The sequence below is a fragment of the Arthrobacter sp. PsM3 genome (assembly GCF_030433895.1).
In the GTDB taxonomy this organism is placed as follows: Bacteria; Actinomycetota; Actinomycetes; order Actinomycetales; family Micrococcaceae; genus Arthrobacter.
On record NZ_JARUXE010000005.1, the window covers coordinates 56,565 to 155,998 of the forward strand.

General features: G+C 66.6%; 95 protein-coding genes, 1 pseudogene and 1 riboswitch (1 of these 97 only partly in view). Of the genes and pseudogenes, 50 read left to right on the forward strand and 46 right to left on the reverse strand.

Annotated features, from left to right (window positions below; all coding sequences use genetic code 11):
- A protein-coding gene (locus tag QCD75_RS03550; protein WP_301225798.1) for a PEP/pyruvate-binding domain-containing protein crosses the window boundary here: on the forward strand, positions 1 to 1,883 show its 3' portion. 784 nt of this gene lie to the left of the window's left edge; only the last 1,883 of its 2,667 coding nucleotides appear in the window; its start codon lies off the left edge, out of view; it ends in the stop codon at positions 1,881 to 1,883.
- A 12-nt stretch (positions 1,884 to 1,895) separates the two neighbouring features.
- On the forward strand, positions 1,896 to 3,725 hold the full coding sequence (locus QCD75_RS03555) for an alpha/beta fold hydrolase (protein WP_301225799.1): 1,830 nt from the start codon (positions 1,896 to 1,898) through the stop codon (positions 3,723 to 3,725).
- Between the two features lie 72 nt (positions 3,726 to 3,797).
- On the opposite strand, the gene QCD75_RS03560 is transcribed toward QCD75_RS03555, so the two are convergent.
- The 4 genes from QCD75_RS03560 to QCD75_RS03575 all read right to left on the reverse strand — a co-directional run bounded on the left by QCD75_RS03560 (position 3,798) and on the right by QCD75_RS03575 (position 6,703).
- Positions 3,798 to 4,148 (reverse strand): hypothetical protein, encoded by a 351-nt coding sequence (locus QCD75_RS03560; RefSeq protein ID WP_301225800.1) that lies wholly within the window; start codon positions 4,146 to 4,148, stop codon positions 3,798 to 3,800.
- A 73-nt stretch (positions 4,149 to 4,221) separates the two neighbouring features.
- Complete coding sequence (locus QCD75_RS03565; RefSeq protein WP_301225801.1) at positions 4,222 to 4,878, reverse strand: DedA family protein; 657 nt, start codon at positions 4,876 to 4,878, stop codon at positions 4,222 to 4,224.
- A gap of 169 nt (positions 4,879 to 5,047) precedes the next feature.
- A complete protein-coding gene (locus QCD75_RS03570) occupies positions 5,048 to 5,674 on the reverse strand; it encodes a class F sortase (RefSeq protein WP_301225802.1) in 627 nt (208 codons plus the stop codon).
- Between the two features lie 93 nt (positions 5,675 to 5,767).
- Positions 5,768 to 6,703 (reverse strand): ice-binding family protein, encoded by a 936-nt coding sequence (locus QCD75_RS03575; RefSeq protein WP_301225803.1) that lies wholly within the window; start codon positions 6,701 to 6,703, stop codon positions 5,768 to 5,770.
- A gap of 121 nt (positions 6,704 to 6,824) precedes the next feature.
- Positions 6,825 to 6,899: riboswitch (cyclic di-GMP riboswitch) on the reverse strand.
- A 131-nt stretch (positions 6,900 to 7,030) separates the two neighbouring features.
- Between QCD75_RS03575 and QCD75_RS03580 the strand changes: the two genes are divergently transcribed.
- Complete coding sequence (locus QCD75_RS03580; protein WP_301225804.1) at positions 7,031 to 7,495, forward strand: hypothetical protein; 465 nt, start codon at positions 7,031 to 7,033, stop codon at positions 7,493 to 7,495.
- A gap of 6 nt (positions 7,496 to 7,501) precedes the next feature.
- Here the strand turns inward: QCD75_RS03580 and QCD75_RS03585 are convergent, their stop codons facing one another.
- Complete coding sequence (locus tag QCD75_RS03585) at positions 7,502 to 7,852, reverse strand: DUF3846 domain-containing protein (protein ID WP_301225805.1); 351 nt, start codon at positions 7,850 to 7,852, stop codon at positions 7,502 to 7,504.
- A gap of 373 nt (positions 7,853 to 8,225) precedes the next feature.
- On the opposite strand from QCD75_RS03585, the gene QCD75_RS03590 reads away from it, so the two are divergent.
- From QCD75_RS03590 to QCD75_RS03605, 4 genes are all read left to right on the forward strand, one after another.
- Positions 8,226 to 8,429, forward strand: a complete 204-nt coding sequence (locus QCD75_RS03590) for a hypothetical protein (protein ID WP_226758765.1) — start codon at positions 8,226 to 8,228, stop codon at positions 8,427 to 8,429.
- Between the two features lie 177 nt (positions 8,430 to 8,606).
- Entirely contained in the window at positions 8,607 to 8,783 is a 177-nt protein-coding gene (locus QCD75_RS03595; protein WP_301225806.1) for a hypothetical protein, read from the forward strand.
- The gene (locus tag QCD75_RS03600; RefSeq protein ID WP_301225807.1) at positions 8,774 to 10,069 is read left to right on the forward strand and encodes a cation:proton antiporter; all 1,296 of its coding nucleotides are present in this window, start codon (positions 8,774 to 8,776) and stop codon (positions 10,067 to 10,069) included. Before QCD75_RS03595 ends, QCD75_RS03600 begins: the two co-directional genes overlap by 10 nt.
- 193 nt (positions 10,070 to 10,262) lie before the next feature.
- Positions 10,263 to 11,510, forward strand: coding sequence for an MFS transporter (locus tag QCD75_RS03605; RefSeq protein WP_301225808.1), 1,248 nt, complete (start codon positions 10,263 to 10,265; stop codon positions 11,508 to 11,510).
- A gap of 88 nt (positions 11,511 to 11,598) precedes the next feature.
- Here QCD75_RS03605 and QCD75_RS03610 read toward each other — a convergent pair whose 3' ends face one another.
- The gene (locus tag QCD75_RS03610) at positions 11,599 to 12,495 is read right to left on the reverse strand and encodes a LysR family transcriptional regulator (RefSeq protein ID WP_301225809.1); all 897 of its coding nucleotides are present in this window, start codon (positions 12,493 to 12,495) and stop codon (positions 11,599 to 11,601) included.
- 114 nt (positions 12,496 to 12,609) lie between these two features.
- Here QCD75_RS03610 and mdlC point away from each other — a divergent pair, with 114 nt between their 5' ends.
- Complete coding sequence (mdlC, locus tag QCD75_RS03615; RefSeq protein ID WP_301225810.1) at positions 12,610 to 14,214, forward strand: benzoylformate decarboxylase; 1,605 nt, start codon at positions 12,610 to 12,612, stop codon at positions 14,212 to 14,214.
- Here the strand turns inward: mdlC and QCD75_RS03620 are convergent.
- The 5 genes from QCD75_RS03620 to QCD75_RS03640 are packed head-to-tail and all read right to left on the reverse strand — an operon-like array spanning position 14,192 to position 19,635.
- On the reverse strand, positions 14,192 to 15,205 hold the full coding sequence (locus QCD75_RS03620) for a carbohydrate kinase family protein (protein ID WP_301225811.1): 1,014 nt from the start codon (positions 15,203 to 15,205) through the stop codon (positions 14,192 to 14,194). The two genes, mdlC and QCD75_RS03620, sit on opposite strands and share 23 nt — an antisense overlap.
- 54 nt (positions 15,206 to 15,259) lie before the next feature.
- Positions 15,260 to 16,321: an NAD(P)-dependent alcohol dehydrogenase gene (locus QCD75_RS03625; protein ID WP_301225812.1), complete on the reverse strand. Its 1,062-nt coding sequence runs from the start codon at positions 16,319 to 16,321 to the stop codon at positions 15,260 to 15,262.
- Positions 16,322 to 16,379: 58 nt separating this feature from the next.
- Complete coding sequence (locus QCD75_RS03630) at positions 16,380 to 17,297, reverse strand: carbohydrate ABC transporter permease (protein WP_301225813.1); 918 nt, start codon at positions 17,295 to 17,297, stop codon at positions 16,380 to 16,382.
- Complete coding sequence (locus QCD75_RS03635) at positions 17,294 to 18,262, reverse strand: carbohydrate ABC transporter permease (protein ID WP_301225814.1); 969 nt, start codon at positions 18,260 to 18,262, stop codon at positions 17,294 to 17,296. The genes QCD75_RS03630 and QCD75_RS03635 overlap by 4 nt, the downstream gene beginning before the upstream one ends.
- A 23-nt stretch (positions 18,263 to 18,285) precedes the next feature.
- Positions 18,286 to 19,635: an ABC transporter substrate-binding protein gene (locus QCD75_RS03640; protein ID WP_301225816.1), complete on the reverse strand. Its 1,350-nt coding sequence runs from the start codon at positions 19,633 to 19,635 to the stop codon at positions 18,286 to 18,288.
- Between the two features lie 286 nt (positions 19,636 to 19,921).
- On the opposite strand from QCD75_RS03640, the gene QCD75_RS03645 reads away from it, so the two are divergent.
- Positions 19,922 to 20,845, forward strand: a complete 924-nt coding sequence (locus QCD75_RS03645) for an AraC family transcriptional regulator (protein ID WP_301225818.1) — start codon at positions 19,922 to 19,924, stop codon at positions 20,843 to 20,845.
- Positions 20,846 to 21,143: 298 nt separating this feature from the next.
- Here QCD75_RS03645 and QCD75_RS03650 read toward each other — a convergent pair whose 3' ends face one another.
- From QCD75_RS03650 to QCD75_RS03680, 7 genes are all read right to left on the reverse strand, one after another.
- Complete coding sequence (locus QCD75_RS03650; RefSeq protein WP_301225820.1) at positions 21,144 to 22,256, reverse strand: Gfo/Idh/MocA family protein; 1,113 nt, start codon at positions 22,254 to 22,256, stop codon at positions 21,144 to 21,146.
- Positions 22,241 to 22,942, reverse strand: a complete 702-nt coding sequence (locus tag QCD75_RS03655) for a ThuA domain-containing protein (protein ID WP_301225822.1) — start codon at positions 22,940 to 22,942, stop codon at positions 22,241 to 22,243. Before QCD75_RS03655 ends, QCD75_RS03650 begins: the two co-directional genes overlap by 16 nt.
- 40 nt (positions 22,943 to 22,982) lie before the next feature.
- Positions 22,983 to 23,987 (reverse strand): sugar phosphate isomerase/epimerase family protein, encoded by a 1,005-nt coding sequence (locus QCD75_RS03660; protein ID WP_301225824.1) that lies wholly within the window; start codon positions 23,985 to 23,987, stop codon positions 22,983 to 22,985.
- A gap of 11 nt (positions 23,988 to 23,998) precedes the next feature.
- The gene (locus QCD75_RS03665) at positions 23,999 to 25,234 is read right to left on the reverse strand and encodes a Gfo/Idh/MocA family protein (RefSeq protein WP_301225826.1); all 1,236 of its coding nucleotides are present in this window, start codon (positions 25,232 to 25,234) and stop codon (positions 23,999 to 24,001) included.
- A gap of 64 nt (positions 25,235 to 25,298) precedes the next feature.
- Positions 25,299 to 26,201, reverse strand: a complete 903-nt coding sequence (locus tag QCD75_RS03670; RefSeq protein WP_301225828.1) for a carbohydrate ABC transporter permease — start codon at positions 26,199 to 26,201, stop codon at positions 25,299 to 25,301.
- Positions 26,201 to 27,103, reverse strand: a complete 903-nt coding sequence (locus tag QCD75_RS03675) for a carbohydrate ABC transporter permease (RefSeq protein ID WP_301225830.1) — start codon at positions 27,101 to 27,103, stop codon at positions 26,201 to 26,203. Before QCD75_RS03675 ends, QCD75_RS03670 begins: the two co-directional genes overlap by 1 nt.
- Before the next feature lie 4 nt (positions 27,104 to 27,107).
- Positions 27,108 to 28,427: an extracellular solute-binding protein gene (locus QCD75_RS03680; protein WP_301225832.1), complete on the reverse strand. Its 1,320-nt coding sequence runs from the start codon at positions 28,425 to 28,427 to the stop codon at positions 27,108 to 27,110.
- 287 nt (positions 28,428 to 28,714) lie between these two features.
- Between QCD75_RS03680 and QCD75_RS03685 the strand changes: the two genes are divergently transcribed.
- Complete coding sequence (locus tag QCD75_RS03685; protein WP_301225834.1) at positions 28,715 to 29,782, forward strand: LacI family DNA-binding transcriptional regulator; 1,068 nt, start codon at positions 28,715 to 28,717, stop codon at positions 29,780 to 29,782.
- Here QCD75_RS03685 and QCD75_RS03690 read toward each other — a convergent pair.
- From QCD75_RS03690 to xylA, 3 genes are read right to left on the reverse strand one after another with little or no spacing between them, the layout of a single operon-like run.
- Positions 29,779 to 30,912, reverse strand: coding sequence for a Gfo/Idh/MocA family protein (locus tag QCD75_RS03690; protein ID WP_367400625.1), 1,134 nt, complete (start codon positions 30,910 to 30,912; stop codon positions 29,779 to 29,781). The two genes, QCD75_RS03685 and QCD75_RS03690, sit on opposite strands and share 4 nt — an antisense overlap.
- On the reverse strand, positions 30,896 to 32,437 hold the full coding sequence (locus QCD75_RS03695; RefSeq protein WP_301225836.1) for a xylulokinase: 1,542 nt from the start codon (positions 32,435 to 32,437) through the stop codon (positions 30,896 to 30,898). Before QCD75_RS03695 ends, QCD75_RS03690 begins: the two co-directional genes overlap by 17 nt.
- A 19-nt stretch (positions 32,438 to 32,456) precedes the next feature.
- Positions 32,457 to 33,647, reverse strand: coding sequence for a xylose isomerase (gene xylA, locus QCD75_RS03700; RefSeq protein WP_301225838.1), 1,191 nt, complete (start codon positions 33,645 to 33,647; stop codon positions 32,457 to 32,459).
- 262 nt (positions 33,648 to 33,909) lie between these two features.
- Here xylA and QCD75_RS03705 point away from each other — a divergent pair, with 262 nt between their 5' ends.
- From QCD75_RS03705 to QCD75_RS03715, 3 genes are read left to right on the forward strand one after another with little or no spacing between them, the layout of a single operon-like run.
- The gene (locus QCD75_RS03705; protein WP_301225963.1) at positions 33,910 to 35,169 is read left to right on the forward strand and encodes an FAD-binding protein; all 1,260 of its coding nucleotides are present in this window, start codon (positions 33,910 to 33,912) and stop codon (positions 35,167 to 35,169) included.
- A 10-nt stretch (positions 35,170 to 35,179) separates the two neighbouring features.
- A complete protein-coding gene (locus tag QCD75_RS03710; RefSeq protein WP_301225840.1) occupies positions 35,180 to 36,418 on the forward strand; it encodes an ROK family protein in 1,239 nt (412 codons plus the stop codon).
- 2 nt (positions 36,419 to 36,420) lie between these two features.
- Positions 36,421 to 37,380 (forward strand): aldose 1-epimerase family protein, encoded by a 960-nt coding sequence (locus QCD75_RS03715; RefSeq protein WP_301225842.1) that lies wholly within the window; start codon positions 36,421 to 36,423, stop codon positions 37,378 to 37,380.
- 60 nt (positions 37,381 to 37,440) lie between these two features.
- Here the strand turns inward: QCD75_RS03715 and QCD75_RS03720 are convergent, their stop codons facing one another.
- From QCD75_RS03720 to QCD75_RS03740, 5 genes are all read right to left on the reverse strand, one after another.
- A complete protein-coding gene (locus QCD75_RS03720; RefSeq protein WP_301225844.1) occupies positions 37,441 to 38,217 on the reverse strand; it encodes a DUF4386 family protein in 777 nt (258 codons plus the stop codon).
- Between the two features lie 110 nt (positions 38,218 to 38,327).
- Positions 38,328 to 39,311: a sensor histidine kinase gene (locus QCD75_RS03725; protein ID WP_301225846.1), complete on the reverse strand. Its 984-nt coding sequence runs from the start codon at positions 39,309 to 39,311 to the stop codon at positions 38,328 to 38,330.
- Between the two features lie 14 nt (positions 39,312 to 39,325).
- A complete protein-coding gene (locus tag QCD75_RS03730; protein WP_301225848.1) occupies positions 39,326 to 40,000 on the reverse strand; it encodes a response regulator transcription factor in 675 nt (224 codons plus the stop codon).
- 1 nt (position 40,001) lies between these two features.
- Positions 40,002 to 40,733 carry a DedA family protein gene (locus QCD75_RS03735; protein ID WP_301225965.1) on the reverse strand — a complete coding sequence of 244 codons (732 nt, stop codon included), beginning with the start codon at positions 40,731 to 40,733 and terminating at the stop codon, positions 40,002 to 40,004.
- Between the two features lie 19 nt (positions 40,734 to 40,752).
- Entirely contained in the window at positions 40,753 to 41,517 is a 765-nt protein-coding gene (locus QCD75_RS03740) for a phosphatase PAP2 family protein (RefSeq protein ID WP_301225850.1), read from the reverse strand.
- A gap of 135 nt (positions 41,518 to 41,652) precedes the next feature.
- On the opposite strand from QCD75_RS03740, the gene QCD75_RS03745 reads away from it, so the two are divergent.
- From QCD75_RS03745 to QCD75_RS03770, 6 genes are all read left to right on the forward strand, one after another.
- Complete coding sequence (locus tag QCD75_RS03745; RefSeq protein WP_301225852.1) at positions 41,653 to 42,054, forward strand: VOC family protein; 402 nt, start codon at positions 41,653 to 41,655, stop codon at positions 42,052 to 42,054.
- Between the two features lie 195 nt (positions 42,055 to 42,249).
- A complete protein-coding gene (locus QCD75_RS03750; protein ID WP_301225854.1) occupies positions 42,250 to 42,960 on the forward strand; it encodes a TetR/AcrR family transcriptional regulator in 711 nt (236 codons plus the stop codon).
- A gap of 130 nt (positions 42,961 to 43,090) precedes the next feature.
- Positions 43,091 to 44,335 carry an acyl-CoA dehydrogenase family protein gene (locus QCD75_RS03755; RefSeq protein WP_441005436.1) on the forward strand — a complete coding sequence of 415 codons (1,245 nt, stop codon included), beginning with the start codon at positions 43,091 to 43,093 and terminating at the stop codon, positions 44,333 to 44,335.
- A gap of 35 nt (positions 44,336 to 44,370) precedes the next feature.
- Positions 44,371 to 45,567 carry an acetyl-CoA C-acetyltransferase gene (locus tag QCD75_RS03760; RefSeq protein ID WP_301225858.1) on the forward strand — a complete coding sequence of 399 codons (1,197 nt, stop codon included), beginning with the start codon at positions 44,371 to 44,373 and terminating at the stop codon, positions 45,565 to 45,567.
- Complete coding sequence (locus QCD75_RS03765) at positions 45,564 to 47,153, forward strand: long-chain-fatty-acid--CoA ligase (RefSeq protein ID WP_301225860.1); 1,590 nt, start codon at positions 45,564 to 45,566, stop codon at positions 47,151 to 47,153. Before QCD75_RS03760 ends, QCD75_RS03765 begins: the two co-directional genes overlap by 4 nt.
- Before the next feature lie 82 nt (positions 47,154 to 47,235).
- A complete protein-coding gene (locus tag QCD75_RS03770) occupies positions 47,236 to 47,745 on the forward strand; it encodes a hypothetical protein (RefSeq protein WP_301225862.1) in 510 nt (169 codons plus the stop codon).
- Between the two features lie 46 nt (positions 47,746 to 47,791).
- Here QCD75_RS03770 and QCD75_RS03775 read toward each other — a convergent pair whose 3' ends face one another.
- Positions 47,792 to 48,568 (reverse strand): GOLPH3/VPS74 family protein, encoded by a 777-nt coding sequence (locus QCD75_RS03775; protein ID WP_301225967.1) that lies wholly within the window; start codon positions 48,566 to 48,568, stop codon positions 47,792 to 47,794.
- Positions 48,569 to 48,574: 6 nt separating this feature from the next.
- Between QCD75_RS03775 and QCD75_RS22165 the strand changes: the two genes are divergently transcribed.
- The 3 genes from QCD75_RS22165 to QCD75_RS03785 all read left to right on the forward strand — a co-directional run bounded on the left by QCD75_RS22165 (position 48,575) and on the right by QCD75_RS03785 (position 50,237).
- Positions 48,575 to 48,964 (forward strand): SDR family oxidoreductase, encoded by a 390-nt coding sequence (locus tag QCD75_RS22165; RefSeq protein WP_367400627.1) that lies wholly within the window; start codon positions 48,575 to 48,577, stop codon positions 48,962 to 48,964.
- Between the two features lie 160 nt (positions 48,965 to 49,124).
- Positions 49,125 to 49,250 carry a hypothetical protein gene (locus tag QCD75_RS22170; RefSeq protein WP_367400628.1) on the forward strand — a complete coding sequence of 42 codons (126 nt, stop codon included), beginning with the start codon at positions 49,125 to 49,127 and terminating at the stop codon, positions 49,248 to 49,250.
- A gap of 69 nt (positions 49,251 to 49,319) precedes the next feature.
- Positions 49,320 to 50,237 carry a multidrug DMT transporter permease gene (locus QCD75_RS03785; protein ID WP_301225864.1) on the forward strand — a complete coding sequence of 306 codons (918 nt, stop codon included), beginning with the start codon at positions 49,320 to 49,322 and terminating at the stop codon, positions 50,235 to 50,237.
- Between the two features lie 29 nt (positions 50,238 to 50,266).
- Here the strand turns inward: QCD75_RS03785 and QCD75_RS03790 are convergent, their stop codons facing one another.
- Positions 50,267 to 50,611 (reverse strand): cupin domain-containing protein, encoded by a 345-nt coding sequence (locus tag QCD75_RS03790; protein ID WP_301225866.1) that lies wholly within the window; start codon positions 50,609 to 50,611, stop codon positions 50,267 to 50,269.
- Positions 50,612 to 50,941: 330 nt separating this feature from the next.
- Between QCD75_RS03790 and QCD75_RS03795 the strand changes: the two genes are divergently transcribed.
- Both QCD75_RS03795 and QCD75_RS03800 read left to right on the forward strand, forming a co-directional pair.
- Positions 50,942 to 51,187: a YciI family protein gene (locus QCD75_RS03795; protein ID WP_367400629.1), complete on the forward strand. Its 246-nt coding sequence runs from the start codon at positions 50,942 to 50,944 to the stop codon at positions 51,185 to 51,187.
- A gap of 130 nt (positions 51,188 to 51,317) precedes the next feature.
- Positions 51,318 to 52,211, forward strand: coding sequence for an alpha/beta fold hydrolase (locus tag QCD75_RS03800; RefSeq protein WP_301225868.1), 894 nt, complete (start codon positions 51,318 to 51,320; stop codon positions 52,209 to 52,211).
- 36 nt (positions 52,212 to 52,247) lie between these two features.
- Here the strand turns inward: QCD75_RS03800 and QCD75_RS03805 are convergent, their stop codons facing one another.
- The gene (locus QCD75_RS03805) at positions 52,248 to 52,790 is read right to left on the reverse strand and encodes an ArsR/SmtB family transcription factor (RefSeq protein WP_301225870.1); all 543 of its coding nucleotides are present in this window, start codon (positions 52,788 to 52,790) and stop codon (positions 52,248 to 52,250) included.
- A 74-nt stretch (positions 52,791 to 52,864) separates the two neighbouring features.
- On the opposite strand from QCD75_RS03805, the gene QCD75_RS03810 reads away from it, so the two are divergent.
- The 4 genes from QCD75_RS03810 (at position 52,865) to QCD75_RS03825 (ending at position 56,136) form a co-directional block, all read left to right on the forward strand.
- Entirely contained in the window at positions 52,865 to 54,115 is a 1,251-nt protein-coding gene (locus QCD75_RS03810) for an MFS transporter (protein ID WP_301225872.1), read from the forward strand.
- 184 nt (positions 54,116 to 54,299) lie between these two features.
- Positions 54,300 to 54,548 carry a hypothetical protein gene (locus QCD75_RS03815; protein WP_301225875.1) on the forward strand — a complete coding sequence of 83 codons (249 nt, stop codon included), beginning with the start codon at positions 54,300 to 54,302 and terminating at the stop codon, positions 54,546 to 54,548.
- 125 nt (positions 54,549 to 54,673) lie between these two features.
- A complete protein-coding gene (locus QCD75_RS03820) occupies positions 54,674 to 55,258 on the forward strand; it encodes a histidine phosphatase family protein (RefSeq protein ID WP_301225876.1) in 585 nt (194 codons plus the stop codon).
- A 278-nt stretch (positions 55,259 to 55,536) separates the two neighbouring features.
- Positions 55,537 to 56,136, forward strand: coding sequence for a PadR family transcriptional regulator (locus QCD75_RS03825; RefSeq protein WP_301225969.1), 600 nt, complete (start codon positions 55,537 to 55,539; stop codon positions 56,134 to 56,136).
- 53 nt (positions 56,137 to 56,189) lie between these two features.
- Here QCD75_RS03825 and QCD75_RS03830 read toward each other — a convergent pair whose 3' ends face one another.
- Genes QCD75_RS03830 through QCD75_RS03840 form a run of 3 tightly spaced genes read right to left on the reverse strand, consistent with a single transcriptional unit; the run spans position 56,190 to position 59,683 of the window.
- Positions 56,190 to 57,569 carry a glutamate decarboxylase gene (locus QCD75_RS03830; RefSeq protein ID WP_301225878.1) on the reverse strand — a complete coding sequence of 460 codons (1,380 nt, stop codon included), beginning with the start codon at positions 57,567 to 57,569 and terminating at the stop codon, positions 56,190 to 56,192.
- Positions 57,570 to 57,603: 34 nt separating this feature from the next.
- Entirely contained in the window at positions 57,604 to 58,314 is a 711-nt protein-coding gene (locus QCD75_RS03835) for a hypothetical protein (protein ID WP_301225880.1), read from the reverse strand.
- Positions 58,304 to 59,683 carry a chloride channel protein gene (locus tag QCD75_RS03840; protein WP_301225882.1) on the reverse strand — a complete coding sequence of 460 codons (1,380 nt, stop codon included), beginning with the start codon at positions 59,681 to 59,683 and terminating at the stop codon, positions 58,304 to 58,306. The genes QCD75_RS03835 and QCD75_RS03840 overlap by 11 nt, the downstream gene beginning before the upstream one ends.
- Before the next feature lie 324 nt (positions 59,684 to 60,007).
- Here QCD75_RS03840 and QCD75_RS03845 point away from each other — a divergent pair, with 324 nt between their 5' ends.
- Entirely contained in the window at positions 60,008 to 60,151 is a 144-nt protein-coding gene (locus tag QCD75_RS03845) for a hypothetical protein (RefSeq protein ID WP_301225884.1), read from the forward strand.
- A gap of 156 nt (positions 60,152 to 60,307) precedes the next feature.
- Here the strand turns inward: QCD75_RS03845 and QCD75_RS03850 are convergent, their stop codons facing one another.
- The 3 genes from QCD75_RS03850 to QCD75_RS03860 form a co-directional block, all read right to left on the reverse strand.
- Positions 60,308 to 61,630, reverse strand: a complete 1,323-nt coding sequence (locus QCD75_RS03850) for an MFS transporter (RefSeq protein ID WP_301225886.1) — start codon at positions 61,628 to 61,630, stop codon at positions 60,308 to 60,310.
- Positions 61,627 to 62,871, reverse strand: a complete 1,245-nt coding sequence (gene argE / locus QCD75_RS03855; protein ID WP_301225889.1) for an acetylornithine deacetylase — start codon at positions 62,869 to 62,871, stop codon at positions 61,627 to 61,629. Before argE ends, QCD75_RS03850 begins: the two co-directional genes overlap by 4 nt.
- 227 nt (positions 62,872 to 63,098) lie before the next feature.
- On the reverse strand, positions 63,099 to 63,713 hold the full coding sequence (locus QCD75_RS03860) for a helix-turn-helix domain-containing protein (protein ID WP_301225891.1): 615 nt from the start codon (positions 63,711 to 63,713) through the stop codon (positions 63,099 to 63,101).
- A gap of 203 nt (positions 63,714 to 63,916) precedes the next feature.
- Between QCD75_RS03860 and QCD75_RS03865 the strand changes: the two genes are divergently transcribed.
- Entirely contained in the window at positions 63,917 to 64,486 is a 570-nt protein-coding gene (locus QCD75_RS03865) for a hypothetical protein (RefSeq protein WP_301225893.1), read from the forward strand.
- 112 nt (positions 64,487 to 64,598) lie between these two features.
- On the opposite strand, the gene QCD75_RS03870 is transcribed toward QCD75_RS03865, so the two are convergent.
- The 3 genes and pseudogenes from QCD75_RS03870 to QCD75_RS03880 form a co-directional block, all read right to left on the reverse strand.
- Complete coding sequence (locus tag QCD75_RS03870; protein ID WP_301225895.1) at positions 64,599 to 64,775, reverse strand: CsbD family protein; 177 nt, start codon at positions 64,773 to 64,775, stop codon at positions 64,599 to 64,601.
- A gap of 124 nt (positions 64,776 to 64,899) precedes the next feature.
- Positions 64,900 to 65,004, reverse strand: a pseudogene (locus QCD75_RS22360) (GNAT family N-acetyltransferase); the annotation flags it as partial.
- A gap of 263 nt (positions 65,005 to 65,267) precedes the next feature.
- Positions 65,268 to 66,473 carry an MFS transporter gene (locus QCD75_RS03880; protein ID WP_301225897.1) on the reverse strand — a complete coding sequence of 402 codons (1,206 nt, stop codon included), beginning with the start codon at positions 66,471 to 66,473 and terminating at the stop codon, positions 65,268 to 65,270.
- A gap of 258 nt (positions 66,474 to 66,731) precedes the next feature.
- Here QCD75_RS03880 and QCD75_RS03885 point away from each other — a divergent pair, with 258 nt between their 5' ends.
- Positions 66,732 to 67,061 (forward strand): hypothetical protein, encoded by a 330-nt coding sequence (locus QCD75_RS03885; protein ID WP_301225899.1) that lies wholly within the window; start codon positions 66,732 to 66,734, stop codon positions 67,059 to 67,061.
- Between the two features lie 198 nt (positions 67,062 to 67,259).
- Here QCD75_RS03885 and QCD75_RS03890 read toward each other — a convergent pair whose 3' ends face one another.
- A complete protein-coding gene (locus tag QCD75_RS03890) occupies positions 67,260 to 68,144 on the reverse strand; it encodes an aminoglycoside phosphotransferase family protein (protein ID WP_301225901.1) in 885 nt (294 codons plus the stop codon).
- Between the two features lie 190 nt (positions 68,145 to 68,334).
- Here QCD75_RS03890 and QCD75_RS03895 point away from each other — a divergent pair, with 190 nt between their 5' ends.
- The 3 genes from QCD75_RS03895 (at position 68,335) to QCD75_RS03910 (ending at position 72,303) form a co-directional block, all read left to right on the forward strand.
- The gene (locus QCD75_RS03895; protein ID WP_301225903.1) at positions 68,335 to 68,535 is read left to right on the forward strand and encodes a VOC family protein; all 201 of its coding nucleotides are present in this window, start codon (positions 68,335 to 68,337) and stop codon (positions 68,533 to 68,535) included.
- 355 nt (positions 68,536 to 68,890) lie between these two features.
- Positions 68,891 to 69,448, forward strand: coding sequence for a hypothetical protein (locus tag QCD75_RS03905; RefSeq protein ID WP_301225905.1), 558 nt, complete (start codon positions 68,891 to 68,893; stop codon positions 69,446 to 69,448).
- On the forward strand, positions 69,445 to 72,303 hold the full coding sequence (locus QCD75_RS03910; RefSeq protein WP_301225907.1) for an ATP-binding cassette domain-containing protein: 2,859 nt from the start codon (positions 69,445 to 69,447) through the stop codon (positions 72,301 to 72,303). Before QCD75_RS03905 ends, QCD75_RS03910 begins: the two co-directional genes overlap by 4 nt.
- Here the strand turns inward: QCD75_RS03910 and metH are convergent.
- Positions 72,293 to 75,943, reverse strand: a complete 3,651-nt coding sequence (metH, locus tag QCD75_RS03915) for a methionine synthase (protein WP_301225909.1) — start codon at positions 75,941 to 75,943, stop codon at positions 72,293 to 72,295. The two genes, QCD75_RS03910 and metH, sit on opposite strands and share 11 nt — an antisense overlap.
- Positions 75,944 to 76,005: 62 nt before the next feature.
- Between metH and QCD75_RS03920 the strand changes: the two genes are divergently transcribed.
- The 5 genes from QCD75_RS03920 (at position 76,006) to QCD75_RS03940 (ending at position 81,011) form a co-directional block, all read left to right on the forward strand.
- The gene (locus QCD75_RS03920; RefSeq protein WP_301225911.1) at positions 76,006 to 76,284 is read left to right on the forward strand and encodes a hypothetical protein; all 279 of its coding nucleotides are present in this window, start codon (positions 76,006 to 76,008) and stop codon (positions 76,282 to 76,284) included.
- 441 nt (positions 76,285 to 76,725) lie between these two features.
- Positions 76,726 to 76,920, forward strand: a complete 195-nt coding sequence (locus tag QCD75_RS03925; protein WP_301225913.1) for a hypothetical protein — start codon at positions 76,726 to 76,728, stop codon at positions 76,918 to 76,920.
- Between the two features lie 77 nt (positions 76,921 to 76,997).
- A complete protein-coding gene (locus tag QCD75_RS03930) occupies positions 76,998 to 77,210 on the forward strand; it encodes a hypothetical protein (RefSeq protein WP_301225915.1) in 213 nt (70 codons plus the stop codon).
- A gap of 28 nt (positions 77,211 to 77,238) precedes the next feature.
- Entirely contained in the window at positions 77,239 to 79,014 is a 1,776-nt protein-coding gene (locus tag QCD75_RS03935) for a DUF6895 family protein (RefSeq protein ID WP_301225917.1), read from the forward strand.
- A gap of 11 nt (positions 79,015 to 79,025) precedes the next feature.
- Complete coding sequence (locus QCD75_RS03940) at positions 79,026 to 81,011, forward strand: S8 family serine peptidase (protein WP_301225919.1); 1,986 nt, start codon at positions 79,026 to 79,028, stop codon at positions 81,009 to 81,011.
- Positions 81,012 to 81,413: 402 nt separating this feature from the next.
- Here the strand turns inward: QCD75_RS03940 and QCD75_RS03945 are convergent, their stop codons facing one another.
- The 3 genes from QCD75_RS03945 to QCD75_RS03955 all read right to left on the reverse strand — a co-directional run bounded on the left by QCD75_RS03945 (position 81,414) and on the right by QCD75_RS03955 (position 86,236).
- Positions 81,414 to 83,441: an ABC transporter ATP-binding protein gene (locus QCD75_RS03945; protein WP_301225921.1), complete on the reverse strand. Its 2,028-nt coding sequence runs from the start codon at positions 83,439 to 83,441 to the stop codon at positions 81,414 to 81,416.
- Entirely contained in the window at positions 83,438 to 85,177 is a 1,740-nt protein-coding gene (locus tag QCD75_RS03950) for an ABC transporter ATP-binding protein (RefSeq protein ID WP_301225923.1), read from the reverse strand. The genes QCD75_RS03945 and QCD75_RS03950 overlap by 4 nt, the downstream gene beginning before the upstream one ends.
- A 141-nt stretch (positions 85,178 to 85,318) precedes the next feature.
- Positions 85,319 to 86,236, reverse strand: coding sequence for a 2-hydroxyacid dehydrogenase (locus QCD75_RS03955; protein ID WP_301225925.1), 918 nt, complete (start codon positions 86,234 to 86,236; stop codon positions 85,319 to 85,321).
- A gap of 197 nt (positions 86,237 to 86,433) precedes the next feature.
- Between QCD75_RS03955 and QCD75_RS03960 the strand changes: the two genes are divergently transcribed.
- Complete coding sequence (locus tag QCD75_RS03960) at positions 86,434 to 87,348, forward strand: serine hydrolase (RefSeq protein WP_301225927.1); 915 nt, start codon at positions 86,434 to 86,436, stop codon at positions 87,346 to 87,348.
- Positions 87,349 to 87,445: 97 nt separating this feature from the next.
- Here the strand turns inward: QCD75_RS03960 and QCD75_RS03965 are convergent, their stop codons facing one another.
- A complete protein-coding gene (locus QCD75_RS03965) occupies positions 87,446 to 87,613 on the reverse strand; it encodes a hypothetical protein (RefSeq protein WP_192815714.1) in 168 nt (55 codons plus the stop codon).
- Between the two features lie 189 nt (positions 87,614 to 87,802).
- Between QCD75_RS03965 and QCD75_RS03970 the strand changes: the two genes are divergently transcribed.
- Complete coding sequence (locus tag QCD75_RS03970) at positions 87,803 to 88,639, forward strand: alpha/beta fold hydrolase (protein WP_301225931.1); 837 nt, start codon at positions 87,803 to 87,805, stop codon at positions 88,637 to 88,639.
- A gap of 746 nt (positions 88,640 to 89,385) precedes the next feature.
- Here QCD75_RS03970 and QCD75_RS03975 read toward each other — a convergent pair.
- Together QCD75_RS03975 and QCD75_RS03980 are read right to left on the reverse strand one after the other, a co-directional pair.
- The gene (locus tag QCD75_RS03975; RefSeq protein WP_301225933.1) at positions 89,386 to 90,414 is read right to left on the reverse strand and encodes a serine hydrolase; all 1,029 of its coding nucleotides are present in this window, start codon (positions 90,412 to 90,414) and stop codon (positions 89,386 to 89,388) included.
- 70 nt (positions 90,415 to 90,484) lie between these two features.
- On the reverse strand, positions 90,485 to 90,724 hold the full coding sequence (locus QCD75_RS03980) for a hypothetical protein (protein ID WP_301225935.1): 240 nt from the start codon (positions 90,722 to 90,724) through the stop codon (positions 90,485 to 90,487).
- A 259-nt stretch (positions 90,725 to 90,983) separates the two neighbouring features.
- Here QCD75_RS03980 and uraD point away from each other — a divergent pair, with 259 nt between their 5' ends.
- The 9 genes from uraD (at position 90,984) to QCD75_RS04025 (ending at position 99,136) form a co-directional block, all read left to right on the forward strand.
- Entirely contained in the window at positions 90,984 to 91,481 is a 498-nt protein-coding gene (gene uraD / locus QCD75_RS03985; RefSeq protein WP_301225937.1) for a 2-oxo-4-hydroxy-4-carboxy-5-ureidoimidazoline decarboxylase, read from the forward strand.
- Entirely contained in the window at positions 91,478 to 91,819 is a 342-nt protein-coding gene (gene uraH / locus QCD75_RS03990; RefSeq protein ID WP_301225939.1) for a hydroxyisourate hydrolase, read from the forward strand. The genes uraD and uraH overlap by 4 nt, the downstream gene beginning before the upstream one ends.
- 491 nt (positions 91,820 to 92,310) lie before the next feature.
- Positions 92,311 to 93,651, forward strand: a complete 1,341-nt coding sequence (locus QCD75_RS03995; protein WP_301225941.1) for an MFS transporter — start codon at positions 92,311 to 92,313, stop codon at positions 93,649 to 93,651.
- Positions 93,652 to 93,719: 68 nt separating this feature from the next.
- The gene (locus QCD75_RS04000; protein WP_301225943.1) at positions 93,720 to 94,403 is read left to right on the forward strand and encodes a GntR family transcriptional regulator; all 684 of its coding nucleotides are present in this window, start codon (positions 93,720 to 93,722) and stop codon (positions 94,401 to 94,403) included.
- Complete coding sequence (locus tag QCD75_RS04005; RefSeq protein ID WP_301225945.1) at positions 94,400 to 95,230, forward strand: aspartate/glutamate racemase family protein; 831 nt, start codon at positions 94,400 to 94,402, stop codon at positions 95,228 to 95,230. The genes QCD75_RS04000 and QCD75_RS04005 overlap by 4 nt, the downstream gene beginning before the upstream one ends.
- Positions 95,231 to 95,256: 26 nt before the next feature.
- A complete protein-coding gene (locus tag QCD75_RS04010; protein ID WP_301225947.1) occupies positions 95,257 to 96,732 on the forward strand; it encodes an amidohydrolase family protein in 1,476 nt (491 codons plus the stop codon).
- Positions 96,733 to 96,740: 8 nt separating this feature from the next.
- Positions 96,741 to 97,469: a maleate cis-trans isomerase family protein gene (locus QCD75_RS04015; protein ID WP_301225949.1), complete on the forward strand. Its 729-nt coding sequence runs from the start codon at positions 96,741 to 96,743 to the stop codon at positions 97,467 to 97,469.
- A gap of 44 nt (positions 97,470 to 97,513) precedes the next feature.
- The gene (locus tag QCD75_RS04020) at positions 97,514 to 98,359 is read left to right on the forward strand and encodes a fumarylacetoacetate hydrolase family protein (RefSeq protein ID WP_301225951.1); all 846 of its coding nucleotides are present in this window, start codon (positions 97,514 to 97,516) and stop codon (positions 98,357 to 98,359) included.
- Positions 98,360 to 98,446: 87 nt separating this feature from the next.
- Positions 98,447 to 99,136 carry an AmiS/UreI family transporter gene (locus tag QCD75_RS04025; protein WP_301225953.1) on the forward strand — a complete coding sequence of 230 codons (690 nt, stop codon included), beginning with the start codon at positions 98,447 to 98,449 and terminating at the stop codon, positions 99,134 to 99,136.
- Positions 99,137 to 99,434: the final 298 nt, after the last annotated feature.

Sequence of the window (99,434 nt, forward strand, 5' to 3'; positions counted from 1 at the left end):
CGGAGCGCCGTCACCGGCCTGTGCTGGACGACCGGGCGGCGGCCGAGCTGGCCGGCTTCGGGACCCGGATCATGGAACTTTTCGGCGTACCGCAGGACATCGAATGGGCACGGGCCGGTGACGAGTTCTTCATCCTGCAGTCCCGGGCCATCACCGCGCTGCCCGAACCGGCGGCCGACACCCCGGCAACCTGGACGGTGCCCTATCCGAAGGGGCTCTACTTCCGGGCGAGCATCGTGGAACAGCTGCCCGACCCGCTCTCGCCGCTGTTCGCCGACCTCATCGATGGATCGGTGTCCCGGTCGCTGCGTGCCCTGCTGACCGACGCCGTCGGCAAGAACGTCATCCGCGAGAACGACGTGGGGCTGCCCACCATCAACGGCTACGCCTATTACTACTACCGCACCGCGGCAATGTGGCGCGTGACGGCCAAGTCCCTGACCGCGGTCCGCTCGCTGGCCCGCGGCAAGGCGCACATGGGAGTAACCGGCTGGCGGGAATTTTCGCACCCCCGCTACGAGCAGGTGATCCAGGACTGGTCGGCGAAACCCGTTGGGGAGCTTTCCGGCGAGGAACTGCTGGCGGGTGTGCAGGCCCTGCTGGACGCCGGCACGGTGTACTACACGGCCGTGCAGTCCATCATTCCCGTCGCGGCCACCAGCGAAATCTCCTTCCGGACGTATTACGACAGGCTCGTGCGCCGGGACGGGGATCCCCCCGCCCAGACGTTCCTCCTGGGCTACGACAGCGAACCCATCCGGGCGGAGAAGTCGCTGTACGGCCTGGCAGCCTGGGCCCGGGAAGTTCCGGGCTTGGCCCCGGCGATCCTCCACGAACCGACGGCGGCACTGGTTGAGTCGGAGCGCACCGGGCTCCCGCCGGCCGGGATGGACCCGGCCCTCTGGCAGCAATGGCATCCCCGCTTCCAGGACCACCTGGGCCGGTTCGGCCATTCGGTCTACAACCTGGACTTCCTCACCCCGGTGCCGGCCGACGATCCCTCCCCGCTGCTCGAGACGGTGAAGTTCTACCTGCGCGGCCAGGGCAACGACCCACATGAGCGCCAGCGGCTGGCCGCCGCCCGCAGGGAGGACCAGACCAGCCGGACGGTCGCCCGGCTGGGGCCGGGCCGCCGGGCCGCGTTCCTCCGGCTGCTCCGGTGGGCCCAACGTGCCGCACCGATCCGCGAAGACGCCCTGGCCGACGTCGGCCTGGCCTGGCCGCTGCTGCGGCGGATGTTGTTCGAGCTCGGACGTCGGCTGGTGGACTCCGGAGTCGTCGCCGAGCCCGGCGACGTGTTCTGGCTGCGCCACCGGGAGCTGCGCAGCGCCGTCGAGTTCGGCCTCGCGGGGCCGGGCACACCGGCGGCCGTGGCAATCACCGGCGCGGACGGGCCCGTCCGCGCCGGCGCCGTGGCGGAGCGCAAGATGCTTTGGCGGGGGCAGGCCAAGGTTGCCGCCCCGCAATTGCTGCCCGAGAGCCGGTGGATGGAGCGGGCCTTCGGGTCCATGATGCCGGCAGCCCCGCAGGACCAGCCCGCCGACGTCATCAAAGGCTCCGGCGCCAGCTCGGGCCGGGTCAGTGCCCCCGCCCGCGTCCTGAGAGGGCCCGAGGACTTCGCCCAAATGATGCCCGGAGACGTCCTGGTCGCCCGCATCACCACACCGGCGTGGACGTCGCTGTTCGCGATGGCCTCCGCCGTGGTCACCGACGTCGGCGGCCCGTTGAGCCACAGCTCCATCGTGGCCCGCGAGTACGGCATTCCGGCCGTGCTCGGCACCGGTGTGGCCACCCAGCGGCTCACCAGCGGCCAGCAGATCCTGGTCGACGGCGACGCCGGAACCGTCACGATCGAGCATCCGGGCGTAACGGCCGGGCCGTGAGCGGGAGGATCCATGGACGGCTATGCCGAGCTTCGCGCATTCCGCGCCACCCACCCGTACCGTTCGCTGACCGTCGGCGGCGTCGAATGGAAGTACATCGCCGGCCCCGCCACGCCGCGCGACCCGGCTGAAGCGGCAGGCGCCGCACGCCCCGCGGGTGAAATAGCCGCGGCGCCGGAGGTAGCGAGGCCGGCACTTCTTATCCTGGGCGGCGGCTTCGCATTCGGTGATTCCGCGTTCCGCACCATCACCGCGTTTGAGCCCCGCTTCCGGGTGCTCTCCCCCTCCTATCCCGCGGTGCGGACCATGGCCGAACTCGTGGCCGGGATCGCGGCCATTCTCGACGCCGAGGGGATCCGGTCAGCGAATGTCTTCGGCCACTCCCTCGGCGCCGGCGTGGCGCACGCCTTTTCGCGCCATTATCCGCAGCGGGTGGACAAGCTCATCCTGTCCGGGTTCGGCCTCTACACCCGCGGCCACACGCGGCTTGTGGGCGCCTTTGTCCGTCTTTTCTCGATGCTGCCCAAGGCCGCCCTGGCCGCTTTCTACCGTCCGCGGATCGCGCGCCTTGCCGCTGGGGCCGAAGACGACGAGCGTGCTTTCCTCACCGCCTACACGGAGGACCTCTTCGCGGCGCACACCAGGGAATCGGCGCTGGCGCGTCTGGCGGTGCTCCTGGATCTGGCGGCACATCCGGACCGGTACGCCGCGACGTCGATTTTCGAGCGTGGGGAGGACGTGCTGGTGATCGCCGCTTCCGATGACCGGGGCTTCACATCGGGCGAACGCGAAGCCCTGCTGGCCGCCTATCCCGGTGCCCGGGCCTACGTGTTCGGCCGCGGCGGCCACTGGGCGTCCGTCACCCACCCGACGGAATACGCCGACGTCGTCGGAAGCTTCCTCGAAGGCCGGCCCCTTCCCCCGCGAAAGGGCGAAAACCCTGCTGCCCCGCCACGCCTCCCGGCGTCGACCCGCAGCCAGGCAGAACCGGCAACCGCGCCGGTTCTGACGCTGGACGCCAGGCTTACCGCCTTCCGGACCAGCCACCGGTACCGCTCGCTTGACGTCGACGGGGTGCGCTGGCGCTACCTTGCCGGCAGCGCAGGACGGCAGGCCGTGCTTCTGCCCTCCGGCGGGACCAGGGTGCCGGACATGTACCTCCTGCTGATCGAGGCGCTGGAGCGGGATTTCCGAGTCATCGCCCCGGCTTACCCGGCCGGCGCCGGCATGGCCGGGCTCGCTGACGGCCTGGCCGCGGTCCTCGACGCCGAGGGAGTGACGCAGGCGGACGTGCTGGGCTCCTCGTTCGGCGGTTTTGTGGCCCAGGTGTTTGCCCGCCGGCATCCCGAACGTGTGCGGCGCCTCGTGCTCGCGAACACCGGAATCCCCTCAGCCGCCCCGCTCCCGCTGCTCCCGCTTCTCATCCGCATACTCGCCGTCCTTCCGGAAAGCGCTGTGCGTTCGGTGACCGGCTGGAACTGGCGCCGCTGGTTTGTCCACGGCGCACAGGACGACTCGGTGTTCTGGAACATGCTGCTCTCGGACATCCTCGGCCGGCTGCGCAAGGAGGACCTCCTGTCGGCCCTGCGGGAGATGAGTGACTTCGCGCGGCTGCCGGCCGCTGGGACACCCGGGGCTCGCACCTCCGCGGTTCCGCCGGCTCCGGTACTGCTGATCCAATCGGAGCGGGACGAAGCGTTTTCCCCGCAGGCGCGTGCGGCCCTCCGCGCCCTCTATCCTGCGGCGGAGGTCCGTCTTTTCGCGGGCGAAGGCCACGCAGTGATGGCCACGCGGACCGCGGAGTACGTCGACGCCGTGCGGGAGTTCCTGCGCAGACCCTGACCTCTCGGACCTGCAGATCTGGGTGCCCGGGTGCCCGGGGGCCTGGGTGCCTGCGGACCAGGGTTCACCGCGCTAACAGCGCTTCGGGTCCGCGGAACCGGTGCCGTGCGGCAGGCCGGCGTCGACCGGGAAGGTCATGAACGCCGGCGTCTCGTACGGATGCGCGGACAGTGCGGCGTCAACGACGGCCGTGCGCCGGGAGCGCGGGTAGATTGCCTCGATCCGGGTCTCCGGCACCTCCGCGGGGGAACCGACCGTGCCGATGGCCGGGTTCGCGCCCTGCAGCGGGGTGAAGCGCCCGGTGCCCTCGACGCTGAACGAGCAGTGCGAGTAGTTGCCCAGCCTGCCCGCGCCAGCGTCGCCAACGGCCCGCCGGACTCCTTCCGCCGCTTCGGCAGGGACGTAGATGACCAGACAATCCATTGGCTCCAGGGCAGAAAGTCTGTCATGGAGCCCGGTGCCGGTGCGTTCAGATTCTTCAGCGGCCGGTCGATATTCACCGTTCCGCTCTGCCGGCCGTGGGTCCGGAATCAGATGCTCCGCCAGCCACGCGTTCGTCGCGGGATTTGCGGATTTTCCAGATGATCAAGCCGATCACCACGGCGGCGGCGGCGACGGCGGTGATGTCCTGCCCCACAGCCTTGACTACCGCTTCATAGGAATTACCGGCAAGGAATCCCAGAAGAACGCAACCTGCACCCCAGACCAGGCCCCCGGCTACGTTGAAGGCCAGAAAAGTCGGGTAGTGCATACGGGAGGTCCCCGCGAGGGCGGGCATGACGGCCCGGAAAAATGCGACAAACCGCCCCAGGAATACGGCCAATCCGCCGCGGCGGCGCAGGAAGTCCTGAGCCTTCCGAAGTTTGGCCCTGCGCCTGTTCATAACCTTCAGATTCAAGAACCTGGGTCCGAGGTGCTTGCCGACTGCGTACCCGACCGTGTCCCCGGTGACCGCGGCGAGTACAACGAGGAGCATCATGGACCAGACGGGCACGTTGCCCCGGCTGGCCACGACACCGCCGAGGACCGCTGCGGTCTCGCCGGGAATGACGAACCCGACGAAGAGGGCATCCTCGGCGAAGACCAACAAGCCCACGATCACCAGGGCCAGCAGAGGGCTGACGTTCAGGATGTTGTCTACAAAACCGCTCACCGGGATCCCGCACCCTAACCGAACGCTACGGAGTCGCCCGTCCCAGTGCGGTGATGCCTTCGGTCCTGTTCCACTGTTCTCTCCTCAACCGGACAGCGGCGCTCCCATGTAACTGAAGATACATTCGCGCCCGCACCGAAAGAAAGGCCTTTGGGGAGAACCGACCCCGTTAAGGGACCGGCTCCAGATCAGCGGTGATGACGATGTTGGTTCCCCGCAGGTCGGCGGTGTAGCAGCTGACCAGGACGAGCCGGTTGGGGACCCTGTCCCAGATTGGGCTGTCTTTGAGCGTGTTCTTGTCTTCGGTGGCTATCGTCTTAACGGTGTAGGTTGCCGGTCCGGTTGCTGTCGTGACGGTGAACTGGTTTCCAGGCTTTGCCTGGCTGCTCAGGTGGTTGAACGCCGAGTCGCGGCCTTCCCAGCTGTGGCCAATGATGTACGTGGTGTCCGTGGAACCCGGGCTGCCGTAAGGGGTGAGCCAGTACGCCTCTGCCGTCATCGGGGGAACGATGGTCGCCCCCGGCCCTTGGTCCTGGGGCGTCAGGGGCAGCACGTCCTGGTCCATACCGATGGCCGGGTACGTGATGTGCAGCGGCAGCGACCCGTGGGGTGCCGGGGTGGACACCGTCGCACTCGCCGGGGCGTCAGTGGGTGCAGGCGTCACTTGGCCGGGTCCCGCGGCTGGCGGCGGCGACCCCGGCGCTGCCGATAGGCCGACCACAGCGGCCAGCGCAGCCGCCACCAGGGCCCCGCCGAAGATCATCCGGGTTCGGGGGCGGCGGCGGACGGAGGCCATGTGGCGCGCACCGTCGGACCCCGTCGGGTCATCCACCGGAAGACGCCCCCGTGGCCGCCTTGGGTGCCCGCACGAGCTTCCGCCCGTCCGGCGTCACTTGTTCCGTCGGAACAGGCGCCTACCCCTGGTCAGCATCCACACCCCGACCAGCCCCGCCGCAGCGGCCGCGCCGAGCACGGTCCCGGCGGTTGAGTCATGGGTTTCTGCGGCGGTATCAATGTTCACACCGCGGCCCGTCCTTGGGCCGGTCCCTGCACTTGCGGGCCCGGCGGCAGCCGAGGGGGACGCCGTCGCCGGGGCCGCGGCGGGCGGCGCCGGTGCTGTGGCGGTTGTTGTGGACGAGGGCGACGCTGCGGCGCAACCCGGCATGGTGAAGACGTTTGATTCGAGCGATACCTGGCCGTTCCGAGCCAGTGCCCGGCCCTGGACCTTTGCGCCGGTAGTAACCGAAATTGAAGTCAGGGCCAGAATGTTGCCGCTGAACGATGAGGCAGTACCGAGGGTTGCGGAGCTAGCGACCTGCCAGTAGACGTTGCAGGCCTGGGCGCTGTTGGTCAGCACGATGTTGCTTGCCGAGGCAGTCGTCAGGGTTGAGGCGACCTGGAAGATGAACACCGAGTTCGGGTCGCCCTGCCCGTCCAGGGTCAGCGCCCCGCTGACTGACAGCGGGCCGGAGGACTTGTAGACGCCCGGGGACAGGGTTTTACCCACCAGGTCACCGGCCACGAGGGAGGTCATGGCCTTGCCTGCTGCGTCGTCGTAAGCGGTGGTCAGGTCGGACTGGGCCTGAAGGGCCGGCGCGTCGGCCGCGTGGGTGGCGCCGGCCACGACGTCCGGTGAAAATCCTGTGATCGCGCTTCCCGGGTTCACGCCGAGGTTTCCGGCCAGGGTCGTGGACCCGGTGTTGGTGACCGTTGTTCCGCCCAGGACGGAGTACGCTGCGGCCGTTCCCAGACCCACCGGGGCGTCAGCGGCGTAGGCCGGGCACTGTCCTACCAGTACCATCGCCAGCAGGGCCGATGCGCCCATGACGGTCCCCGCCGCGGACCGGCGTCGCAGGCGGAGGCGCCGCTGGCGGGACCCCTCACCGGACTGGATTTGAGGAGAGTTATGGGCAGGCGAGGTCGAAACCAAAGTGGGGTCCTTGTTGATCGGCGGCCCGGCCGACCGCGAGGGTCCCGTAGCTTTGCGTCGCGGATTCGCACCCGGTTTGCCCTTGTCGATGAGCGGCTGCTCGGTCTTGGGCAACCCTAACAGCCCAACGCCGTCGTTCATTGCAGTGCCCGGCGGCCTGCCCCGGGGAGATCTCGGCTGGCGGAGCCACACGCTCATCACCGCCCATGGAAGTATTCTCTTATGACTACCGACAATGATGATGCCAACCTTCCGGCCTTTAGCGACTCGCACGGCCCAGACGTCCCGGCCGAAGACAGCCGGGGCTGGGACCACATCGGGGCCATCATTGTCGATGCCACGTTGCAGCGCCGGCAGAACTACCACGAGACCGTCAAGCCGCGCGTGGAAGCTCTCCTTGCGGCATGGCCGGATGCCGCCACGACCAGCGGGTTCCGCCAGCGCCTCGATACCGGGAAGCTCTCGGAAGTCATCGACTGGCCCTCCCCCGGCCGTCTTGCCCAGGTAGAGGACATCACGTACGTGTTCGAGCGTCAGGGCATCGAGACGATGACGGAACTCCGAGGCGCGCTCAGTGACCCCGCCACCAGAACCGCTCTCCGGGAGGCCCTGGCGGATGTACGGCACGTCAGCCCCAAAACGCTGGACTACATCGACACCCTGAGTGGAATCCCCACGCCTGGCTAAGGCCAGCTAGGCCACCAGCCTCGTGTCAAAGAATTCTTCCGCGAGTCGGATCAGGTGACCAGGAACGTCCGCCTCCTCGCCGTGGTCGCCGTGGTCGAGGAACACTGCGGTGCCCCGTGACACGCCTGAAAGATCCAGGCCGCAGTCGTACATCAACTGGGCGGCGCGCAGGTTCAGCGGAAGGTTGCGGATCACGCCTTCAGCGTTGAGGTAGACGTGCCAGTCACCGCGGGTGACAGTTTCAATGTCTCCGCCGACCAGGTCCTGCAGGGTGCACAGGCCGGGTTCAAGGGTTTCGATCCGGACGGGTTCGCTGATCCGGGCCGGAATTATCAGTGCTGTGTATCTGTTGCTCATTTTGGTTCTGTGATTAATAACAACGACGTAGTTCCCGGTGTTCCCGGCTGTCCTCCCCGCGCCTCCCCCCGGCTGTGATGAGTCTCACCTGCAATAATCGCCATCTGGCTTGAGCCTCCCGCCCGGCGCTGTGCATCATGAAAAGGCAACGTGGGGATCTTAACGTCCCTCCGCAGCAGCCCTGGCCATTCCGCACGCCAAGCGTGCCCAAAGGACCAGCGGCAAAGATTTACCCATCCTGGTGGACGCAATGAGGCCATACCGGTGAGCTCGCAGAGCCTGCCACGGTCTCAGGCGTTCCTGGTTGGCCCTACGGCGGCTCCGCATTGGTGCGGCAGCCGGACCTCCGGAATCATGAATGGAAGCCTGAACAATGACGTTTGAAACTGCCACCTCTGTCACCCACAAGCTCTGGGACCGCTCCAGCATGCACCACGAGCTGGATGCCCTGATCCACGACCTCTCGGTGCGGCACAACACCCCCAAGAGCAACATCGCGGTCCACGCCAGCGGCCCGAACACCTTCACTCTCAGCCTGAACCACGGCGCAGCGAACCTCGAGTCGGTCTCCGCCTAGCACCACAACGGCGACGCAACACGACGACGGCGGGACTTTCCCGCCGTCGTCGACCCATGTCAGGGCCCGGGACTTTGGACACAGGCCCGGGCAGGTCCGTTCGCCCTAAAATCAAGCATGGCCAGTTCCAGCACGCCCGGAGTGGCACGGAAACGCAACCCGCGGGAGTAACCACTCGTGTCCAATGCGGAGATCCAGGAATTGCGCGCAGGGACTGAAGACGTCATCAGGCTCCGGCGCAACGTCAAGCACGCCGAAACACGCACCGGCGGCGGGATCGCGGCCGTGGGGCCCCGCCGCCGCGAGTTTGGCGGCCCGGACCAGGGATCGGGCACGGATCCGTCATGGAAGTGACGGTCCTGGCCATCATCACCGCGGCCCTGTTCGTATGGGCACTCGTTTCGGCACGGCTGCAACAGGCGGACCTGACCGCACCTATTGTGTTCACCGCTCTCGGCGCAGCCCTGGCCTGGTCCGGCCTGGTCAACAGCTCCGCGCCCCCGGCAGGCCTGACGCCGATGGTCGAGCTCACCCTGGTCTGGGTGCTCTTCTCCGATGCCGCCCGCCTGCCGCTCCAGCAGCTGCGCCGGGACGTGGGCCGCTACGTGCGGCTGCTGGGGGTCGGCCTGCCGCTGACGATCGTTTTCGGGTGGGTGCTGGCCGCCTGGTTCTTCCCTCAGCTCGGGCTCTGGATGGCCCTCCTGGTCGGCGCGGCGCTGGCCCCCACCGACGCCGCCCTCGGAGTCCCCGTGGTGACGAATCCGGCGGTGCCGTCGCGGATCCGCCAGCTGATCACGGTCGAGAGCGGCCTCAACGACGGCATCGCCACCCCGGTCGTGATGGTCGCGATCGCCGGTGCGGCCGCCGCGGCGGGCCTGGAGAGCGCCGCGGCCCCCGGCAGCGCCGCCGTCGAGCTGCTGATCGGAGCCGGTGTCGGCGCAGCGGCCGGCGCCCTGGGCGGGTGGCTGCTGCAGCAGGCCCGCCGGCGCGGGACCGCACTCGAGGACTTCGCCGGCATCGGAGTCCTCGCCCTGAGCCTGTTCGCCTACACCGCTTCCCTCGCCATGGACGGCAACGGGTTCGTGGCCGCCTTCTGCGGCGGGCTGGCGTTCGGCACGTGCGCCGGCCAGCGGGGGCCGGCCGAACTGGTCTTCGTCGAGCAGATGGGCGGGCTGGTTTCACTGCTCGTGTGGCTGGCCTTCGGGGCCATTGCCATTCCGACGATGCTGGCGAATTTTGTCCCCCTGACTCTCGTGTACGCCGTGCTCAGCCTCACGGTGGTGCGCATGCTGCCGGTGGCGCTGGCCTCGATTGGTGCCGGCCTCGACCGGTCCACCGTCCTGTTTGTGGGCTGGTTCGGCCCGCGCGGGCTTGCCTCGCTCGTGTTCGCGCTGCTGGCGCTGGAAACCCTGGGGGCCGTGTCCGATGACGCGGTGGCTGTCATCACGGCCACCGTCCTGCTCAGCGTCCTGGCCCACGGGTTCAGCGCCGCGCCGCTGGCCGTCCGCTACGGACGGGCCGCCGCCGCGGCGGGACCCGAGCCCGGCGGTCCGGTCCCGGTCACTCCGGCTCCGGCCAGGGGCCTGAGCCGCAGACACACGCCCGCTCCGCGTTTTTGGCCGAGGCGGGCCCGCCACTAGCCCCGGCAGAATACGCCCATACGTATGGGCGGGGGGCAGATGCATCCGGCCATAGAGCTCATCTATGCAGAAGGCAATCTTTATCTATTGGACTTGTGGCGCAGGTCTCATCAGACTTGGGGTAACAGATCTTTTGACAGATCTGGGCCGGGCCTCCCCGCGTCCGGCCGTGTAGACCAAGGACGTTCACACCATGCATACTCAGCGAAAATGGGTCGTCATTCTCTGTTGGCTCACAGTCGTCTTCGAGGGTTTCGACCTCGTTGCCCTGGGCGCCTCCATCCCCACCCTGCTCGATACGAAGCACGCGGGCATTGACCCGGCCGGCGCCACCTTCGTCGCCACAATTTCCCTCGTCGGCGTCGGGATCGGCGCTGCCCTGATCGGCCCAATCTCGGACCGCTTCGGCCGGCGGCTGCCCCTGATTGTCTGCGTGGCCGTGTTCTCAGTCTTCACCTTGTTGTTCCCCCTGATGCCAAATGTGGCCCTGATGGGCATTCTCCGGCTCCTGGCCGGTCTCGGGCTGGGCGGCTGCATGCCCGTAGCCGTAACCGCAATGCAGGAAGCCGCATCCAGCAACGGCAAGGCGCACTCGAGCACCCTGACCATGACCGGGTACCACGTCGGCGCCGTCGCCGCGTCGCTGCTCGCACTGCTGGTCGGCCGCCAGTGGGAGTGGCTCTTCTACGCAGGCGGCCTGCTCGGCCTCCTTGCCATCCCCCTTATGTGGGCAAAGCTGCCGGAAACTGCGCCCGTCGCCGCAGCCTCGAAGACTGCCGGGGCGCCAGCGCACAAGGTCCGCATCGGCAGCCTGCTCCGCCGGCCGTACCTGCGCATCACGCTGGGACTCTGGGTTGCAGCCTTCATGGGCCTCATGCTGGTTTACGGCCTGAACACCTGGCTGCCGCAACTGATGCGGGGCGCCGGCTACAACGTCGCCGACTCCCTCGGCCTGCTCCTGGTCCTGAATGTCGGCGCAATAGCCGGGCTGCTGGTCGGGGGCCGGGTCGCGGACCTCCGCGGCGTCAAGGGCACGACGATGTTCTGGTTCGCCGCCGCCGCCGTGCTGCTGGCCGTGCTGAGCATCAAGATGGAAAACCAGCTGGTGCTCAATGGCGTAGTATTCGTCACCGGGTTCTTTGTCTTCTGCGCGCAGGTGCTCGTCTACGGTTTCGTCGGCTACCTGTACCCGCGCCATATTGTCGCCTCCGGCATGGGCTTTGTCTCCGCCGTCGGTCGCCTCGGTGCGATCTCGGGTCCATGGATCACCGGCCTGCTGGTGGTTGCCGGCATCGCGTATCCCTTCAGTTTCTATGTCTTCTCGGCAGCGGCGTTGCTGGGGGTCGTGGCCGTGGCGGTCATCCCGAAGGTCAAGCGTGGGGCGCCGTTCGTTCCGGATGAACCCTCCCTTGAGACCAGCAAGCCAGCGGGCACGGCCTGAGTCCATCAGCCAGATTCCGGACAACTCGTTGCGCTGCGGTTCGGTGCCCGGCCGCGCCAAGCGGGTCCGGGCACCGTCGCCGCTTGCCTTACCCTTCCGCCTCTCCCAGCGCCCCGGCCACGAGATCCAGGAACCAAGCCGCGGCGCCGGTGGAGGAGACGGTGGCATCCCAGTACAGGGTCACCTCGAACTGAGGCATGTCGAACGGCAGCTCACGGATGGCAACGGGCCAGCGCTCCGCCATGCGGGTCGCCATCTGCCGCGGCAGGATGGCAATCATGTCGCAGCCCACTACCACCTCGGCCAGCGCGGTGAAGTGCGGAACCCGCAAGGCAATGACCCGTTCCACCTGCTGCGCCCGGATGGCCTGTTCCACCTGGTCGTGGCCTGCGGCGGGGTCCATCGCCACGTGCTTCAGGGCCAGGAACTCCTCCCAGCCGATCCGCGGACCAGCAGCCGCCGCACCCTGTGGCAGCACACAAACGTAGCGCTCGTCGGCCACGATGGTCCGTCGGCCGGACACCTCCAGCGGAACGCTCGCGATGGCGCCGTCGATCTCGCCGTGGGCAAGCCAGGTCCGGACCTGGGAAATCTGCATCGGGACCACTTCAAGACTGGCTCCGGGGGCCTGAACCGCCAGCTGCTTCATGATCCGCGGCAGGAAGGCATTCTCGCCGATGTCCGTCAGGCACAGGCGGAATGTCCTGCTGGTGCGGGAGGGATCAAAGAAATTGTCCGCGTCCACGGCGTCGTCGACGGCGAGCACGGCCTTGCGGAACACGGCAGCCAACTCCGAGGCTCGCACTGTCGGCTCATACCCGGCCGGGCCGCGGACGAACAGCGGATCGTTCAGGGCCCGCCGGAGCCTGCCGAGGGCATGGCTGACAGTGGGCTGCGTCAGGGAGAGGTCCTGCGCAGCGCGGGTCACCGATCGGTGGTCATAAATGCTCAAGAAGGTTCGGATCAGGTTCAGGTCAAGACTCACCCGGCCCATCATAGAGATCTTCTATGGGAGAGGGCTGATTTATTTATTTGCCGACATAGGAGTTCGCATCCTAGCGTTACAGGACGAGCGGCCCCGGGATAGGAAAGCATCACCATGAACACTGTCAATGACGCCACGTATAAGCTCCTGCGCCAGCATGGACTGACCACAATTTTTGGCAATCCCGGCTCCAACGAGCTGCCGTTTCTCGCGGCCATGCCGAAAGATTTCCGTTATATCCTGGGCCTCCACGAAGGCGTTGTGGCCGGGATGGCGGACGGCTACGCCCAGGCCACCCGCCGTCCTGCCCTGGTCAACCTGCACGCCGCCTCGGGATCGGGCAACGCCATGGGTGCGCTCACCAATGCCTGGTACTCGCACACCCCGCTGGTGATCACCGCCGGCCAGCAGGTCCGCGCCACGATCGGCCAGGAGGTCATGCTTTCCAACGTGGACGCCGCCTCACTTCCCCGCCCGCTCGTGAAGTGGAGCGCTGAGCCGGCCTCGCCCCGCGACGTCGTCCGAACCATCGGCCAGGCTATCCACACCGCAGCCCTCGAGCCTTCCGGGCCCGTTTACGTGTCCATCCCGTACGACGACTGGGCACAGGAAACGGGGCCGGCGGAGGAACACCTGGCCGCGCGCACGGTCGAAAACGCCGGCGAGCTTTCCGACGGCCAGCTCGCGGACCTGGTGGCCGCCCTTGACGCGGCAGAGAACCCCGTCCTGGTCCTGGGACCCGACGTCGACTCCGCCAGGGGGAACGCCGACGCCGTCACGCTCGCCGAGCGCCTCGGCGCCCCGGTCTGGGTGGCACCGTCCGCCCCCCGCTGCCCTTTCCCGACCACACACGCCGCGTTCCGTGGCGTGCTGCCCGCCTCCGTTGAGGGCATCACCCGCCTGCTGGCCGGGCATGACCTGATCCTGGTGGTCGGCGCCCCGGTGTTCCGTTACCACCAGTACGAGCCCGGAAACTACCTTCCGGCGGGTGCGTCCCTGCTGCAGATCAGCTGCGATCCCGGCGAGGCGGCCCGCGCACCGATGGGCCGCGCGCTGGTGGCCTCGATCGGTCCGGCACTGCGCCGCCTGGCCGCGGCGGTGACGTCCCGTGGTGTGCAGGTGCCGCCGCGCGCGCGGCCGCAGCTCCCACCGCTGTCAGTGCAGGGGCCGGAGGAAGGAAGCGGTCTGGCCCCGGAGGCCGTCTTCGGGCTCATCAACGAGCTCGCCCCCGAGGACGCCATCTATGTCAACGAGACGACCTCGACGGTCGGCGCCTTCTGGGACCGGATGGACATGCGCCACCCCGGCAGCTACTACTTTCCGGCATCCGGCGGGCTCGGGTTCGGCATGCCGGCCGCGGTCGGTGTCCAGCTCGCCGAACCCGGCCGCCGCGTGGTGGCCTTCATCGGCGACGGCTCAGCGAACTACGGCATCACGGCCCTGTGGACGGCGGCGCAGTACAGGGTCCCCGTGGTGTTCGTGATCCTGAACAACGGCACGTACGGCGCCCTGCGCGGCTTCGCGGCCAAACTCAATGCCCTCGACGCACCCGGCCTCGACGTGCCCGGGATCGACTTTGTCTCACTCGCCGCAGGGTACGGCGTGGATGCGGACCGGGCCGCTTCGCTGGAGGCGCTGCGCGACTGCTTCGCCAAGGCGCTCGCCTCCGAGGGCCCGACCCTGATCGAAGTCCCCATCACCACGGTCTCCCCGTTCTGAACGCGCTGGACCCGGTTAAGGAACCCAGCTCGGCCGACGTCGGCGGGTTGGCGCCGGGCCGGGAGCAGGTGATGGCCGCGGCCCGGTTCGCGTAGGCGGCCAGCGCCTGCAGTTCCCCGGGAGTGATGTCCTGAAGCCGTTCTCGTGCGGGGGCGCCCAGCGCGTCGAGCTGCGCGAGTCCGGAAATCAGTGCAGCCATGAAGGAGTCCCCCGCACCGACGGTGTCCGCCACCGGGACGGCTTCGCCCGGCAGTTCCACGCGGCCTCGCCGGGTGATGATGACCGGCCCATCCGCGCCGCGGGTCAGTGCCACCAGCGCCGGTCCGAGTTTCAGCCACGCCGCCATCGACTCGTCCGGCGTCCGCCCGGGGTAGAGCCAACGAAGGTCCTCGTCGCTGGCCTTGACGATGTCGCTGGCGGCCACAAAGTCTTCGGTCTGGTCCCGGGCCCCGGCCGCGTCCCGGCTGATCGCGGGCCGACAGTTGGGGTCAAAGCTGACCGTGGCGTGCGGGCGTGCCGCCTCGATCAGCCGCCGAACGGACTTGTTGCCCGGGGGCAGGACTGAGGCGATGGATCCGGTGTGGACGTGCAGCGAGCCCTCCACGGCTGCCAGGGCCGGGACGGATGCTCCCTTGAGATCCCAGCTGATTGCGAACGTATAGTCAGCGGCCCCGGTGGTGTCCAGGGACGCCACCGCGGTCGAGGTCGGAAAGGAGCCGCCAGCTATGGCATCCACACCGTTGCTGTGCAGGTGGTCGGCGATCATCTGCCCGTAAGGGTCCTCCGCGAAGTGGGTGACGAGTTTGGTCCGGAGGTCCAGGCGGGAGCAGCCGACGGCAACGTTGAGGGGGCTGCCGCCCGGGTGCGCCTCGGGCGTGGCGGTTCCGCGCCGCGGGTCGTGGATGATGTCAACGAGGGACTCGCCGATCACGGTGACCCAGGGTCCGTCGTCAGCGCGGCCCGGCTGGGGACCCTTCTCTTGTGCTGGCATGGCAGCTTCCTTGCAGGTGGGTGCTGAACGGGGTGTGGTTGGTGGCGGCGTGGCTCAGCGGCCCGGATAGACGACGGCTTTGAGCTGCCCGGCCTGCTTGCCCGCTTTGAGCGCTTCCTCGGACTCGGCCAGGGCGAACCTGCCGGTGACCAGGATGTCCAGGTCCACCTTGCCGTTGGCGATCAGCTGGATGGCAAGCGGCCAGGTGTTGGTGTAGCGGAACACGCCGGAGAGCCAGATTTCGCGGTTCTGGATGTAGGAGACGGGGAGTTCGACGTCGTCGGCCCCGAGCCCGACCAGGATGACCCGGCCGGCAGGCCCGACGGCTTTGATCCCGGACCGGACGGCCTGCGGGGCGCCGGAGGCGTCGATGAACGCGTCGACGTCGAGCCCTTCGACGCTGTCGGTCCGGGCGTTCAGGGCATGGGTGGCGCCGTGCTCGAGGGCGAAAGCGAGCCGGTCGTCGGCGATGTCCGTGATGTAGATTTCGGTGGCGCCGAAAGCGCGGGCGGCCTGGGCGGCGATGATGCCGATGGGGCCGGCTCCGGCGATCAGGACCCGGCTGCCGGGCCTGATCTGGGCGCGTTCGCAGGCCCAGAGGCCGACGGAGAGCGGTTCGATGAGGGCGGCCGCCTCGTCGCTGACCCTGTCCGGGATGTCGTAGGCGAAGTCGCCCTGGATGGTGACGTATTCGGCGAAGGCTCCGTCGATCGGCGGGGTGGCGTAGAACTCGATGTCGGGGCACAGGTTGTACCGTCCGGCTTTGCACTGCTTGCAGGTGCGGCAGGGCCGCTGGGGTTCGACGGCGACCCGCCGGCCGATGCGGGCGGGGTCGATGGCGCTTCCGACGTCGGCGATCCGTCCGGAGAGCTCGTGGCCGAGGATCAGCGGGTGGTCCACGACGTAGTCGCCGATCCGGCCGTGCTCGTAGTAGTGGACGTCGCTGCCGCAGACGCCGACGGCGGCGACCTGGACCAGGACCTGGTCGGGGTCCAGTTGCGGGACGGGCAGGGTTTCCATGACCATCTCGCCCAGGCGCTTGAGGACGGCGGCGCGCATTGTGGCGGGTACTTCCGGGTGTCCGGAGGTGCCGGACTGTGCAGTTGATGTTGTCATCGAAGTATTCCTTTTTTCCTATTCAGGTCGGAGGGGCGGGGCGGGTTACTTGACGTCGCTACTTGACGGCGCCGAGCGAGAGGCCCTGGACGAGTTTGTCCTGGGCGGCGAAGCCGGCGAACAGCACCGGGAGGGAGACCACGACGGCGGCCGCGCAGACCTTGGCGAGGAACAGCCCCTGGCTGGAGACGAAGCCGGTGAGGAAGACGGGAGCGGTTCCGGCCACGACGCCGGTAAGGACCCGGGCCAGGAGGAGTTCGTTCCAGCTGAAGATGAAGCAGATCAGGGCGGTGGCGGCGATGCCGGGCATCGCCACGGGGGCGACGACCTTGCGGAGCGTCAGCAGCAGGCCCGCGCCGTCGATCTGGGCGGCTTCGAGCATTTCGACCGGCACTTCGTCGAGGAAGGAGCGCATCATCCACACGGCGATGGGCAGGTTCATCGAGGTGTACATCAGGCCCAGGAACCAGATGTTATCGAGGGCGCCGGCGTTTTTGGCGAAAAGGTAGAGCGGCAGGACCGCGGCGACCACCGGCATCATCTTGGTGGAGAGGAAGAAGAACATGACGTCGGTCCACTTCTTCACCGGCCGGATGGACAGCGCGTACGCGGCCGGGATGGCCAGCAGCAGCACCAGCACGGTGGAGAAGATGGAGGCGGTGGCGGAGTTGATCAGCGACGGCCACGGGCTGACCCCGGAGCTTGCACCGAAGAACTCCTGGTAGGCGTCCAGCGTCAGGCCGGCGGCGATCGAGGGCGGGTTGGTCGCGGCGTCCGTTTCCGAGTGGAACGAGGTCAGGATCATCCACAGGACCGGTACCGCGAACATCAAGGCCAGCAGCCAGGCCGCGATTCCCGCCGCGGTGTTGTTGCGGGTGGGATCCATGCGGGACTTGCCCCGGCGCCGTGGCGTGGTGTTGAGGGCGGCCGGGCCGGGGACTGATGTCCGGGGTTCGGTGGGGTTCAGCGTGCTCATCGTCCTGCTTCCTTCTTGAAGAGCGAGAATACGGTGCGGAGTGCGAAGGTCGCCACGATGATGGTGCCGATGACCACCAGGACGCCGGCGGCGGACGCCAGGCCGTATTCGTTGGCGAAGTAGAACGTCTCGTAGATGGCGTAGGGCAGGTTGGCCGTGCCCAGGCCGCCGGAGGTGAGGGTGAAGACGGCATCGAAGTTCTGCACGATGTAGATGGCTCCGAGCAGTCCGCCGAGTTCCAGATATTGCCGCAGGTGCGGCAGCGTGAGGTGGCGGAAAATCGCCCAGGGAGTTGCGCCGTCCATTTGGGCGGCTTCGACCGTGTCCATGGGACGGGACTGCAGACCGGCAAGCAGGATGAGCATCATGAACGGTGTCCACTGCCAGACCAGGGAGATGATGATGGCCAGCAAGGGCGCCGAGGACAGCAGGTCCGTCTGGGGCGGGGTGTCGCTGCCGAACAGCGACCAGACCCAGGTCAGGGTGCCGTTGATCAGGCCGTAGACGGGGTTGAGGATGGCATGCTTCCAGATCAGCGCCGCGGCCACCGGCACCACAAGGAACGGTGCGATCAGCAGGGTCCGGGCCAGTCCGCGGCCGATGAACTTCTTGTCCAGCAGCAGGGCCAGGCCCAGCCCGAGGAGCAGGCTGGCAAGGACCACCGAGACGGTCATGACGATGGTGGTGACGATCGCCTGCAGAAAGTAGGGATCCGTGAGGACCTGGACGTAGTTGTCGAACCCGGCAAACCCGGTTGTGCCAGGGCTCAGGCTGTTCCAGTTCATGAACGAAATGACCAGGGTCACGACGAACGGAAGCTGGGTGACGATGATGAGGAAGATCAGGGCCGGCAGCAGCGGTGCACGCCGTACCCAGGCCAGAGCCCGTTCCCGTGCCTTGGCGTCCCTGGAAGGTTTGGCTGTGGTGCTCCCGTGCCGGGAGACGCGCGCCGTTGCGGTAGTCATGATGTTCTCCTGCGGTTAGGTGGTTACTTCTTGTACTTGTCGCCGACTTTTTGTGCGGCTTCCTGGCCCTTGGCCAGCGCGTCGGCCACAGTGCCTTGGCCGGCGATGGCGGAGCTGACACCCTGGGACACCCGGGTGCCCAGGGCCGCGAACTCGGGAATGCCGACAAACTGGATGCCCGCCGCCGGCCGCGGCTGGACCCCGGGGTTCTTCGGATCCGCGTTCTCGATGGCGAAGCGTTCGGCTTTGAAGAACGGTGCGGCCTTCTGGAACTCGGCATTCTCGTAGGTGGAGATGCGTTTGCCGGAGGGAACCTTGGCCCAGCCCAGCTTGGACGCCACCAGTTCCTCGTACTTCCTGGAGCTGGCCCAGGCGATGAACTTCCCGGCGGCATCCTGCTTCTTGGAGGCCGACTGCACGGCCCAGGACCAGGTCCACAGCCAGCCCGAGGACTTGGTCTCCTTCACGGGCGCCTGGGCGTAGCCAATCTTGCCCTTCACCGGGGAGGCCTCGGCTTCCAGGGCGCCGGCCGCGGAGGTGGCGTCGTACCACATGGCGACTTTGCCCTGGCTCATGTTGTTCAGGCATTCGGCGAACCCGGCCTGGGCGGCGCCGGCTTCGCCGTGATCGCGGACCAGCTTGGTGTAGAAATCAACCGCCGCGGTGAATTCCGGAGCGTTGACCTTCGCGTTCCAGTCCTTATCGAACCAGGTCCCGCCAAAAGTGTTCACCACGGTCGTCAGGGGTGCGAAGACCTGGCCCCAGCCGGGCTGGCCGCGCAGGCAGATGCCCTTCATACCGGGAGTTGCACCATCAACCTTGGCGGCGACGTCGGCGACCTGGTCCCACGTGGGCTTCTCCGGCATTGTCAGGCCCTTGGCGTCGAGAATGTCTTTCCGGTACATGAGGAAGGAGGACTCCCCGTAGAACGGTTCGCCATAGAGCTTGCCGTCCTTGCCGGTCAGCGACGCCGTGTAGGCCGGCAGGATGTCCGCCTGGTTGAACCCGGCATCCTTGGCGACACTGTCCAGAGGGGCCAGCCAGCCGTTGGCGGAGTAGAACGGGATCTCGTAGTTGGACAGCGACGCAACGTCGTACTGGCCTGCCTGGCTGGAAAACTCCTGGCTGATTTTGGCGCGGACGTCGTTTTCCGGCAGGACGGTGTAATTGACCCTGATGCCGGTTTCCTTGGTGAAGTTCTCAGCGGTGAGCCGCTGCAGGTCCTCCATCTGGGGGTTGTTCACCATCAGGACATTGATGGCGTTCGGGTCTCCTGCGGAGTTGCCTCCGCCGGCACCTGCACAGGCTGTGGCGCTGAGCGCCACGCACAGGGCAGCTGCGGCCAACGAGGCGACGCGTGTTTTTGCGCGCATTCAAGGACTCCTTCGTTCTTCAGGGGGTGCAATGCGCCCTGCACTTCGACTGCTGTGTCGGGGTGCGGCGCCGGAAGCGGGGCCGGGGCTGGAAGCTGGGCTTGGAAGCCGGGGTGCCGCGCTGATGTTCCTCAAGATTAGGCCTGTGGCATGGGGCACAACTAGCGCCGTGGTTGCCGGATTCTGATACTTATTTTCCTTTCCTGCCCCCGGCCGGGCGATACCCTAGGAGAAGACGGTCAAAGGGCTGTCCACATTTCATAACCCAACCCCACGGAGAACCACGATGAGCTCGGCGGACCCCAGCGACGGTGCAACAGCCCGGCTTGCAGAGCGGCTGCTGGGCATGCGCGCAAACCGGGAGGTCATCCCGGAAGACCCGAGCCATTCAGTCCGGTGGCACGAGCACGACTACCCCAGCCCGGTGGCACGCTGGAACTACCATCCCGAATACGAGCTGCACCTCATTCGAAAAGGCACCGGGAAGTTCATCGTGGGGGACCACATCGGCACGTTCGAGGCCGGACACGTGGCCCTGGTGGGGCCGGGGCTGCCGCACGACTGGGTCAGTGACCTTGAGGCCGGGGAGGTCCTCCAGGGCAGGGACGCCCTCATCCAGTTCGACGGAAAATGGGTGGAGCAGGCGACGTCGATCATTCCGGAAATGGCCGAGGTCAAACCGCTGCTGGAGCAGTCCTCCCGCGGGATCGAGTTCCTGGGACGGTCCGCCAAGGCGGCCGCCGCATCCATCGACGCGATGGGCACCTCAACCGGCCTGGAGCGGCTGCACCACCTTTTCGAGCTCCTCACGGTCCTGGCCCGCGCTCCCCTGGAGGAGCGGCGCTACCTGGCCGACGAATGGTTCAGGCCCCAACTCGACGGGCAGGCCGCGGCCGTGGTGGACATCGTCCTCGAGTACGTTTTCAGCAACCACGCCGGCAGCGTCAAAATGTCCGAGGCTGCCGCGCTGGTCGGAATGTCAGAGCCGACGTTTTCCAAATACTTCAAACGCGCCACCGGCCAGAACTTCAGTGACCTGGTCCGCAAACTGCGTCTCGCCCACGCCCGCCGCCTGCTGGAACACAGCGACAACGCCATCTCCGCCATTTGCTACGAGGTGGGCTTCTCGAACCTCTCCAATTTCAACCGGCATTTCCTCAACGACGCCGGCGAAACCCCGCGCGGCTACCGCCAGCGGGTCCGGGGCTGAGCGCCGCTGCACTGTCCGCGGCCGACCGTGGGACGCCCCGCCGGGCGGCCTGCTCCGCGGTGAGAGGGCGGCCGGGCGCAATGGCGGCCTATATACCCATTGGGGTATTCGGTGGGTCCAGCTCGTACTGGCAGTCCGTTGCGGGCCAGCACTGAACGGACGACGGCGGGACCTCCCGCCGTCGTCCGTTTGCGTGTGCAAGGGTTCTGCAGCCGTCGCGGTTGCCTTAGCCTGACGCGGTCCCTGCACCGAGAGCCTTCCAACAGGAGAGGCGTGCGGCCGCTCCGCTGAGCGGGCGCTAGGAGGTGGCCGCCAGGGCAGGCGCCGCAATGGTGGCGAGCTCCACCGGAGCGGGGCGCGCGGCTGTGCTGTCGATCCTGACCGGTGCGCCCGTGTGGGCCGACTCCAGCAAGGACTCCATCACATCCAAAGCGTGGAAGGCCAGGGCGCCTCCTGCTCTGGCCTCCTGGCCGGCGGGGGTGCGGACGAGGTCTGCGATGCCGAAGCCCCGCCCCGAGTCCTCGTAACCGGCGGAGACGGGAAGGGTTTCCCAGTCATCCGCACCAAGGGTGAAGAGCTGCACGTCGCCTGCGAAGTGGTTGGGGTCCGGGACCGCCAGGGAGCCGTGCTCGCCGTGGACTTCGATGTTGGCGCTCTTGGTCTTCACCGCGTCGAAGCTCATCACCAGAGTGGACAATGCCCCCGAGGCGTGGACAAGGACGCCGGTAACGTGTGTATCGATCGCCACCGGCACTATCTGGCCTTCGCGCGGACCTGAGCCGATGGTCCGCTCGTCGCGGGTGTGGCTCGCAACCCCGATCACCGAGACCACCGGCCCCAGCAAGGTGACCAGCGCAGAGACGTAGTACGGTCCCATGTCCAGGAGCGGCCCGCCGCCGGGCTGGTAGTAGAAGTCCGGGTTCGGATGCCAGCGCTCGTGACCGGGCGTGACCATGGTGGCCGTCGCGGAGATGGGTCTGCCGATGAGCCCGTCGTCGATCGCTTTCCGGGCGGTCTGGATCCCGGTGCCGAGCACGGTGTCCGGGGCGCAACCGACCGCAACGCCGGCTGTCCGCGCGGCGTCCAGCACCTGCCGGGCCTCTGCCGCGGTTGCTGCTAGGGGCTTTTCTCCGTAGACGGATTTGCCGGCGGCAATGGCGCGCAGGGCGATCTCGGCGTGGGCTGCGGGAATGGTCAGGTTCAGGACGAGCTCTACGTCGTCGGCGGCCAGGAGCGCATCGACCGTGAGTGCCCGGACGCCGTCGTACGAGTCGGCCACAGCCTGCGCCCGGGCGGGATCCAGGTCCGCTACGGCGACGAGGTTGATGTCTTCGAGACGGCGGAAGTTCGCTAGATACTGCGCGATGATGGCTCCGCAGCCAATGATTCCAATATTTACCGGCTTGCCCACAGCAGGCCCCTTTCGATGATGGTGCGGACGTTGCTGTCCTGGAGGATTTCGACACGGTGCCCGGGGGTGCAGACGAAGATCTTGCCCTTGCCCCATTGCCGGGTCCAGATGGCCGGCGAAGTGACTTCCCGGTGCCAGGGGTCCCATTCCCGGACTTTCTGGGTGGTGGTGGCCAGGACGTCAATGTAGTCGTCGGCGAGGACCCAGTACTGCTCGGTCACAAGGTCGAAGTCACCGAGACCGGCAGTGATGGGATGGTCCGCTGCCGCCGGGAGCATGTTGACGGTGTGCGGGACGTAGTTGTCGGGTTGGCCGCCCGTCCGTTCATCCGGGTGCTTGCCCGGGTGGCAGGCAAACTGGCCCCCGATCAGGTGCAGGTAGTCCGAGGTGTCGCGGTAGGAATCCGCGATGCCGCCGTGCCAGCCGGCGAGGCCTGTGCCGTTCTCGACGGCGGCCCGCAGGCCCTCAAATTCGTCTTTCTCGATGGTGGACATAGTCATGCATTGCATAATCAGGTCCACACCGGCCATGTAGTCGGCATCGGCATAGATTTTGGGCGATTCTTCCACCCGGACCTGGTAGCCGTTGGCTTTCAAGTATGGGATGAATTCCTCGGTGGCCTCAACGGGCTGGTGCCCGTCCCAGCCGCCGCGCACCACGAGGGCGGTTTTGTGGTTGATTGTCATGGAGTTCCTCTGTTGTTGGTTTGTGATGGCCGTGCCCGGCTCAACGGGCGGCGAAGGCCGCATCGAACGCGGCCACGGGTGGTGTGATCGTGGCCAGTTCCTTCACCAGTGCGAGGGCCTGCGGTGCGCCGACCAGGCGGTCCATGCCGGCGTCTTCCCATTCGATGCTGGTGGGTCCCTGATATCCGATGGCATTAAGGGTTCGGAAAATCGGCTCCCAATTGACGTCGCCATGACCGGCCGTGACGAAATCCCACCCGCGGCGCGGGTCGGCCCAGGGAAGGTGGGACCCGAGCCGGCCATTGCGGCCGTTGAGCTGACGGACGGACTCCTTGACGTGAACGTGGAAGATCTTCTCGGCGAAGTCCTGGAGGAACATGACAGGGTCCAAGTCCTGCCAGATAAAGTGCGAGGGGTCGAAGTTCAGGCCGAAGTTCTCCCGGTGCCCGATGGCCTCGAGGGTGCGTTTGGCGGTCCAGTAGTCGTAGGCGATTTCGGACGGGTGGACCTCAAGGGCAAATCGGACCCCTACGTCGTCGAAGACGTCGAGGATCGGGTTCCAGCGGTCGGCGAAGTCCTGGTAACCACGTTCGATCATTGCGTCCGAGGCGGGCGGGAACATGGCGACACATTTCCAGATCGAGGATCCGGTGAAGCCGGTGACGGTGTTGACGCCAAGTCTGGCGGCCGCACGTGCCGTGGTCTTCATGGCCTCGGCGGCACGGGAGCGGACCCCTTCAGCGTCGCCGTCGCCCCACACAGAGGCTGGAAGAATGCCTTCGTGGCGTTCGTCGATCGGGTCATCACAGACGGCCTGTCCGGTGAGATGGTTGGCGATTGCGTGGACCTTGAGCCGGTGCTTGTCCAGGATGTCCAGCCGGTTCTGGACGTAGGCGTCGTCCTCGACGGCTCGCTGCGGGTCCAAGTGGTCGCCCCAGCAGGCGATCTCCAGGCCGTCGAAGCCCCACTCGCCGGCGAGCCTCGCCACCTCTTCGAAGGGCAGGTCGGCCCACTGGCCGGTGAAGAGGGTGATGGGTCGTGTCATGGTGTTTCCTCTCAGACGGTGTGCCAGCGGCTGTCGGCGTGGGCACTGGCTTCGACGGCGGCGAGGACTTTCTGGACCTGGAGTGCGTCGGCGAAGGATGGTGCCGGGGGCTGGCTGCCGGCGATGGCGTGGACGAGGTCGACCACCTGGTGGGTGAAGAGGTGTTCGTAGCCCAGTCCGTGGCCGGTGGGCCACCAGTTCCCGGCGTAGGGGTGTTGGGGTTCGGTGACGAGTATCTTGCGGAAGCCGGCATCGGAGCCGTCGGCGGCGTCGTAGACGGAAAGTGCGTTCATGTCCTCGAAGTCGAAGGCCAGCGAGCCGGCAGTTCCGTTAATTTCCAGGCGCATGGCGTTCTTCCGGCCGAGGGCGAAGCGGGTGGCTTCGAACACTCCGATCGGCCCTGCGGCGGACCCCTTGCCGGATCCGGGGGCGGTGCCGTTGCCGTTGCCGTTGCCGTTGCCGGCGAAGCGTGCGCTGAAGATGGCGGCGTCGTCCACGCTGACCGGCCCCCGCACTGTATCGGCGCCGGAGGCGCCGTGCCCGCCCAGGCCCACAAGGTCCCCGGCGACGGGGCGTTCGGTGACGAAGGTCTGCAGCAGGGCCGACACGCCGGTGATGTTGAGACCGGTGATCCACTGGGCGGCGTCGATGCTGTGGGCACCAATGTCCCCAAGCGCGCCGGAGCCGGACTTGGACTTGTCCAGCCGCCAGGTCAGCGGCGCGTCGGCATCGCTGAGCCAGTCCTGCAGGTACTGTGCCCGGACGTGCCGGATCTGTCCGAGCCGGCCCTCGGCGACCATCCGCCGGGCCAGGGCCAGTGCCGGGGTACGGCGGTAGCTGAAGCCGCACATCGAGTACACGCCCCGGGCCGCCGCAGCGTCCGCGGCCGCGGCCATCCGCTCGGCGTCGGCCACCGAGTTGGCCAGCGGCTTCTCGCACAGGACATGCTTGCCGGCCTCGAGCGCGGCGATGGCGATCTCGGCATGCGTGTCGCCCGGGCTGCAGATGTCGATCAGGTCGATGTCGTCCCGCTCGATCAAGCGCCGCCAGTCCGTCTCGGCGGACTCCCACCCCATCTTCTGCGCGGCGGCCCGCACGCCTTCCTCGTTCCGGCCCGCGATCGCGGTCAGTTCAGGCCGCAGCGGCAGGTCAAAGAACCGCGGCGCGGTCCGCCACGCGTGGGAATGGGCGGCCCCCATAAACGCATAGCCCACCATCCCCACACGCAGGGTCGTCGGGTCAGTCATCGGTAATCCTTTCCAGATGGATTGAGATCGGTTGCGCAGCCCAAGGCACGCGGCTCTCGATGCGCTACTTGCTGAAGCCGGCGGTGAGGCCGCTGAGCAGCTGGCGCCGGGCGACCACATAGACCACCAACAGCGGCAGGGTAGCGAGAACGACGGCGGCCAGGACGGCCGGGATGTTGACACTGAACTCGCCCTGGAACGTCCACAGTGACAGCGGCAGCACCCGGGTCTCCGGGCTTTGCGTCAGGATCAGCGGGAACAGGAAACCGTTCCACACTCCGAGGGCGTTGTAGATGCCGACGGTCACCACGGCGGGTTTGGTCATGGGCAGCGCGAGGTGCCACATCATGGACCAGTCGGAGCAGCCATCCAGCCGCATTGATTCGAAGAGCTCGTTAGGGACGTCCCGCATGAAGTTGGACAGGATCAGCACGGAGATCGGGATGGCGAAAGCGATGGAGGGCAGGATCAGCGCAAGCAGGGTGTCATACAGGTGGGCACGAGTGATCATCCAGTAGATGGGGATGATTGTGGCGTGCAGCGGGATCGCGAGGCCCAGAAGGAACAGGTTGTTTGTCCAGTTGAGGAACTTGCTCTTTCCGCGGACGATCGCGTAGGCGGCCATGAAGGACACCAGGAGCGCCGGTATAACGCTGCCCACTGTGACGATGAGGCTGTTGGCAAAGTACTTGGCGAAGTCGTTCTCCAGGACCAGCTTGTAGTTGTCCAGGGTGGGTTCTGTGGGCGGCATCATCGGGTTGGAGGCGAAGAAGCCAGCCTGGTTCTTCAGGCTCGTCACCACCACGTAGTAAACGGGGACGATGATGATGGCCAGCCAAAGCCAGCCGCCGAGGCCGGCGAGGAAGTTGGGCCGGGTCCGTCCCGGCCCCTTGGTCCGTGAACGGGGGCCGACGGCAGGTCGGACGGGTGCCGAGGGCGGGACGGGGAGCTGGGTAAGGGAAGCCATCAGGCACCTTCCATTTGGCTTGCGTTGCGGTTTTTTCCGCCCAGTCTCTGTAGCAGAAGGGCGAGCGCCAGACCGATCACGACGAGCATGACGCCGAGGGCACTCGCGGCACCCATGTCGTTGGCTTTGAACCCGGTGAGGTACATGTGCAGCGGGAGCAGCCGGGTGGCATAGCCGGGACCGCCGCCGGTGAGGACAAAGACGAGGTCAAAGTACGCCAGCGAGCCGACCACCATGAGCGTGGAGGAAGTGATGATGGTGTATTTCATCTGGGGCAGGGTGATGTTGAAGAACTGCTGGACCCGCCCGGCACCGTCGATCTGCGCGGCCTCGTAGAGCGACGCGGGAATCTGGCGCACACCGCCTTGATAGATGAGCGTGTGGAACGGGACAAACTGCCAGGCGATCACAAAGACCACGACGAACAGCACCAGGTCCGAATCGCCCAGCCAGTCCTGGGCCAGGAACGGCAATCCAAGCCCGGCGCCCAGGCCGAAGTTGGGGTCCAGCAGGGCTTTGAACGCGATGGCGACGGCGGCCGAGGACAGCAGCAGCGGCACGAAATAGAGGACAGCCAATGCAGCACGGTATTTCTGGCCCGCCGCGGTGAAGACACCCAGCAGAAGACTGATCGGGGCCTGGACGATGAACGAGAAGAACATGATCTTCGCCGTGACCAGCAGTGCGTTCCCGGTGACAGGGTCCGTCAGGACTGTTGTCCAACTGGACAAACCGTCCATCTTGATCTCGCCCAGGCCGTCCCAGGAGGTGAAGCTCAGGAACAAGACGCCGAAAAGCGGAATGATGGCGAACAGCGCGAAGAAGGCAAGGGCTGGCGCGGCCAGCCACCCCGACGGGCCCGTTTGGAGGGCCCGTCGGGAGGAACCGGATGTGGTGGACACTGGATTACTTCCCGATCGTCGCGTTCATCGTGTCGACGAACTGCCCCGGGGTGATCTTCTTCAGGAAGATCTGGTCGAGGTTTGCCAGCATGGCGTCACCCTGCGCCGGGCTGAGGGCCTGGTCCCAGGAAAGCGTGAAGCTCGGTGCGTTCTTTGCCATGCCATATACATAGGACAGGAAGTCCTTGTCCGGGGACGCGGCGAGCTTGCCCTCGATGCCCTTGACCACCGGCACGGCTCCCGAATCGATCAGGCCCTGGATGTTGCTGTCCGAGAACATGCCGTTCTTCACATACTCGAGGGCGGCTTTCTTCTGCCCCTCAGTGGCCTTCGCGGAGACGGACCAGAAGTTGGAAGGGTTGCCCACCACGTTGGCCGGGTCTCCCTTGCCGCCGGAAACCGTGGGGAAGGTGGTGAAGCCGAGCTTGCCGCTCTTGACGAAGTCTGCTGCATCCTTCTTCATGCTCTGGTAGATCCAGCCGCCCTGCAGGATCATCGCCGCCTTGCCGGTATACATCAGCGCCTGGTCGGCGTTGCTGTCCGCCGCGATGGACGAGAAGCCGTTGGCGAAGCCGCCGGCATCCACGAGCTGCTGGATCTTGGTGAGCGACTCGGTGACAGCGGGGTCGGACCACGCGTTTGGCTTGTTGGCTGCAATATTGGCGAAAACCTCCGGGCCGCCGATGCGTTCCACGAGGTACTCCAGCCACATCAGGTCCGGCCACCTGGACTGGCCGCCGAGCGAGAACGGAGCGATGCCGGCATCCTTGAACTTCGGCACCAGGGCCATCAGCTCGTCCCAAGTCTTGGGGACCTCGGCGCCCACCTTGGCGAACACATCCTTGTTGAAGTACAGCACTACAGGCTGCACATTGTTGTTGGGCAAGGCGTAGGTCTTGCCGTCGATAACGCCGTTCTTGAGTACTGCCGGAAGGTAGCGGTCCTTGACGTCGGGATTGTCCTTGAGGTACCCGGAGAGATCATCCACCTGTCCGGCGTCGACGTAGGACTTCAGAACGCCGCCGCCCCAGCCATAGATGAAGGTCGGGCCCTGGCCGGCGCCGACGGCGGTACGTACCTTGGTCTTGTATGCGTCGTTCGCAAAGAAATCCAGCTTGATGGTCGAATCCGGGTGCGCGGAGTTCCAGTCAGTAACGGACTTCTGCAGCACGGGCTGGTTGCCGCCGGTCAGCCCCCACATGGAGGCCGAGTCTGCGCTTGCGGCCGTGCCTGCCGGGCCGCTGGAGCCGCATGCGGCCAGGCTGATCGATATTGCGGCGGCGGAGAAGGCCATTGCGGCACGGCCAAACGTACGATTTTTCATCTGGGGTTCCATTCGTCCTCCGGGTTCTGCGCTGAGGCCCGGTTGTGAGAGCCGGCAGCCTGACCCTCACGAAGGAAGGCTGCACTGCCGATGCTGATGGGATGAAGCTAAAATTCCGAAAAGTTTCGTAAAAGTCTGGGACTTGTAAACTCAAAGTAGTGGTGACATCAGTCACAGTCAAGGGGTACGGCCGAAAATCTGCTTCAAAATATCGAAAGAACTTGACGCATCAGGGAAACGACGTCAAACTTTTGTTATCGAAATATTTCGAAAATACAGGAGTTATCGTGTCAATAGTCCAGGGTGTCGGCCGGCCAACGCTGGCCGCCGTCGCGAGGGAAGCGGGCGTTTCCTCACCCACGGTCTCAAAGGTCATCAACGGGCGGTCGGACGTCGCGGAGAGCACGCGCACCAAGGTTTTGGCGGCGCTCGAACAGCTGGGCTACCAGTCACCGCAACAGCGCAGACTGGCCGAGGGCCAGACTGCCATCGTGGAAGTGGTTTTCGATTCGCTGTATTCGGCCTACGCCGTCGAGGTCCTGAACGGAGTGCTGGAGCAGGCCGCCTCAGTTGACGTCGAGATCCTGATCGACGTGACCGGGCACGCGCCCGCCACGACGCTCAGCCCCGAGCGGCGCGCCCAGCGGATTTTGGATGAAGGCCGGCTCGGATTGATTGTGGTGACTTCCGGATTCAGTACGGCGCAGCTGAGTGCCTTCCGCCGGCGGCACATTCCGGTCGTGGTGATCGATCCGCTCAACCCGCCGCCGTCGGAGGTTGTCAGCGTCGGTGCCACCAACTGGGCCGGAGGCAAGGAAGCCGCGGAGCACCTGCTCGGCCTCGGCCACCGGCGGATCGCGTACATCGGCGGACCCGAATCGGCGGAATGCAATCAGGCGCGGCTCCATGGCTACATGGCGGCACTCATGGCCGACGGGGTCCAGGTGCGGCCCGACTACGTCCTGCTGGACAAGTTCCGCCCGGAACACGGAATCCGCGGCCTCCAGACCCTTATGGCCCTGCACGAGCCCCCGACAGCCATCTTCGCGGGAAGTGACAGCATCGGCCTCGGCGTCCTGGCCGAAGCCCGGAGGCACGGACTGCGGATCCCCGAGGACCTGAGCCTGGTGGGCTTCGACGGCACGTACCAGGCGGAGCAGTCCATCCCCGCCTTGACCACCGTGACGCAGCCGCTGCACGAGATGGGCCGCGCCGCCCTGCGCGCCGTCCTCCGTCAGGCCAACGGCGAAGAACTCGACTCGCGTCGGGTCGAACTCGCCACCCATCTTGTCGTTCGGGAATCGACGGCCCCTCCTGCAGCCGGGAAACCGGAACCGGACAGGGCGTTGCACTAGTCGATGCACTGGCTGCCGCCCGTGTGTGCTGGGCGCCGGTCCATTCCCCGTACCGGGTCGGAGGGGTAGGTGATTCCAGCCTGCCGCCGGGCTTCATCGAGCAGCGTCATGACCAAGAGTGTGTCGGCAAGCGGCATGGTGGGACTCTCGGTCAGACCGAGTTGAAGGCAGCGGAGCACCTCGCGCAGCTGATAGGTGTACCCACGCCCCGCCGGCCGGAACGTCTCCAGCCGGGTTTCTCCCGAGCCAAACGTAAGGGTCAGCTCCGTCGGGTTGAACAGCGGTGCGTTGCACCGCAGCATCCCCTTCGTCCCGGACACCGTGGCAGCCTGCGTCGACACGGTGGTTAGCGACACCATGAACTGGGCGCGGGCCCCCGAGGCATAGGAGAGGGTCACCGCGGTTTCGGCATCCACGCCGTCACCGTTGATGTGGGCCGCCGCGGTCAGGGACTGGGGCGCCCCCAACGCTATGAGCGCCCAGGTCAGCGGATACACTCCGACGTCCAGGAGTGCGCCGCCGCCTGCCGCCCGCTGCCACAGCCGGGCTCCCGGATGGCGGGGCGCGGGAAAGCCGAGGTCCGCCTGGATCCACCGGACCTCGCCGAGTTCACCCGAAGCGATGATCTCCGCCGCACGTTGCACACTGGGAAGAAACCGGGACCACACGGCCTCCATCAGGAACAGCCCGTTGCGCCGCGCCAGCCCGGCCAGGACGGCAGTGTCCCGTGCGTTGAGCGTCATCGGTTTCTCGCACAGCACGTGTTTGCCGGCCTCAAGCGCCGCGTGTGCCACGGTGAAGTGGCTGGCGTGCGGAGTGGCGACGTACACGATGTCGACGTCGGGGTCCTGGATCAGCCGCATGTACCCCGGAAGGCTGCCGTCGTCGCCGTAGGCGCGACGGAAGCCGTGCCTGGCCGCGAATTCCTCCGCGCCGGCGCGGGACCTGGAACTGACGGACTGCAGGACCGCGTCAGGCAGCAGGGCCAGATCGCCTGCGACTATGGAGGCGATCCTGCCGGTGGAGACCACGCCCCAGCGGACAGGGTTGCCGGAGGCACGGAGCGGATCCTGCGGGTCGTCCGCAAGCAGCGGGGTCCGGACCAGCAGCGGCTCAGTTGCCGGGATCAATATGGCTGCCCGCCCTCAGGTAGTTCTGCCGGATGATCGGGCAGAAATCCGGGGCCGGTGCGGCGTCCACCGCGACGGGCCATGCCGGCCGGTTCCCGCTGTGTGCCCAGGCCGCCTGGACAGCCGCTCCCCTGGCCACGTACTCCCCGGGGCTGGGGATCACGACCGGCAGATCGAAGACCTGGGCCGCGATCGCCTGCACCGCGGGGTTTTGCACGGCGCCGCCGATCAACAGGAGGCGAGTTGCCGGGCTGCCCTGCGTGCGGAGCGAATCCAGCCCGCCGGACAGTCCGCACAGCATGCCCTCGATGGCGGCCCGGGCCAGGTTGCTCCGGGTGCTGGAGGCAATGCTGAGCCCGTGGAAGCTGGCTTTGGCGTGGGGCAGGTTGGGCGTGCGCTCACCTTCGAAGTACGGCACAAGCACCACGCCCCCGGCGCCGGGTTCGGCTTCCAGGGCAAGGCGCGACAGTTCGTCGAAGTCCACGCCCAGGAGGCCGGCCACGGAGCTGAGCACCCGCGCGGCATTGAGTGTGACGGCGATGGGCAGGTATTCGCCGCTGGCGTCCGCGAACCCTGCCACCGTCCCGCTGGGATCGGCAACGGCCCGCGATGACACAGAAAATACCGTGCCGCTGGTGCCCACGGAGACCACCACGTCGCCGGGCTCCGCCCCCAATCCAAGAGCGGCGGCCGCGTTGTCCCCGGCGCCGGCACCGAGCAGGGTCCGGGGTCCGGATTCCGCCAGGCCGGTTCCAGCAGAACCGGTTCCAGCAGAGCCGGGCAGTCCGGCCGGGGAACCGAAGCAGGCGGGGTGGATTTCCCCGGCAGCGTCGCCGGGGCCCAGAACCCGGGGCAGCACCACGGTTCCGGCGTCATTAGGCCCGCCGATCCCGGTGGCCTCCCTGGCGTCCCGGCCGAAGGCGACCTTGAACAGCTCGAGATCGTACCCACCGGCCGAGGGGCTCCAATAGCCCGTTCCGCTGGCATCCGAGCGGTCCGTGGTGAGCTGTTCCAGGTCCGGGCCCAGGGGGCTGGAGGCCGCTGGGCCGTACCCGCGGAGCCGCCACGTCAGCCAGTCATGGGGCAACGCGACGGCCGCCACCCGGTCCGCCAGCTCCGGTTCGTGCTCCCTGACCCAGCGGACCTTCGTGATGGTGAATGAGGCCACCGGGACCAGCCCGGTCCTGCGTGCGAAGTCGTCCGCCCCCACTTCGTCCGTGAGTGCGGCCGCGGCCGCGGCCGAGCGGGTGTCATTCCACAGCAGTGCCGGCCGCACCACGTCACCGGCGTGATCCAGCAGCACCATGCCGTGCTGCTGGCCCCCCACCGACAGCGCACTGACGTCCGCCAGCCCGCCGGCGTCCTCGATTGCCTCGGACAAAGCCCGCCACCAGTGGTCCGGGTGGACCTCCGTTCCGTCCGGGTGCCCGGCCCGGCCCTCGCGGACCAGGGTGCCGCTGCCGGCGTCCAGTACCACCACCTTGCAACTTTGGGTGGAGGAGTCGACGCCGGCAACAAGGGTCATGGGAGCAGCCGCCACGGGATCAGCGGGCGCCGAGCAGGTGCTCGATGAAGAGCTGCTGCAGCTTCACGAAACCGAAGCCCTTGCCGCCGAAGTAGGCATCGGCGTCGAAGTCCTCGTAGGAGGCGCGGTCGGAGCGGAGCTGTTCGTACCCTTCGCCCGGGTTAAGCGTGGGTTCGTTGATTTCCGCCACACGCGAGGCCTGCAGAGCGGCCTGGACCTCGGGATCGGCACGGAAAGCCTTGGCACGTTCCTTGAGCAGCAGGTAGGTCTGCATGTTCGCGGCAGCGGAGTCCCAGACTCCGTCAATGTCCTCGGTGCGGCTGGGCTTGTAGTCGAAGTGGCGCGGGCCGTGGTACGCCGGCCCGCCGTCGGGGCCGCCGTTTTCCAGCAGGTCCACCAGGGAGAACGCGTTCTGCAGGTCGCCGTGGCCGAACACCAGGTCCTGGTCGAATTTGATGCTGCGCTGGCCGTTGAGGTCGATGTGGAAGAGCTTGCCCTGATAAAGCGCCTGGGCGATGCCGTGGGTGAAGTTCAGGCCGGCCATCTGCTCGTGGCCGGTTTCGGGGTTGATGCCCACCAGTTCGGGGCGCTCCAGCGTTTCGATGAACGCCAGGGCGTGGCCCAGGGTGGGGAGAAGAATGTCGCCGCGGGGTTCGTTGGGCTTGGGCTCGATGGCGAACCGGATGTTGTAACCCTTGTCCGTGACGTAGTCGCCCAGCAGGTTCACGGCCTCACGGTAGCGTTCCAGGGCGCCGCGGATGTCCTTGGCGGCGTCGTATTCGCTGCCTTCGCGGCCGCCCCACATAACGAACGTTTCGGCACCGAGCTCGGCGGCGAGGTCGATGTTGTCCAGTACCTTCCGCAGGGCGAAGCGCCGGACGCCGCGGTCGTTGCTGGTGAAGCCCCCGTCCTTGAAGACCGGGTGGCTGAACAGGTTAGTGGTGACCATCGGGACGATCATCCCGGTGGCCTTCAGCGCGCCCGTCAGCCGGTCGATTTCGCGCTGGCGGTCAGCGGCGGAGCAGCCGAAGGGAAAGAGGTCGTTGTCGTGGAAGGTGATGCCGTAGGCGCCGAGGTCACTGAGCCGGTTGATGGCCTCGACAGTGTCCAGCGGCGGGCGGGTGGCCGAGCCGAACTGGTCCTGGGCCTCCCAGCCCACCGTCCAAAGGCCGAAGGAAAACTTGTCTTCACGGGTGGGCTGAATCGCCATTGAGAGCTCCATGCGTAGGTGTGGTTGTTGAGTCGGGATGGTTGTTGAGCCGGGTCAAAAATGAATTGTTCTAGACACAAACATATTATGAATTTCCGTGATGTCAACCACATGCTCCGTGAGAGCTTGGACCAAAGCTACTAGCACCGTAGCGGTTTGTGTCGATGGCTGTTATGTTGTGAAGGACAGCAAATAGCGCCGTCGACCTGCCGTCAACACTGCAAAGAGGCCCCAAGTGAAGGATTCAACCGTGATCGATCAGATGGTGACCGAACGCAACTGGGCGGGAAACTACGGTTACCGGGCGCCGCGGATCGCCCATCCGGCGAGTATGGCGGAACTCCAGGACTTGGTGGCCGGCGCCGGGAAGGTCAGCGCGCTGGGATCCCGCCATTCCTTCAATGACATTGCAGACACTCCCGGGACCCTGGTGGTGCTGGACATGCTCGGCGCCGGCATCAGCGTCGACACGCAGAACATGACCGTCACCGTCAGTGGCGGCACGCGCTACGGCACGCTCGCGGCCGAGCTGCAGCGCCGGGGCTTCGCCCTCCACAACCTTGCCTCGCTGCCGCACATCTCGGTGGCCGGAGCCGTCGCCACCGCCACGCATGGCTCCGGCGACGGCAACGGCAACCTCGCCACCGCCGTGGTGTCCCTTGAGCTTGTCACCGCAGATGGCACCGTAGTCACAGGCCAGCGCGGCGACGCCGACTTCGCCGGCATGGTGGTGGGACTGGGGGCCCTGGGCATCGTCAGCCGGCTGACCCTGGACATTGAGCCAACCTTCGACGTCGCCCAGACTGTTTTTGAAGGTCTCGACTGGGAACAGATCCTGGAAAGCTTCGACGCCCTGACGTCCTCGGCCTACAGCCTGAGCCTGTTCACCGACTGGAGCGGTCCGACCGCGGGTCAGGCATGGCTCAAGAACCGCACGGACCAGGCCGTCCTGCCCGCCGGGTTACCGGAGTTCTTCTCCGGCACGCGGGCCGCCGGGGCCCGGCACCCGCTTCCCGGCGTATCGGGCACCAACTGCACCCAGCAGCTCGGCGTTCCCGGGCCATGGTCCGACAGGCTCGCCCATTTCCGGATGGAGTTCACCCCGAGCAAGGGCGACGAGCTGCAGAGCGAATACCTGATCCCCCGTGAGCATGCCGTCGAGGCGCTCCGCACCATGCGGAGCCTCTCCGAAATGGTCACTCCGCTGCTCCTGATCGGGGAAATCCGGACCATCGCGGCAGACCAGCTGTGGCTCAGCCCCAACTACGGCCGGGACGGGATCGGCCTGCACTTCACCTGGCGCCAGGACGAGCCGGCGGTCAGAGCCATCCTGCCGCTCCTGGAAGCGGAGCTGGCCCCGTTCAGCGCCAGGCCGCACTGGGGCAAACTGTTCCACGCCGACGCCGCCAGCCTCGCGTCGTTGTACCCCCGCTTTGCCGACTTCACCGCACTGGCCGGCCGGCTGGATCCGGCCGGAAAGTTCCGCAACGCATTCCTCGACCGCACGGTCTTCGGCCGCTGATAGTCTCACGATGATGCCTCCACGTACCCCTGCTTCCGCCGCGACGAGCGAGCCGGATCCCTCACGCCGGAACAATCTGTCGCTGCTGACCTCCCTCGTCCACCATCACCGCGTCCTCAGCCGTGCCCAACTGACCCGGCACACGGGGCTGAACCGATCCACCGTCGGGACGCTGATCGGACAGCTCATCTCCTTGGGCGTGGTCTATGAGACGGCGCCCGCCGGCGAGGGGCAGGTGGGCAGGCCCAGCCCCGAGGTCCATCCCAGTCCGTCGATTGCGGCGTTGGCCGTCAATCCGGAAATCGACGCCGTCACCATCGGCCTGGTCAGCCTCGGCGGAAAAGTTCACAAGAAGATCCGCTTTGAAACCGAACGGATTCCGGGCGCCCGGGAAGCCGTGAATATCGCAGCGGCCGTTATCGCCGGGATGCGGTCCGAGCTGGATGCCTCCTACCGGATCACCGGCATCGGCATGGCCGTGCCCGGCCTGGTTAACCGCGACGACGGCGTCGTGCGGCACGCACCACACCTGGGCTGGCGCAATGAACCGGCCGCCCGGATGCTGAGCGAGGCCACCGGCTACCCGTGCCAGGCCGCCAATGACGCCTCCCTGGGCGCCGAGGCTGAGCTGATCTTCGGCGCCGGCGCCGGCGCCGGGCAGAAGAACCTGATCTACCTCAACGGCGGCCCCAGCGGCATCGGCGGCGGAGTCATCGCAGACGGACAACTGCTCCGGGGAGCCTCCGGCTACGCCGGCGAACTCGGCCACACCTTCGTCCGCTCCGAAGGCGCCACCTGCCACTGCGGGGCCACGGGCTGCCTGGAAACCGAAGTCTCCCAGTCCCGCCTCCTCGGCCTGGCCGGCTTGAGCAGCGGCGACACCGCCGACCTCGAACGGGCGCTCGGAAACCGCAACAGCTCCGCGGTGAACGACGAAGTAGCCCGACAGCTCACGTATCTGGGCATCACCTTGCGCAATGCCGTGAACATCTTCAACCCAGAGGCAATCGTCCTCGACGGTTTCCTGGGAACACTGCATGCGCTCGCCCCGGCGTCACTGGACGGAATGCTGCAGGCCCAGGCAATGGACGGCCCCGCCGGGCAGGTCAAGATCTATCGCGCGGCGCTCGGTTCCGACCTGATGATGATCGGAGCCGCGGAGCTGGCCTTCACCCCGTTTCTGGCTGATCCCGCTGGTCTCGGAACAACCACTGGCACCGTGGCCGCCCCCACGTCACAGACAGGCTGACCATGCAGAACGGAACCGCGCAGAACCAGCCCTGCTCACCGATGGGCGAGCACTACGAACTGCAAGCCATACTGGGTGGCCGCAGCCAAAGAGCCGTCGTGACAGAGATCGCCGCCAGCCTGCGCGCCCTCGAAATCGACGGAGTCGCCCTCCTGCAGGACTACCCCGCCGAGTCCGGACCGCCGTCGTGCGCGGGCTGGGTCCTGGTGCCGTGGCCCAACCGGGTGGCCGGCGGCAAGTGGACCCACGACGGCGCCTCGCAGCAGCTGGAGATCACCGAACCCGGCAACGGCAATGCCCTGCACGGGCTGCTGTCCGGCGCCTCGTACACAGTCGCGAACAGGTCGCCGGACAGCATCACGCTGGCTGCCGATGTCACGGCCGCGCCGGGCTACCCCTTTGAACTCGCGACGGCAGTCCGCTACGGACTGATGGAGGATGGGCTGCTTGTCACCCACAGCGTGACAAACACGGGCAGCCGGGACGCCCCGGTCGCGGTGGGGGCGCACCCCTTTCTCAGATTGGGTGCCGTTCCGACGGAAGACCTGACGCTTGTCATCAATGCCGACACCCACATCGAGGTCGACGACCGGCTGAACCCGAGTGGTGTCACCACGGATGTTCACGGGACCCGGCACGATTTCCGGACCGGGCAACGTGTTGGCGCCGTGGCCCTCGATGATGCGTGGGGCAACGTTCGCCGGGAACCGGACGGCAGCTCGCTGCACTATCTGAAGGCCCCGGACGGCAGCCAGGTGCAACTGTTCATGGACGCGTCCTTTGGCTATATCCAGGCCTTCACCACCCACGTATTTCCAAGCGAAGGCGGCCCAGTCACAGCGGTGGCAGTGGAACCGATGACGGCCCCGGCCGATGCCTTCAACAGCGGCCAGGGATTGCGCTGGCTGGCCCCCGGCGAAACGTGGCACCTCAACTGGGGTATCCGGTACCAGCTGCCCTGACGGCGGAAGCCGAAGACCACCGGCCTGAAGCCCGCACGACTTCGCCCGCGCGTGGCCCCCTTACGCATGCCTCCCGTCGCTGGCCGGCGCATCGCTGCCGAACCAGGCGCTGACCAGCAGCCACACGGACCACACCAGGATCAGGACGATGCCCGAGAGCGTGGGAATGGTGTTGGCCGGGGAGAAGCCTTGGGCCCCGATGATCCAGCCCTGGGCAAGGTACGCGAGGCCGGAGAGCGCCATGAGGTAGCCGATCATCCGGGACACCCGGCCCTCGCTGACAACCACGGCGCCGGTCAGGAGCAGGGCCGCGCCCAGCACAAAGCTCTGGTAACTGCGCATGCCCCACTCCAGCCACCGGATGCCCTCCGCAGCCGCGAAGCGGGCGGCCTTCTCAGGTTCCGCGGCGGCAGCCCAGGCGTCCACGGCATGTTTGAGGGCCACCCCGTCGACGGCCTGGAGCGCGGCATACAGCGCCAGCGCGGCGACCGCCGCCACCGCGCCGAACCGGGCCGTCCACGCCATCGCCCCGTCCGGCGCATGAAAGACCGCCAGCAGGACCAGCAGCCCGGAGATCAAAAGCGCCATCCCGGCGAACTGGCCCAGGTGCACCGCCGTCCAGATGCCGCTGCGGGCGTACTCCGCGAACGTTGCCGGGTGATCATTCGCGCTGGCCGAATCGGCATGGAACAACCCGGCGACCAGGGACACCGCAAAGCCGGCAAATGCCAGGTTGGCGGCGAGGCGCAACGGCGCACGTGATGATGGCAGGCGCCCCGGCCGGGCCGGTCCGGCCGGATGCTGGGTTGGGCTGTCCTGTGCTCCGAACTTCTCCATGCCAATCGCCCGCTTCGTGCCGAGGTGCAGGTCAGGAATGTGTGCGCCTAAGCGCAGGCTACGCCGATTGTGCCCGCGAGGCCACGTGTGCCGGTCTGGCGGCCCCGCCCTCAGCGCCGGGCCAGCGGAAGCGTCAGCTTCATGGTCGTACCCTCCGGCCCCGTCCGGTCCACCTCGACCGCGCCGCCGGCTGCCGTGGCGATTTCACGGACCAGCGCCAGGCCAATGCCGAAGCTTCGCTGGCCCCCGGTTCCATCCGGGCTGGGGGTCCGGACGAAGCGGTCAAAGATCCGGGCCTGGTCCACGCCCGTGATTCCGGACCCCGTGTCCGCCACGCGGACCACCGCGCGGTTGCCCTCGACCCCGGTGCTGAGGGTGATGCTCCCACCGGGCCGCGTGTGGTCCAGGGCATTGTCCGCCAGCGCCAGCACGGCCCGCCGCAGGGAGTTCCGGTCGATGCGCGCCAGCGGCCGGCCGCCGTCGTCGGAAAAGGAGAGCCTGATGTCCCGCCTCGCCGCAAGTTCCTGCAGGCTCTCGGCGACGGACCCGGCGGCGTCCGCCAGCTCCACCGGTTCCGCGGAGGGATCCGGGGTGGCCCCGGTTGCCGCCAGCAGGAGTTCGTTGACGATCCCGGTCAGGGTGGCCGCATCCTCCCGGATCCTGCCCAGGGCCTGGGCCGCTTTGGAGTCAGGCACGGCGTCGCGCTGGGCGAGCTGGATGCGCGCGTCCAGGATGGCCAGGGGCGTGCGCAGTTCGTGGCTGGCATCCTGGACGAACCGCCGCTGCAGGGCCAGCGCTTCCCCGAGCGGCCGGATGGCGCTGCGAGCGCTGAACCACCCGACGAGGCCCGCCAGCACGATTCCCGCCACCCCGGCGATAATCATCGCCTCGATCAGGTCCTTGGAATCGAGATAGGTGTAGGCCTTCCCGGCCGCCGCGGAGCCGGGCAGATCAGGGTGCGCCAGCTTGTTCATCAGGTAAACGGTCGCGGCGGCGAGCAGGCAAAGGACCAGCACCGCGCAGGCGGCGCTGATCCGCAAAGCGACCTTGAGCGAGGCCCGCCGGAGGGTGTCCCGGTCCGGTTCCCCTGTCACGGATGACGTCCTGTTCATGGGGCATCGCCGATCTGGTAGCCGACGCCGTGGACCGTGCGGACCACGGACTTGGATATCTTCCGTCGGAGGTGGTGGACGTATGTGTCGATCACGCCGGGCTGATCGGCGGCCTGGAAGTGTTCGCTGAGCAACTCTTCCCGGGTGAAGACCCGGCCGGGTTCGGCAGCCAGGGCGCCCAGCAGCTCGGCCTCCTTGGCCGTGAGCGATACCAGCGGCCCGTAGACCGAGCGCACTGATCGCGACGCCGGATCGAGTTCCCAGTCGCCGATGCTCACGGGCACGGCGGCCGGCGTGAATGTGCGGGTCAGGGCACGCAGGCGCGCGGCGAGCTCGCCGGCGTCGAACGGTTTGGTCATGTAGTCATTGGCACCCGCGTCCAGGCCCCTGACTTTTTCGTCCGTGGCCCCGAGTGCCGTGAGGATCAGGATCGGCGTCGAAACCCCCTTGGACCTCAGCGCGCCGATCAGGGCGATGCCGTCCATAACGGGCAGGCCGCGGTCGATCACCATGGCGTCCCAGGTCTGGGTCAGCGCCAGGTGTAGGCCGTCCTGGCCGTTGATGGCCAGCGTGATCCGGTAGCCCGGTTCCAGCAGTTCGGCGATTAGCGGTCCCAGGACGGCGTCGTCCTCCACCAGCAACAGGGAGGGCCGCCTGTACTCGGTTGTCATGTCAGCTATTCTCCTGCGTTACGCCTTCCGCGGGCAGTTCGCTGATGGTGTCGTCGCCAAAGTCAGCTGCGGGTTCGGCACCGGAACTGCGTTTCTGGCGGCGGCGTTTGAGCAGCTGGATGCCCCAGGGCAGCACGGAGACGAGCACCATAACGACGGCGATGACGTCGATGTTCTTGGCGATGATCTCGTAGTGGCCGAGCCACGAACCCAGCAGCGTCACGGACGTGCCCCAGGCCAGCGCCCCGGCGAAGTTCCAGAGCGTAAAGGACTTGTACCCGTAGCGGGCGATGCCGGCGCTCAGTGGTGCGAAGGTCCGGACCATGGGCACGAAGCGGGCCAGCACAACTGCGGCGCCGCCGTGGCGGCGGAAGAAATCCTCGGTGGTGGTCAGGTGCGCTGTCTTGAGGACCCGCGCGTCGTCCTTGAACCACCGGCGGCCGTACTTGCGCCCGATCATGTAGCCGACCTGGTCGCCGGCCACCGCCGCGGCGGTGACGACGCCGATGAGCACCGGCAGCGTCAGCTGCAGCTGCTGATGCAGCAGTCCTGCGGTGAAGAGCAGCGAATCCCCGGGCAGGAAGGGGAACAGGACACCGGATTCGATGAACACCATGAGTGAGATGACGCCGAGCGCCGCCGGGCCGAGACCCTCGAGCAGGCTCGCAGGGTCAATGAGCGGCGGGATTCCGGCCGCGGCGGACAGTGCCGGGGCAAGCCCCGACGCGTACATGCCGTGCATGGTCACGTCCTTAGGATCGGGTTGACCGGAGCGGGACTGCGGCCGGCAGTCGCTCCAGGATGCGCGGTGCAAAACGGTTCCACAGCCCGGCAACCAGCAATACTGCCGCACTCGCGGCGAGGAAGGAGGCTGCCACATCGGTGGGGTAATGGACGCCGATATACAGCCGCGACCAGGCCACCACCAGGGCCACCAGCACGGCGGCGGCGGCGGCGATCCTGGCCCAGCGGGTTCCGCGGGCCAGGAAGTACAACGCGAATCCCAGCGCGACCGCGAAGGAAACGTGCCCGCTTGGGAAGCTGTTGGAGCCCGTTTCGGGCGAGAGCGGATCGAACAGCAGGGCCGGGTTGGGCCGCTGGCGGGCGATGATGAGCTTGAAGAACTCACTGGCCACCCATCCGGAGCAGGCGACGACGCCGAACGCGACGGCCTTCACCAGGGAGCGACGGACCACCCAGAGATACAGCGCAACGGCGGCCACGAGGACGACGCCGGCCGCCGGGCCGAACACCACGTTCAGGACCATCGCCACGCCGGTCAGGAGCGCGGCATGGTGCTGGCTGAGGTCCTGGTCCACGCCGAGTTCGGCGGCGCTGCCACCGGGCACAAGCTGTGCCGTCAGGCCGAGCGCGAGGACTGCCACGCACAGCAGCGCGGCCCGCAGCAGCCAGTGCCGGGCCTGCGGGATGGCCCGGAACTGCAGTCTGGCTACCGGGCGGGTGCCGGCAGGGTCATGGGGCGCTGTATCGCGGTCAAGAGGGGCTGGTCCAGGCATGGAGTCCTCCGGGTCGGGGCAAGGGCGCTGTCCGGCGCCTCCTTCAACTTTCCCGTGCCGCCCTTAAGAAAGGCTTAAGAAGTGCCGGGGCCGTCCCCTCGGCACGCCCGGCAGCTTGGCGGTACTGTGAGGCGCATGGAGATGCGCCTTGAAGTTGTGCAGGTACCGGTAGCGGACGTCGACCGGTCAAAGTCCTTCTATACGGAGAAGCTGGGGTTTGTCCTGGACCACGATGTTGAGCACATTCCCGGGATGCGGGTGGTGCAGCTGACACCGCCAGGTTCGGCTGCTTCGATCGTCATTGGTACCGGCATGACGGGCATGACACCCGGCAGCCTCGAGGGGCTGCAGCTCGTCGTGCCTGACATGGGCGCGGCACGGGCCGAACTTCTGGGCCGGGGCGCCGATATCAGTGAGGTCCAGGAGATGGGTGGCGTGCAGTTTGCCTTCTTCGCCGACCCGGATGGCAACCGCTGGGTCATCCAGGGCGCCACGCCTTCTGACATCAGGGACGCGCATCTGGAGGAGCCCGCGTAGCGTCGCCGGCCATGCTGTCCGCTGCCGTCTGCAACCTGTGGCGTCAGTAGGTGGTCGCGTTCTGCAGGATCAGGGGCCTTCGACGCCGCCGAAAAGCTCGCGGTGCGTCGCTGGGCCAGCGGCGGGCTCCTGGACTAGCACCCGGGAACCGCTGGGCGCCCAGGCAGCACCAGCGGTTGTGCTACATTTCGGCCCATGATCTCGCACCCGACAAGCCACGATGCCGACAGGCCTGCCGCCGCCGCCATCGGGCTGTTGGCCAGGCAGGGCTACGACGCAACGTCTGTTGACGATCTCGCGGACGCCGCGGGCATGAGCCGCAGCACCTTCTTCCGGAAGTTCGGGTCAAAGGAGGATGTGGTTTTCGCTGACCACGAGCGGATCCTGCGCCAGGTGACCGAGCGGCTGGCGGAAACGATGCAGGAACCACTCGCGGCGATCGGGGAGGCGGCGCTGCTGGTATTCAATCACCACCTGCGCAACCCCGAAACGTCCCGCGCGCGCTACGAGCTCATGCAGGCCGTGCCGGCGCTCCGGGACCGGGAACTGGTGACTTCGCACCGGTACGAGAGGGCGTTCCTGCTGCACCTGCTGGCTAGCCTCCCTGATGTCGAGCATCGGCAATACATGGCCGTCTCCTTCGCCGCAGCCGCGGTCGCCGTGCACAACGCCTTCCTCCGCCGCTGGCTCCGCTCCGCACCCGCACCACAGGAATCAGGGACTGCTGACCGGGACACGTCAGGCGCGCTCGCGAACGAACTTCGGGCGCTCTCGGAGATCTTCCGGCCGGCGCTGTTCGGGCCCGGCACCCCCGCGCAGGCGGCCCCGGCCGTCGTCGTGACCGTTCTGGCCGCGGGCGCCGACAAGGATGCAATAGTGCAGGCCGTCCGCGACGCGCTGCCCTGACGGCGCTTGTGGAACTGAGTTTCTTGACGTGGAACCGCGTTCCAATGCATGCTTAGTTGGTGTGGTGTGAGCCACAGCACGCGGGCCGCCAGGTCCCCACGCCGAGACAGAGGACAAACAGATGACGACGATGTCGACCGCCGGGTTCACCGCAACCGGGGCCGGAGCTGAATTTCCAGTCGGCACCGTCGAACCCGACTATGTCCTGACCGAGGCCCTGGGCACGGACCCTGCGAACGTGTTTGCCGGTATCAGCGACGGCGACCGCGAGTACTGGGGCCGCGCCCGCCGCTTCGTCCAGGACGAGGTTCTTCCCGTCATCGACAGCTACTGGGAGCGCGCCGATTACCCGGTGCACCTGGTCGGGCGCCTTGGTGAGCTGGATCTGCTCCGGGACGGGGTCCAGGTGGACGGCTTCCCCACGATGAGCAGGATGGCAGCCGGCCTGGTGAACATGGAGATCAGCCGCGGCGACGGCTCTGTGGCCACCATGATCGCGGTCCAGGGCGGCCTCGCCCTGCGCTCCGTAGCCGAGTGCGGATCTGCCGAACAGCAGCAGCGCTGGCTCCCCGCCGTTGCCGCCGGCAAGGAATTCGCCGCCTTCGCGCTGACGGAGCCCACCCACGGCTCGGACGCGGTGGCCCTGGAATCCACGGCCACCAGCACGGCCGGGGGCTTCCTGCTCAACGGCGAGAAGAAGTGGATCGGCAACGGCTCCGTCGGCGGGGTTTGCGTGGTCTGGGCCAGGGGCGAGGACGGCCAGGTCCACGGCTACCTGGTGCCGCAGGACTCCCCCGGCTACTCCGCGACGAGAATTGAAGGCAAGCTCGCCCTGCGTGCCATCTGGCAGGCCCACATCCGGCTGGAGAACGTGTTCGTCCCGCAGGAAAATGTGCTGCCCGGGGCGCGGTCCTTCAAGGACACCGCTCGGGTGCTGCTGGCCACCCGGCTGGGGGTCGCCTGGTCCGCCGTCGGGCATGCCACCGCCTGCTACGAAACCGCGGTCCAGTACGCCAAGCAGCGTATGCAGTTCGGCCGGCCGCTGGCCGCCTCCCAGATCGTGCAGGAACGACTGGCCCGGATGCTCAGCGAACTGGCCACCATGCAGCTGATGGTGGTTCAGATGACCCGCCTCGACGAAGAAGGCGCACTCACCCCCGAACAGGCGTCACTCGCGAAATACACCTGCACCCGCGTTGCCCGCGGCATTGCCTCCAACGCCCGGGACCTCCTCGGCGGCAACGGCATCCTGCTGGCAAACCGCGTCGCCCGGCACCTCGCCGATATCGAGGCCATCCACACCTATGAAGGCACCGAGACAATGCAGGCACTCATCATCGGCCGCGGGATCACCGGAATCTCCGCCTTCGCGTGAGCCACACTGAGCCTGCCAACCCCGAAAGGACTCTCTTGAACCAGAACGCTAACATCCCCGTCATCCTCGGCGGCGCCCGGACACCCTTCGGACGCTTCCGCGGCGGCCTCATGCCCTTCTCCTCCACCGAACTGGGCGCCCACGCCATCCGCGCCGCGCTGGCCCGCGCCGGCGTCGCCCCCGAACAGATCGACGCCGTCATCGTCGGCCAGGTCATCCAGGCGGGGGCAGGACAAGGCCCCGCGCGGCAGGCCAGCCTGGCCGCCGGAATCGGCTGGGACGTGCCCACCGTGACCATCAACAAGCTCTGCCTCTCCGGCCTGACCGCCGTGATTGACGCAGCCCGGATGATCCGTGCGGGGGAAGCCGACTTCATCGTTGCGGCCGGCCAGGAGTCCATGACCAACGCACCTCACCTGGTTCCCGGCCTCCGGGCTGGCGTCGTTATCGGGGATGCGCCGATGCTGGACTCGCTGAACCGGGACGGGCTGCAGGATCCGGTCAGCGGCCAGCTGATGGGCGAGGCCACGGATGCCGGGAACGCCGAACGCGGCATCACCCGGGCCGAGCAGGACGCCGTCGCAGCCCGGTCCCACCAGCGGGCCGAAGCGGCACGCGCCGCCGGCGTGTACGCCGAGGAAATCGCCCCGATCGACGTTCCCCAGCGCAAGGGGCCCGCACTGACGCTCGAGCACGACGAGGGTATCCGCCCGGGGACCACCGCCGAATCCCTGGCACAGCTCCGTCCCGCGTTCTCAAAGGACGCCACGGCGACCATTACCGCAGGATCCTCCTCCCCGCTCTCCGATGGTGCCGCCGCCCTGGTGATCGCCAGCAAAGCGGCAGCCGAAGCGGCTGGGCTCGAATGGATCGCCGAAATCGGCGCCCACGGCCAGACTGCGGGACCCGACGGCTCACTGCATTCCCAACCCGCCCGCGCCATTGAACTCGCCCTCAAGCGGGAGGGCCTCACCGCGCAGGACCTTGATCTCGTCGAGATCAACGAAGCCTTCGCGTCCGTGCTCATCCAGTCCGCCAAGGACCTGGGCATCGAGCCGGAGGACATCAACGCCGAGGGTGGCGCCATCGCCCTCGGGCATCCGGTAGGGGCTTCGGGCGCGCGCCTGGTCCTGCACCAGGCCCTGGCGCTGAAGCGCCGGGGCGGAGGCACCGGCGTCGTCGCCCTCTGCGGCGGCGGCGGCCAGGGCGACGCCCTGATCCTGAAGGCATGACCATCCCTACGAAGAAGCGGGCCATGAATACCAACAATCCCGAAGAGGGCTTCGGCACCATCTCCGTCGCAGCCATCCTGGCCGAGTCGGCTCGAAGGACCCCGGACCGCACCGCGCTGATCGTCGGTGAGGAGGAAACCAGCTACGGCGACCTCTGGCGTGAGACCCGCGCCTACGCCGGGGCGCTGCGGGCGCGCGGCATCGGCGCCGGCGATGCCGTTGCCGTGCTGATCCCCAATGTTGCGGACTTCGCCCGCGTCTATTTCGCGGTCCTGTCGCTGGGAGCCGTTGTGGTTCCGGTGCACGCCCTGCTCAAGGCGCGCGAAATCGAGTACGTGCTCCAGGACAGCGGGGCCACGATGCTGATCTGCGCCGCTCCGCTCCTGAAGGAAGGCGCTGCCGGTGCCGCCGCAACCGGGACCGATCTCCTGACTGTGATGGCGCCCGACGACGGCGGGCTGCCGCGGCTCGAAGCCGAGGCCGCCGCGGCCGAGCCAATCCGCACGTACGTCCCGTGCCGGCCCTCGGACACCGCCACCATCCTGTACACCTCCGGCACCACCGGCAAACCCAAGGGCGCCCTCGGCACCCACTTCGCCCTGGTGGAACAGACTTCCGTCATTCTGACGTCCGTCATGGACTTCCAGCCGGGCGACGTCCTCTTCGGCGGGCTGCCGCTCTTCCACACCTTCGGCCAGACAGTTGTTCTCAACGCGGGGCTGCGGGCGGGCGCCACGATCGTCATGATGCCCCGCTTCAGCGGCGAGGGCGCCCTGCAGTTGATGGCCCGGCACAACGTCAACATCTTCCTCGGGGTGCCGACCATGTATGTGGCGCTCATCGAGGCGGCCAAGGCCACTGAGGTCCGCCCGGCGGCCCTCCGCTACGGCATCTCCGGCGGCGCGTCCCTCCCGCTGGCCGTGATGGACAAGTTCCGCGATGTCTTCGGGGTGGAAATCCACGAGGGCTACGGCCTGACCGAAACCTCCCCGGTTGCCGCGTTCAACCACGTCGGCACCCCGCCGCGGCCCGGCACCATCGGGGTCGCCATTTGGGGCGTTGACATCGAAATTGCCCGCGCCGAAACGGTCGAGAGCATCGAGCTGCTGCCCCCGGGCGAGCTGGGCGAGCTTGTCATCCGCGGACACCTACTGATGAAGGGCTACCTCAACCGGCCGGAGGCCACGGCCGAGGCGATCGTCGACGGCTGGTTCCGCACCGGGGACCTCGGCACGAAGGACGGCGACGGCTACCTGAGAATCGTTGACCGCAAAAAGGACATGATCATCCGAAACGGCTACAACGTCTACCCCCGCGAGGTCGAGGAAATCCTCCTGACCCACCCGGAGGTGGTCAGCGCCGCCGTCTACGGAATCCCGCACGACGTCCACGGCCAGGAAGTTGCGGCCGCCATCGTGCTCGACGCGGGAGCCACCGCCACCGCGGCCGAGCTGATGGAATTCGCCAGCGCCCAGCTCGCCGCGTACAAGTATCCGCGCGTCATCAGGCTGCTCTCGGAGCTCCCCCTCGGGCCCAGCGGAAAAATCCTCAAGCGAAACCTGGCCACCGAGCCCGTCGGATCCTGAAGGCCGGCGCCGACCCTACCCCCTACCGAAACGCCGGACGGACGCTTAGTGTCGAGGCAGCCAACGTAGGGGGATATGCGTGATGGAGAAGACAACCAGCCCAAGCCGGACCGGGGCGTTGCCGGCCTCTCGTACCGGTCCGATCCTTTCCATCGTCGCCGCCCTGGCCGGGCCCCTGTGCGTTATCTTCCTGACCGGATATTTGACCATCCAGCTGCAGCTATCAGAGGTGGGCGCTCCGCTTCTGGATTTCAGCGCGCGTCCGATCCTCGCTGGGGGTGAATGGGTGCCGTACCTAGTGCGGGCCGCATTCGTGCTCCTTGCCGTGGCCGTGGTTCTGGGATACCGGGTGGCGGCGCGCACTGGGGCGGCGCGGGTTGTGACTCTCACTGTCCTGATCGCGGCTGTCTTCGCAGGTGCCAACACTCTTCGGCCTGTCCCGATGGATGGGGAGCCGCAGCCGATCGCCCTGTTCAGTCTCATCAACGGCGCTACCTCACCGTTCACCCTGGCACTGATCGGAGCAGTCATCGCCGACCTGATCTCCATCCGCCGCCGAAACCGGCTAGGCCCGGATGAATCCGCTATCTAATCCGGGCCCCGTCCTTTCCCGAGACAGGGCGGGTTTTCAGGTGGCATCAAAGGGTTGCTGCTTCTTCCTGCGCCAGTCTGATCATTCGAAGTTCGTCCTCCACCGCGCGGGTGGGCCAATAGTCCTTCGACAACTCTCCGGCCCGGGTTCGATCTGCTGCCGTGAACAGCTTGCCGAGCAGCCCGGCGGCATGGAGCAGGGCGATCAGCGCCGTGGTCCTGTCATCGGGCGCCGTGGATACCGGAGCCTTGGCAACAGGCGCAATGGTGCCAGGCGCAATGGTGTCAGGCGCATTGGTGTCAGGCGTCTGGGCATCGGGCACCTCGGCAACGGGCGCCTGGGCATCGCTCTTCGCGGGATCCGGTGCCGCACCGCTGAGTGCCGCCTGGAGCTTTTCCAGTAGCGCAGCTTTTGGGCCGTGATCCTTCTCCGGGTACCGCGTGGACTTGAACAGACCAAGGTGTTTTTCGCCAACAGGTTCCACGATGCCCCGTGCCGCCATCCCCTCGTAGACACGCTGCACTTCGGCGCGGCCCTCCAGCATGGAGACCCACCGCTTGGGAGTGTGGGGCCGCGATTTGCCACGGATAAGTTCCAGCTCGCGCTGGAAGTCCGTTGGCGGGGCGGCGCCGGTAGCCCTGACGTGCTTCCCCTGCAGCCCGATCGCACCAAGCAGCTCCAACTCGGCCAGTATTGCCCCTGCCAAAGTGGTCCTGAGCGCGAACACCGGCACTTCAGGTGTGCCGTCTTTGTCGTTTGTTGCCAAGAGCAGGAAAGCCTGGGGAAGGCTCAGGTCCGCCGCCTTAGTTGTTTCAGCATCCATACGATCATGGTGGCCCAGTTGCGCCGCCACCACAACGGGTCTCGACCGACCGCAGCTGATCAGCCGGCTGCCACCGGCGATCTCGGCGGGCGGATCCTGCGGAATCTGGTCGCTTCGGGGGCCACGGTCCGGGTCCTGACACGGCCGGCGACCAGCACGGAGCGGATTACACAGCTACGCGCCGAGGGCGCCGAAGTGATCCAGACGGGTTACGACGACCCGACCGGCCTCCGACGAGCCTGCACGGGGGTGGACTGCGTGGTATCCGGCCCCGAAACAACCGGAACTTGCAGCTCCGCAGAGACTTCGCACAGAGTCTGGACGCCACCGAAATCCGGGCCACGTCGATCCTCAACGGCGCCTTCACTGACATGCTTTCCGGGCAGGCGCCCATGATCCTGTGCTCCCGGCACTGCGTGCCCTTCTGGTCCGACCCCGACCAGGTGCTCGACTTCACCACCAAGGACGACACGGCCACCTACACCGCCGCCGCAGCCCTCGACGAGCGGGCGCCCCGCGTCCTCAGATCGCCGGGGCCTTCCCGCCCTGGCAGGGCATGCAGTATTTCGCCAGCATGTTCAGCGGGGACGCGAACCTGCACCACATCAACAACGACCGGTACGGCAGCCGGAAGTGGACCACCGCCCGGGACCTCCTGGAGCAGCACCGGCAGCAGAGCTGACTGCACAGGACGGCACAGCACAGCACACTACGGTCAGGTGCTCCCGGCCAGGTTCGGTAAGGTCGGATCATGATCGAATCTGCGGCCGTGCCGGCGCTGGCGTCCTATCACTGGCTTGGCATCCCGATTGCCGCTGCCGGCGCGGTCCTGCTCGCGCTCGGAACCCTGCTTCAGCACAAAAGCATCGAAGACCAGGGTGCGGCACCCGGGCGAGCCGCTGGAAGCATGGGCGGAGGACGCCTCCAGGCCCTCCTGCGTAAACCAGTATGGCTGGGCGGGACAGCCCTGCTCGCTGTGGCGATACTCCTGCAGCTGACGAGCCTGCGTTTCTCCCCCCTGATCGTCGTGCAGCCCATCGGCGCGGTCGCCCTGGTGGTAACCACCCTGGCCACCGCCCGGACGACCCGCAGGTCCCCGGGTCGCCGGGCGCTGGCGGCCGTGGCCTTATGTGTCGGCGGAGTGGGTGCGTTCGTTGCCATCGCAGCTGTGTCCGCTCAGGACGTTGAGGTCAGCGACCGGCACCTCATCACGATTCTGGCCCTCCTGGGCGTCGTCCTCGCCGCACTCGGCACGGGTTTCGGTCTCTGGCGGCACCGATGGGGCGCCATCGTCTTTACCAGCGGCGCCGGGATCCTGTTCGGCTTCGTCGCGGCCCTGGCCAAGACCGTCATCGCCCGGTTGTTCCAGGGCGACTTCGAATGGCTGTCCTTAACCTGCCTGGCGGGGCTGGTCATTGCCGCACTGTCCGGAACGTTCCTGGTCCAGAACGCGCACACCCGGGGCACACCCGAACTCGTCGTCGCCGGGCTGACAGTCATCGATCCCCTCGTTGCCGTAACCATCGGCATCACCATCCTCGGAGAGGCCGACACCGCCCCGCTACTGGCAATCGTCGCCTTCATCCTGGCTGGCGCAATAGCGGTCGCCGGAGTCCTCCTCCTCGCCACAGTGAAAAGGTCCCTGGCCACAACGCCGGCCCTGGGCTGACGGATCTGGCGACGCCGACCGCGCTCTTTCTACTCTTGCCTGACTATGTCGACCGAGATCTCCAACGCCGGAACCGTTCCTCTGTTCTCAAGCCAGTGGGTGGTGTCCCTGTCCTCGGGCCAGCCCACCCCCGGCCCATAGTCCTTCGCGACCCCGTTCCGGTGGTCAGTGATCGTCCCTTGCAGGATGTAGACGATGCCTGGCCGGTCCTTATGGTCGTGGATCGGGCCGTAGACGCCTCCCGGCTCGATGGTAACCATGCGCATTCGAAGCTGGCGCCCTGCCATGCCCTCGATCTCAGGGCCAAGGTCAACCGTGGAAAGTAGCTCCGCGGTAACGCCATTGGTTTCAGGTTCCGCGTGGTCGTTGCTCATCGTGCTCTCCTCTGTGTACTTCCAGGGGCTACGTTCGACGTTCAACCCAGGACGAGCTGATATCCGGATTGAACCGTCCGATTTATAGTCATGGAACCATACCCTCCTGCGGGCTGCGAGGGCCAAGGAGCGTCTGAATGCGTTTGATCCAGGTCAGGAGCCTGTCGACCGCCGGCGAACATAAGTACACTCCCTACTGTGGCGGCGACTGGAGGCCGCCGGGACAAGGAGCCATGAGATGACGCGGTACCTGATTTCATTCGATGACGGCGCAATGACCTTTCCCGCGGAGGATCTGCCCGACGTGGCGAAAGCGGCACACGCAGTGGTGTGGTCCAGGAGGCCACGGACGCCGGCGTGTGGGTATTCGGCGGCGGGCTAAAGGACCACCGGGAGGGGAGCATTGTGGCCACCGACGGGACGGTCACCCACGGCCCGTACCCGGAGAGCAAGGCGCACCTGGGCGGATTCTCCGTCGTCGACGCGCCCTTCCGCGACGAGGCATTGAAGTGGGCTGCCAAGATCGCCGTCGCCTGCCGCTGCGCGCAAGAGGTCCGCGAGTTCGTGCCCGGCTGAAGACCCATACACAGCGGGCGCGTCCACTCGACGTCGGCCATCTCTGACCAAAGCGGCCCCGCCGGGAGGCAGGCGGGCGCGTCCCCCGGCAGTTCCGGGGTCAACGCGCCGGCGGGGCCACAATGGCGGTATGAGCTTTACATCCTTCGGCCGCATCGAAACCCCCGTCCTGGACATCGGATACGAGTCCGCGGGCGATCCGGGCGGGACCCCGGTCATCCTCCTGCACGGTTTCCCGTACGACGTTCGAACCTTTGACGACGTCGCTCCGATCCTCGCCGGCCAGGGCGCCTTCGTGCTCGCGCCGTATCTTCGCGGCTTCGGTCCGACGCGCTTCCTCGATCACACGACGATCCGCTCCGGACAACAAGCTGCCCTCGGGCAGGATCTCCTCGACTTCATGGATGCCCTCAACATCGAGCAGGCAGTCGTGGCGGGCTACGACTGGGGCGGCCGGGCGGCGTGCATTGTGGCGGCACTGGAACCCGGACGCGTCACCGGGCTCGTCTCGGTCGGCGGCTACAACATGCACAACCTGGCACGCTCCGGCGAGCCTGCCGTCCCGGAATGGGAGCGAAGCTACTGGTACCAGTACTACTTCCACTCCGAGCGGGGGCGCCGCGGGCTGGAGCAAAACCGTGACGGACTGTGCGAACTGCTTTGGCGCACCTGGTCGCCCGGCTGGGTCGGCGCGCAGCAATCGTTTCCCGCCAGCGCCCCGAGCCTGCACAACCCGGACTTCGTCGACGTCGTCATCCACTCCTACCGCCACCGGTACGGACTGGCCGACGGCGACCCGCGGTACCAGCGGTTCGAGGACCTGATCGCCCTGGAACCTCGGATCACCGTCCCCACGGTGGTGCTCGAAAGCGGGGAGGACGGCGTCGGCGGCCCCCCGGCGATGGCAGGCAGAAACCACTTCACCGGCCCCTACAGCCAAATCGTCCTGCCGGGTATCGGACACAACGTTCCGCAGGAGAATCCGGACGCGTTCGCACAAGCGGTACTGAGTCTGTTCGACTAGGTGCTTCGCCGCGGTCCGCTAACAGGCGCCAGAGACCTAGTCCGGCGACCGGTGAAGGACAAAGATGCCGCCGTATGCGGGCTGGTCCGATCGCTGCCGATCACTGTCGGTGTATTCGCTCAGCACAGCGTAAACGCGCGTGGTGAGGTCCTCAGCGTCTGCCTTGGAGAGGTGCAGCACGAAGCGTGAGAGGCTGGCGAGCGCATCCGGGCCTGCTTCGGTCAGCTCTTCCCGGAACGCCTCGACCGGTGCCAGCGGACCGTCCGGGCCGGCTTCACGCAGTGCGGCGTCCAGGTTCCAGGACCGCCCCGTGGAGCGATACGGCTTCTCCAGCGCACCGCTCTCTCCCGTGCGGACCTCCGCGGGTTCCAGGAATCCGGTGGAGAGCAATTGCCGCACGTGGTAGAGCATTGTCCCCGGATCCTGGCCCAGCCGGTCGGCGAGCTGCTTGTTGGTCAGTTCGTGGAGCCCGCACAGGCGCAGGATCCTCAAGCGCAGCGGATGGGCCAACGCCTTAATTTCGAGGGCGCTTGCGGCGGGCTTTTTCCCGTTCGCACTCGTCTGCTCTGCGTCCGTCATCTACCCATCCTACAAACCGATGTACTGAATTCAACCCCCTTGAATTTTATCAATCAATGGGGAATGGTTCAGCTATGACTGGTCACGTTGTGCAGATGGAAGAACGCCGTCGTGCGCCGCTGGGTGCGTCCTACTGGAAGCTGTGGACCTCATCCGGGCTGTCCAACCTCGCGGACGGCGTCTTCAAGATCGCGCTGCCGCTGCTGGCGATTCAGCTCACCCAGTCACCCACGCTGATTGCCGGGCTGAGCGTCGCAGCGACGCTTCCCTGGCTTCTCTTCGCCCTGACTGCCGGAGCCCTGGCCGACCGGCTGGACCGGCGCAAGCTGATGTTGTGGGCCAACCTCAGCCGCGCGATGCTGCCCGCCTTGCTGGCCGCCGTCATCCTGCTGGATTTCGGCACCATTTGGGCCCTGTACGTTGTCGCCCTGATGGTGGGCGTGGCTGAAACGCTCTACGATACCTCCGCGCAGTCGATCATGCCCCAGGTGGTGCACCGGGATCAGCTGTCGCGCGCCAACGGCCGCCTCTACGCCGTCGAACTCACCGCCAACCAGTTCGTGGGTCCCCCACTGGGCGGGCTGCTGGTGGCCATCGGCGTCACTGCAGGCCTCGCGGTGCCGGCGGCACTGTGGCTTGCGGCCGTCGGTGGCCTGCTCCTGGTCCCGGGGGCTTTTCGGACAGAACGGGAGCAGAAGACAACTCTGCGGTTCGACATTGGCGAAGGTTTGCGGTTCCTCTGGAACCAAAAGATCCTCCGCACGCTCGCGGTGATGACCGGGGTGTTCAACTTCGCATCCAGCGCGGCATTCGCGGTCCTGGTGCTGTTTGCCGTGGGCCCGGCTTCAGCAATGAAGCTGTCCGAAGTGGGGTTCGGCGTGCTTTTGACGGCCTCCGCTCTCGGCGCCTTCGTTGGCTCCTTCATCTCCGAATGGGCGGAGGCCAAGCTGGGCCGGTCGAAGTCCCTGGCGCTCACGATCTTCGGGAGCGCGCTGTTAGTAGGCGCGCCCGCCATGACCGACAACCCCTATGTTCTCGGCCCCATCCTCTTTGTCGGCGGCATGCTGATCATGCTGTGGAACGTCATCACCGTCTCCCTGCGCCAGCGCATTGCCCCCAACCGCTTGCTGGGCAGAGTCAACAGCGCCTACCGCCTGCTGGCGTGGGGCACGATGCCGCTGGGTGCAGCAGCGGGCGGTCTGCTGGCGCAATGGCTGGGCCTGCAGGCCATGTTCGGCATCATGGGGGTGCTGACCCTCGCACTGCTCGGGATGATGCCGATCCTCACGGACAAGGCGATCGCCGCGGCCGACGTCGAATCCTAAGTTGTACTGGGCCTTTCCGGCTTCCGCGTGGCCGTTGCGAGGGGCCAAACGGTCGACTTTTCCCCGCTACCGCTGCATTCGAGGCCGTGGTACGTTCAGCGTGATCAGGATGTCCGAACGGGCCCCTATCCAGCCCGGCTCCTGGCGCAACCCCAGAAAGCAGAGGCGAACGATGCCAACATTAATGATCTTCCACGAAGTCGACGACGTTGAGCACTGGCTCAGCTCAACAAAAAGGCAAGACGTCTTCGGCCCTCTCGGCATAACGGTTCGAACGTTCATCGACCCGGCCAAGAGCCACCGTGTAGGCCTGATCGTCGAAGTCCCCGATATGGGAACTTTCCAGCGAATCATGGAGTCCGAAGAGGCGGCCGAAGCGATGAAATTCGACGGCGTCCGCCCGGAAACACTCCTGACGCTGGTCGAGCCTTAGGCACCCCCAGGCACGGTCCTGGTTCCCGCTGCAGGGATGTCCCCGGCGGAGTTCCCCGCCGTCCGGGGCGGCGCGTGGGACCGCGGAACAACTCCGCCACCGGTATCCGGTGGAGAATGGAACGCATGACCCTCACGACGTTCGCCCTTGTCCGCCATGGCCAGACGGACTGGAACGCTCAGCGCCGGCTGCAGGGGTCCACCGACATTCCACTGAACGACGTCGGCCGCGGCCAGTCGCGCGACGCCGTCGCCGTCCTATCCGGCTACGAGTGGGACGCGATTGTGTCGTCGCCGCTGAGCCGCGCCGCGGAAACCGCCGATCTCATTGCGGCAGGACTGGGACTCGGCCTCGTCCGCCGCGTACCGGAGCTCACCGAACGCAGCTTCGGGCCCGCCGAGGGCCTGCAGGACGGCCCCGAACTGGACGCGCTGCGCATCCCCGACGGATTCCGTGGCGCAGAAAGCGTGGATGGTGCAGCCCGCCGCGGGCTCGCCGCGCTCGAAGCTCTCGCCGAGGAGTTCCGCGGCCGCCGCGTCCTGGTGGTGGCCCACGGCTCCCTTATCCGCGTGAGCCTCAGCCGTGCTATGGGCCGCACCCTGCACGGCATCGACAACACCGCGCTCAACCTGGCCCACCACGATCCCGTTGACGGCTGGCAGCTCGAATTCTTCAACGGCGAGCGCCTTGTCGCCGGTATTCCGGCCTAATCCGCACCGACCTAGGTCCGGGACCACCCACTCCGCAGCACTGTACTCCGCACCACATGGCAGGCGTCCAATGAATCGCCAGCGGCCCCAGACGCCGCCGCGGAAACAGCGCCGAACGCATAGCCCGACAGCTCGGCGACCCGCCAGGGCTTCCCTGCGCAAGTCACCAGGCAGCGGCAAAACCATTGATTAGCGACTGTTACCGACATATCGTTAACTATCGCCGATAGTCGGCGTTCATGATGAAAATGCAGACGAAGTGGAAGGACGATGCCGTTATGAAAGGCGACGATGAATGCACAGACCACGGGCCCGCGCTGGGACGCTTCGGGCGCAACAGGAGCGGTCGCGGACCCCACGGACACGGCGGCTTTGGGCCGGGCCGCGGGTTCGGGCCAGAATTCGGCCCGGGCTTTGGCCCCGGATTGGGCCCTGGCGGTTCGCGCCGGGCCAACAGGGGCGATGTCCGTTCGGCAATTCTTTCCCTCCTGGCGGAATCACCTTCCAACGGCTACGGCCTGATCAAGACAATCGATGAAAAGACCTCTGGGGCCTGGCGCCCGAGTCCGGGCTCCGTATACCCGACGCTGCAACAGCTCGTTGATGAAGGACTCATCGAGCCGGTTGGTGACAGCCGGCGCACTGAGTTCGTGCTCACCGATGCGGGTAGGGCTTACGTGGCCGAGCACGCAGAGGAGCTGGGGAACGCGTGGAACATCGACCCCCAGGGATCCGGCCCGGCGTTCCACCAGAGTGTAGGAAAACTGATGGGGGTCATCCACCAGTTCCGCTTTTCGGCCACCGAGGAACAGCGCAAGGCCGCGATGGAAAAAATCGATGAAACCCGCCGCGCGCTCTACCTCATCCTCGCCGAATGACACTGCCGACCTCCGCTGGATCCGCCGCCCAGCCGGGGAGCACTTGAACTGAGTCAATGGCCGGGTCCGGTAACGATCTTGTTCCGTTCTGATTCGTGCGCGCCGCCCTTCTTCGCCAGCGTGGTGCACGCCTCTTCGATGTCTCGGGCGAGCGTGTCGACGTGCTCGCGGCTCATCGTTTGTTTGACCAAGGCCCGCATGATCGTCACGTTTTGGGCGTTCGGCGGCAGGGTGTAGGCCGGCACCATCCAGCCGCGCTCGGCCGAGAGCTGCCAGGCGATGTCGAACTCGTTGTATCCGGGGTCGGCGGCTAGCCGGAACGCGACCAGGGGAAGTTGCTCCTCGGCGGCGCCGATGATCTCGAACCGGCCCACCGCGTCCAGCTTCTCGGCAAGGACGCGGGCGTTGGTCTGCATGTTACGCATGATGTAGGTGTAGCCGGCGCGACCATAGCGCACGAGATTGTAGTACTGGGCGATGACCATCGCCGAGCCGGTGGAGAAGTTCAGGGTGAAGGTCGAGTCGGTCTTGCCAAGGTAGTTCTCCTCGAAGACGAGGTCCTTGGCCAGGTCGGCCTTCTCCCGGAAGATCAGCCAGCCGATGCCGGGATAGACCAGTCCGAACTTGTGCCCGGAGACATTGATGGATCGGACCTGTTCGAGCCGGAAATCCCATTCGGAGTCCGGGTAGAGGAAGGGCCAGACGAACCCCCCGCTGGCCCCGTCCACGTGCAACGGTACATCCAGGCCTCGCTCGTGCTTGATCCGGAGGAGCAGGTCGTTGATGCCGGCGATGTCGTCTTTGTGCCCGGTGAACGTCGTACCCAGCACGGCTGCGACGCCGATGGTGTTCTCATCGACATGGGCCTGCACATCGTCCGGGCCGATCGTATACTTCCCGGGCTTCAGCGGCACGATCCGTGGCTCGACGTCGAAGTAGCGGCAGAACTTCTCCCACACGACATGCACGTCGCCGCCGAACACCAGGTTCGGGCTCGACGTCGACGCGCCGGCGGCCTCGCGACGCTTCCGCCAGTTCCACTTCAGGGACAGACCGCCGAGCATGATCGCCTCGGACGACCCCTGGGTCCGGGCTCCCGTCGTCTCGCCCGGCGCGTGGAAGAGGTCGGCGAGCATCCGAATGCAGCGCTGCTCGATCTCGGCCGTGCGGGGATATTCGGCGTGGTCGATAAAGTTGCGGTGCAGGTTCGCAGCGATGATCTGCTGGGCCTGCGGCTCCATCCATGTGGTGACGAAGGTCGCCAGGTTCCGGGCCGGGTCACCCTCCAGCGCCAGATCCTCCGCCACCAGCCGCAAAGCGTCCTGGGCAGGAATCCCGGTCTCCGGGAACTCCCGGCTCGGTACCTCCTGGGTGACGAATCGGTTGCCAAACAGGGCCACGTCGGCATCCGCCGGCTGGAAATTTAGTGACATCACTTCTCCTCCTTCAGGGACTGCTGATCAGACGTTACGGATGAGTTTCCCGGTTTGCAGGAACCGAGGTGTCGGTGGATTCCGGACTCAGCATCAGAATCGCGCCGGTCAGGAAGCAGAGGGCTCCCACGAGCGTGCCGAGATTGGACACCTCGGCGTTCCAGACATCGCCGCTCGACGGTATGACAAAGGCCGCGACGGCCGAGATCCCGAACGCAACAGAGCCGGCCACGTTGACCACGCCGATCTTCCACGCCCGGGGCCTGGGCCTGGGCCGGCCGGCAAACCCGACGCGACCGGCATCCCGCAACGCCACACCGCCTGCAATGAGGAAGGCGACTGAACCCAGAGCATCGGGTCGCCACACCCGCTGCTCGGTCAGCGCCGCGCTGAGATTGTCCCGCACTGCGTTTCCCGTACTCCAGTTGAACCACAGGGTCCCGGCAAGTTGAATCCCGCCGGCGAGCCAGGCGAGATTCCGCGGCGCCCATACCCATAACAAATGGCGCCGCGTGGCAACCACGGCCGGGAGGGCGTCCACGGCTTCGCGGTACTGCAGGAACGCTGCACAGGTGAAGAACAGCGAACCGACGAAGAATGTGACTGCACACCAGCGCAATCCCACGGCCTCGGAGTAGAACGGCATCGCCCCCAAGGCGAACAGGCTCGAGCCAATGATGAACAGCCAGGCGATCCACCGGTCCCGTACGGGCGAACGACCTGCGCTCGAGATCTCATTTCGCATGGTCGGTCCTCGAGGGAGCCCGACGCTGCACCTTGCCGGCATCGTCAGGGGCCACTGACGCCGTCGGGCCCGGGCCCGGGAGCACATTGGTGATCACGAAGGCCACCGCCACAGCCACCACCACCTGGGGTGTTACAGCCACACCGTCCACACCCAGCAGCAGCGTGGCCAGCAGCGTAGACGTCAGCGGCAGCCGCAGCATGGCTGCGCACATGGCTCCCATGCCCATGCCGATCCCTGCCGCGAGATTCATTCCGGGCAACCCGCTCGCAGCAATGCCGAGCGCCGCACCAATGAACATCGACGGGAACACCGGCCCGCCACGAAATGCGCTCAGGGAGAGCCCGTAGACAAGGGTCTTGCAAGCGACCAGCAGGACCAACACCGCAAGCGAGTAGTCCGCGGCGTGTCCGACCAGCTCCGGAAGTGCGTCCTGCCCCGAGAACAACACCTGCGTGAAGCTGTGCCCCGAGATCAACTGGTACGCCATCGCGGCAAGACCGATCAGCAAGCCCAGCGCAGGCGTCACCAGCACCCGGTTCAGATGCACGACCGGCCGAAGCGACAGTGCGACCCGGCGGATCAGCCATCCCAGCAGCGCGCCGGCCGCACCCATGACCACCGCCCAGCCCATCGTCGCCACTGTCGGCGGCACCGCAGGCGGCACCACAGGCAGCGCCAGCGAGAAGCTGCCCAGCCCGGTCCAGCCGTCCAGTCCGACGAACACCAGCGCGCCGACGCCGGAAGCGAGCAGCCCGGGCAGGGCCACCAGACTCAGCGTCATTCCCCCGATCCCGGCGGCCTCCATGATCAGGAATGCACCGAGCACGGGAGACCCGAGCAGGGTACTTATCGCCGCGAAGCTGCCGGCCGACGCCATGATCGTCAGCGACATCGGCGGAGCCTCCTTCTTCACCAGGTGCACGGCCAGCGCCCCGAGGCCGCCACCGATCGCGATCAGCGGCCCCTCGGGTCCGAGCACCGCACCCAGGCTGAGCGTGGTCAGCGCCGCGAGAACGATGCCCGCGAGCTCACGACCGCTGGGCGGACCACCGCCCGTCTTGAATCCGAAGGCGGGTGAGTGGCCCCCGGTTCCCGGCAAATACCGGATGGTCAACGCCGTCAGCAGCCCACACAGCACCAACCATGGAACCGGCCACCACGCAGGAACAGCACCCCCGAGGACTTGATTCGGCAGTCCGACGAAAACGAACCGCTGCACCGCCCCAACCAAAGCGAGAAAACCGTACGCAATGACCGAGATGGGAAAGCCCAAGACCGCTGCCAGCACGAGCGCGGCGATGTACGGCCTGGAACGAATCACGGCGACCGGATCGATACTGGGCGGGGGCGCGGCAGGCTCGCTCATTCCCGGCAACCCGGCGCTCCGGTGACGATTCCGTTGAGCATCCCTCCTCCTTCCGCTGGCAGTCCGCTTCACGGCGGAAGCCATTAGCGAGGTCGCGCAAGCGATACAGGCCGGTCAATCACACGGTCTCCAAGTTAACGCTCCCGCTGGGGTCAGTCATCACCCGCTGCGGGTGAAAGAGAACCACTGAACTCCGTGCCCATCAGCGGGCCGAGCGTGCGGCGGCGAGCTGGGATCTCCTTTTGGCCACGTTGCTGGTGATGACACGGGCCGGCAGGCATAAGCTGATACCAGAACGTCTTTTCCAGCGCCGGGAAGATCATCGTGGACTCTGAAACCGCCGATGTAATCGATCATGATGTCACCACCATCACCTGCGTGTGCGGCAACACCGTCAGCAAGGACGGGTTGATCCAGGCCAACTCGCAAGGCGTCCCCGTCCACAACGGAGACAGCGGCCAGGACTGAACCTGGTGAGCGGACGACGGCGGGGCCTCCCCGCCGGGGACACTCGACTCCTTGGGCCGGGCCGCGGGAGTGCACCCAACTGAAGCCCCTTGGCGCAAGAGGACGACGGCGGGAGCTTCCCGCCGTCGTCGTCTCTTGCGCTGGGTTCAGTTCACCTCAGGCCTGGCGGTACACCTTGCGGGAAATGGCCAGGCTAGCAGTGGCGATCACCGCGACGACAACAAGATAGAAGCCCGGCACCAGAAGAGAACCGGTGCTGCCGATCAGCCACGTCAGGATGAAGGGAGCGAAACCGCCGAAGACGGTGACTCCGATGTTGTACCCCAGGGAGAGTCCCGTTGAGCGGATGCGGGCCGGGAACATCGAGGACATGATGGCCGGCAGCGGCGCGAAGTAGGCCGTGGCGAGCACTGAGAGCACCAGTTCGACCACGATCATGGTGGGCAGTGCGGGGGCCGCGATGAGCAGCATAAACGCCGGAATCCCGGCAATCATGGACCCAATGGCCGCCCACGTCATGATTCGGGCCGGTCCCACTTTGTCGGCCAGCATGCCGACGAACGGGGAACCGATGCTCATGACCACACCGAAGATCAGGGTGGAGAGGAATGCCACGGATTTCGGCATCCCGAGATTAACGATCGCGTAGGTGGGCATGAAGAGGGCAATGTAGACGCCCACGGATCCCAGCGACACGACGCCGACGATGGCCCCGAGCCGGCCGCCGTTGCCGATGAACGTCTCCCGCAGGGGCGACTTGGACCGTTCCGTGGCCAGGAACTCGGGCGTTTCCTCCATTTTGGACCGGATGTACCAGCCCACGGGTCCAATGGCCAGCGCGAAGATAAACGGCAGCCGCCAGCCCCAGGAGTCGAGTGCCTGGGTGCTGAGATAGGTGTTCAGCGCGAACCCGAATATTCCGGCCAGCAGGATGCCGCCGCCCTGGGTGGCAACCTGCCAGCTGCCGTAGAACGCCTTCCGGCTGGGTGCGTATTCGATCAGGTAGGCCGTGGCCGTGCCGAATTCCCCGCCGGTGGCGAAGCCCTGTAGCAGCCGGGCGACCAGCACCAGGATGCTCGCCGTGACGCCGATGGCGGCTGCCGTGGGTGCCACAACAATCAGCAGGGTGCCGACGAACATGACAAGGATGGACACCAGCATGCCGGCCTTGCGGCCGGCCCTGTCGGCGTAGCGGCCGATGATGATGCCACCGAGCGGGCGCATGATGAAAGACACCCCGAACGAGGCGAAGGCCAACAGCAGCGACGCCGTTTCATTCGTGGTCGGGAAGAACAGCTTGGAGATGGTGACAGCGAACGTGCCGTAGACGATGAGGTCGAACCATTCGAGCCCGTTGCCGATGGAGGCTGCGACGACGGCTTTGCGGGCATTACTTTGTTCCAGCGCGAGGGCGGCCGGCGATCGCGTATCGGTGACCTGGTCGCTGGGACCGAGGCTGGGGGCAGTTTGATGGCTCATGGCGTTGCGGTCCGATCGGTCGTGGCGAGGTGGGCGGCGAGAGCCTGCAGGAAACGTTCGCAGGCAGCGATCTGGGTCAGTTCGATGTATTCGTTGGCGGTGTGGCCCTGGTCCATGCTGCCGGGACCGCACACCACGGTGTCGATTCCGGCCCGCTGGAAGAGACCGGCCTCGGTGGCGTAGACGACGGATTCTTCAACGGCGTGGCCGCTGAGGTCCTGGGCCAGGTCCAGTGCGACGCGCGGGCCCGCGGGGCTCAGTCCCGGGACCGTGCCCAGCGGGGCCATGCGGATGTCCGCCGCGGGGTTCTCCTGCTGGATTTCGGTCCTCAGTTCGGCCAGGTGGTCCTCGATGCGGGAGGTCACTGCCTCCGGGTCCACTCCGGGGATGGTCCTGAACTCGAATTCGAAGTCGCACTTTTCGGCAACCGTATTCACTGCGGCGCCGCCGCTGACGACGCCGACATTGGCCGTGGTGTAGGGCACCACGAAGGTCTCGTCGAACGGGCCGGACAGCCGGTGTTCGTCGGCGAGGGAGCGGATAAAAGCAATGGCCCTGGCCGCGTATTCGATCGCATTGACGCCCGTGGTGGTCATCGAGGAGTGGGCGGCAATCCCGCTGACACTGACGCGGAACAGCTGGCTGCTCTTGTGCGCCGAGACCGGGCGCATGCTGGTGGGCTCCCCGACGAAGCCCAGGCGGGGACGGATCCCGCGGGCGGCGAGCTCGGCCAGCAGGACGACGGCGCCGTGGCAGCCGACTTCTTCGTCGTAGGTCCAGGCGAAGTGCAGCGGTTCCGCCAGCGGAACGGACAGGAACTCGGGCAGGAGGCCCAGGATGGCGCCGCTGAAGGCCTTCATATCCGTGGTGCCCCGACCGTAGAGCCGCCCCTCCCGGACCTCCGGAGTGAACGGGTCGCTGTCCCACGCCTGGCCGTCCACGGGAACGACGTCGGTGTGCCCCGCGAGCATGATGCCGCCGGTGACGGTGCCGTCCTGGGCCGGAATCGTGGCGAAGAGGTTGGCTTTGCGGCCGTCCGGGCTGGGGACGATCACCGGCGTGAGGCCGTGGGCGGTGAGCTCATCCGCCATGCTGTGGATCATCGCCAGGTTGGAATTCCGGCTGGTGGTGTCGAAGGCGATCAGCCTCTTGGACCAGGTAAGGGCGGCGTCGCTGGGGGCTATGGTGGCCGGATCGGCGGTGGCTGGAACGGCGGTTGCCGGTGCGGTGACGGGCGTCATGGGCAGGTTCCTTGGGGTGGTGACGGGACGGGGCTTGGTGGCCGGCTGCGGCAGGCGCCAGCAGCTGGCTGGCGCTCCGCGGTCCCATCAGTATTTGGTCGACCTACCGCTCATGTCAACACTTTGGGTACGATTTATTCATTAAATTGAATACGGGGTTCATGCTCGCCTTCCGGGCGGCGCCCGCCGTCGACGGTTGCGTCACCAGTCGCCGCGCAAGGCCACAGCTAGAACGACGGCGGCGTCATGGCGCCGATCAGCACCGCGTCTTCCGATGTTGAGTTGCGGTACCAGTGCGGCAGCGAGGAATCGTAGGTCAGCGAATCGCCCTCCTCCAGGTCATAGCCCACGCCGTTGACGCAGACATGGAGCCGGCCCTCCACCATGGTCACGCACTCCTCGCCGGCATGCTTGAAAGGAGCATCCTCGTTGTCCCATCCAGCCGCGATCTGCGCCCGGAGCATGCCCAGCTGGCCGCTCATGTGGGGTGTCAGGAGTTCATAGATCAGGTTGTCCTCGGCAACTTCGAGGCGCCGTCTGTCATCGCGCCGCACCAGCGCCCCGCCTTGGTCCTTCGTGTCAAAAAAGCGTCCCACCGGCACTTTCAAGGCCTGGGAGAGCTTGATCAGCGTGGTCAGCGACGGATTGCCCTGGCCGCGCTCGATCTGGCTGAGCAGGCCCGGGCTCAGGGCGGCAGCTGCCGCCAGGCTCCCGATGCTGTACCCGGCCTCACGCCGCAGCTGCAGGACCAGGGCCCCCACGGCAGTCATTGCACGCTCGGCCTGATCCTCCACGCCGGGGAATTCCTGACCTGCGCGGGGGTGTTCGCCGTGATTCTCCATTCCACGATCGTCCGCCATAGTGAAGATATCGTCAAGATAATGAATTTGAGGGTAGTTGGCGGAATATCGGTCCCATGCAAACCCGTGCGGCGTTACAGCCCTACCTCCCGGGCCGGTCGCCTGTACCGTCGCTCGGATGGCTTCGTGATGAGGCACAATGGCTGGACGAATCAGATCCGTCCAGGACGTAACGGGGGTAGGCAATGGACTCGGTCGCAATATGGGCGATGTTTGCCGCCATTAGCAGTGCCGTCGCCGCATTTATTAGCTGGATGACAGCTCACACAGCGCTGAAAACGGCCCGGCGCCAACATTCTGCTGCGTTGTTAGCCGACCTCACCATGGGGGAGGTTGCCGCCGCCCGAAACGTTATCGGCAGCTGGCTTTATGGCAGCCATGAACAGCATTCACCAATCAGCAAACCGGAGCTGATACGCGCCTACTACGTAGTGGCGTGGGCCCTTGAACGCCTTGCAGTCGCCAGAACGGCACTGGGGGCAATGCGGTTTGGCGATAGGAAAGCCGTGGACGAGTTAGATGCGAGGCTCAAGTGGCATGTCGAGGAGCAAGCGCCAAACCTCCGCTTCATCGCTAACCACGTGAAGACTATGGATAACAAAGAAGTTGAGGGCTCTTTGCACTCAATTCAGAGGGAACTCAAATACCTCGAAACTAACGTGATTCGCCTCGTGGCACCGTGTGACGGCCCGGGGTGTTGGCGCCAGCCCGGCTTCGAGGGAGTCAGGCAGAACGAGCTGGTCGACAACCGTTGACTCCCGAATCAATGGCCGCACCCTGAACCGGTCCACGTAGGTCGCCTTCGCCGCCTGCAGGATCTCCTCCTCGGTGGCAGCCGGCGGGATTAGGTCCCGGTACCACCGATGGTCAGTGCCTCTTGAAAGCGTCCTTCACCTTTTCGCCAGCCTGCTTCAGGTTCGCCTTGACCTGGTCACCCTTGCCTTCGTTCTTGAGGTGCTTGTCACCGGTTGCCTTGCCTGTGGCTTCCTTGGCCTTGCCGGTCAGCTTTGTCGCCGCGTTGTGAATCTTGTCGCCCAGACCCATGGTTTCCTCCTTGGGGTGCTACCTCGACGGGCTGCCGAGGGGTCACAAATTCATGCTATCCGCCGCCCGGCGCGGCGGCCATCCTCACCCCCGCAGCGCCGGGACCGTGCACAACGTGCCCGTTTCAGAGCTCGCGGTAGTAGTACAGCATTGGGTCTGTCTGGTTGGGTTCGGTGATGGTGAACCCGTGTGACTCGTAGAAACGGCGCGCATCCGTGTCCTCGCCATCAGCAACACCGCTTGCCTGCTCGCCGATCAGCAGGACGACCACGTCGTCCCCCGCAGGAGCAGCGGCAACCGCGATTGAAGATCTCCAGCGTCCGGGGTCGGCGTCGAGAACTCAGTGTTGAAATCATAAAGCAGCTGGGCAACCACAGCGGCGTCGGCCGTCGTCGCCCGCCGCGCAGAACCGCCGGAGGTCACGACCTCATCTTGAGCACCGAGCGAAACCGTGTCCACCCTGACCTCCAGAACGCGTGGCTGAAGAGCGGATCACGGTGAACCGCTGATCACCCGGTCACGTCCAACCAGCAGACCCGTCACCGCGAGAACCGCCATGATGCCCGCGGTGACGAGGAGCGGAAGCGTCCAGCCTCCGCTCACGTCACGAAGACCACCGAACATTACCGGCCCCACCGCAGCGAGACCGTAGCCGACAGATTGGGCCATCCCGGACAACGACGCTGCCTGTGGGTAATTCACGGTCCGGAGGCTGAACAGCGACAGAGCGATGACAATGAGGCTCCCGCACCCGATGGCCCCAAGAAGGACCCACAGCAATACGAGGTCCGGCGCCAGTGCCAGCCCGAGAAACGTCACGAACGTGAGCCCGCCGCTCGTGAAAGCAACAAGCCGCTGGTCCGAACCACGGTGAAGGATCCCCCCTGCGGCAAGGCTGGCGAACACGCTGATGAGCAGGAATACGGACAGGTGGACGCCCGCAGTAGTGGCGGGAACCCCCTGGCTTTGTTCGATCGTGGGCAGCCATGCCATCAGGACGTAGAAGGCGATCGATTGCAGTCCCATGAAGATTGTCACCTGCCAGCCCAGGGCTGATGCCCAGGGCGACCGGTAAAAAACCTTCGGCGTCGTGGCGTGCGCGGCGCCTGACCTGTGCTGGCGCAACCACGGCAGGAGCACCGCCATGGCGATGAGAGCCAGCCCCACCCAGATTCCGAGGGCAAGCCGCCATCCCGCCGGGGACGTTTGTGCCACAGGGACGACGACGGCGGCCCCGATCGCGGCGAAGGCGGCCTGTGTGGCGGTGTAGCCTCCGGTGACCTGGCTGACCCTCATCGGAAAGTCCCGCTTTACCAGGGAGGGCACCAGGACATTGAGAAATGCGATCGCCAAGCCGATCAGCGCGGTGCCCGCCCAGATGACTCCGGGCAACGGCAAGGAGCGAAGCACGATGCCTGAGGCGAGGATCAGCAGGGACACCCACAGTGCCCGGTCCAGGCCCAGGCGGGAAGCGAAGCCCGGCGCCATGGGGGAGAAGACTGCGAAAGCAATGAGCGGAAGCCCTGTGAGGAACCCTGCTGCGGCACTGGATAACTCAAGGTCGCTGCTGATGTTCCCAAGTACCGGTCCCACGCTGACAAAGGACACCCGAAGGTTAACTGCGACGAGCAGAACGCCGATGAAAGCGACGCCGAACCTGGCAGTGCGGTCCGGCGCGTTCCGGGTGGCAGCGGGCATGGTGCGTTCTTCCATCCTTTGGGAGGTGAGGAGCGCCCTCGCGCCTCCTACGAGTCCACCTTGGTCAGTTTAAAGTAGACAAGGTGTTTCAATATGCCGACAACCTACCCTATGCCGGGCCGGTTGCCGTCCCTTGCGCCCGCCTCGCACGTGACCGCTTCCACGCTAGCTGGCGTTTATCAAGTTTCAAGGGGACGGCACGGAACAGCAGGCATAAGCTGATTGAAGCACGTCTCTTCCAGCGCCGGGAAGGTCATCATGGACTCTGAAACCGCCGAAGTGATCGATCATGATGTCACCACCATCACCTGTGTGTGTGGCAACACCGTCAGCAAGGACGGGTTGATCCAGGCCAACCCGCAAGGCGTCCCCGTCTACATCGGAGACAACACCCCGGTCCCCGCCGGGTTGGCCGAATGGCCGGCGGATGAGGATCTCTACACCCTGTGTCCCTCCTGCGGCCGCGTGTACTGTGACTCGGTCATCGAAGAGACAGGAACCGCGCCCGTGGCTTTCCGGGTCGACGTCACCGCTGGCCCGATTGCTGAGGCCATCCGGGTCCATTGGAAGCTCAGCACCCAGGAGTGAACCTGGTGAGCGGACCACGGCGGGACCTCCCGCCGTCGTCCGCTTCCGTCTGGTGCCTCCTGGCTGAATGGGACCTTGTCCCAGGCCAGCGCAGCCCTAGATTGTGCCGATCCCCGGGAACGTGCCGCATTGGCGTGCAGGGAAACCGCTACAACGACACGCACTTGGCTCTCGTCGGACGGTGACTTGCTGGCAAAGTCAGTCTTCCAGGATCTGCCTGATCCCGAACTCTCCCACGGCGAACATCCGCGGATTGTCGTCGGAGTTGCTCAGCAGGGCGGTGGACAGGATGAGCGCCCAACCCCGTGCCCTCACCCAGGTGTCCTCTTCCACTGCGGGACCACAGGCGTCCATAAAGCGGTGGCGGGCGCCGGCGTCGAACATCAGCCATGCGACCGCAAGATCCACAGCCGGGTCCCCTGCCCCGACGTCGCCGAAATCGATGACGCCGGCCAGCGAGCCGTCGTCCGTCAGCAAGACATTGCCCGGGTGAAGGTCCCCGTGGAGCATCATCAGCGGACCGTCCCAGGCCTTAGCCGCGCAGGTCTGCGCCCACACCGCTCTCAGCGCTGCTGCCTGCGGGTAGCGTTCGCGGACCCCGAGCCGTTCCACTACCGCGGCGTCACGCTCCAGTAGCGGCACGCCGCGGAAAGGATTCACCGGGACGCCGGTTTCGGCGGGCACGTGCAGGGCGCGGAGGAAATCGGCCAGACCTTCAGCGGCCGGCCCACGGCCTGCGGGGCCGACGTCGGCCGCGGCGGCTCCGGGGACCCACCGCACGATGCTCCACGGCCAGGGAAAGTCCGACGTCGGCCGGCCGGCATGGACGGGGACAGGAACCGCCACCGGGGAACGGCGGGCGATGTCGGGCAGGTAGCGCTGCTCATGACGTATCAGCGATACGGCCTCCGCCCTGCGCGGCAGCCGGACGGCCAGGTCGTCGCCGAGCCGGAAGGTCGCGTTGTCCCAGCCATTCGTGACCCGCGCTAGACGACGATCGGCGAGATCGGGCCGCTGGTCCCGGACAAGGCACTGGACGACGGCGTCATTCACTTCCATCGTGGCTGGTGGCATTCCCGCCATCCGGAGATCCGCCTTCCTTGTCCTGGTCTAGCCATTGCGGCATCGATGGCCCTGGAACCGGATCAGAAAATGGTCCAGTGGTCGAAACCAGTATCGGCCCGCAATGCCGCCGGTGACCAAACGAAGTTTTTTGGGGAGCCGCCGACGGCGGAACCTCCTGAGCGGGCCAACCAGTTCAGCGGGCCGGCCGATGCCGGATGGCGCCAAACCGGGGCCGGGAGGATGGAACCGCATCCACCTCATCGTGGAGGACATCGACGCCGAGGTGGAACGGCTGCGCGCCGCCGGCGTCAGCTTCCGCAACGACATTGTCACCGGACCTGGCGGCCGACAGATCCTGCTGAAGGACGCGTCCCGCAACGTAGTGGAGCTGTTCCAGCCCGGCAGGTAATTAGAGGAAGGACCCGTCCCCGCAGGATTCACCGGGCAGGGCGGCTGCGGGGAAAGACAGTTCTGGCCACTTGCTGCGCGGCGACGACGGGCGGATCTGGGGCATCGACCACGGACTGTGCTTCTCGGCGGCCTATAAACTGCGGACCGTGAGCTGGGACTTCGCAGGTGATCCCATCCCGGATGCCCTGCTCGAGGGCACCGCTCCGCTCGCAGAGGCCGTACCGACGGTGCCGGCCAGCCGCCGTCGAAGGTGGCAAGGGCCTGCTGGTTGCGACGTTGGCTTACCAGGAGACCTTACGTCACACAACGCGACGGCCTCCGCATCCGGATCAGCAACGCCCTACCCTTGACACGTGACTTTGACTAAGATCCGCACCGCCGCCGCGAGCTCCCTCGCCGCTGCCGGTCTCCTGTTTACCCTCGCCGCCTGTTCCACACCGGCCGCCCCCCAGGCAACCACCTCTGCCCCGGCGCCTACTGCAACGGCTTCATCCAGTGCCGCCTCCGAGCCCTGCGCCGGTGTGAAGGTCATCATCGATTCGGGCGCCCTGAAGCAGGCTGCCGCCGATTCCTCCGTTTGCGTGAGCGTGAACGGGCCGACGCCCGCTTCCAAGGTGCTCGACGAGGCAAAGGTGAAAACCGAGGGCACTGCCGACTATCCCAACGAACTGGTCTGCCGAGTGAACGGTGTGCCCGCCGCAGACCTCGACATCGCCCACAAGGGCGGCACGTACCGGGAAGACTGCAGCAAGATGCCTGCCGCCTTTGCCTACTGGGCGCTCTGGGTTAAGCCGGCCTCCGGTGACTGGGCGTACGCGCAGGAAGGCCTGGCCACCTTGCAGGTAAGCCCGGGCGAGAGCCTGGAACTGCTCTACACGGTCGACGGCGAACCGGCCGCCCCCGCGGCATGACCTTTCGACCCGCGCCGTTACGCGCGGCGGCGATCCTCGCCGTCGTCTTCATCGCGGCGCGGGTCATCTACCGCATCCTCTTCAACGGGGCGGGCCTTGGCGAACCGGTCCTGCTCGACCTGCCGGCGGTCCGGCTGCCCGCCCCGTACGCCCACGTCGTCCTCCTCGGTCCGGTTACGGCGCCTGGCCTGTGGGCGGCGGTCCTGTCCGCCCTGCCGATTGCCGGGATGTTCCTCGCTTTCGGGCTGCTCAACGCCTGGGTGGATGTGGCCCGCGGCTTCGTGCACCTGGCCCGCCGCGGCCCCGTGCAGGGCCTGGCCCGGACGCTCGTGGTGGCGTGGGCAGCGCTTCCGGCGCTTGCCGACGCCGTGACCTCCGTCCGTCTGGCGTTCCGGTTGCGGGGCGAACGCTTCGGACCCCGCGCCCTGGTGCCGGTGCTCGAGCGCACCCTTGAGCACGCGGGCCGGGTTGCCGCGGCCCTGGAGCTGCGCGGCTTCGGGAGCGGGGCAGCACACCAGCCCGGCCAAGGTACCGAATCACCGGTTCTCGTCCGGGACGCACACTTCCGCATCGGCGACGCGCAGGTCCGCGTCGCCGGATTCACGCCGTCGAGCGGGTCCATAAACGTCATTACCGGGCCAACGGGCTCCGGCAAATCCACCATCCTGCGGGGTATCGCCGGCCTCCTTTCCCACGTAGACGGTGGAGAAATTTCCGGCACCGTGCGCGTCGCCGGAACGGACCGTGCCACCACGCCGCCCCGCGACACCGCCCGCCTCATCGGCGTCGCATTGCAGAATCCCCGCGCAGCATTTGCCAGCACCCGGGTCCGGGACGAAATCTCCCTCGCCCTTGAGCTGCGCGGCATGGCCTCCGGGACCGCCAAGGCCCGGGTACTGGAGGTCGCGGAGCGTATCGGGGTGTCGGCGCTGCTGGACCGGAATGTCAGCACCCTCTCGGCGGGTGAGGCAACGCTTGTGGCCATCGCCGCCGCCGTGGTGGAGCATCCGGCCCTGCTCCTGGTTGATGAGCCCCTGGCGGACCTCGACCCCGCAGCCCGCGGGCACGTCATCGCCGTGCTCAACGACCTCGCCCGCGATGACGGTGTCTGTGTCATCGTGGCGGAGCACCGGGCTGCCCAGCTCGTCCCGGTGGCCGATTCGTGGTGGACCATCGACGACGGCGCCCTGGTGCCGGGTGCCGTGCCATCCGCGCCTTCATCCCCTGCCGTTGCCCGTCCAACGCCGGCGGAGCCAGCGAAGCCGGCGCCCGTGCTGGTTGCGGCAAATCTCGCGGTGCACCGCAGGGGCAAGCCACTCGTGCGCGAGGCATCCCTGACCCTGCACCGCGGTGAAGTGGTGGCCCTGGTGGGGCCGAACGGTGCCGGGAAATCCTCCCTCCTGGTGGCGATTGCCCTCGGTGAGGGCACGGTCGAGGGCGGCACGGTCGACGGCGGCCGGATCGCCCTCGTGCCGGACGCCTCGGACGACCTCTTCACGAGGGATACCGTGGCGGGAGAGCTCCACGCAGCAGAGCGGCGCCAGGCGCGTGCCGTGCGCCGCTCAGACCGGCGCAATGACCAGCTTCCCCCAAGGCCCGCGGCGTCACACCTGGCCCGTCTGCGCGGAGAGGTCCGCATTCCCATTGGGCACGAGCATCCCCGGGACCTCTCGGCAGGAGAGCGCCGGATCCTTGCCATCGCGCTGCAGACCATGGACGACCCCCAGGTACTCCTGATCGATGAGCCCACCCGAGGACTCGATCCTGCAGCGCGCGCAGCAGTTTCGGCGGCATTGCAGGCGGCAGCGGACTCCGGCGCAGCGGTCCTGATCGCCACACACGACCTCGACTTTGCCCACGGCCTCGGCGCCCGGATCCTCCCGATGCGTGACGGCGTCGCACCTTCTGCTCTGCTTGCCAATGCGCCGGAACCGCCACTCCCCCTTCGCCCGCAGGCAAATGCAGGGCGGAGGCCACGGGTCATTGAACAAACAGCCACCCAGAGCCCGGCCAGGGAGCGCCGCATCCGGATGCCGCGGGGCGTCGAGCTCGCGGTTCTCGCAGCCGCAAACCTTCTGGCCCTCGCAGCGTTCTGCTGGCCGTTGCTCGCCGCGGCCTTCCCGGAGGACGCCGCCGTGGCCCTCCCCTACGCGGCGTTGGCCATTGCGCCGCTCGCCGTCATCGCCATTGTTGTGTCCCTCGACGGTTCGGTCCGCTCCGCTCACACGGTGGCGTTGCTCGGCGTCCTGGCCGCAGTGGGTTCCGCGGTGCGGGTGGCAAGCACCGGCGTCGGGGGCGTGGAGGCAGTGTTTATCCTGCTGATCCTGGCCGGCCGGGCCTTCGGTCCCCGTTTCGGCATGCTCCTCGGCGCCGCCACCATCGCCCTCTCAAGCGCTTTGTGGGGTGGCATCGGGCCATGGACACCGTTCCAGATCTTCGCCTGTGCGTGGGTGGGCGCCGGGGCCGGCCTGCTCCCCCGGCATGTGCGGGGCAAAGCCGAGCTGTGGATGCTGGGCGGCTACGGCATCCTGGCGTCCTACCTGTTCGGCCTGCTGACCAACCTGTGGTTCTGGCCCTTCGCGGTGGGCGCCGGCACCGGCATCTCCTACGTACCCGGCGCGCCGCTGGACACCAACCTCAGCAGCTTCCTGCTCTACTCGCTTCTGACGTCGACGGCGGGCTGGGACACCCTGCGTGCCATCACCACCATCATCGGCATCGCTGTGGTGGGGCGGGCCATTCTCGCCGCACTCCGTCGGGTGAAGCCGGTCTCCAGCGTGCTTCCTGGACCCGGCGGGCAGGCCGCGCAGGCTCCGTCCGCCGAGGCCAGGGACCGGCTCCAACTCACACCTTGAAGTACTTCGCCTCCGGGTGGTGGAACACAAAGGCGTCGGTGGACTGTTCAGGGTGCAGCATCAGCTCATCGCTCAGGATCACGCCCATCCGTTCGGGTTTCAGGAGCTCCGTCACCTTGCGGCGGTCCTCCATGTCCGGGCACGCGGGGTAGCCGAGCGAGAACCGCGCACCGCGGTAGTCGAGCTTGAACAGCCCGGCCTTGTCCTTGGGCTCCTCGGCCGCGAAACCCAGCTCCGAGCGGATGCGTGCATGCCAGAACTCTGCCAGCGCCTCGGTGAGCTGCATGACCAGGCCGTTGAGTTCGTAGTAGTCGCGGTAGTGGTTCCCGGCGAACAGCTCGGACGTCACCTCCTCGATCTTCGAGCCGGCGGTGACCAGCTGCACTGGCAGGACGTCGACCTGCCCCGATTCGCGCGAGCGCACAAAGTCGGCGAGGCACAGGTGCCGGTCGCGGCGCTGGCGCGGGAAGTCGAAACGCAGCCGCTCGGTGCCGATCGGACCGCCTGAACCGCCGTCGGGGGCGAGCAGTCCCGCGGTGCCGAGGACGCCGTCGCGGTCCTCCCCGTGGTGCAGCACCACCACCTGCTCCCCCTCGGAGACCACCGGGAAATAGCCGTAGGCGACGGACGCGTCGAGCATTCCCTCGCCGAGTATGCGGTCCAGCCAGTACCGCAGGCGCGGCCGGCCCTCGCGTTCCACCAGTTCCTCGTAAGAGGCGCCGTCATCGCCGCGGCCGGGCTTAAGCCCCCACTGCCCCATGAACGTGGCGCGTTCGTCGAGGAAGGTGGAGTAGTCGTGGAGCGAGACGCCGCGCACGATGCGCGTGCCCCAGAACGGCGGCGCCGGCACGGGGTTGTCGGAGGCGACGTCGGACCGGCCGGGCATCGCCTCCGGCTCGGTCACCGTGAATCTCGGGCCGCCTTTATGGATCCGCTTCTTCAGCGGCGGGAGGCCGACGGCGTCGGGGTCGGCGCCGCGGGCCACCTGCACCAGCGGTTCCATCAGTGCCAGGCCCTCAAAGGCGTCCTTGGCGTACCTGACGGTTCCTTCAAACTGCTCCGCCAGGTCCTGCTCCACGTAGGCGCGGGTCAGGGCTGCGCCGCCGAGGATGATGGGCCACTTCTTCGCGAGGCCCCGGGACTGGAGTTCGGCAAGGTTCTCCTTCATCACCACGGTGGACTTCACGAGCAGCCCTGACATGCCGATCACGTCGGCGTTGTGTTCCTCGGCCGCGGCCATGATCTCGGCGATGCCCTGCTTGATGCCGATGTTGACCACTTTGTAGCCGTTGTTGGTGAGGATGATGTCCACCAGGTTCTTGCCGATGTCGTGCACGTCGCCGCGCACGGTGGCGATCACCATGGTGCCCTTGCCCGAGGAATCCGATTTCTCCATGTGCGGCTCGAGCAGAGCGACCGCGTTCTTCATCACCTCGGCGGACTGCAGCACGAACGGCAGCTGCATCTCGCCGGCGCCGAAGCGCTCACCCACAACTTTCATGCCTTCGAGCAGCTGGTCGTTGATGATGCCGAGCGGGGTCATGCCCTCGGATCGCGCCAGGTCGAGGTCCTCTTCGAGTCCCTTGCCTTCGCCGTCGATGATGCGCCGCTGCAGGCGTTCGCCGGTGGGCAGCGCCGCGAGTTCCGCGGCGCGCTGGTCCTTCAGGGCTGCGGTGTCGACGCCGGCGAACAGGTCCAGCATGCTGTTCAGGGGGTCATACGTGACGTTGCCGTCGGCGTCGTATTCGCGGCGGTCCCAGACGAGGTCCAGGGCCACCTTGCGCTGCTCCTCCGGCAGGGACGCGAGCGGCACGATCTTGGCCGCGTCGATGATGCCGCTGGACAGGCCTGCCTGCACGGCCTCGTGCAGGAACACCGAGTTCAGGGCCATGCGCGCTGCCGGGTTCAGGCCGAAGGAGACGTTGGAGACTCCGAGCGTGGTGTGGATGCCGGGGTACTTCGCGGTGATCTGGCGGATGGCCTCGATCGTTTCGATGCCGTCCCGGCGGGTTTCTTCCTGGCCGGTGGCGATCGGGAAGGTCAGGCAGTCGACGATGATGTCCTCCACGCGCATCCCCCATTCACCCACCAGGGAATCGATCAGGCGCGAGGCGATGGCCACCTTGCCCTCGGTGGTGCGTGCCTGGCCGTGTTCGTCGATGGTCAGGGCGATCACGGCGGTGCCGTGTTCCTTCACGAGCGGCATGATGCGCCCGAAGCGGCTGTCCGGGCCGTCGCCGTCCTCGTAGTTGACGGAGTTGATCACGGGGCGTCCGCCGATGTGTTCGAGCCCGGCCTGCAGCACCTGCGGTTCGGTGGAGTCGATGACGAGCGGGAGCGTGGAGGCCGACGCGAAACGAGAGACGATCTCCTTCATGTCCGCGACACCGTCGCGCCCCACGTAATCAATGCAGACGTCGAGCAGGTGCGCGCCGACGCGGACCTGCCCGCGGGCGATGTCGACGCAATCATCCCAGCGCTCTTCAAGCATGGCCTGGCGGAACGCCTTCGAACCGTTGGCGTTGGTGCGCTCACCAATGGCGAGGTACGCGGACTCCTGGTCGAAATTCACATGATGGTAGAGGGAAGCGATGCCGGCTTCACGCTCGGTGGGAACGCGGCTGCCGTCGGCACCCCTCCCGCCGCTGGTGACGGCCGCACTGTCGCGCAAGGGCGCAAGACGCTCGACGACGGCGGCCATGTGCTCCGGCGTCGTACCGCAACATCCGCCCACCAGACCCAGGCCGAATTCGCGCACGAACTGCTCGTGCGCGGTGGCGAGTTCGGTGGGCGAGAGCGGATAGTGCGCGCCGTTGGCACCAAGGACCGGCAGTCCGGCGTTGGGCATGCAGGCGATCGCCACGGAGGACTGCTTGGAAAGGTGGCGCAGGTGCTCGCTCATCTCATCCGGCCCGGTGGCACAGTTCAGGCCGATGGCATCGACGCCGAGCGGCTCGAGCGCGGTGAGCGCGGCGCCGATCTCGGAGCCCATCAGCATGGTTCCGGTGGTCTCGACGGTCACCTCGACGAAGATCGGGAGCCGGATGCCGCGGGCCACGATGGCCTGTTTGCAGCCGTTGACCGCGGCTTTGGTTTGCAGGAGGTCCTGGCTGGTTTCGATGAGGAAGGCGTCCGCTCCCCCGTCGATGAGGCCCTCGGCCTGCAAGGCGAAGGTCTGCTTGAGGTGGTCGTAGCTGGTGTGTCCGAGGCTGGGGAGCTTGGTGCCCGGCCCCATTGAGCCCAGGACCCACCGCATCCGGCCGTCTGTTTTTTCTGCGGCTTCGGCGCGTTCGCGGGCGATCTCCGCGCCCTTCCGGGCGAGCTCTTCAATCCGGTCATCGATGCCGTAGTCGGAGAGGTTTGACCAGTTCGCGCCGAAGGTGTTGGTTTCCACCGCGTCGACTCCCACGGCGAAGTACGCATCATGGATGTCCGCGAGGACATCCGGCCGCGTGGCGTTGAGGATCTCGTTGCAGCCTTCCAGCCCCAGAAAGTCGTCTTCGAGCGACAGCTCCCGCCCCTGCAACATGGTGCCCATCGCCCCATCGGCAATGACGACCCGATGGTTCACTGCATCCAGCAGTTCCTGCGAACGGACGGGACGGAGGACGGAGTCAATATCGAGCGCAAAACGAGGCATCTAAACAGACTACGGGCGGGGCCCGAAACATTGCGCCGTGTTTCCGTGTACTACGACGGAGGGTGCGCAGTTCTGCCTGCCACAAGTCGGAGCCGTCGACGGCGGGACTGCCGGCCTTCGTCCGCCGCGCCCCTACAACGGGGCTGCGCGAGGTGGCGGTCGCCGGGGTTCCCGTTCTGCCCGATCTCGCGGTCACGCGCGGCCGGCTGCAGCTGATCGCCGAACACCCCAAGCTGGCCTGCCGGGGCTACGAGGGCCAGGAGCCGCAGCGGGACAGCACCCGGGCATACCTGGTTCGGTCGGTGTCCGCGACGTGGCGGGGTATCTGTGCGCCGCACTGATCGGCGCTACGTTTGAGTCCTGGATGCAGTGGGCGGCGGGGATGGATCCGGTGCCGTATTTGGTGGCCGCGGGTTGAGGTGCTGCGTCTGCCAGCCAACTAGTGGTAGCGAACCAGATCAAACGCTCGGGACTTGAACAAGCATCCCGAAACTTCGCTACCGTCGCCGATATCGGATCTTATGTAAAGTAGAATCGATATCGGCGTCTGAGATCAGCCTGTAGGGGCTATGGTCTACCCTGGCCGGCCAGCCAATGCATTCGGGCGTTGCCGTGTTTCCGATTCTGTTGCCAGGCGGCAACGCCGATAGTCAATCATTGCCCTTCGGTGCAGGCTCTCATCCGCTGCGAGAATCGAGCGGATGACGAGTCATCTCGGACTATTGCATCCGGCAATGACAGCGCCTACTCTAAACTCATTCCGGCACGATAAGGGAGTTGAAATGGCCGAATTCACCGGAGTTCCGAGTGTCGAAGACATCATGTCCTCACTTGCCACGCAGAGCATTTTTGACTTGCCGACTCTGGCCCGCCGACTCATCCAAGACGCGGAGACACGCACCGAGAACGAGGATTCACCTTACGTCGGTGACATGTTCATACATTCCACTTACGTCTACGTGCACAAAGAGGAATGATGTGCCATCGCATGGTGCGTGCGGAGAACTATTAACTTCACATCCATTCCTCAATAAACTAGCCACCGGGAGTTGGCATGGCCGACACAGCCTCTACGCAGATCCAAGGAGTTCCCTCGATCGAGGATGTAATGGCCGCCTTGGCCAAGCAGAGCATCTTCGATCTCCCCACACTGGCCCGCAAGATCGTCGAGACGTCTCAGCAACATGCCGACGAGGAAAACGCGCCAAGCGTGACGGACCTTTTCGTACACGACACGTACGTGCTCTACCACAGCGAAGACATATAGGACGCCCTGGACCGGATTGACTGCGGTGTTGCAGTCTTCAGCAGCGGCGTCAGCCTTGGACTGGCTTGCCCTGCAGCTGGATTACTTCGTGCCGCAGCAGGATAGGAAAACCGCGTCGCGGAATAAACCGCTGCTTGAATTGATCGTCCTCATGGTGCACGGCCTCAGGCGTGGACTGCTTGACCAAAACCCCAGCGCAACCCGGATCATAGACCGACTGACCGTGTTCGCTCAGGGACACGAGCTTCGCAACCGTCCTGTCCGTAATAGCAACGAATTGATTCTGCGAGCCGGTCTGTGCGCATTTCTCAGGATCACCAACCGTCCGGACCTGGCACATGAGGCTGTGCTCCAACGGACGATTGATACCGGTCTGCTCGACCAGAGCGGGCGTCTTCCGCACCACATGATGATTGAGCGAACAGTGCTCGACTGGGGCGGGTTCAGCCACCGGCTGCCCCCGCTGGCCGAGCTCACGACTTCGTCGGTTCTGGTCCGAAAGCCCGATGCGCTCTACCAGACGGAGCAGTCGATCTACGAATTGACCCACGACGTGATGTTTGGCTATACATTTGGTGACCGTCCGCCGAGTGAACTGACCCCAAGTCAACTCGCCCAACTGAACCGGATCCTGTCCGACGCGCTTATGCGTTTTGGACGCCAGGGGCACTGGGATCTGGTGGGTGAGCTGCTGTTGGCCTGGGACTGTTTGCGTTTCGAATACGATGCCATCTACGAGAATGCCTGGTCAGAGCTCATTGCCGCCCAGGAAGTCGACGGCTCGATAGTGGCGATCGAGCCGGCGGACACCGAAACAGACGAAATCCACACCGACAGCCAGTCGCCGGCCCGGCGGCGCTTCGCCGAGCGCTACCACAGCACCCTGGTACTCGTCCTCGCAGCCATGAGCAGGACCGAACGTGACGCGCCGGCCGATCCTGACCACAAGATTCAGACCGTCCGGCCCCGCGCTGACCACGCTAGCTCGTCCTCCACGAGCCAGGGTGCCGACTGGTTCGCCGCCGTCCTCAAGTCACCGAATTTAACCCTGACAGCAGCGATGGGCGGGCTCGTCGGCCTGACCCTGATCAGCGCCATCGATGATCGTGCCACCGTCCTGGCGGACGGCGCCATCAAACCGCTCTTCTCGCGTCTGCACAGCAGCGCCCAACTCGCGGGTGTCCCGGCGGCTCTTACTTTGGCAGTTTTCGCCGTCTTACGTAACCGCGGGCTGGACGTTCCCATCATCACCGGTTTCGTGGACGGAATCCGATCCGTTGTGGACACCCCAACGTCCGGTAACACGCCCAGGTGGTGTGAGGAACGGGCGATACTTGCCCGGCTCGGACTGCTGCCGACCGCCAAGCTCCCTGCGCCCGCGGAATTCTGGCACGCCCTGACCGGACGGCACGTTGATCCCGAGCACATCATGCGACTTGCCGCTGCACACAGTGACGCGTCGTTGTTGGAGCCGGATCGCACGGGGGCACGCCGCCTTGAATCACTCGGGATCGACACTCTCCGCCGGTCAAATCTGGTCGCCGGGTGCGCGCTGCTGCGTAGCGCGCACACGCTCGGACCACTGGACCGCGACCGGGCTCGGTCCGTGACCGCGTTCCTGCAAGCGCAGCAATGCCCCGACGGCGGTTTCGGCGTCATCCCTTCAGCCTCCGACCTCGGTGCGATGGATCCGGATATTGACATTCGGCTACCGATTTCACTGGCCGTGTGGTGGACCCTTGCCGAGATTAACACCTCGTTTCGCCTGTTCTCGCAGCCACTCAACCGAAGGGCCACTCCATGAATCAGCCGCGCATGGATAACGTCATCTCGATCGCTGGACGTACCCTCGATCCGCTCGTCGAACAGGACATCCAGTCAAACGTCAATGAGCCTGTCGACCTGTCAGGCGAACCAGCCTGGATCGTTCAGTTCTTCGAGACCCTTTCGGCTGAGGCAACCGATCAGCTGCGCTCCGAATTCGGCCTGAAACTTGCCGAATACGTGCCCCGCAACTGCTACATCGAGGTGCTCGCCCCCGCGACAGCAGCACACCTGCGAGGCGACGACCGGGTGCGGGCCGTCATGCAGATGACCAACGATCTCAAGGTCTCTGCCGAGCTACGCAACGACGAGCAGGTGAACGAGCCAACCGCCTCCGGACCCATCGACGTGATTGCCTTTAATGCACAAGCAGAGTCGGTACTAGCCCAGGTTCAGCGGCTAATTCCGCCGGAGCGGATCGTCGCCGTCATCGACGAACGGCCGCTCGGAGGCAAATTCCTGATCCGGATCACAGGCAACTCAGCGACTGCGGCCCGCATCGCTGAAATGCAAGGTGTCCGTTGGGTCCAGGAGGTGCCCGAGACCAGTGAAGACCGAAAGGACATTGCAGGGGATCCGATGCTCACGACCGCGGGTCGGATACCGGAGATCGAAAGGCTGCGCCTAACGGGCGCCGGCCAGGTGATCGGAATCATCGATAACGGTCCACCGGACCTCGACCACTGTTTCTTCATTGACACTGAGAATCCACAGCCCGGACCCGAACATCGGAAAGTGGTCCTGGTACGTAATTCCGATCAGAGGCCGACGGGCAAACACGCCACATTCACTTGCGGTATCGCGGCCGGCGATGAAGTGGGCAGCCCCGGCATGAACCCCCAGCGAGGAGTTGCCTCCGGCGCCCGATTGGCATGCGGCAACGTCAGCGACGTCAAGACCACAAGCACCATAATGATCGAACTGGCCGCTGCCTCCGAGAGCGGCGCGATAGTGCACAGCAACAGTTGGCACGCCAAGCCTCAAGGCGTCGGCCGCCCAGCGACCTACGATGCGCACTCCGCAGGCGTAGACACCTTCACCTCCGCGAACGAAGATCATGTCGTCGTCGGGTCGAGCGGAAACAGCGACGAGGAGCAGGGTCCGCCGGGCACAGCGAAGAACGCACTGTGTGTCAGCGCGACAGCGGTGGGCCAACCCGGTGACACCGTCGGCGACGGCAGCCCGGGACCAACCGCCGATGGACGACGAAAGCCGGACCTGACCGGTGTCGGATGCGGCGTCGTGTCCGCTCACATCGGCACACCGTGCGAGCTCAGCCCCGCGTCCGTCCCTTGCGCGAGCAGCTATGCCACCCCATGGGTAGCCGCTGTTCTGACCCTCGTCCGTCAACAACTCACCGAGGGGCGGTACCGGGACGGAGACCAGCGGCCCGAAGAAGGATTCGTACCGACCGCTGCCCTGATTCGGGCGATCGCACTCAACTCGGCGGTGGCGGCCGGCAATAATTCCGACATTCCGAGCCGCACACGGGGGTGGGGTGCACTGAATCCCCTTGCAGCACTGGGACAGCACGCACCACGCCTCCTGCTCGACGTGCGAAATGCGGATGGGCTCGTAACCGGCACGACATGCCGACTCCAATTCTCTCTCGCACAAACCTCCCCTCTCGCCGTAACGCTCAACTGGACGGAGCCGCCGGGCACGATTGGCTCCGACAACAGCATCGTCAACGATCTCGATCTCCGGGTGACCGCACCTGACGGTGAGGTATTTCTGGGGAACAATCTCGTCGCTGGCCAGTCTGCGCCCGGCGGCGTCCCGGACACGCTCAATCCAACCGAGATGGTCGTTGTGGACGGTGCCCAACCAGGTCAGTGGACCGCCGAGGTGATTGCCACCGAAATCAACTTCGGGCCCACTCAAGGGTTCGCACTCGTTGTCAGCGCAGCGATCACGCCCGATTCGGAATCCACTGATAGCGAGCGGCGGGTTCGGCAGACGCGCCCTATCCCTTAGCGCGGCGGGTGTCCAAAACCCTGTCCTCACCCGCCCGGCGCCCAAAGATTGAGGCGTGTGACGACGACGGCCACTCCCCTGCCGAGTTCACGAAAGCTCCGCCTTCGGCCTTGGAATACAGGCAGCCGAGGGGCCATTGCTTGAAATAGGGCCGAAAAGGGGCCGCCTAATACTTTGAGACAAAAGCGGTGCCCATACGGCTACCAGGGTGGCCTGACCCACAACTGCACTCCCCCAACGTCACGGGAAAAATCCACGACGAATCACGCTTGGGCCTGCGAGCGACGCCTCCCCCTGACTTCTGGGGATTCACCGATAGGGGCCGTTACGTAAGGTTGATCCGCCCAGAGACGATCCGTACCTCTACGCCTCGGGAGCGACAAAAAAACGTCTTGAATTTCCCTAAACCTCCGCCACAGGAGCAGCGAACTGGGCCGCATAGAGCGCCGAATACGCCCCGCCAGCAGCCAACAGCTCCGTGTGCGTCCCCTGCTCCACGATCTGCCCGGCCTCCATCACCAGGATGAGGTCGGCGTCGCGGATGGTGGAGAGCCGGTGCGCGATCACGAAGCTCGTCCGGTCCGAGCGCAGCGCGCTCATGGCCTTCTGCACCAGCACCTCGGTGCGGGTGTCCACCGAACTCGTGGCCTCGTCGAGAATCAGCACGGACGGGCGGGCCAGGAAGGCCCGGGCGATTGTCAGCAGCTGCTTCTCGCCGGCGGAGACGTTGGAGCCCTCGTCGTCGAGCACGGTGTCGTAGCCCTCCGGCAGGGACCGGACGAACCTGTCCACGTAGGTCGCCTGCGCCGCCTCCAGGATCTGCTCCTCCGAGGCGCCGGGCCGGCCGTAGGCGATGTTGTCCCGGATGGTCCCGCCGAACAGCCAGGTGTCCTGCAGCACCATCCCCATCCGCGAGCGCAGCTCGTTGCGGGTCATCGCCGTGACGTCCACGCCGTCGAGCGTGATCCGCCCGGCGTCGAGCTCGTAGAAGCGCATCATCAGGTTCACCAGCGTGGTCTTGCCGGCCCCGGTGGGGCCCACGATCGCCACGGTCTGCCCCGGCTCGGCCACGAGGCTCAGGTCGGCAATCAGTGGCTTGTCCGGGGAGTAAGCGAACGAGACGTTCTCGAACACCAGCCGCCCCCGCGTCACCACCGGCGCCTCGGCAACGGCAGGGTCCGGGCTCTGCTCCTCGGTGTCCAGCAGCTCGAACACCCGCTCGGCCGAGGCCACGCCGGACTGCAGCAGGTTCGCCATCGACCCCAGCTGGGCCAGCGGCTGGGTGAACTGCCGGGAGTACTGGATGAACGCCTGCACGTCGCCGAGCTGCATCGCCCCGGAGGCCACCTGCAGGCCGCCCACCACGGCGATGCCCACATAGACCAGGTTCCCGATGAACGTCATGGCCGGCATGATCAGGCCGGAGATGAACTGCGCGCCGAAACTGGCCTCATACAGTTCCACGTTCTTCTGCCGGAACCGCTCCTCTACCTCCCGCTGCCGTCCGAAGACCTTCACCAGCGCATGCCCGGTGTAGGTCTCCTCGATCTGGCCGTTCAGCTCCCCCGTGTGCTTCCACTGCGCCACGAACATCTTCTGCGATCTCTTGGCGATCATCGCCGTCGTCACGAGCGTCAGCGGCACGGTGACCAGCGCGATCAGCGCCAGCGTGGGCGAGAGAATGAACATCATGATCAGCACGCCCAGCACGGTCAGCAGCGAGGTGACCGCCTGGCTGATGGACTGCTGCAGGCTCTGCGAGATGTTGTCGACGTCGTTGGTGACCCGGCTGAGCAGCTCGCCGCGCTGCACCGAATCGAAGTAGCGCAGCGGCAGCCGGTTGATCTTGGCCTCGATCCGCTCGCGCAGCCGGAACATGGTGCGCTGCACGACGCCGTTGAGCACGTACGCTTGGATCCAGCTGAACGCCGAGGCCAGCACATACAGGACCAGCGCCCAGAGCAGCACGGTGGCCAGGGCCGTGAAGTCGATCCCGGTGCCGGGTGTGAGCGTCATGGCGCTGAGCATGTCCGCTTTTTGGTTCTCCCCTGCGGCGCGCAGCCCGGCGATGAGCTGTTCCTTGCTGACCCCGGCCGGGAGCTGTTTGGACACGACGCCGGCGAAGATCAGGTTGGTGCCCTCGCCGAGAAGCCGCGGCCCGATCACCGAGAACGTCACACTCACGACGGCGAGCGCCAGGACCAGCACCAGCCACAGCCGCTCGGGGCGCAGCTGGCCCAGCAGCCGTTTGGCGGAGGGGCCGAAGTTCATCGCCTTCTCCGCGGGCACGTTCATCCCGGCGAACGGTCCGCCGTGGCCGGGGCCGCCGCGCGGGCGGGGAATGCGTTCGACGGCGGCCGTGGCGCCAGGTGCCCCGGTTCCCCCGCCAGCGGGCTTGGCCTGCGGGCGGGTGCGGTTGGTGTCGCTCATGCTGCCTCCTCCACGGCGAGCTGGGAGTTCACAATCTCCTGGTACGTCGCCGAAGTCTCGAGAAGCTGCTCGTGCCTGCCGTGCGCGACCAGCCTGCCGTCGTCGATCACCAGGATCTGGTCCGCGTCCACAATGCTGGACACCCGCTGGGCGATGATCACCAGGGTGGCGCCAGCGGTGTGCTGCTTGAGCGCCAGCCGCAGCCGGGCGTCCGTGGCGGTGTCCAGCGAGGAAAAGGAATCGTCAAAGATGTAGAGCTCGGGCCGTTTCACCAGAGCCCGGGCAATCGCGATCCGCTGCCGCTGCCCGCCGGAGACGTTGGTGCCGCCCTGCGAAATCGGCGCGTCCAGTCCGCCCTCCATCTCCCGGACGAATTCCTCCGCCTGCGCAATGGAGAGCGCCTGCCAGAGTTCGTCCTCGGTGGCGTCGGGTTTGCCGTAGAGCAGGTTGCTGCGCACCGTCCCGGAGAACAGGTACGGCTTCTGCGGCACCAGGCCGATGTGCCCCCAGAGCAGGTCCGGGTGCAGTTCACGCACGTCCACCCCGTCGATCCGCACCGACCCGGCCGTCGCGTCGAAGAGCCGCGGCATCAGGTTCACCAGGGTGGTCTTGCCGGAACCGGTGGCGCCGATGATCGCCGTCGTCTGCCCCGCCGGGGCGGTGAAGCTGATCCCGGACAGAACCGGCTGCTCGGCACCCGGGTAGGCGAACCCGACGTCGCGCATCTCCAGTTCGCCGCGGCCGGTCCGGCCGGCAAAGCTGAGCGGGTGCTCCGGCGGCCGGACGCTGGATTCGGTGCCCAGCACCTCGCCGATCCGGTCCGCCGAGACCGCGGCGCGCGGGATCATGATCGCCATGAACGTGGCCATCATGACGGACATCAGGATCTGCATGAGGTAGCTCAGGAACGCGATCATGGTGCCCACCTGCATGGAGCCGTCCTGGATCCGGAACGCCCCGAACCAGATCACGGCCACGGACGAGACGTTCAGCACCAGCATGACGGTGGGGAACGCGAGCGCCATCAGCCGGCCGGCGCGCAGCGCGGTGTCCGTGACGTCCTCGTTGGCCCGGCCGAAGCGGGCGGTCTCGACGTCCTCGCGGACGAACGCGCGGACCACCCGGATGCCGGTGAGCTGTTCGCGGAGCACCCGGTTCACGGTGTCGATCCGGGTCTGCATGAGCCGGAACAGCGGCACCATCCGGGTGATGATCAGCCCGACCGCCACCAGCAGCACCGGCACGCTGACCGCGATCAGCCAGGACATCCCCACGTCCTGCCGGACCGCCATGATGACCCCGCCGATGCTGAGCATGGGCGCCGTGACCATCAGCGTGGCGGACATCAGCACCAGCTGCTGGACCTGCTGGACATCGTTGGTGGAGCGGGTGATGAGGCTGGGCGGGCCGAAGCGGGTGACTTCCTGTTCGGAGAACGCGGCCACCCGGCTGAAAATGGCGCCCCGGACGTCCCGGCCCAGCGCCATCGCGGCCTTCGCGCCGAAGTACACGGCGGCGATGGTGCACGCGATCTGCAGCAGGGTGACCATCAGCATGATGCCGCCGGTGTGCATGATGTAGTCCGTATCCCCCTTCGCGACGCCCTGGTCGATGATGTCCGCGTTCAGGGTGGGCAGGTACAGCGAGGCAATGGACGCCGCCAGCTGGAAGATTACGACGGCGAGCAGCAGCCGCCGCTGCGGCCGCAGGTATTCGACAAGCAGTTTCCAGAGCATCCGTACTCCAAGCCTTGTGTCACGCAGAGTGATCCGAAGGTCAGTTTACGTCCGCTTTGCCGTGTCGTTTACTGGGAGTTTGCTGTCAGCGGGCGGTGTTCCGGCGAACGCGGAGCTGCGGTGTACGCGCCGTCCGGGTCCCTAGCCGTTCAGCACGACGTTCGCCGGCGGTTCGCCCGCCAGCATGAGCTCGATCTGCCGCTGGACCAGCCGGCCCATCCGCGGGCACATGGCCGAACTGTCCCCGCCCACATGCGGGCTGATGATGACGCCGGGGGTCCGCCACAGCGGGTGGTCCTGCGGCAGCGGCTCGGGGTCGGTAACGTCCAGGGCGGCGCGGATCCGGCCGGTGGCGGTGTGCCGGACCATGGCGTCGGTGTCCGCGACCGGTCCGCGGGCCACGTTGACCACCAGGGCGCCGTCGGGCATGGCGGACAGGAAGGCGTCGTCGATGAGATGGCGGGTGGCGTCGCTGAGCGGGACCCCCACGACCACGATGTCGTGCTGCGGGAGCAGGGTGTGCAGCTCGGTGATGCCGTGGACGTGCCCGCGCGGGTCCGTCCGTTCTTTGCTGGCCACCCGGGTCACCGTGGTCTCGAAGGGCAGGAGACGGTCCTCGATCGCCTTGCCCACGCCGCCGTAGCCGACGATCAGCACGCGCCGGTCCGCGAGGCTGGCGGTGGGCCGGGTCTCCCAGCGGCCCTCCTGCTGGTTTTGCAGCAGCCGCGGGAGCTCACGCTGGCTGGCCAGGATCAGGGCCAGGGCCAGTTCTGCGGTGGAGGTTTCGTGGACGCTCGCGGCGTTGGCGAACACCCGGCCCGGGGGCAGCGAGTCCGCGACGCCGTCGTATCCGATCGACTGGCTCTGCACGAGCCCGGTTTCCACCGCCTCCAGGCCCCGCAGGACCTGCGTACCGCCCATGTAGGGCGGGACCACTATGTCGAGGCGCGGCCGCGGCGGTTCCCCGGACAGGTCCCACTCCAGGACGGTGACGTCGGGGTGGGGCTGAAGGTACTCCCGCAGGGTCGCGTCCGGCAGGCTCACAGTAATTTTTGGCATAGCTGACAGCCTAATGGTGGTTCCGCCAAGGGGGGTGTCAATGCCGTGTCAGCGCAGTGCCAGCCACGTCCGTTCCCGCCCCCAGCTGGGAGTTTGCCCTCAGCTTTGCCTTGCCCCGCGCGGCCTTTGGACATGCCCCGCGGCCGGGCATACATTGCAGGAACCCTCCCCCTTTGTGACGTGAAAGGTCCTGCTCCATGAACCCCTCGGGACCTTCCGGTCCGGCCTCCGATTCCCGCAACGCCCGGAGGAACCTGCTGCTGGTCTGGGCGGCCACGGCCCTGCTGCTTCTAGGCCCGGTAACGCTCGCCGTCGTCCGCACCGGTCCGGCCCCCGCGACAGACTTCCTCGCCGGCCCCCATGACAAGCGGCCCGAGCACCCCGCGGCGGCCCCGGGCACGCATGCCCCGGAGCCACAGGCCACGCCGGCTGCCAACCTCGACGCAGAGATCCAGCGGATCTTGGCCGAGAACTCCGGCTACCGGATCGGCGTCGCACTGGTGGACACCCACGGCGGCGAGCCGCGCAGCTACGGCGACGGGTCCGAGTTCGTGGCGGCCAGCACCGCCAAGATCATCACGGCGGCCGCCTATTACCATCTGGTGGAGACCGGCGCGAAGTCGCTGGACGTGCCGCTGGGGAGCTTCGATGCCGCGTTCCAGGTCAGGGCGATGGTCAACGCCAGCAGTGACGACTCCTGGCTGTTGCTGATGCAGGACATCGGCTACCCCAGACTGATCGAGTACGCCGCGTCCATCGGGATCAGTTACGACCCGGAACAGAACATGCTGACGCCGGCCGAGATGGCGTTACTGCTCCGGCAGCTGTCCACCGGGAAGCTGCTCAACGCGGAGCACACGGACGAGCTGCTCGGCTACATGCAGCAGACCAACAACGAACGGCTCATTCCGGCCGCCGTCGGCCCGGACGTCACGGTGCAGCACAAGTACGGCGAGTTGGAGGGCTATGTGCACGACGCGGCCGTCCTGACGTCCGGCGGGCGCTCCTACGCGCTGGCCATCTACTCCTGGGGCGAGGACGGCGAGAGCGAGGAACGCCTCGCTGTGATCCATGAGCTGACGGAGGCTGTCACGGGGGCACTGCTGTCGTAGGAGCGCCGTTAGCTGCGGTCCTAGCCGCGCCGTTAACGCGCAAAGCCCCCGCTGCACGATGTGCAGCGGGGGCTTGCGTCCAGCTGGAGAGCCGGTCTTAGCGGCCGAAGAGCTTGGCGAAGAAGCCGGTCTTGGTGCTGACTTCACCCTCGTGACCCTTGCAGCGGTCGGCGCTCTTGACGCCCCGCATGACCTGGTCGACGTGCTGGCCACAGCCAGCCCAAGTGGTCTTACCGCACTTCTTGCATGCAACCTGTCGGCACATCTGGTTCTCCTTGTTGGTAGGTCTGTAATAGAACTATACCCCCAGGGGTATCTTTGGCCAAAATGCGGCCTCTGGGAACACCCTGTTGCCGGGCCGCGTTGGTTCCGTACAGTGGCACCGGACAGTGGCACCAACGCCGGGCCGCTTCCGCACGACTGACATCAGAACCGTACCGAGAGGACCGCTGACATGGCTTACATCAAGGTTGGAACCGAGAACAGCACCGACATCGAGCTCTACTACGAAGACCACGGGGCCGGACAGCCGGTGGTCCTGATCCACGGCTACCCGCTCGACGGATCCTCCTGGGAGAAGCAGACCACGGCCCTGCTAGGTGCCGGCTACCGCGTCATCACCTACGACCGCCGCGGCTTCGGCCAGTCCAGCAAACCCACCGACGGCTACGACTACGACACTTTCACCGCCGACCTCGACACACTGCTCACCACCCTGGACCTGAACGACGCCGTGCTGGCGGGCTTCTCGATGGGAACCGGCGAAGTGGGCCGCTACCTCGCAAGCTACGGTTCGGCCCGGGTGGCGAAGGCCGTGTTCCTCAGCTCACTAGAGCCCTACGTCCTGCAGGCCGACGACAACCCCGGCGGCGTGCCGCAGTCCGTGTTCGACGGGCTGCTGGAGGCTGTGACCACCGACCGCTACGCCTTCTTCACCGAATTCTTCAAGAACTTCTACAACAGCGACACCTTCCTCGGCACACCCCGGCTCAGCGAGGAAGTCATGCGGGCCGGCTGGAACCTGGCGGCCTCGGGCGGCCCCACGGCCTCGGCAGCCGCCCAGCCGACCTGGCTGACCGACTTCCGCGCCGACATCCCGAAGATTGATGTCCCCTCGCTGATTGTCCACGGCACCGCGGACAACATCCTGCCGATCGACGTCACGGGCCGGCAATTCACCAAGGCCCTGCCCAGCGCCGAGTATGTGGAGATCGAGGGCGCGCCGCACGGCATGCTCTGGACCCACGCCGCCGAGGTCAACAAGGTCCTGCTGGACTTCCTGGCGAAGTAGGTCCAGGAACCTCACGCTTCGCGTCGGCGGGCCGGGGGCACCTCGACACGGCGGCCAGCCCGGGGCTCGCGCTTCGCGTCGGCGGGCCGGGGCGTCCATATCGACGCCGGCCCGGCGCATGGTGCCCCCGGACCGCAGGGCACAGGTGGCGTGGCGAGCCCGGTCCGGAGCCTGTTGATCATGGCCATGAGGGGGCGGAGGATCAAGGTGTCGGGTTCCTCAACCACAACGAGCGGACGCCGGCTTGAGGCCCCGCAGAGTCGGGGCGAGCTAGTTCTTTCCGCGTGCGCAACGGCAACAGCGACAACTGGTCCGATTGGACCCGCTGGGAAATGAGCGACGTGGCCAGGATCGGCTGATCATCCCGCAGCGGATATGACTATGCGCAGAGAGCCAGGGACCTGTCCCTTGGCTCTCTTTCGCTAACCAGTACCACCCTTCAGAACAAGGCACTGCAGTGGTTGCCGGGGTACGCGCGCGCCCGGAGCGTGCCGCCGTGGGAGCACGACCCGGCACCGTTAGGGACACGATCCGACGCCGTCGGGAGCCTACCCGGTGCCGTCCGGGACCCTACCGCCGCCGACCCGCTGCGGTCCGGGGGCACTTCCACACGACACGCCGGGCCCGGGAGTCCGTTTCGACGCCGGACTGCCGCAAAGTTCCCCCGGTCCGCGGTGCGCGCTGCCCCGGCGCCGCAGGGCGGGTGCTCCGGACGCGATCCGACGCCGTCCCCCGGGGCCGCCGCACTAGAACAGGGCGTCCGCCACAGCTGCCGTCACCTGGTGGATGATTTCCGTACGCTCGGGCACAGTGCTCAGGTCAGCACCCTTGGTATAGACGACGAGCGCGTACGCGCTGCCGTCCTTGGCGAGGATGCCGGCGTCGTGCAGCTCCCCGCCCAGCAGGCCGTACTTGTGGAACACGGTGATGCCGGCGGGGACGGCGGCCGGGATAAGGGATTCATAGTTGGTGCCCTGCATATAGGACAGCAGCTGCGAGGTGTCCGCCGGGTCCAGCAGAGTCCCGGAGTAGAGGCCGGCCAGGATGTGCGCCATGTCCGCGGGGGTGAGCGTATTGCGTTCGGGGCTGTAGTCCACGCCCATCGAGGCCGCATACTCGGACAGCTCCTCGTGGCCCACAACGTCCATGATCAATGACCAGGAGTCGTTGTCGCTCTGCTGGATCATCGCCTGCAGCTGGAATTCCGCGGTGTAGGCCCCGAGCGGATCATCGAGGAAGGCGGCCCCGGTTTCCACGAGGTGGTAGTAGGCCTCGGCGGCCAGGACCTTAGCCGTACTGGCCGCGACGAATGCCGCCGGGACACCGTATTCGTGGACATCACCGGTCCCATCTGCACCGTCCGGCAGGGCGAGGAGGGCGACGCTGATCTGGTACTCAGGGTTGGCGGCGATGATGCTGTCGATCTCGGCGTCCAGGTCAGCGTCGATGGCTCCCGGGGCTTCGGTTGCGGCCGGCAAGGCTGCAGCCGAAGCCGCAACGTTTCCAGACCCGGTTGCCGGCGCCGTTGCCGCCGGCGTCTGGCCGTTCACCCCGGTCACCGACGCCTGACTGTTCGCCTGGCTCGCAGCCTGGAGGGCCGCCGTCGAACGCGTCTGCGCGGCGGAATAGAATCCAGCACTGAGCGCCACCGCCAGAGCCGCAGCGCACAGCGCCACCAGGGCTGCGCGGGTCCGGCGGAACGCCCGGAAGCGCGGCCGGAAGCCCGCGCTGCCGGGGTGGCGGTAACGGGGCTGCCGGGGCGTGCGCTCTTCCATAGTTGCCCAAGCTAGCCACGCCAGCTATGCCGGAGCTATGAAACAGCTGTCACCGCACCCAGCACCGGGGCTAGGTCTCGTCGTCCCACAGGCCGGCGTCCGCGGCGTCTTCCGGCTTGTCCTCCGCCTCGGGATCACCCGGACCGACATAGGCGGCGGGCACCATCCCTGCGGCCTGGGCCAGTTGTTCCTCCCGGATGTTGCCGGCCCGGCCGGGTTCGGCGTGTGGCTGGTAGGCCTCGACGGCGTCCGGGTTGGCCGGCCCGCGCAGGGCGGCCGGATCGTTGCTCGGTTCATTCGGATCGGTCATAACACTGCCTTTCATCCGCGGATCGGTCGTTCCCCACACTAACGTGGAGAGCGGACGGGCGGCCGGGCGGCTGAGGCTGCTTCACGCGGAGCTCAGAGAGCTTCCGAACTGCCCCTGGGGGCCGGGCCGGAGTTGACAGCCTCAAGCGGGTACGGTTGACTTTTTACATATGCTGAAATAACAGTTCCATGATGCGGAATGAATTGTCCGTATAGCCCTACACCGTGGATGCCAGCATCGAAGCACAAGGACCTGCCTTATGCACCTTGAACAGTTCAACGCGGCCGGCCGCACGGAGGCTGCCGATTCCCTGCGCCCCTGCCTGGACATCCAGCGCTGGATCGACGAACTCGCCGATGCGCGGCCCTACCCGAGCCTCGAAGCACTGCTCGAGGCGGGACGCGGCGCAGCCAACCCGTTCACCCCGGCAGAGCTCGAAGCGGCGCTCGCCCACCACCCCCGGATCGGCGAGCGGGCCCGGGGAAACAGCACCGAAGCCAGGCTTTCCCAGGCGGAACAGGCTGGACTCGGCGAAGCCGACGCGGCCGTCACGGAGGCTCTGGCGGAAGGCAACCGCGCCTACGAGGAGAAGTTCGGGCAGGTGTTCCTGATCCGCGCAGCAGGCCGCAGCCGCGAGGAGATCCTGGCCGCCCTCACCACGCGGCTCGCCCACACCCCGGAAGAAGAACAGACAATCATTGGCCAGCAGCTGCGGGAGATCGCAGCGCTCCGACTCGAAGGACTGATGGGCCGATGAGCATGTCCCACATCACCACCCATGTACTCGACACCGGCTCCGGCAAGCCTGCGGCTGACGTCCCGGTCACGCTCCACGTGCTCGACGGCGAACGCTGGGTCCAGATTGCCGAGGGCGCCACGGATGCGGACGGACGCATCAAGGAACTGGGGCCGGACCGGGTGCCCCCGGGAACCTACCGCCTGACCTTCGACACGGGAAAGTACTACGCCGCCAGCGGCACCGAGACGTTCTTCCCGGAAGTGGTCCTTACCTTTGGTGTGGTGGAATCGGAGGGCCACTACCATGTGCCCCTGCTGCTGAGCCCGTTCGCCTACTCCACCTACCGGGGCAGCTGAGCCGCCGGAATCAGACGTGAAGACGAGGCCCGCGGCCGACGCCGCGGGCCCTTTTCGCGCCCACGACTGCAACGCGGGGTCAGACAAGGCCCGTTGCGGGCGGTCTCATGGGCCGCATCTGACCCCGCGTTGTTTGGGTGCGCGCAAAAGCCCACGCCCGGCTGGGGCAGCACCACACCGCCCAACGGCGGCCATTCGGCCGCACATCCCAGACCCCAGGCAGGACCAGGGGGCCCGGCAGTCACAATCGGTGATTTGGCCCAGGCGGGCCACAACCGGACAAAATCCTTGACAGTGGCCCGGGTCACTTCTATTCTAAATTTTGGGATCCCAAATTGGGATCCCAAAAGATCGCGGTACGGATCCCGCCCAGTTGCTTGCCCGGCTCCTCCGGATTTGGACCCAGGACGCCCCCACCACCCGGCCTCCTGCCCCCGCGAACACCCAAGTCTTTCCCTGTCTGCAATTTTCCTCTCTGCAAAGGAGAAGTTGTGTCTCTTCAGAACACAGAAACCGCAGTACCGCTCCCCGACGACAAAACCGGCAAGGACGGGGTGCAACGTCGCACCAACGTCCGCTGGAAAATGTTCCTGCTCCTGCTGGTCCTCGTCTCCGTCAACTACATCGACCGGGGCTCCATCTCGGTGGCCCTTCCCATCATCCAGAAGGAGTTCAACCTCGCCCCCGAGCTCGTGGGCCTGCTGCTCTCCGCTTTCTTCTGGACCTACGCGCTGATGCAGGTCCCGGTGGGCCTCCTGATTGACAAGTTCGGGCCCCGCAAGGTCATGACGGCGTCCTGCATCGGCTGGGGTGCAGCCACGGCAGCCTCTGGCCTGGCAGGGGGCTTCCTCAGCATGTTCATTGCCCGGCTGGGCATCGGCGTCACGGAAGCCGGCGTCATGCCGGCCGGCGGAAAACTCAACGCGATCTGGATGCACAAGTCAGAACGTGGACGCGGCGCCACCATCCTCGATGCCGGAGCGCCTCTGGGCGCCGGGCTGGGCGGCATCCTGATTGCCGGCCTGATCGCTTCAACCGGCAGCTGGCGCATCGCTTTCATCGTCGCCGGCGCCGCCACGGTACTGATGGGCCTTGCCGTCTGGTGGTACGTCCGCGACAACCCCCGCCAGCACCGCGGCGTCAACGATGCCGAGGCCGAATACATCGAAGCCTCCCACGCAGCCGAGGACGCCGCCGCGGAGCTCGACGGCAGCAAGGGCAAGCGCGCGCTCCTGCCCTACCTGAAATTCCGCTCCTTCTGGGCCATGTGCTTCGGCTGGCTGGGCTTCAATGGCGTCTTCTACGGCCTGCTGACCTGGGGACCGCTCTATCTGGCCCAGGACAAGGGCTTCGACCTCAAGACCATCGGCTGGTCCACGTTCGTCATCTTCGGAGCCGGCTTTGTCGGGGAAATCCTCGGCGGCGCCATCGCCGACAAGTGGCAGTCCGCCGGCGCCTCCGCGAACCGCGTCATGCGCACCCTCCTGGGCACCTCCAGCGTGGTCGTTATCGGCGGCTTGATCGGCGTCACCGTCGTGGCCGACCCGACCACCGCCGTCGTCCTGCTGTCAGTGGTCATGTTCTTCCTCCGCTGGGTGGGCCTGTTCTGGAGCATCCCCTCGATCCTGGGCGGCCGGACCAACGCCGGCGTCCTGGGTGGAGCGATGAACTTCAGCGGCAACATCTCCGGCTTCGTGACCCCGATTGCGGTGGGCCTGATCGTGGGCGCCACCGGTTCCTACACCTGGGCGCTGCTGTACTTCGTGGGGTCCGCGATCATCATGGGCGTATCCGTCCTGACCCTGAACTACAACAAGCGGCTACCTGTCTAAGCTAGCCACACGCACCTGTTCCTGACGCCGGGAACGCAAGGCCGGACAAGAACCGAAAGTGGAGAAACATGCATACCGCAGAAGCGACCCAGGACAAGGAACGCCCCCTCCGGGAGGCTGTCAGGGATACCCTCCGCAACAGGATCTTTGAAGGGCACTACGTTCCCGGCACCAGGCTGGTGGAACGCGACCTCGCGGCAGAATTCAACGTGTCCCGCCTTCCCGTCCGCGAAGCGCTCCGCATGCTGCGCCAGGAAGGACTCATCAGCGACCGGGGCGCCCGCGGAGCCGAAGTCAGCACCCTGAGTCCCAAGGACGTCGAGGACCTGTTCGACGTCAGACAGTCCCTCGAAGTCCTTGCCTGCCGCCTGGCCGCCACCCGCGCCACCACCGAAGACCTCAGCGCGCTCAAGGGTCTGCTGGACGAGGCCGACCGCTGCCTGGCCAAGGGCGCCATCATGGAAGCCCACCGCGCAAACAGCGAATTCCACGATGCCATTACCCGCATCGCGGACAACGGCTTCCTCAAGTCCGCGCTGGAGCCGCTCCAGGGACGCATGCACTGGCTCTTCCGGCACGTCAGCGACCTGCCGGAGCTCATCGAAGAACACCGCGCCCTTTACGCCGCCATCGCCAGCGGCGACCCGGAACGGGCAGCCGCCCAATCGGCATCGCACATCGGCAAGTACCGCGAACAGTTTCCGGAGGATTTCAGCCGGACAGAACCCTCCCTTCATCGGAAGAACCTATGAAACTTCTAGTCATCAACCCCAATATCAGCGACGACGTGACTGCCCTGATCGAAGCGGAGGCCCTTCGCTCCGCCTCCGCCGGAACCGAACTTGTGGTCCGGACCGCCGGGTACGGCGTGGAATACATTGAAACCCGCTTCGAGTCCCTGATCGCCGCCGGAGCCGTCGCCGAAATCATCGCCGAGTACACCCGAGACGGCGCCAGCATCGACGCCGTGGTGGTGGCCGCATTCGGCGACCCCGGGATGCCGGCACTTAAGGAACTCGCCGACGTCCCCGTTGTCGGGATCACCGAGGCGGCACTCTGCGCCGCCGCCCTGCAGGGTCACCGGTTCTCGATCATCGCCATCTCCGATCGGATCAGGCCCTGGTATCTGGACTGTGTGGAGCGCTTCGGGCTCGGCGGCCGGCTGGCATCGATCCGCTCCATCAACGAGACCCTCCACGGCATCGCCACGGTGCAGCAGGACTTCAAGGCAACCCTGCTGGCACTGAGCCACCGGGCCGTGACCGAGGACGGGGCCGACGTCGTAATCCTCGCCGGTGCGCCGCTCGCCGGCCTTGCCCGCGACCTCCGCGGGCAGATAGGAGTCCCTGTGGTGGACGGCATCTCCGCGGGCATCCGGATGGCCGAGGCCGTCGTCGGCCTCGATTCCGGCCCGCACCGCGCGGGCGCCTTCGCGCCTCCCCCGGCCAAGGCCCGACGCGGCCTCAGCCAGAACCTGGACGCCGCCCTCGCCACCGCACAGAACGCCGCCCTCAGCGGCGCCACCAACGCGACCCGCAGGGGCGCCACCCAGCCGGCTTCGCCCGCACCGGCCAACTAACCACCACGCTATTTAGGAGGACACCGATGTCCGACACCCCAGAACTCGTCATCGCCAACGGCACCGTGGTCAACAGCTTCGGACGCCGCCAGGCCCATGTTGTGGTCCGGGACGGCCGCATCGACCGGCTCGTGAACGCGGCCGAACCCGTCCCCGCCGCTGCCCGCGTCATCGACGCCGCCGGACGGCTCGTCATCCCCGGCGGCGTCGACGGGCACTGCCACGTGGCCCAAATAACCGGGCGGTTCCGGACCCTTGATGACTACCGGACCACATCGACGGCTGCCTTGTGGGGCGGCACCACCACCATCATCGACTTCGGCATCCCCCGTGACGCCCGGGAAACCCCGCTCGCCGCCGTCCTCCACAAAAAGGAACTGGCCCGCGAGTCCCGGTGCGACGTCGCCCTGCACGGCTCCGTCGTCAGCTGGGACGAAACGGTGCCGTGGCAGCTGGAGCAACTCGCCGCCGAGGGCGTCCGGTCCGTAAAGATGTACACCACCAACCGCGGCACCACGATGGCGGACGGGGACACCATCCTGAAGGTCATGCGCGAAATGGTCCGCCTGGACGGCCTCACCTACATCCACGCCGAGCACGACCCGATCATCGCGGACTGCACCGGCCAGCACGCGGACGACGGCCGGATCGGCGTCGAACACCTGCACCGCACCCGCCCCGAACTGGCCGAAGAGATCTCGGTCAAGGAAACCCTGGCCATGGCCGAATACACCGGCGCACCCGTCTACTTCGTGCACCAGTCCACCCCCGGCGCCGTGGACCTGGTCAGCGAGGCCCGCAGCCACGGCCAGGAGGCCTTCTCCGAGACCTGCCCCCACTACCTCACCCTTGACGACAGTGTCTACGGCTCGGTGATGCCGGAGTGGTTCGCCTGCTGCCCGCCCATGCGCAGCCCGCAGACCGTCGCCGCGCTCCGGGAACGGCTCGCCGACGGCGCCATCCACACCGTCGCCTCCGACCACTCCTGCTACGACCTAACGCAAAAGCGGGAACGCACCGACGACATCCGTGAAATGCCACACGGCCTCCCGGGCGTCGAGACCCGGATGCCCGTCACCTTCACCGCCCTGCTGGAAGCAGCCCGCGGCGGCGAGGCCCGGGTGGAGGACTTCGTCGAAGTCTTCGCCGCGGGCCCGGCCCGCATCAATGCCCTGCCCCGCAAGGGAACCATCGCGCCCGGGTTCGACGCCGATCTGGTCATCTTCGATCCGGCCGAGGAACGCACCGTCGACGGCGGCGCCCTGCACATGGGCACCGACTTCTCCCCGTTCGACGGCCGGACGCTCACGGGCTGGCCCGCCGTCGTCGTCTCCGCCGGGCGGGTGGTGCTGGACAGCGACGGGTTCCACGACCCCGGACCCGTGGGCCGCTTTGTGCCCCGGGCCGGTTTCCACGAGCACCAGTCTTCGCTTTCCGTCACCAATCCCGCCACGGCACCCGCCGTCGTGCCCTCCGTCCAGGCCGTCCAGGCCGCCCGCTAGGAGCCCCCATGCCTTCCGCAACCCGCGCCACCCGCATCGGCATGATCGTGCCGTCCTCCAACACCTGCCTCGAACCGCAGAGCTACCGGATCCTGGGCGGCCGCGACGATGTCACCATCCACTTCGCCAGGATCCCGGTCACCCGGATTGCCCTGGACAAATCCTCGGACAAACAGTTCGATGCCGCCGTCATGCGGTCGGCAGCCGAACTCCTCGCCACCGCCGATGTGGACGTCATCGCCTGGAACGGCACGTCCGGCTCCTGGCTCGGCGCCGGCCACGACCGCTGGCTCGTGCAGGACATCACGGACGCCACGGGCATCCCGGCCACCACCTCCACCCTGGCTTACATGGAGGCGTTCCGGACCTTCGGAACCGAACGCATCGGGCTGTTCACCCCCTACACCGTGGACGTCAACGAACAGATCGTGGCGTCCTATGAACGGGACGGCATCAAGACCCTGGACCACCGGTACCTGGGCCTGAGCAACAACGAGTCGTTCGCCCGCGTGACCGATGCGGAGATGCGCCCGGGCTCGCTGGAGCTGGCCGCGGCCCGGCCGGACGCCATCATCTACCTCTGCACCAACCTCTACGGCGCCAACATCAGCGCCGAAATCGAGGCCGAGACGGGCGTTCCCGTCCTGGACTCGGTGGCCGTGACCCTGTGGCACTGCCTCAAGATGGCGGGCGTCCCGCTGCTGGCCCCGCGCTGGGGCAGGCTCCTGGTGAACTGAGGCGCCCAACGAGCCTGATCCAACGTCAAGAAGGAAATAGCCGCATGAAATTTGCACGCCTCGGCGCCGTCGGTGCCGAAACTCCCGCCATCGTGGACGGTGGCACATTCTACTCCCTGGCCGGGCTCACCCCGGACCTGGACGCGGACTTCTGGTCTTCGGGCGGTCCCGCCCGCGCAGCAGCCGCCCTGGCTGCCGGGGAACTGCCAGAAATGGATGCCGCGAACCTCCGCATCGGTGCACCCATCACCCGGCCTTCTTCCGTATTTGGCATCGGATTGAACTACGCCGCACACGCCGCCGAGTCGGGCGCCGAACCCCCCATTGCACCGATCCTGTTCCAGAAGGCTGCCAACACAGTCGCGGGACCCAACGACGCCGTCGCCATCCCCCGCGGTTCCACCAAAACGGACTGGGAAGTCGAATTGGGCGTAGTCATCGGCACCCGCGCGTCCTATCTGGAGTCACCATCGGATGCGCTCAGCCACATCGCCGGCTTCGTCACGGTCAACGACCTGTCTGAGCGGACCTTCCAGCTGGAAGGATCCGGCGGTCAGTGGTCCAAGGGTAAGAGCTGCGCCGGATTCTGCCCCACCGGTCCGTTCCTGGTCACCCCTGAGCACGTGGACCCAGGCAACCTCCGGCTGCGCAGCTGGGTAAATGGCGAACCGCGCCAAGACTCCACCACGCAAGACCTGATCTTCGACGTGGCCACCATTATCCATAACCTCAGCCAGTACCTGGTCCTGGAACCGGGCGACCTGATCTGCACCGGAACTCCGGAGGGCGTGGCCCTGTCCGGACGCTTCCCGTATCTGAAAGCCGGGGACGTCGTGGAGATAGAGGTGTCCGGCCTTGGACGCCAGCGCCAGGAATTCATCCAGGCGTGAACCTGGTCCGGGTTGCTGTTCCCGGCCGCATGACCTGTCCACCCGGAAGGCCAGCGTCCGGACGGCAATCCATGAGAGTAGCTCACCATGCCATACCTGTGTCTCCTTCTGTCAGGAGCGGCACTTCTGATTAATGGGCTGGCCGTACTCGGCCGTATCCCCTTGCGGGATTCGGCGGTCTTCAGCTTGCTGATCGGCACGATCCAACTTGTGCTGGGTGCCGTCTACGTCGCCGCCGCTGGTGGCGGTGACCCCCTGTTGCTTCCTGGTGCGTCCGGAATGATCCTCTTCGGGTTGACCTATTTGTATGTTGGCCTGGACGTTCTCCTGCAGCTCGGGTCCAAAGGACTGGGGTGGTTCAGTGGTTTGGTCGGTGTATTCGGGATTCTGCTCGCGACCAGAGGGTTCCCAGACGACCCGCTGCTGAGTGTCCTGTGGCTTAGCTGGGCATTTCTGTGGATCCTGTTCTTCGTCCGGCTGGCGCTCGGGTGCGAGGGTTTGGCGCCCTTTGTTGGCTGGGCGCTTGTACTGACCAGCCAGGTGACAGCCACAATTCCGGCGTTCATGGGGCTGGTGGGGCACTGGCCCTACGACCGAGGTATCGCTGGGGGTACAGCTGCAGCTGTCGGCGTGCTCCTCGTGGTGGCAGGCGTTCTCGGGCGGCGCAAGGACCAAGGCCCCGCAGCATGGGTCAGGCGCGAAGCGGCCGGGCGCCGGTCTCGCAATTCCAGGGAGCCCGTTTCCCACACCATCGAGCCAACGAGACCCACGGGATGATTCGCGCCGCGACGGTCAGACCGAAAGGCTCGGTGCCGCAGTCACAATCCGCCCACAGGCTTCCGGGAGGCCTTGCTTGCCGCCGGCCGCCGGCCTGTTTGACTGCCCGCAATCGCCTGAGTATTCTCGAAATGCAAGAAAGTTTTCTCACAGAATGAAAACTTGAGCCGACCATTCAACGACGAAAAGAGGTTGGACGTGGCTGCAGGAGAAGAGACCTCCCATATCCTCAGCGGGTTGACAAACCAGCTGCCTGATCGTGATCCGGAAGAGACCGCCGAGTGGCTGGAGTCCCTGG

Excerpts from the sequence above, each read along its gene's own strand:
- QCD75_RS03555 (WP_301225799.1), top strand. The coding sequence starts at position 1,896 with ATGGACGGCTATGCCGAGCTTCGCGCATTCCGCGCCACCCACCCGTAC.
- QCD75_RS03560 (WP_301225800.1), bottom strand. The coding sequence starts at position 4,148 with ATGGATTGTCTGGTCATCTACGTCCCTGCCGAAGCGGCGGAAGGAGTC.
- QCD75_RS03570 (WP_301225802.1), bottom strand. The coding sequence starts at position 5,674 with ATGGCCTCCGTCCGCCGCCGCCCCCGAACCCGGATGATCTTCGGCGGG.
- QCD75_RS03575 (WP_301225803.1), bottom strand. The coding sequence starts at position 6,703 with ATGGGCGCATCGGCCCTGCTGGCGATGGTACTGGTAGGACAGTGCCCG.
- QCD75_RS03580 (WP_301225804.1), top strand. The coding sequence starts at position 7,031 with ATGACTACCGACAATGATGATGCCAACCTTCCGGCCTTTAGCGACTCG.
- QCD75_RS03585 (WP_301225805.1), bottom strand. The coding sequence starts at position 7,852 with ATGAGCAACAGATACACAGCACTGATAATTCCGGCCCGGATCAGCGAA.
- QCD75_RS03590 (WP_226758765.1), top strand. The coding sequence starts at position 8,226 with ATGACGTTTGAAACTGCCACCTCTGTCACCCACAAGCTCTGGGACCGC.
- QCD75_RS03600 (WP_301225807.1), top strand. The coding sequence starts at position 8,774 with ATGGAAGTGACGGTCCTGGCCATCATCACCGCGGCCCTGTTCGTATGG.
- QCD75_RS03605 (WP_301225808.1), top strand. The coding sequence starts at position 10,263 with ATGCATACTCAGCGAAAATGGGTCGTCATTCTCTGTTGGCTCACAGTC.
- mdlC (WP_301225810.1), top strand. The coding sequence starts at position 12,610 with ATGAACACTGTCAATGACGCCACGTATAAGCTCCTGCGCCAGCATGGA.
- QCD75_RS03620 (WP_301225811.1), bottom strand. The coding sequence starts at position 15,205 with ATGCCAGCACAAGAGAAGGGTCCCCAGCCGGGCCGCGCTGACGACGGA.
- QCD75_RS03625 (WP_301225812.1), bottom strand. The coding sequence starts at position 16,321 with ATGACAACATCAACTGCACAGTCCGGCACCTCCGGACACCCGGAAGTA.
- QCD75_RS03630 (WP_301225813.1), bottom strand. The coding sequence starts at position 17,297 with ATGAGCACGCTGAACCCCACCGAACCCCGGACATCAGTCCCCGGCCCG.
- QCD75_RS03635 (WP_301225814.1), bottom strand. The coding sequence starts at position 18,262 with ATGACTACCGCAACGGCGCGCGTCTCCCGGCACGGGAGCACCACAGCC.
- QCD75_RS03640 (WP_301225816.1), bottom strand. The coding sequence starts at position 19,635 with ATGCGCGCAAAAACACGCGTCGCCTCGTTGGCCGCAGCTGCCCTGTGC.
- QCD75_RS03645 (WP_301225818.1), top strand. The coding sequence starts at position 19,922 with ATGAGCTCGGCGGACCCCAGCGACGGTGCAACAGCCCGGCTTGCAGAG.
- QCD75_RS03655 (WP_301225822.1), bottom strand. The coding sequence starts at position 22,942 with ATGACAATCAACCACAAAACCGCCCTCGTGGTGCGCGGCGGCTGGGAC.
- QCD75_RS03660 (WP_301225824.1), bottom strand. The coding sequence starts at position 23,987 with ATGACACGACCCATCACCCTCTTCACCGGCCAGTGGGCCGACCTGCCC.
- QCD75_RS03665 (WP_301225826.1), bottom strand. The coding sequence starts at position 25,234 with ATGACTGACCCGACGACCCTGCGTGTGGGGATGGTGGGCTATGCGTTT.
- QCD75_RS03670 (WP_301225828.1), bottom strand. The coding sequence starts at position 26,201 with ATGGCTTCCCTTACCCAGCTCCCCGTCCCGCCCTCGGCACCCGTCCGA.
- QCD75_RS03680 (WP_301225832.1), bottom strand. The coding sequence starts at position 28,427 with ATGAAAAATCGTACGTTTGGCCGTGCCGCAATGGCCTTCTCCGCCGCC.
- QCD75_RS03695 (WP_301225836.1), bottom strand. The coding sequence starts at position 32,437 with ATGACCCTTGTTGCCGGCGTCGACTCCTCCACCCAAAGTTGCAAGGTG.
- xylA (WP_301225838.1), bottom strand. The coding sequence starts at position 33,647 with ATGGCGATTCAGCCCACCCGTGAAGACAAGTTTTCCTTCGGCCTTTGG.
- QCD75_RS03705 (WP_301225963.1), top strand. The coding sequence starts at position 33,910 with ATGGTGACCGAACGCAACTGGGCGGGAAACTACGGTTACCGGGCGCCG.
- QCD75_RS03710 (WP_301225840.1), top strand. The coding sequence starts at position 35,180 with ATGATGCCTCCACGTACCCCTGCTTCCGCCGCGACGAGCGAGCCGGAT.
- QCD75_RS03715 (WP_301225842.1), top strand. The coding sequence starts at position 36,421 with ATGCAGAACGGAACCGCGCAGAACCAGCCCTGCTCACCGATGGGCGAG.
- QCD75_RS03720 (WP_301225844.1), bottom strand. The coding sequence starts at position 38,217 with ATGGAGAAGTTCGGAGCACAGGACAGCCCAACCCAGCATCCGGCCGGA.
- QCD75_RS03730 (WP_301225848.1), bottom strand. The coding sequence starts at position 40,000 with ATGACAACCGAGTACAGGCGGCCCTCCCTGTTGCTGGTGGAGGACGAC.
- QCD75_RS03735 (WP_301225965.1), bottom strand. The coding sequence starts at position 40,733 with ATGTACGCGTCGGGGCTTGCCCCGGCACTGTCCGCCGCGGCCGGAATC.
- QCD75_RS03740 (WP_301225850.1), bottom strand. The coding sequence starts at position 41,517 with ATGCCTGGACCAGCCCCTCTTGACCGCGATACAGCGCCCCATGACCCT.
- QCD75_RS03745 (WP_301225852.1), top strand. The coding sequence starts at position 41,653 with ATGGAGATGCGCCTTGAAGTTGTGCAGGTACCGGTAGCGGACGTCGAC.
- QCD75_RS03750 (WP_301225854.1), top strand. The coding sequence starts at position 42,250 with ATGATCTCGCACCCGACAAGCCACGATGCCGACAGGCCTGCCGCCGCC.
- QCD75_RS03755 (WP_441005436.1), top strand. The coding sequence starts at position 43,091 with ATGTCGACCGCCGGGTTCACCGCAACCGGGGCCGGAGCTGAATTTCCA.
- QCD75_RS03765 (WP_301225860.1), top strand. The coding sequence starts at position 45,564 with ATGACCATCCCTACGAAGAAGCGGGCCATGAATACCAACAATCCCGAA.
- QCD75_RS03770 (WP_301225862.1), top strand. The coding sequence starts at position 47,236 with ATGGAGAAGACAACCAGCCCAAGCCGGACCGGGGCGTTGCCGGCCTCT.
- QCD75_RS03775 (WP_301225967.1), bottom strand. The coding sequence starts at position 48,568 with ATGGATGCTGAAACAACTAAGGCGGCGGACCTGAGCCTTCCCCAGGCT.
- QCD75_RS22165 (WP_367400627.1), top strand. The coding sequence starts at position 48,575 with ATGGTGGCCCAGTTGCGCCGCCACCACAACGGGTCTCGACCGACCGCA.
- QCD75_RS22170 (WP_367400628.1), top strand. The coding sequence starts at position 49,125 with ATGCAGTATTTCGCCAGCATGTTCAGCGGGGACGCGAACCTGCACCAC.
- QCD75_RS03785 (WP_301225864.1), top strand. The coding sequence starts at position 49,320 with ATGATCGAATCTGCGGCCGTGCCGGCGCTGGCGTCCTATCACTGGCTT.
- QCD75_RS03790 (WP_301225866.1), bottom strand. The coding sequence starts at position 50,611 with ATGAGCAACGACCACGCGGAACCTGAAACCAATGGCGTTACCGCGGAG.
- QCD75_RS03800 (WP_301225868.1), top strand. The coding sequence starts at position 51,318 with ATGAGCTTTACATCCTTCGGCCGCATCGAAACCCCCGTCCTGGACATC.
- QCD75_RS03805 (WP_301225870.1), bottom strand. The coding sequence starts at position 52,790 with ATGACGGACGCAGAGCAGACGAGTGCGAACGGGAAAAAGCCCGCCGCA.
- QCD75_RS03810 (WP_301225872.1), top strand. The coding sequence starts at position 52,865 with ATGACTGGTCACGTTGTGCAGATGGAAGAACGCCGTCGTGCGCCGCTG.
- QCD75_RS03815 (WP_301225875.1), top strand. The coding sequence starts at position 54,300 with ATGATCTTCCACGAAGTCGACGACGTTGAGCACTGGCTCAGCTCAACA.
- QCD75_RS03820 (WP_301225876.1), top strand. The coding sequence starts at position 54,674 with ATGACCCTCACGACGTTCGCCCTTGTCCGCCATGGCCAGACGGACTGG.
- QCD75_RS03825 (WP_301225969.1), top strand. The coding sequence starts at position 55,537 with ATGAAAGGCGACGATGAATGCACAGACCACGGGCCCGCGCTGGGACGC.
- QCD75_RS03830 (WP_301225878.1), bottom strand. The coding sequence starts at position 57,569 with ATGTCACTAAATTTCCAGCCGGCGGATGCCGACGTGGCCCTGTTTGGC.
- QCD75_RS03835 (WP_301225880.1), bottom strand. The coding sequence starts at position 58,314 with ATGCGAAATGAGATCTCGAGCGCAGGTCGTTCGCCCGTACGGGACCGG.
- QCD75_RS03840 (WP_301225882.1), bottom strand. The coding sequence starts at position 59,683 with ATGAGCGAGCCTGCCGCGCCCCCGCCCAGTATCGATCCGGTCGCCGTG.
- QCD75_RS03850 (WP_301225886.1), bottom strand. The coding sequence starts at position 61,630 with ATGAGCCATCAAACTGCCCCCAGCCTCGGTCCCAGCGACCAGGTCACC.
- argE (WP_301225889.1), bottom strand. The coding sequence starts at position 62,871 with ATGACGCCCGTCACCGCACCGGCAACCGCCGTTCCAGCCACCGCCGAT.
- QCD75_RS03860 (WP_301225891.1), bottom strand. The coding sequence starts at position 63,713 with ATGGAGAATCACGGCGAACACCCCCGCGCAGGTCAGGAATTCCCCGGC.
- QCD75_RS03865 (WP_301225893.1), top strand. The coding sequence starts at position 63,917 with ATGGACTCGGTCGCAATATGGGCGATGTTTGCCGCCATTAGCAGTGCC.
- QCD75_RS03870 (WP_301225895.1), bottom strand. The coding sequence starts at position 64,775 with ATGGGTCTGGGCGACAAGATTCACAACGCGGCGACAAAGCTGACCGGC.
- QCD75_RS03880 (WP_301225897.1), bottom strand. The coding sequence starts at position 66,473 with ATGCCCGCTGCCACCCGGAACGCGCCGGACCGCACTGCCAGGTTCGGC.
- QCD75_RS03885 (WP_301225899.1), top strand. The coding sequence starts at position 66,732 with ATGGACTCTGAAACCGCCGAAGTGATCGATCATGATGTCACCACCATC.
- QCD75_RS03890 (WP_301225901.1), bottom strand. The coding sequence starts at position 68,144 with ATGGCGGGAATGCCACCAGCCACGATGGAAGTGAATGACGCCGTCGTC.
- QCD75_RS03895 (WP_301225903.1), top strand. The coding sequence starts at position 68,335 with ATGCCGGATGGCGCCAAACCGGGGCCGGGAGGATGGAACCGCATCCAC.
- QCD75_RS03910 (WP_301225907.1), top strand. The coding sequence starts at position 69,445 with ATGACCTTTCGACCCGCGCCGTTACGCGCGGCGGCGATCCTCGCCGTC.
- metH (WP_301225909.1), bottom strand. The coding sequence starts at position 75,943 with ATGCCTCGTTTTGCGCTCGATATTGACTCCGTCCTCCGTCCCGTCCGT.
- QCD75_RS03925 (WP_301225913.1), top strand. The coding sequence starts at position 76,726 with ATGGCCGAATTCACCGGAGTTCCGAGTGTCGAAGACATCATGTCCTCA.
- QCD75_RS03930 (WP_301225915.1), top strand. The coding sequence starts at position 76,998 with ATGGCCGACACAGCCTCTACGCAGATCCAAGGAGTTCCCTCGATCGAG.
- QCD75_RS03940 (WP_301225919.1), top strand. The coding sequence starts at position 79,026 with ATGGATAACGTCATCTCGATCGCTGGACGTACCCTCGATCCGCTCGTC.
- QCD75_RS03945 (WP_301225921.1), bottom strand. The coding sequence starts at position 83,441 with ATGAGCGACACCAACCGCACCCGCCCGCAGGCCAAGCCCGCTGGCGGG.
- QCD75_RS03950 (WP_301225923.1), bottom strand. The coding sequence starts at position 85,177 with ATGCTCTGGAAACTGCTTGTCGAATACCTGCGGCCGCAGCGGCGGCTG.
- QCD75_RS03955 (WP_301225925.1), bottom strand. The coding sequence starts at position 86,236 with ATGCCAAAAATTACTGTGAGCCTGCCGGACGCGACCCTGCGGGAGTAC.
- QCD75_RS03960 (WP_301225927.1), top strand. The coding sequence starts at position 86,434 with ATGAACCCCTCGGGACCTTCCGGTCCGGCCTCCGATTCCCGCAACGCC.
- QCD75_RS03965 (WP_192815714.1), bottom strand. The coding sequence starts at position 87,613 with ATGTGCCGACAGGTTGCATGCAAGAAGTGCGGTAAGACCACTTGGGCT.
- QCD75_RS03970 (WP_301225931.1), top strand. The coding sequence starts at position 87,803 with ATGGCTTACATCAAGGTTGGAACCGAGAACAGCACCGACATCGAGCTC.
- QCD75_RS03975 (WP_301225933.1), bottom strand. The coding sequence starts at position 90,414 with ATGGAAGAGCGCACGCCCCGGCAGCCCCGTTACCGCCACCCCGGCAGC.
- QCD75_RS03980 (WP_301225935.1), bottom strand. The coding sequence starts at position 90,724 with ATGACCGATCCGAATGAACCGAGCAACGATCCGGCCGCCCTGCGCGGG.
- uraD (WP_301225937.1), top strand. The coding sequence starts at position 90,984 with ATGCACCTTGAACAGTTCAACGCGGCCGGCCGCACGGAGGCTGCCGAT.
- uraH (WP_301225939.1), top strand. The coding sequence starts at position 91,478 with ATGAGCATGTCCCACATCACCACCCATGTACTCGACACCGGCTCCGGC.
- QCD75_RS04000 (WP_301225943.1), top strand. The coding sequence starts at position 93,720 with ATGCATACCGCAGAAGCGACCCAGGACAAGGAACGCCCCCTCCGGGAG.
- QCD75_RS04005 (WP_301225945.1), top strand. The coding sequence starts at position 94,400 with ATGAAACTTCTAGTCATCAACCCCAATATCAGCGACGACGTGACTGCC.
- QCD75_RS04010 (WP_301225947.1), top strand. The coding sequence starts at position 95,257 with ATGTCCGACACCCCAGAACTCGTCATCGCCAACGGCACCGTGGTCAAC.
- QCD75_RS04015 (WP_301225949.1), top strand. The coding sequence starts at position 96,741 with ATGCCTTCCGCAACCCGCGCCACCCGCATCGGCATGATCGTGCCGTCC.
- QCD75_RS04020 (WP_301225951.1), top strand. The coding sequence starts at position 97,514 with ATGAAATTTGCACGCCTCGGCGCCGTCGGTGCCGAAACTCCCGCCATC.
- QCD75_RS04025 (WP_301225953.1), top strand. The coding sequence starts at position 98,447 with ATGCCATACCTGTGTCTCCTTCTGTCAGGAGCGGCACTTCTGATTAAT.